The organism is Pseudomonas sp. GW822-FHT07A10 (genome assembly GCF_058798795.1).
This window is the reverse complement of sequence record NZ_JBXAKV010000004.1, coordinates 56,682-172,024: the sequence shown is the minus strand read 5'-3', so window position 1 is coordinate 172,024 and position 115,343 is coordinate 56,682. Positions and strand designations below refer to the sequence as shown.

Below are 115,343 nucleotides of genomic sequence, written 5' to 3'. Positions count from 1 at the left end.
TTGTTCGCCGCGATACGCATGCGCAAGGCGTTGAGCTTGATGAAGCCCGCCGCATCGGCCTGGTTGTAGGCACCGCCATCTTCCTCGAAGGTCGCGATGTTGGCGTCGAACAACGACTCGTCGGACTTGCGTCCGGTGACGATCACGTTGCCCTTGTACAGTTTCAGGCGCACTACGCCGTTCACGTGAGCCTGGGAAGCATCGATCATCTGTTGCAGCATCAGACGCTCTGGGCTCCACCAGTAACCGGTGTAGATCAGACTGGCGTATTTAGGCATCAGCTCGTCTTTGAGGTGAGCCACTTCGCGGTCCAGGGTGATCGACTCGATCGCACGGTGAGCGCGCAGCATGATAGTGCCGCCTGGCGTCTCGTAGCAGCCACGGGACTTCATGCCCACATAGCGGTTCTCGACGATATCCAGACGGCCGATACCATGTTCGCCACCGATACGGTTCAAGGTCGCCAGCACGGTGGCCGGGGTCATTTCGACGCCGTCCAGTGCAACGATGTCGCCGTTACGGTAGGTCAGTTCCAGGTACTGTGGTTTGTCAGGAGCGTTCTCCGGGGAGACGGTCCAGCGCCACATGTCTTCTTCGTGCTCGGTCCAGGTGTCTTCCAGCACGCCACCTTCATAGGAGATGTGCAGCAGGTTGGCATCCATCGAGTACGGGGATTTTTTCTTGCCGTGACGCTCGATCGGAATCGCGTGCTTCTCGGCGTAGTCCATCAGCTTCTCACGGGACAGCAGGTCCCATTCGCGCCATGGAGCGATCACTTTCACGCCTGGCTTCAAGGCGTAGGCGCCCAGTTCGAAACGAACCTGGTCGTTGCCCTTGCCGGTCGCGCCGTGGGAAATGGCGTCAGCACCGGTTTCGTTGGCGATTTCGATCAGACGTTTGGCGATCAACGGACGAGCGATGGAAGTACCCAGCAGGTACTCGCCTTCGTAAACGGTATTGGCGCGGAACATCGGGAACACGAAATCACGCACGAATTCTTCGCGCAGATCGTCGATATAGATTTCTTTTACGCCCATGGCCTGTGCCTTGGCGCGGGCCGGCTCGACCTCTTCGCCCTGACCCAGGTCAGCGGTGAAGGTCACTACTTCACAGTTATATGTATCCTGCAGCCACTTGAGGATCACCGAAGTGTCCAGGCCGCCGGAATACGCCAGAACGACCTTGTTTACGTCCGCCATGCCATCACTCCACGGGGTTCTACGGAAAGCTGTCAAGTCTACCGCTCATGCAGGATAATTTACAGAGGCGCGACAGCTTATGACGACGAAGCGACAGATTATGTCGAGCGAGCGACGAATTCAGCAGGTTCAGGAGGTCGTCGCGCTGCTCGCGGCGGCGGTGGCTTGAGGCGCAGGCTTCTCGGTCGGTGCGACCCGTTCGAGGTGTACGGCAACCCGGCGATTCTTAGCCCGGTTGGCGGCATTGTTGTTGGGCGCCAGCGGATAGCGCTCACCGTGAAAACGCAGGGTGATCTGCGATTCCTGCACACCATTGGCCTTGAAGAAATCCATCACCGCCAGCGCCCGGCGTCGTGACAGTTCACGGTTGGTCAGGCGGTTGCCACTGTTGTCGGAATGGCCGTCGAGTTCAATGTGGTTGACCGTCGGATCGGCCTTCATGAACTCCAGCATGACCTGCAACTGGGCCTTGGCCCTGGCATCGAGATCGATACCCTCCCCCGGGAAGCCGACCTCGGATTGCTTCACTTGCTCGAAATTCTGTGGCAACAACTTGGCGACGCAACCCTGATAGTCACCATAGGCCTTGCTGAACTTGACCGGCAGCAGACGCACTTCAGACACCCGACCGTCGCCCGATGAGTGTCGAACGACCGGGCTGCGCCCCTCCATCAACCCGCTGATCAGGCGCCCGGCCTGCACTTGCGAGCTGTTGAACAGCACGTTGCCACTACCGATTCTCACCGACCCCAGGTTAATGTCGCCACGCCCCGGCTGCCATGGCGCAGCCGCCGCCAGCAAGGTCGCGGAACCCCCACCGATCATTGAGTTGTAGGCCTTCAGACGAAATGTCGCCTGCTCTCCGGCGCGCCGCACAAACTCACCCGAACCGAAATCAGTGATCGGTTGAGTCAGGCGGCATTCGAACTTGTCACCTTCGACCGTCCACTCGATGCTCTCCAGGCGAGTCTGGAAAGTGAGCGCCATCGCGGGAAGGCTGGCAAACACACTGAGCAAGGCTAAATAACGCTGGCGCACGGGAGGCTCCACTGGCTTCTACGACAAAAAGACCGACACACATATTCACGGCCTGCCTGTTGGGTATCGGAAGCTTGTCGTAAAACTTGATAGCGAGTGCCTGGAAGAGTCTTTTCCGGTAGCATTCCCCTGAGTTTGACCCGCCTGGAATTCCCTCATGTCCGACCGCCTGACCCTGCTGCGTCCCGACGACTGGCACATTCATCTTCGCGATGGTGCCGTGTTGACCAATACCGTCGCGGATGTCGCGCGCACCTTTGGTCGCGCCATCATCATGCCCAACCTGGTACCTCCGGTGCGCAACGCTGCTGAAGCCGATGGCTATCGCCAGCGGATTCTCGCCGCACGTCCGGCCGGCAGCCGTTTCGAACCGCTGATGGTTCTGTACCTGACCGACCGCACCCAGCCCGAAGAAATTCGTGAGGCCAAGGCCAGCGGTTTCATTCACGCCGCCAAGCTGTACCCGGCCGGCGCGACCACCAACTCGGACTCTGGCGTCACCAGCATCGACAAGATTTTCCCTGCACTGGAGGCCATGGCCGAAGTCGGGATGCCCTTGCTGGTTCACGGTGAAGTCACCCGTGGCGATATCGACGTTTTCGATCGGGAAAAAATCTTCATCGATGAGCACATGCGTCGCGTGGTCGAGCGTTTCCCGACGCTCAAAGTGGTGTTCGAACACATCACCACCGCCGATGCCGTGCAGTTCGTCAACGCGGCTTCGGCCAACGTTGGCGCCACCATCACCGCGCATCACCTGCTGTACAACCGCAACCACATGCTGGTGGGCGGGATTCGGCCGCACTTCTACTGCCTGCCGATCCTCAAGCGCAATACCCACCAGGAAGCGCTGCTCGACGCCGCCACCAGTGGCAGCGACAAGTTCTTCCTCGGCACCGACTCGGCCCCCCATGCCCAGCACGCCAAAGAAGCGGCTTGCGGCTGTGCCGGTTGCTACACCGCTTATGCCGCGATCGAGATGTATGCCGAAGCCTTCGAACAGCGTAATGCGCTGGACAAGCTCGAAGCCTTCGCCAGCCTCAATGGCCCGCGTTTCTATGGTCTGCCGGCGAACACCGATCGCATCACCCTGGTCCGCGAAGAGTGGACCGCCCCAACCAGCCTGCCATTTGGCGAGCTGACCGTTATCCCGCTGCGCGCCGGTGAAAAACTGCGCTGGCGCCTGCTGGAGGAACACGCGTGAGTGAAGACCATTTCGACGACGAACAGGACGGTCAAGGCGGTGGAGGTGGTCCTCGTCATCCAATGGCTGCCAGATTCCGTGGTTACCTGCCGGTTGTCGTCGACGTAGAGACCGGTGGCTTCAACTCGGCCACCGACGCCCTGCTGGAAATTGCTGCAACCACCATCGCCATGGATGAAAAAGGGTTTGTGTACCCCGATCACACCTACTTCTTCCGGGTAGAGCCATTCGAAGGCGCCAACATCGAAGCAGCAGCCTTGGAGTTCACCGGGATCAAGCTCGATCACCCGTTGCGCATGGCAGTGAGTGAAGAAGCGGCGCTGACCGATATCTTCCGCGGCATTCGCAAGGCCCTGAAGGCCAACGGTTGCAAACGGGCGATTCTGGTCGGCCACAACAGCAGCTTCGACCTGGGTTTCCTTAACGCGGCAGTCGCGCGCCTGGACATGAAACGTAACCCGTTTCACCCGTTCTCCAGCTTCGACACCGCGACCCTTGCCGGTCTGGCCTATGGCCAAACCGTACTGGCCAAGGCCTGTCAGGCAGCGGACATCGACTTCGACGGTCGCGAGGCTCATTCGGCTCGCTACGATACCGAGAAAACCGCCGAGCTGTTCTGCGGCATCGTCAATCGCTGGAAACAGATGGGCGGCTGGGAAGACTACAACGACTGAGACTGGTCGCCGGTTTATCTCGCCCATAAAAAAACCGGCCTCAGGCCGGTTTTTTATTGCCGGACGCCTGGCTTACAGCGCAGCAGCGTGCTCGGTCAGGTAAGCCGCAACGCCTTCTGGCGAAGCGTTCATGCCTTTGTCGCCTTTTTTCCAGTTGGCAGGGCAAACTTCGCCGTGCTCTTCGTGGAATTGCAGAGCGTCAACCAGACGGATCAGCTCTTCCATGTTACGGCCCAGCGGCAGGTCGTTGATGATCTGCGAGCGGACAACGCCTTTGTCGTCGATCAGGAACGCACCACGGAAAGCCACGCCGTCAGCGGACTGAACGTCGTAAGCCTTCATGATTTCCTGCTTGATGTCAGCAGCCATGGTGTAACGAACCTGGCCGATACCGCCATTGTTCACCGGGGTGTTGCGCCACGCGTTGTGGGTGAAGTGCGAGTCGATCGAAACGGCGACCACTTCAACGTTGCGTGCCTTGAAGTCAGCCATGCGGTTGTCCAGAGCGATCAGCTCGGACGGGCAAACGAAGGTGAAGTCCAGTGGGTAGAAGAACACCAGGCCGTATTTGCCTTTGATGGCCGAGGACAGGGTGAAGCTGTCTACGATTTCGCCATTGCCGAGTACGGCCGGTACGGTGAAGTCAGGGGCTTGTTTGCCTACGAGTACGCTCATTGGATATCTCCTGGTAATAACGTTGAAGAACAGGGCTCATGCCAGCCTGTCACCCTCAGGCGACAGCCCTGTGACACGAACCTCCTTCGCAAAAGGCCGACCATCATACACCGCGTTTTTCGCCTGTCCTTAGCGGTTTTTTTCTGGCGGGCAAAATGGCCGCTGCTATTTTTTTTCACAAGGCGCGAGAGGAAACCGTTCGTCAGTCAAAGGCCCTTATGACAAAAAGCCTTCAGAAACCACTTTGACAATCATTCTCGTTAACATTAAGATCCATCGCAATTGAGTCACAACCAGCGACGGTTCTCACTTATGTATGTCTGCCTCTGCACTGGCGTCACCGACGGTCAAATCCGCGATGCAATCTATGAAGGTTGCTGCAGCTACAAAGAAGTCCGTCTGGCTACCGGCGTAGCCGGCCAATGCGGCAAATGCGCTTGCCTGGCCAAGGAAGTAGTGCGTGAAACACTGGGCAAACTGCAAACGGCCCAGGCGGCGATCCCCTACCCCGTAGAATTTACAGCTGCATAACTACCGTATTTCGAAGAACCGGACTTGATGTCCGGTTTTTTTATGTCTGGAAATCAATCGCTTAGGGCCTAGACGCGGAACACAAACATTCTTATTCCGATTAATTTTCATTTAAGTTTCAATAACTTAGGTTTGACACTGTTAATTACGCGGCTCAAACTCCGCCTTATATACAGCTAATACAGGGCAGGACTCCCACCATGAAAGGCGACGTTACAGTCATCCAGCATCTCAACAAAATCCTTGGCAATGAACTGGTCGCGATCAATCAGTATTTCCTGCATGCGCGCATGTATGAAGATTGGGGCCTGAACAAGCTCGGCAAGCACGAGTACCACGAATCCATCGACGAGATGAAGCACGCTGACAAGCTGATCAAGCGCATCCTGTTCCTTGAAGGCCTGCCGAACGTCCAGGACCTGGGCAAGCTGCACATCGGCGAACACACCAAGGAAATGCTTGAGTGCGACTTGAAGATCGAACGCGACGGCCATGCCGACCTGAAAGTCGCTATCGCTCATTGCGAAACCGTCGGCGACTTCGGTAGCCGTGAACTGCTCGAAGACATTCTTGAATCCGAAGAAGAACATATCGACTGGCTGGAAACCCAGCTGGGCCTGATCGATAAAGTCGGCCTCGAGAACTATCTGCAATCGCAGATGGGCGAAGAGTAAGTTCTACGCCGCTAACCCCGACACAATAAAAAGCCCCGCTCTCTTTACAGAGGCGGGGCTTTTTACGTGCGCTCTTGTAGGAGCGAGGCTCGCCCGCGAAGAACGATGACGCGGTGTATCTGCAGAAGCGCGGCGCCTGCTTCGCGGGCAAGCCTCGCTCCTACAGGTACCGAATCAGGCTTCGGTCTTGGCAGCGGCGGCTTTGGCGGCGGCGTCTTTGATCAGTGCCTGCAACGAACCGTCGGCAGACATTTCAGTCATGATGTCGCTACCACCAACCAGCTCACCGGCAACCCACAGTTGTGGGAAGGTTGGCCAGTTGGCGTATTTTGGCAGGTTGGCGCGGATTTCCGGGTTCTGCAGGATATCCACATAGGCAAACTTTTCACCACAGGCCATCACAGCCTGGGCGGCTTTCGCGGAAAACCCACACTGCGGGGCATTCGGCGAGCCTTTCATGTAAAGCAGAATGGTGTTGTTGGCAATCTGCTCTTTAATCGTTTCGATGATATCCATGGAGCACCTCGGCTGAACTTTCCGACTCAGTGGTCGGCACGGTGGCGCATTGTAACGGAAACCCGAGCGCCATGCTCGGCCTCCCCGACAGACATGTTCACGCCGCCGCCACGGTCACCGGCACGCCGTTCAATGCCGCATTGCCCGACAACTCATCGAGTTGACATTCGTCAGTCAGGTCATTGGCGCTGGAACCTGGCTGGCCACTGGCAATCGTCATCTGCACGCCCGGTCGCGCATGGCCCCAACCGTGGGGCAGGCTGACCACTCCTTTCATCATATCGAGGCTGGCGACCACTTCAACCTCGATCACGCCGACCCGTGAACTGACGCGCACCCGCTGCCCATCGCTGAGCCCGCGGCTGGCCAGGTCGTCCGGGTGCATCAACAGTTGATGGCGCGGCTTGCCCTTCACCAGGCGGTGATAGTTGTGCATCCATGAGTTGTTGCTGCGCACATGGCGGCGACCGATCATCAGCAACTCATCGGCGGCTGGTGCTTGCAACGCCGCAAAGCGCGCCAGATCGGCGAGGATCTCCACAGGCGCCGCCTGGACGCGCTGATTGGCCGTCTTCAGACGAGGCGTCAAATTGGGCTTGAGCGCGCCGAGATCGACACCGTGAGGGTGATCGAACAAGGTTGCCAGCGACAGTTTGTACCCTGAAGCATCGCCATACAGCCCCATCCGCAACCCACGGTCGATCATCTGCGCCGGAGCGATGGTCGGTTTCAGCTCCTTGCCGGTCTTCACCGCAAAGGCCTTGGCCAGCCCCACAAAGATCTCCCAGTCATGCAGCGCACCTTGCGGCTTGGCGAGAATCGCCCGGTTGAAACGGGTGACGTTGCGCACCGCGAACATATTGAACGTGGTGTCGTAATGATCGTTTTCCAGCGCCGAAGTCGACGGCAGGATCAGGTCGGCATAACGCGTGGTTTCATTGATGTACAGGTCGACGCTGACCATGAACTCCAGCCCGTCCAGCGCCTGCTCCAGCTGTCGGCCATTGGGCGTGGACAACACCGGATTACCCGCCACGGTGATCAGCGCACGGACCTGCCCTTCCCCTTCGGTGAGCATCTCTTCGGCCAGCGCCGACACCGGCAACTCGCCACCGTATTCAGGACGCCCGGACACGCGGCTTTGCCACAGATTGAAATGGCCGCCCGACGTGGACGCCACCAGGTCCACCGCCGGCTCGGTGCACAACGCACCGCCGACACGATCAAGGTTGCCGGTCACCAGATTGATCAATTGCACCAGCCAATGGCACAAGGTGCCGAAGGCCTGGGTCGAGACGCCCATGCGGCCATAGCAGACCGCCGTCGGGGCTGCTGCGAAGTCCCGCGCCAGTTGACGGATCTGTTCGGCGGGTACTGCGCACAGCGGGCTCATGGCCTCGGCAGTGAAACCGGCGATCGCCTTACGCACTTCATCCAGACCATCGACCGGCAAATGACTGTCGCGGGTCAGGCCTTCAGCGAATAACGTATTGAGCAGCCCGAACAACAGCGCCGCATCGCCGCCGGGGCGCACGAACAGATGCTGATCGGCAATCGCCGCCGTTTCGCTGCGACGCGGATCGACCACCACCACTTTGCCACCCCGAGCCTGGATCGCCTTGAGGCGCTTCTCCACATCCGGCACGGTCATGATGCTGCCGTTGGAGGCCAGCGGATTGCCGCCCAGGATCAACATGAAATCGGTGTGATCGATGTCCGGGATCGGCAATAGCAAGCCGTGGCCGTACATCAAATGACTGGTCAGGTGATGGGGCAACTGATCGACCGACGTCGCGGAAAACCGGTTACGGGTTTTCAACAGGCCGAGGAAGTAATTGCTGTGGGTCATCAACCCGTAGTTGTGCACGCTGGGGTTGCCCTGATAGACCGCCACCGCGTTCTGCCCGTGACGCTCCTGAATCGCCGCCAGGCGTTCGGCTACAAGGCTGAACGCATCTTCCCACTCGATAGGCTGCCACTCGCTACCCACTCGCTGCATCGGCTGACGCAGGCGATCCGGGTCGTTCTGAATGTCTTGCAGGGCCACCGCCTTGGGGCAGATATGCCCACGGCTGAAGCTGTCCTGAGGGTCGCCCTTGATCGAGGTGATCTGCACGCCGCTGCCTTCGACTTCGGTGGTTTCGATGGTCAGGCCGCAGATAGCTTCACACAGGTGGCACGCACGGTGATGGAGAGTCTTGGTCATGGCCAGTCTCTGTTTTGTTCTGGGCGGGCAATGTCGGCCGCGGGAACAAAACTATGGCGCGTGACTTGCCACCGCGCCAGCGACGTTCGTCTTGTGAATCGACGACCATCAGGCAGGCCGATGGCAGCAAGGGGATCAGTTCGGCGGCGCCTGCAACTGGATTTCCTCAATGGTTTCTATCTGCTCGTGGGCGACATGCACGCCGGTGAGTTCGCCGATCAGCCGCCAATGCTCGTCGAGCCCGGCGCTGATGGTGGCCATGCGGTCGATCATGCGCCGGCCAGCCGCCTTCGTGACTTCGTCCTCACTGCGCATCAACTCGAAAGACATCGAGGTCATGGAAGCCGTGAGGTGGGTCAGAGAGCGTGCCGTAAGGCCAAGTAGCTCCATCAATAGCTGTTCTTTCGATTCCATTCCTGAGGCTTCCTGCGTCGCTCGTGCTTTAGTTATAACCCAGCACTTTGCATTAGCAAATGTTTCAGACCAGACACATTGCCCGCCAAAAGCTCGAATGACAGGTCAAAAACCGACTGCCAATATGTCGCCCACGCCCTGTCTGATTGCCAAGCCCGGCGAGCCCAGTGTACAAATGGTGAGCTGCTGTCAGGACACAGGCTTCAAAAGCGCTACCGCGGTCACCCCGTAGCCTCTCTGAAATCCTCTAAACACCGTAGCCTATTGGAAAAACGCGACATTTAATGTCAATATCGCGCCTCCCCCTATTTCGTCGCCCCGTGCGGCTTACGCCGCAGGTCTCGCCCGTTTTTCAGTTAAACAAGGCTTTGAGTATCTGCGGTCTGTTGCAAAAAGGTAGTCAATGATGAGCGCAAGGCACTTTCTCTCCCTGATGGATTGCACGCCCGAAGAGCTGGTCAGCGTGATCCGTCGAGGCGTTGAGCTCAAAGACCTGCGTAACCGCGGCGTACTGTTCGAGCCTTTGAAAAACCGCGTCCTGGGGATGATTTTCGAGAAGTCCTCGACCCGTACCCGTATTTCGTTCGAAGCCGGCATGATCCAGCTCGGTGGCCAGGCGATCTTCCTGTCGCCGCGCGACACTCAGCTGGGCCGTGGCGAACCGATCGGCGACGCCGCCATTGTCATGTCGAGCATGCTCGATGCAGTGATGATCCGTACGTTTTCGCACAGCACCCTGACCGAATTCGCCGCCAATTCGCGAGTCCCGCTGATCAACGGCCTGTCCGATGACCTGCACCCGTGCCAGTTGCTGGCCGACATGCAAACCTTCCTCGAACATCGCGGTTCGATCCAAGGCAAGACCGTCGCCTGGATCGGCGACGGCAACAACATGTGCAACAGCTATATAGAAGCGGCGATCCAGTTCGACTTCCAGTTGCGCATCGCCTGCCCGGAAGGTTACGAACCCAACCCTGAGTTCGTGGCCAAAGCCGGCGATCGGGTAAGCATCGTCCGCGATCCGCAGGAAGCCGTGCGCGGCGCGCACCTGGTGAGCACCGACGTCTGGACCTCCATGGGCCAGGAAGAGGAAACCGCCAAGCGCCTGAAGCTGTTCGCACCGTTCCAGGTCAACCGTGCCCTGCTCGACCTGGCCGCGCCGGACGTGCTGTTCATGCATTGCCTGCCGGCCCACCGTGGCGAGGAAATCAGCCTCGACCTGCTCGACGACCCGCGTTCGGTGGCTTGGGATCAAGCCGAAAACCGTCTGCATGCACAAAAGGCCCTGCTCGAGTTTCTCGTCCCACCTTCGTACCATCACGCATGAGCCAGCCATTACTGCTGAACCTGCGCAATCTGGCCTGTGGTTATCAAAACCAGCGGGTTGTGCAGAACCTCAACCTGCATTTGAATGCCGGCGATATTGGTTGCCTGCTGGGCTCTTCGGGTTGCGGCAAAACCACCACTCTGCGGGCCATTGCCGGTTTCGAACCGGTGCACGAGGGTGAGATCCAATTGGCGGGCGAGACCATCTCCAGCGCCGGTTTCACCCTCGCCCCGGAGAAACGCCGGATCGGCATGGTGTTCCAGGATTACGCGCTGTTTCCGCATTTGAGCGTGGCCGAGAACATCGCCTTCGGGATCCGCAAGCACCCGCAAAAGGATCGTGTCACCGAAGAATTGCTCGAACTGGTCAACCTGAAAAACCTCGGCAAGCGCTTTCCCCATGAGCTGTCCGGTGGCCAGCAGCAGCGGGTTGCACTGGCCCGCGCCCTGGCGCCGGAACCGCAACTGTTGTTGCTCGACGAACCGTTCTCCAACCTCGACGGTGAACTGCGACGCAAACTCAGCCATGAAGTGCGCGACATTCTCAAGGCTCGCGGCACCAGTGCGATTCTGGTGACCCACGACCAGGAAGAAGCCTTCGCGGTCAGCGATCATGTCGGCGTTTTCAAGGAAGGTCGCCTGGAGCAGTGGGATACGCCCTACAACCTCTATCACGAACCGCTGACACCGTATGTGGCCAGTTTCATTGGCCAGGGTTACTTCATTCGCGGTCAGTTGAGCAGCCCGGAGTCGGTGCAGACCGAGTTGGGTGAATTGCGCGGCAACCGTGCCTACACCTGGCCGATCGGTGGCGCCGTGGACGTATTGCTGCGTCCGGACGACATCGTCTATGCACCGTCCAGCCCACTGAGGGCGCAGATTGTCGGCAAGAGCTTCCAGGGTGCATCAACGCTGTACCGCTTGCAGTTGCCTACGGGCGCACAGCTGGAGTCGATTTTCCCGAGTCATGCCGATCATCTGGTCGGTGCTGAAGTCGGTATTCGGGTAGCGGCGGAACACCTGGTACTGTTCCAGGCCTCCGGCAGTACAGCGGCGCAGATTCCGACGATCGAGTCCGGGGTTCGGCGCTACGGCGCCGCCAGCTGACACCTGAATCCGTAGGAGCAGGGGGGCGCCTAGCCCTTGCCCGCGAAGGCGTCATCCCAGTCAATGATGATGTCGACCGGGATGACGCCTTCGCGGGCAAGCCTCGCTCCTACCAAAAAATTATCCGAGCAATAATTTTCCGCTCGCGACCAGCGTCGCATTCCCGCCAATACTCACCCGATCCCCTTCCAGCCGACAAAACAACTCCCCGCCCCGCGCCGAGCACTGATAAGCCGTCAGATTCGACTTGCTCAAGCGTTTCGACCAGTACGGAATCAGGCTGCAGTGGGTTGAACCGGTCACCGGATCTTCGTTGATGCCGATCGCCGGAGCAAAGTAGCGCGACACAAAGTCATGTTTGTTGCCTTTGGCTGTGACGATGGCGCCCGGCCACGGCAGTTTCGCCAGGGCAATCATGTCCGGCTGACAATCGAGCACCGCCTGCTCGGACTCCAGCACCACGAACAATTCTTTCGAGCCCAGCACATCGACTGCCTCGACGCCCAAGGCGCGCTCGACATCCCGGGTCATCCCCACTTCCGACGGCACGACTGCCGGGAAATCCAGCCACAAGCGCCCACCCTCTCGGGTGACACTCAACGGGCCGGACTTACAGATGAAGTCCAGTCGCTCGACCGGTTCTTTATAGAGTTCAAAGAGCACGTAGGCGCTGGCCAGGGTCGCATGGCCGCACAATGGGACTTCAGTGATCGGGGTAAACCAGCGGATGCGCCAGACAGAACCCTCACGCACCAGGAACGCGGTTTCGGCGAGGTTATGTTCGGCGGCGATTTTTTGCATCAACTCATCGTCAAGCCAGGCATCGAGCCGGTACACCATCGCCGGATTGCCACTGAACGGCCTATCACTGAACGCATCGATCTGATGAAACTCAAGCTCCATGACACTGCTCCTTTTTCCAGGTCGCCGAGCATGAAACCATGGACAACGCTTCACCAGTGACAGAACGAATCAATTTTCACCATACAGCGCCAGGATGAAAACCCAAGCCCCTCTATTCAGGCACGACCGATATCGGCGAACTTCGCCTGGGTGTGTTCGGCCAACACGGCAGGCGCCAGCTCGACTTCCAGACCGCGCCGCCCGGCGCTGACGAAGATGCTGGAAAACGGCTGGGCCGAATGATCGATAAAAGTGCGCAGGCGCTTCTTCTGCCCGAGCGGGCTGATACCGCCCAACAGATACCCCGTCGAACGCTGCGCAGCGGCTGGATCGGCCATTTCGACTTTTTTCACGCCTGCGGCCTGTGCCAGCGCCTTCAAGTCCAGACTTCCGACGACCGGCACCACCGCCACCAATAACTCACCCTTCTCACTCGCCGCCAGCAATGTCTTAAACACCTGCGCGGGGTCCAGGCCCAGTTTTTCCGCGGCCTCCAGACCATAGGACGCTGCCTTCGGATCATGTTCGTAACTGTGCACGCGATGTTCGGCACGAACTTTTTTCAACAAATCCAATGCGGGGGTCATGACAGCTCCAGACTTGGCGGCAGAAGAAAAATACTGCGCAGAATTCTAGGTCATTGATCGATAAAAGGCTCTATTGCGGTGCTATTTCCAAGGCCTGGCCGGGCTTTCGGCCGTTCGTCCACACGCATCTCGCCAGATGAACGATGCGATCATTCACAGGACTAATAGTTTAAATATGACTGATGGTTCACTTTCGACCTTTGACAGCAGTGCTTCTTGTCTATATTTTTTCGAATGTGAACACTGTACGAATGTCTCACCGCAGCACCCGGCAGTAAGCCGAGCACAGGATGGGGATCCTGCCTCGGTGAAAATCGCGCTTTGACCTTAATGAAAAAGCGCCAGACAACAACAAAAACGAGGTTTTCAATGACAACTGCGTTACAACAACCGTCGCTCTCGAGCCAATGCATGGCCGAGTTTCTGGGTACTGCACTGCTGATCTTTTTCGGTACGGGCTGCGTTGCCGCGCTCAAGGTGGCGGGTGCCAGCTTCGGGTTGTGGGAAATCAGCATCATCTGGGGTGTTGGCGTCAGCATGGCGATCTACCTCACCGCCGGCGTTTCCGGTGCGCACCTCAACCCTGCCGTGAGTATCGCGCTGAGCATTTTCGCTGACTTCGAAAAGCGCAAATTGCCTTTCTATATCTTCTCCCAGGTCGCCGGTGCCTTCTGCGGGGCATTGTTGGTTTACACGCTGTACAGCAACCTGTTCTTCGATTTCGAACAAACTCACCAAATGGTTCGTGGCACCGAAGCCAGCCTTGAATTGGCCTCGGTGTTCTCCACCTTCCCGAACCCTGCCCTGTCCACGGGCCAGGCCTTTCTGGTTGAAGTGATCATCACCGCCATTCTGATGGGCGTGATCATGTCGCTTACCGACGACAACAATGGCCTGCCCAAAGGACCGCTGGCGCCGTTGTTGATCGGCCTGCTGATTGCCGTGATCGGCAGCTCGATGGGCCCGCTGACCGGTTTCGCGATGAACCCGGCCCGCGACTTCGGTCCTAAACTAATGACTTTCCTCGCAGGCTGGGGTGAAATTTCCTTCACTGGCGGACGCGATATCCCGTACTTCCTGATTCCGGTTTTTGCACCGATTGTCGGTGCCTGTCTCGGTGCTGCAGCTTATCGCGGGCTGATTGCTCGCCATCTGCCCAGCGCCATACCTGCTACAAAGGATGCAGCACTGGCCATTGACGGCAAACCAAGAACGTCTTGAAACCGTTGGCGCGTGATCCTGCCCATTTTGATCCCGCGCCTGACTTCACTTCCTTATTTCGTCCAAGGCAATCGACATGACCGACATTCAGAATAAGAACTACATCATTGCCCTCGATCAGGGTACGACCAGCTCCCGCGCGATCATTTTCGATCGCGACGCGAACGTGGTTTGCACCGCCCAGCGTGAATTCGCACAGCATTACCCGCAAGCCGGTTGGGTCGAACACGACCCGATGGAAATCTTCGCCACCCAAAGCGCCGTGATGGTCGAGGCCCTGGCTCAAGCCGGCCTGCATCACGACCAAGTCGCGGCCATCGGCATCACCAACCAGCGCGAAACCACCGTGGTCTGGGACAAGACCACTGGCCGCCCAATCTACAACGCGATCGTCTGGCAGTGCCGCCGCAGCACCGAAATCTGCCAACAGCTCAAGCGCGACGGCCACGAGCAATACATCAGCGACACCACGGGCCTGGTCACCGACCCGTACTTCTCCGGCACCAAGCTCAAGTGGATCCTCGACAATGTCGAAGGCAGCCGTGAGCGGGCGCGCAAGGGTGAACTGCTGTTCGGCACCGTCGACAGCTGGCTGATCTGGAAATTTACCGGTGGCAAGGTGCACGTCACCGACTACACCAACGCCTCGCGCACCATGCTCTTCAACATCCACACGCTGGAGTGGGACGCGAAGATGCTGGACGTCCTCGACATCCCGCGCGAGATGCTGCCGGAAGTTAAGTCCTCGTCCGAAATCTACGGCCACACCAAAAGCGGCATCGCCATTGGCGGTATCGCTGGCGACCAGCAGGCCGCCTTGTTCGGCCAAATGTGCGTCGAGCCAGGCCAGGCGAAAAACACCTACGGCACCGGCTGCTTCCTGCTGATGAACACCGGCGACAAAGCAGTGAAGTCCAAACACGGCATGCTGACCACCATCGCTTGCGGCCCGCGTGGCGAAGTGGCCTATGCGCTGGAAGGCGCGGTGTTCAACGGTGGCTCCACCGTGCAGTGGCTGCGTGACGAGTTGAAAATCATCAACGACGCCCACGACACCGAATACTTCGCCAACAAGGTCAAGGACAGCAACGGCGTGTATCTGGTGCCGGCCTTCACCGGCCTGGGCGCTCCGTACTGGGACCCGTATGCCCGTGGCGCGTTGTTCGGCCTGACCCGTGGCGTACGCGTGGATCACATCATTCGTGCGGCGCTTGAGTCGATTGCCTACCAGACCCGCGATGTTCTGGACGCCATGCAGCAGGACTCCGGCGAACGCCTGAAAGCCCTGCGCGTGGACGGCGGTGCAGTGGCGAACAATTTCCTGATGCAATTCCAGGCCGACATCCTCGGTACTCAAGTCGAGCGCCCGAAAATGCGCGAAACCACCGCGTTGGGCGCCGCTTACCTGGCGGGTCTGGCCTGCGGCTTCTGGGGCAGCCTGGACGAGTTGCGCGGCAAGGCGGTGATCGAGCGCGAGTTCGAACCGGCGCTGGACGAAACCGCGAAGGAAAAACTCTACGCTGGCTGGAAAAAAGCCGTCAGCCGCACTCGCGATTGGGAACCGCACGAAGGCGCTGAATAAGCCACGGACCGGACTCGTATCCGGTTGTAACTGGTAGGGAGCGGATTCCTGCGGCATCATGGGCAAATTTTGCACGGCAGCCCAAAGGAAGCCCCATGAATCTGCCTCCCCGTCAGCAGCAAATCCTCGAACTGGTCCGCGAACGCGGCTATGTCAGCATCGAGGAAATGGCCCAGCTGTTCGTCGTTACACCGCAAACCATCCGCCGTGATATCAATCAACTGGCGGAAGTGAATCTGTTGCGTCGCTATCACGGTGGCGCAGCCTACGACTCCAGCGTCGAAAACACCGCCTACGCCATGCGCGCCGATCAGATGCGCGATGAAAAGCAGCGTATCGGTGAAGCCATTGCGGCGCAGATTCCCGATCACGCCTCGCTGTTCATCAATATCGGCACCACCACCGAATCCATTGCTCGGGCGCTGCTCAACCACAGCCACCTGAAAATCATCACCAATAACCTGCATGTAGCCTCGATGCTCAGCGCCAAGGACGACTTCGACGTGCTGCTGACCGGTGGCAACGTACGGCGTGACGGTGGCGTGGTCGGTCAGGCCAGCGTCGACTTCATTAACCAGTTCAAGGTCGACTTCGCCCTGGTCGGCATCAGTGGTATCGATGAAGACGGCAGCTTGCTGGATTTCGACTATCAGGAAGTGCGGGTGTCCCAGGCGATCATCGCCAACGCCCGACAGGTGATTCTCGCGGCGGACTCCAGCAAATTCGGGCGCAACGCCATGATTCGCCTGGGGCCGATCAGCCTGATCGATTGCCTGGTCACCGACCAGCCGCCTTCGCCGGCCCTGGCTCAGTTGTTGAGCCAGCACAAGATTCGGCTGGAGGTCGTGTAAGCCCCCCCCCCTGTGGCGAGGGGGCTTGCCCCCCGTTCGGCTGCACAGCAGACGCCAATCAGACAACATGCTCTTCCTGAGATACCGCGGTAGCCGGTTTTAGGGCCGCTTAGCAGCCCAGCGGGAGCAAGCTCCCTCGCCACAAAAGCACTCCCAACCATCATTCAATGTTCGAAAATTTTCCTTTAACGGCCCTTCGATCAGTATTTTCAATCGAAGCACGCTGGCTGTGGGCGTCTTTATGGGCTAGTATTTTCGTAAATGAACATTAATGTTCGAATTCAAATATAGAAATCCAAAAAGCCCGAGGCCAGCCGATGCCCACTTCTACCTTGCCTACGCCCCCTCTCGCCGAGGTCTACGATATCGCCGTCATTGGTGGTGGGATCAATGGCGTGGGGATCGCAGCGGATGCCGCCGGTCGCGGCCTTTCGGTGTTCCTTTGCGAAAAGGATGATCTGGCCAGCCACACCTCATCGGCCAGCAGCAAGCTGATCCACGGTGGCCTGCGCTACCTGGAGCACTATGAATTCCGCCTGGTGCGCGAAGCCCTTGCCGAGCGAGAAGTGCTGCTGGCCAAGGCGCCACACATCGTCAAACAGATGCGCTTCGTGCTGCCCCACCGCCCGCACCTGCGTCCGGCCTGGATGATCCGCGCCGGCCTGTTCCTATATGACCACCTCGGCAAACGGGAGAAACTCGAAGGCTCGAAAAGCCTGAAGTTCGGCCCGGACAGCCCACTGAAAAGCGAAATCACCAAAGGCTTCGAATATTCCGATTGCTGGGTCGATGACGCACGCCTCGTCGTACTGAACGCCATGGCTGCCCGCGAGAAAGGTGCCCACGTTCATACGCAAACCCGCTGCGTCAGTGCCCGTCGCACCAAGGGCCTGTGGCACATGAACCTGGAACGCGCCGATGGCAGCCTGTTTTCGATCCGCGCCAAGGCACTGGTGAATGCTGCTGGCCCATGGGTCGCCCAGTTCATTCGTGATGACCTGAAGATGGAATCGCCGTACGGCATCCGTCTGATCCAGGGCAGCCACCTGATCGTGCCAAAACTGTACGAAGGCGAACACGCGCACATTCTGCAAAACGAAGATCAGCGCATCGTCTTCACCATTCCGTACCTGAACCACTTCACCCTGATCGGCACCACCGACCGCGAGTACACCGGCGACCCGGCAAAAGTGGCAATCACTGAAGGCGAAACCGATTACCTGCTGAAAGTGGTCAATGCCCACTTCAAGAAACAACTCAGCCGCGCGGACATCCTGCACAGCTACTCCGGCGTTCGTCCGCTGTGCAACGACGAATCCGACAACCCGTCGGCCGTCACCCGCGACTACACCCTGGCGTTGTCGGGTTCTGGCGAAGAAGCGCCGTTGCTGTCGGTGTTCGGCGGCAAGCTGACGACCTACCGCAAACTGGCCGAATCGGCGCTGGCGCAACTGGCCCCGTACTTCACGCACATCAAGCCAAGCTGGACCGCCAACGCTCCTCTGCCCGGTGGCGAAGACATGACGACTCCGCAGGCATTGAGTTCGCGGATCCGCGACAAGTTCGACTGGATCCCCACCGAGATCGCCCGTCGCTGGTCCACCACTTATGGCAACCGCACCTGGCGCATGCTCGAAGGCGTGGAAAACCTCGGTGACCTGGGTGAACACATCGGCGGCGGCCTCTACACCCGCGAAGTCGACTACCTGTGCAGCGAAGAATGGGCGACCACCGCCGATGACATCCTGTGGCGCCGCAGCAAGCTTGGGCTGTTCACCACTGAGGCGGAACAGCAAAGGCTCAAGGATTATCTGAACAAGCTCGAACAGAACCGCAGCAAAATCGAAGCGGCCTGATCGAATATCCGGTTAAACCAAAGCCCCTGAATCTCACGATTCAGGGGCTTTTTCATACCCGCATTATTGTAGGAGCGAGGCTTGCCCGCGAAGAACGATAAAGCGGTTCAACAGACAGACCGCAGTGCCCCCTCGCGGGCAAGCCACGCTCCTACAGTTGTGCGGGTTAATCCATTCGGTTTTCCGAACGCGACTCCTCGGTCGATTCGGAAAACCGGATCATCCGACAACAAACTCAACGTCACAAAAATTAAAACACTCTTAAAAATCAATAGCTTGCTAGATGATGCATGGTCTGGCACGAGTCATGCTCTACTCTCCCGGACGAATGTTTATTGCGCTACTCCTTCAGGAGCCGCCAGGCATTCGAAGCACTAAAAAAGGCCGATGAACTGGCTCCATAAAAAAAACAATGTCGAGGAAAATTTGATGCGCATCGTTCCCCATCTCCTGGGCGCAGCCATTGCTGCAGCTCTGATTAGCACTCCAGTTTTCGCCGCCGAACTCACCGGCACACTGAAGAAGATCAAAGAGTCCGGCACCATCACCCTCGGGCATCGTGACGCTTCCATTCCGTTTTCCTACATCGCGGACGCTTCCGGCAAACCGGTTGGCTACTCCCACGATATCCAGCTGAAAATCGTCGAAGCCATCAAGAAAGACCTGGACATGCCCAACCTCCAGGTCAAATACAACCTGGTGACCTCGCAAACCCGTATCCCGCTGGTGCAGAACGGCACCGTGGATGTCGAGTGCGGCTCCACCACCAACAACGTCGAGCGTCAGCAACAAGTTGATTTCTCCGCCGGCATCTTCGAAATCGGCACCAAGCTGCTGGCCAAGAAAGAATCGCCCTACAAAGACTTCGCCGACCTGAAAGGCAAGAACGTCGTGACCACCGCCGGCACCACGTCCGAGCGCATCCTCAAGTCGATGAACGCCGACAAGCAGATGGGCATGAACGTGATCTCCGCCAAAGACCATGGCGAATCCTTCCAGATGCTGGAAACCGGCCGTGCCGTGGCCTTCATGATGGACGACGCCTTGCTGGCCGGTGAAATGGCCAAGGCCAAGAAGCCGGATGACTGGGCCGTAACCGGTACACCGCAGTCCTTCGAAATCTACGGCTGCATGGTCCGCAAGGGCGACGCACCATTCAAGAAAGCCGTCGACGACGCAATCATCGCGACCTACAAGTCGGGCGAGATCAACAAGATCTACGAAAAATGGTTCATGCAGCCAATCCCGCCAAAAGGCCTGAACCTGAACTTCCCGATGAGCGACGAGCTCAAGACCCTGATCGCCAATCCGACCGACAAAGCGGCTGACGAAAAGAAATCCTGATTTCTGACTAACGTTACCCCCTGAGAAGGCCTCTGCCCTTTCAGGGGTTGTCACTCCCTGCTGGCATTTCTGGAAACACTCGAACCGGTGGTTGTCGAGCCGTTCGCGTGTGCCTGACCGTCATCGGGCACTTGTACATCGATCGAATCCGAGGGGAGACCCTAATGAATTACAACTGGGACTGGGGCGTGTTCTTCAAGTCCACCGGCGTGGGCAGCGAAATTTATTTCGACTGGTACCTCTCCGGTTTGGGCTGGACCATCGCCATCGCCGTCGCCGCCTGGATCATCGCGCTGCTGCTGGGCTCGATCCTGGGCGTCATGCGCACGGTGCCGAATCGCATCGTATCGGGCATCGCGACCTGCTACGTCGAACTCTTCCGTAACGTGCCACTGCTGGTGCAGCTGTTCATCTGGTACTTCCTGGTGCCCGACCTGCTGCCGCAAAACCTGCAGGACTGGTACAAGCAGGACCTGAACCCGACCACCTCGGCTTTCCTCAGTGTCGTCGTGTGCCTGGGCCTGTTCACCACGGCCCGGGTTTGCGAACAAGTGCGCACCGGTATCCAGGCGCTGCCCCGCGGCCAGGAATCCGCTGCCCGCGCCATGGGTTTCAAGCTGCCGCAGATCTACTGGAACGTGCTGCTGCCCCAGGCTTACCGGATCATCATTCCGCCGCTTACCTCGGAATTCCTGAACGTGTTCAAGAACTCCTCCGTCGCGTCGCTGATCGGCCTGATGGAGCTGCTGGCGCAGACCAAACAGACCGCCGAGTTCTCCGCCAACCTGTTCGAAGCCTTCACCCTGGCAACGCTGATCTACTTCACCCTGAACATGAGCCTGATGCTGCTGATGCGCGCGGTCGAGAAGAAAGTCGCCGTGCCGGGCCTGATTTCCGTAGGGGGTAAATGATGGAATTCGACTTCTCGGGCATCATTCCGTCCCTGCCGGGTATGTGGAACGGCATGGTCATGACCCTCCAACTGATGGCCCTGGGCGTGAGCGGCGGGATCATCCTCGGCACGGTCCTGGCGTTGATGCGCCTGTCCCACAACAAACTGCTGTCGAACATTGCCGGCGCCTACGTCAACTACTTCCGCTCGATCCCGCTGCTGCTGGTCATCACCTGGTTCTACCTGGCGGTGCCGTTTGTATTGCGCTGGATCACCGGCGAAGACACCCCGATCGGCGCGTTCGCCTCGTGCATCGTCGCGTTCATGATGTTCGAAGCGGCGTACTTCTGCGAAATCGTCCGGGCCGGGGTGCAGTCGATTCCCAAGGGCCAGATGAGTGCCGCCCAGGCCATGGGCATGACGTATGGCCAGATGATGCGGTTGATCATCCTGCCGCAAGCGTTCCGCAAGATGACCCCGCTGCTGTTGCAACAGAGCATCATCCTGTTTCAGGACACCTCGCTGGTCTACGCGGTCGGCCTGGTGGACTTCCTCAATGCCTCGCGTGCCAGTGGCGACATCATCGGCCGCTCCAATGAGTTCCTGATCTTCGCAGGTCTCACGTACTTCATCATCAGCTTTGCCGCCTCGCAGCTGGTCAAGCGTCTGCAAAAAAGGTTCGCCGTATGATCTCTATCAAGAACGTCAACAAGTGGTATGGGGACTTCCAGGTACTGACTGATTGCAGCACCGAGGTCAAAAAAGGCGAGGTGATCGTGGTGTGCGGGCCGTCCGGTTCCGGCAAATCCACCCTGATCAAGTGCGTCAATGCACTGGAACCGTTCCAGAAAGGCGACCTGATCGTCGATGGCACGTCCATCGCCGATCCGAAGACCAACCTGCCGAAACTGCGCTCGCGGGTGGGCATGGTGTTCCAGCATTTCGAACTGTTCCCGCACCTGACCATCACCGAAAACCTGACCATCGCGCAGATCAAGGTGTTGGGCCGCAGCAAGGAAGAAGCCACCAAGAAAGGCCTGCAACTGCTTGAGCGCGTCGGGCTGTCTGCCCATGCGCATAAGCACCCGGGCCAGCTTTCCGGTGGCCAGCAACAGCGTGTGGCGATTGCCCGTGCGCTGGCGATGGACCCGATCGTCATGCTGTTCGACGAACCGACCTCCGCACTGGACCCTGAAATGGTCAACGAAGTGCTGGACGTGATGGTGCAACTGGCCCACGAAGGCATGACCATGATGTGCGTGACCCACGAAATGGGCTTCGCCCGCAAGGTCGCGGACCGAGTGATCTTCATGGACGCCGGCAAGATTATCGAAGACTGCAAGAAAGAAGAGTTCTTCGGCGACATCAACGCCCGTTCCGAGCGTGCGCAGCATTTCCTCGAGAAAATTCTGCAGCACTGAGAAGGAAGACACCGCTCCCCCAATTGTGGGAGCGGGCTTTTGTGGCGAGGGGGCTTGCCCCCTCACCACACAGCAACTCCCACAGGCCCCGTGGGGATATGGATATTGTGTTGTGGTTGACCCAAGGCTTCTGTGATGAAATGCGACTCCACCTTCTATCGCGCAGCGCCGCCATCACTCGCCGTGAAACCCCGTTTGATTCGCCATCTGTTCCTGCCGCCGCTGATCATCGCCCTGATGATTGGATTGGGTTACATCGGCTTCTGGGTCAGTGAACACTACGGCATTCGCAGCCTCAGCGAGAACGGCCAGCGTCAGCTGGAACTGCACGCGCGCGCCGTCGAAAGCGAGATCAGCAAATACACCTACCTGCCCAGCCTGCTGGAACTCGAATCGAGTGTTTCCAAGCTGCTGGCCGACCCGTCGCCGGAACTTCGGCAGACGGTCAACGAATACCTCGAAGGCCTGAACCGGCGCAGCCGCAGTCGGGCCATTTATGTGATGGACACCACCGGCCGCGTACTGGCCACCAGCAACTGGCGCGATGTCGACAGTTATCTGGGCGAAGACCTGTCCTTCCGCGCCTACTTCCAGAGCGCCGTGCGTGGCCAGCCGGGACGTTTCTACGGCATCGGCAGCACCAGCGGCGAACCCGGCTATTACCTGGCTCATGGCCTGGAGGAACATGGCAAGATCACCGGCGTCGCGGTGGTCAAGGTGCGCCTCGAAGCCATGGAAGAACGCTGGCAGCGCGCGCGCCTTGAAGCGTTCGTCAGCGACGAGAACGGCATCATCATTCTCTCCAGCGATCCGGCGCGGCGGCTCAAGTCGGTGCTGCCGTTGAGCGACGACACCAAGGAACGCCTGGCCCGCAGCCTTCAGTACTACTGGTATCCGCTGAATGAACTGCAACCGCTGGCCCGAGAGAAACTGGCTGAAGGCGAGGAGAAACTGACCTTCCCCGCCAACAGCGAACTGATGTCCGATGAAGAGAACATCAGCTACCTGTCGCAAACCCGGCCGCTGAGCGATACCCCGTGGAATTTCACCCTGCTCACGCCCCTGCAAGACCTGCGGCGTGAAGCGATCAATCAGGGGATTCTGGTGGCGGTGGCGTTTGCCCTGGTGGCCTTCCTGCTGATCGCCTGGAACGAGCGCCGCAAAGTGATCGCCACCCGCCTCGCGGCGCGGGAAGCCTTGCAGGAAGCCAACAATCAACTGGAGCGTCGGATTACCGAACGCACCACCGACCTGCGCGCCAGTAACGAACGGCTCAAGGGGCAGATTCGTGAGCGTCGACAGGCTGAAGAAACCTTGCGCCGCGCTCAGGATGAACTGGTCCAGGCCGGCAAACTGGCGGCCATCGGCCAGATGTCCACCAGCATCGCCCACGAATTGAACCAACCGCTGGCAGCCTTGCGGACCTTGTCCGGCAATACCGTGCGCTTTCTGGAGCGCGGTCAGCTGGATGTGGCCAGCACCAATCTCAAGACCATCAATGAACTGATCGACCGCATGGGCCGGATTACCGCCAGCCTGCGTTCTTTCGCCCGGCGTGGCGATGACCAAGGCCAGGCCAGCCTCGGCAAAGGCGTGGACGCCGCCCTGCAATTGCTGGGCAGCCGGATGGAAAGCGTACCGCTGCAACTGCACCGCGATTTCACCGACGTGCAGGTGCAGATCGACCAGACCCGTCTGGAGCAGATCCTCGTCAACCTGATCGGCAATGCGCTCGATGCCATGCAGTCGCAGCCCCAACCGGCGTTGTGGCTCGAAGGCGAGGAATTCGACGGCAAGTATCGCCTGCGGGTGCGCGACAACGGCCACGGCATCGATGCCGAAGCGCGCAAGCATCTGTTCGAACCGTTCTTCACCACCAAGCCCGGCGAACAGGGCCTGGGCCTCGGCCTGACCCTGTCGGCGAGCCTGGCTGCCGCCACGGGCGGGCATCTGGGTGTCGAACACCCGGCCAGCGGTGGTACCACCTTCGTCCTCAGTTTACCGTTGGTAAGCCCTACTCCCGCCGAGCCAATATGAACAACGACCTTAGTGTGCTGATCGTCGAAGACGACCCCCATGTGCTGCTCGGTTGCCAACAGGCGCTGACGCTTGAAGACATTCCCTGCATCGGCGTCGGCAGCGCCGAAGAAGCGCTGGAGCGGGTGGGCGATAACTTCGCTGGCATCGTCATCAGCGACATCCGCCTGCCGGGCATCGATGGCCTGGAACTGCTGACCCGGCTCAAGGCCCGCGATCGCAGCCTGCCGGTGGTGCTGATTACCGGCCACGGCGACATCTCGATGGCCGTCGGCGCGATGCAGAAAGGCGCCTACGACTTCATGGAGAAACCTTTCTCTCCCGAACGCCTGGTGGACGTCGCCCGCCGCGCGCTGGAGCAACGCAGCCTGGCGCGGGAAGTCACCTCGTTACGTCGACAACTGTTCGAGCGTGATTCCCTCGAAGGCCGGATCATCGGTCGCTCGCCGGCCATGCAAAACCTGCGGGAACTGATCGCCAACGTCGCCGATACGTCGGCCAACGTGCTGATCGAAGGCGAGACCGGCACCGGCAAGGAACTGGTTGCACGTTGCCTGCACGACTTCAGCCGCCGGCACAGCAAACAGTTCGTCGCGCTGAACTGCGGTGGCCTGCCGGAGAACCTGTTCGAAAGCGAAATCTTCGGCCACGAGGCCAACGCTTTCACTGGTGCCGGCAAACGGCGGATCGGCAAGATCGAACACGCCGATGGCGGCACGCTGTTCCTCGACGAAGTGGAAAGCATGCCGCTGCCGTTGCAGATCAAACTGCTGCGGGTGCTGCAGGAACGCACCCTCGAACGCCTCGGTTCGAACCAGAGCGTGGCGGTGGATTGCCGGGTGATCGCCGCGACCAAGTCCGATCTGGATGAGTCGAGCAAGGCCGGCGAGTTTCGCAGCGACCTGTATTACCGCCTGAACGTGGTCACCCTGGAACTGCCGCCGCTGCGCGAACGCCGCGAAGACATCCTGCAATTGTTCGAGCACTTTTTGCAGCAGTCATCCCTGCGCTTCGACCGCTCGCTGCCGGAACTGGACAACCAGACCGTGTCGATTCTGATGAGCCACGACTGGCCAGGCAACGTGCGCGAACTGCGCAACGTCGCCGAACGCTTCGCCCTCGGCCTGCCGGCCTTCAAGAAGACCGGAGTCAGCGGCAGCAATCAAGGCCTGGCCTTCGCCGAAGCGGTGGAAGCTTTCGAACGCAACCTGCTGAGCGATGCCTTGCAGCGCAGCGGCGGCAACCTGACCCAAGCCAGTCAGGAACTGGGGATGGCCAAGACCACGCTGTTCGACAAAGTGAAAAAATACGGGCTGAGCCACTGATGGACCTGATTTTCAAAGCAACCCTGGGCGCGGCGGTGGTGGTGATCCTCGCCATGCTGGCCAAGACCAGAAACTATTACATCGCAGGCCTGGTGCCGCTGTTTCCGACCTTTGCGCTGATCGCTCATTACATTGTCGGCAAAGGGCGTTCGCTGGATGACCTGAAGACCACCATCGTGTTTGGCATGTGGTCGATCATTCCGTACTTCGTCTATCTGGCGACCTTGTATGTGATGGTCGACCGGATGCGGCTGGAGGCTTCGCTGGCGGTGGCGGCAGTGGCGTGGTTGATGGCGGCGACGGTGCTGGTCAGCGTGTGGGTTCGCCTGCACGGCTAAATTCAAAAAAATCGCGGCCTGCTGCATTTGCATACACCTGCAGGAGCTGCGAAGGCGGCTCCTGCAGGTGTAAGTGGTTACTGCCCGTAAACCTTCTGCAACTGCGTTGGTGTCAACGCATCCTCAAACGGCACCGGCACCGATTTCACCGCCCCATAGAGGTTGCGATAACGCCAATAGTTTCCGTTGTTGGCCAGTTGATAACCACGCTCGACCACTCGCTGGCCATCAAGGTTATAACGCAAGGTTTCCTGGGCGGTCGCTGGCGGTGTCGGCTGCATCAGGTCAGTGGCCAGAACCCGCATCGATTCATCGATACACTCGTCGAGCACCGCCGTGACCTTCGCCAAATCGAAGCCGCCATCGTCAATGCACTGCTTGCCGCAGCGCCGAATCGGCTGGCTGACCACTTCGATCCGCATGCGATACAGCGCCGAACCGGCAATATCCTGGACCTGCACCTGATTGATCAGCACGAAACTGCCGCGATCGGGGGTAAGCATCAGTTTGGGCTCAATCACCAGGTGTGCGGTGACCTGCCCTTCTCCTTGCTTGAACCCGGCCGCTTGCGAAGCCTGTTGATAGCGCTGTTGCAGGCGCTCCTGCAATGGAACGCCTGCAAGCAAGTCGGCCATCGGTCGCGCCTCGTTGAGCGCGGTTTTTTCCGCATCGCGCTGCAAGCTGCCGCTGCCCATCTGGGTGTTGATCAGGCTGGCCACCAGCAAACCGGCAAGCCCGGCACCGTTGCCTGAACTGGCCACCAGATTATGACTCGACGACGCAGCCTTCAAAGCCGCCTGCGAGTCAATCACGGTGCTGGCCCCCACAAAGGATGGCGGCAACTGCACGTCGACCTTAAGCCCGTGGGCCTGGACGTAAGGCAAGGCACTCTGGTCCTTGAAACCGGCCTCAGGAGCCGGTTTTTGCGCACACCCCGTCAGCATCAGCAGGGCCAGCGCACCCGCCACTATGGGCAGGCGCGTCATTGCGCGAACGGGGTGATCATTTGCTGACGGCTATTGTCCATAGCCTGATAGAACGCGTTGGACAAGTTGGTATAGGTCGGCTCGTCCCATTCGCCCTGGGCGGCTTGCGTAGCGACAAAGGGTTTGAACCACAGCAGCTTGTTGTCTGCCAGATCGATCACCATACCCTGTCCGCCCACTTGCGCCATCGGTACGCTGGTCGGCACAACGCTGTAGTAGCTGCGGGTGGCACCGGTGGCGTAGACATTCACCAGCAGCAGACGATCGACGCCGTAGGCGGCCTTGACCGGCGTCATGTCACGGGTCATGTAGCCTTCGCGGAAACTGGTTTCCTTATACGCATTCAGGTCGACCGGCTCGTTGATCCGCTTGGCTTTGTAACCCTTGGCCTGCAGCTTGGCGACAAGGACATCCGGCAAGGTGTGAAGGTCGCCCACTTGCCATTTTGCGACGTTGTCACTGAGCTTGTTGTTAACGCCCTTGTTGATGGCGTAATCGAGAATCCCCTGATTGCCGGTCAACGCCAGCACCGGCTCCGGCACCACAGTGATCGCCACGCCGATAGTCGGCTCTTTGGCATCCCAGAATTGGTGATCCAGCGGTACTGGAGGTTGCACGTGGGCACAGCCAGTGAGGGTCAGGCAGGCGAGCAACGTCAGTGCTGCCCAAGTGCGTAGAGCGTGAAGATTCATGGATCAAGTCCCTATGATTATTAACGATGCTGCTTATGTCGGCAGCATCGGCAAAAACCGTAGTGGCACATTGATATATTTTTCAACCGCCCGAGGGGCCACAGCGCGCAGCAGATCCCTTGTGGGAGCGGGCTTGCTCGCGAAGGCAGTGTGTCAGTCGACATCTGCTTTGACTGATACACCGCCTTCGCGAGCAAACCCGCTCCCACAATTGGATTTGGGTGTTACAGAAGATTGCGTTCGGCCACGGGATCAATCTGCGCCCAGTGCGAAGTATCTTCGCGATGGGCCTGCAAATACGGCAACACCGCCGCCAGCAACGGTGCCTTGAACGCTTCCTGAAAACGATGGGCCAGCCCCGGAATCAACTTCAACTGACTGCCACGAATGTGTGCCGCCAGATGCACGCCATGCATCACCGGCAACAACGGATCAGCGGTGCCGTGAACCACCAGCGTCGGCACGCGCAGTTGGTTGAGCAGATCTACACGACTGCGCTCGGCAAGGATCGCCATGATCTGGCGCTTAACGCCTTCCGGGTTAAACGCCCGGTCATAAGACAGCGCCGCTTGATGCAGCAACGCCTGCCGATCATCAGTGACCGAAGGACTGCCCAGCGCCGCCAGCAAATCAGCCTGTTGCTCCAGCGCCACTTCACGATTCGGCGCACCGCGTCGCGCGAGCAACTGCACCAGCGCCGCACTCGGCGCCGGCAAGCCTTCGGCACCCGAGCTGGTCATCAGCAACGTCAGGCTCTCGACCCGCTGCGGCGCCATCGCCGCCAGATGCTGGGCGATCATCCCGCCCATGCTGGCGCCCAGCACGTGAAATTGCTCGACGTGCAACGCGTCCATCAACCCCAGTGCATCGTCGGCCATGTCGGTCAGCGTATAAGGCGCGGCCACCGGTAAACCGAGTTTGTAGCGCAGCACTTCGAACGTCAGGTTGGCCTCGGCCGGTGCCTGGCGCCAAGTGGACAGGCCAACATCGCGATTGTCATAGCGAATCACCCGGAAACCCTGCTGACACAACGCGACCACTACCTCATCCGGCCAGTGAATCAACTGCCCGCCCAGGCCCATTACCAGCAACAACGCAGGGTCGGACGCACGGCCGATGCTCTGGTACGCCAGACTCACCTGATCCAGATCGACCCGTTCGGTCGGAACATTGACATCGCAACGAGACGCCGCCAAAGACGGGAAATTGAACAACACAGCGATCAGAAAGACCGCTGTGGATAAAAATCGTGCACGCATGAAAAACACCGAAACGCAGAACTCCAGTAGAGCGCGAGTCTGATGAAGTTTGTACAAGCGCGCTGCCACAGTTACGTGACAGTTTGATGAAGAGTGCTGAACGGTCATTTTCAAGACCGCGTTATCGTTCTTCGCGAGTAAGCCCGCTCCCACAGGATTGATGTAGTACACACAATCTGTGATCGACCTCTACCCCTGTGGGAGCGGGCTTGCTCGCGAAGGCGCCAGAACAGGCGCCGCAGGATTTAGGCCAACTGACTGCGCAACTGCCGCGCCGCCGCCACCATGTTCACCAGCGCCGCCTCAGTCTCCGGCCAGGCCCGGGTCTTCAACCCGCAATCGGGGTTTACCCACAACCGCTCGGCCGGAATGCGCTTCACCGCTTTGCTCATCAACTTGACCATCTCGGCGGTGTCCGGCACCCGGGGCGAGTGGATGTCGTAGACGCCCGGGCCGATGTCGTTCGGGTAGTCGAAGGCTTCGAAGGCCTCCAGCAATTCCATGTCCGAGCGCGAGGTTTCGATGGTGATTACGTCGGCGTCCATGGCGGCGATGGACTCGATTACGTCGTTGAATTCGCTGTAGCACATGTGGGTGTGGATCTGGGTTTCGTCACGCACACCGGAGGCGCTCAAGCGGAACGCTTCCACCGCCCAGTCGAGGTATTCCTGCCATTGCGCCCGGCGTAGCGGCAGGCCTTCGCGGAACGCGGCTTCGTCGATCTGGACGATCTTGATGCCCGCAGCTTCCAGGTCGACCACTTCATCACGCAGGGCCAACGCCAACTGCTGCGCCTGGATTTTGCGCGAGACGTCTTCACGTGGGAACGACCACATCAGCATGGTCACGGGACCGGTGAGCATGCCTTTCATGATCTTGTCGGTCAGGCTTTGCGCGTAGGTGATCCAGTCGACGGTCATGGCGTTCGGGCGACTCAGGTCGCCGTAGATGATCGCCGGTTTGACGCAGCGCGAACCGTAGCTCTGGACCCAGCCGAACCGGGTGAAGGCATACCCCTCAAGCTGTTCGGCGAAATACTCGACCATGTCGTTGCGCTCGGCTTCACCGTGCACCAGCACGTCCAGCCCCAGGCGTTCCTGGATTTGCACGGCGTGGCGGATTTCGCTGTGCATGGCATCGGTGTAATCGTTGGCCGAGAGTTTGCCTTGCTTGAAGGCCTGACGAGCCAGGCGGATCGAACCGGTTTGCGGGAACGAGCCGATGGTGGTCGTCGGGAATGCCGGCAGCTGCAAGCGCGCGCGCTGTTGCTCGATCCGTTTGGCAAACGGCGAATGGCGTTGGCTGTCTGCCGCGCCGATGGCGTTGATGCGGGCCTGGACATCCGCCTTGTGGATACGCGGCGATTGGGCGCGGCTGGCCTGGATGGCGCGGCTTTCAGCCAGGGCGGCTTGCACCTTGGGCGCTTGCGGATCGTTCAGGGCATCGCGCAGCACGGCGATCTCACCGCACTTCTGCACGGCAAACGCCAGCCAGCTTTTCAGTTCGGGGTCGAGTTTGTCTTCACGCGCAAGGTCCACCGGGCTGTGCAACAGCGAACAGGAACTGCTGACCCACAAGTTATCGCCGAAGCGCTCCTGGGCAAATTGCAGTTGTGCCAGGGCTTGCTCCAGTTCGCAGCGCCAGACGTTGCGGCCGTTGACCAGCCCCACCGAAAGAATCTTGTAGGTCGGCAGTCGATCCAAAACCTGGCCGAGCTGATCCGGGGAACGCACCGCGTCAATGTGCAAACCTTGTACAGGCAGGCCGACGGCCAGCCCGAGGTTGTCTTCCAGGCCACTGAAGTAGGTGGCTACGAGCTTTTTCAGCGGCGAGTATTGGAGGATGTGGTAAGCGCGCTCGAAGGCGTTTTTCCAGGACTGTGGCAGGTCGAGGGTCAGGATCGGCTCATCGATCTGCACCCACTCCACGCCTTGGGCGGCGAGGCGGCCGAGGATTTCACCGTAGATCGGCAGCAGGCGTTCCAGCAGGTCGAGCTTGTCGAAGTCGTTGCCTTTGGCTTTGCCCAGCCACAGGTAAGTCAGCGGGCCGATGATCACCGGCTTGACGTTGTGGCCGAGGGCCTTGGCTTCTTCGACTTCATCGAACAACTGTTCCCAGCTCAGTTTGAATGATTGGTCTGCGCTGAATTCCGGGACCAGGTAGTGGTAATTAGTGTCGAACCACTTGGTCAGTTCCTGGGCGTATTGCGCGGTGCCGTGTTCGCTGCCGCAGCAGGCTGCCGTGGCGCCACGCGCCATGGCGAACAGAGTGTCGAGGGTCGGCAGGCCGCGTTCATCCTTGACGCTGTCGAAACGCTCGGGGATCACACCGAAGGTCAGGGAATGGGTCAGTACCTGGTCGTACCAGGCAAAGTCGCCGACGGGCAGCAGGTCGATGCCGGCGTCTTTCTGCAATTGCCAGTGGGTGGCGCGCAGTTGGCGGCCGACGCTGTTCAGGGCGTCCTGATCGAGATCGCCCTTCCAGTAGGCTTCGAGGGCTTTTTTCAGTTCGCGGTCGGCACCGATGCGCGGAAAACCAAGTGTGTGGGCCAGGGCCATGGTGAATTTCTCTCTATAAAGGATGCTGTAAAACATGCTGCTATTGTCGACAGCTCAGCCAACATGAGACAAACTCAACCTTTTCGTGTTGATCACAAGTTTTCCTCATGGAGCCCTCGGTGCTTGAAATCCGTCACCTGAAAACCCTGCACGCCCTGCGCGAAGCCGACAGCCTGGTGGATGCAGCCGACCGCCTGCACCTGACCCAATCGGCGCTGTCCCACCAGTTCAAGGAGCTGGAAGAACGCATGGGCATGCCGCTGTTCGTGCGCAAAACCAAACCGGTGCGCTTCACCAGTGCCGGCTTGCGCCTGCTGCAGCTGGCCGACGCCACCCTGCCGTTGCTGCGCAGTGCCGAGCGCGACATTGCACGGCTGGCCGGTGGCACGGCGGGGCGTCTGCACATGGCGATTGAGTGCCACAGTTGCTTCCAGTGGCTGATGCCGACCATCGACCAGTTCCGCGATGCCTGGCCGGAAGTCGAGCTGGATCTGGCCTCGGGCTTCTCCTTCGCCCCGCTGCCGGCGCTGGCCCGAGGCGACCTGGACCTGGTGGTGACCTCCGATCCGCTGGAACTGGTGGGCATCACTTACGTGCCGTTGTTCACCTACGAAGCCATGCTCGCGGTGGCAAACCAACACCGCTTGGCGAGCAAGCCGTACATCGTGCCCGAAGACCTGCTCACGGAAACCTTGATCACCTACCCGGTGGAACGCGATCGGCTGGACATCTTCACCCGCTTCCTGGAACCGGCCGACATCGAACCGGCGCAGGTGCGCACCTCGGAACTGACGGTGATGATGATGCAACTGGTGGCCAGCGGTCGCGGTGTCTGCGGCATGCCCCATTGGGCGCTGCATGAGTACAGTTCACGGGGTTATGTGAAGGCCAAGCGACTGGGGGAGAAAGGCTTGTTTGCGACGTTGTATGCCGGGATCCGCGCCGACATGCTGGATGCGCCGTACATGCGCGACTTTTTGCTGACGGCCAAGGACACGTCATTTTCGACGCTGGATGGGGTTAGTGCCGTCCGATAGAACGATCAAGGCTCAGGGGTGATCTCGCGCCACATGTGGATCTTGTCGAAGTAGTCTTCGCCGACCCGCACCGCCAATGGTTCCAGGCCAAACTGCACGAAGCCGCAGCGCTGATACAACCTGAAGGCGGCTTCGTTGCCGGCGGTGACGGTCAGCTGGATCAGCCTCAGGCCTTCATGGGCCTGCGCTTCAGCCAACGCAGCCTGTAACAGTTGATAACCGAGCCCGCGCTGGCGCACCTTGCCGGTCACGTACATGCCAAACAGTGTCGCCTTGTGCCGGGCCTTTTCCCGAGACTCGAAGGCCAGGCCGACGATGCCCGCCAGTTCCCCTTCCTCGAACGCCCCGAGCACCCGGTCCAGCTTGCTGGTCAGGCGCGACTCCCACCACCCCAGCGGCATCGTGGCGCGCTCGCGCACGCTGGAAGTGAACGCCTGGGGATGCGAGTCGTAGGCTTCGAGCATCAGCGCCCGATAATCCAGGGCATGACTGGCATCAAGCCGCTGAATCCACATGTTCAGGCCACTCGCCGCTGCTCAAACATCAACCGCACCGCCAGCCCGGACAGGACGAAGCCCATGAAATAGCGCTGCATCGCCAGCCAGTTCGGGTTGTTGACGAACCAGGAGGCGATGCCTGCGGCGAACAGCGCGATCAGCAGGTTGACGCTGAAGCTCACGCTGATCTGGGTCAGGCCGAGGATGATGCTCTGGTTGAACACCGAACCGTGCTCAGGGGAAATGAACTGCGGAAACACCGACAGATAAAACACCGCGATCTTCGGGTTCAGAGCGCTGGTGAGAAAACCCATGGTGATCAATTTGCGTGACGAGTCCGCCGGCAACTGCTGCGCCTCGAACGGCGAACGCGCACCGGGCTTGACCGCCTGCCAGGCCAGCCACAGCAGGTACAACGCACCGGCCCACTTCAGCACCTCGTAGGCCACCGGCACGGCCATGAACACCGCGGTCAAACCCGCTGCGGCAGCGAACAGGTGCACTAGAAATCCTGCAACCACACCCAGCAATGACGTCACCCCGGCCTTGCGTCCCTGGCAGATGGAACGGGAGATCAGGTAGATCATGTTCGGCCCCGGCGTGAGTACCATCAGCAACGCCGCGGCGGCAAAAATCAGCAAATCTTGAAGTGGAATCATGGGCATCCTGTCCTTGAAGTCAGAGGGTCTGGGTGATCAGGCGGTTTCGATCAGTGACGCTCGATAAAACGGCAAGATCAGGTCTCGTGTCAATGGCGCCAGCGTGAGATCGCCGTCGGTGGCCGGGTCGATCCAGCGCACCTCTTCGATTTCCGCCGCCGGGCAAACGTCAGAATCGATGGTCAACTGAAACAGTTCGGCCTGTACGACAAAACCCGGCTCGTTGGCGGCCGGTGCCGAGAATGGCCCCAGGTAGGTGGCGTGCGCCGGATCGATGACCAGTCCCAGTTCCTCCTCCAGCTCACGGGCGAGGGCGTGGACCGGTTGCTCATGGGCCTCGATCTTGCCCCCCGGCTGCATGAACGCCTGGGTGCCGCGCTTGCGCACCAGTAAGGTGCGACCGTCGGGGCCGATCAACAGGGCAGCGGCAATGTGGATGATGCGGGGCGAAGCGGTGGATGAAAGCGTCATGGATCAGGATTGGCCTTGGGCAAAGGCGCAAGGATCACATGAGTGCCGGCTTTTCGTCACGCCGAAAAGCATTGTGACGAGGGGGCTTGCCCCCGTTGGGCAGCGAAGCAGCCCCAAAATCTCTGATGTATCAACGATCTTGTGAGTGCTACGCACTCAAACGGGGGCAAGCCCCCTCGCCACAGCCCGCTCCCACTGTTGATCAGTGCTGATAGCTCAACTCGTCTCGAGAATCGCCACTTCCTCCGGCACCTTCACAAAAACGCTGTACTTGGCACCTTCCATCGCCTCGAACGCGATCAGTTTCTCCACCAGCGGCCCGTTCAACACCTTGCCGGCATTGAGCAGCAGCATGCCGTTGTCGGCATTCAGGTTACGCGCCAGGATCATGCCCGCCGCCAGGTCCCGGGTGGTCAGCACCTTGACCGTCGGATCGGCCAGCGTCACATCGCTCAGGTAAGCAGCACAGACCTTAATGAAATCCTCCACCAGTTCCGGGTCATAGAGCCGACCGGCGTACTGGCGGATATACACCAGGGCTTCATCGCTGTTCATCTGCCGTTCGAGGATCAGCCCGCGCTGCAACTCGATGAAATCCACCGCCAGTTTCAGCAACCGTGAACCGAGCGGAATGGCCTCGCCCTTGAGCCGATCGGGAAAACCGCTGCCGTCCCAACGCTCCTGGTGATGCAGGATCAGCCGCGCGGCATCTTTCATCGGGTCGAGCGTCATCAGCAGCGACTCACTCTGCTTCGGATAACCCCGATAGCGCTCGCGGTCATTGTGATGCAGCAGATCCGAAGGCGTGCTCATCATGCTGTCGGTCCAGCTCAATTTACCGATGTTGTAGAGCGCCGCCGCCATGGTCAGGTCTCGACTGGTGGCTTCGTCCAAGTAATGGAGTTTGCAGTACACCCGCACCAGTTCGATGATCTGCCGGTTGGTCTGCTTGGCAGGTGGCAGGCGCAGGTTGGCCAGCAACGAAAACACCTCCGTGCCGGTGACATAGCTGCGTTTGAGCTCTTCGTAAGCCAGGTCCAGCATGTCAGCGGTCTGTTGCAGCTCGCTGGTGCGGGCCGCGACGTGTTTTTCCAGGGTGGTGTTGAGCAGCTTCAGTTTTTCGTTCTGGTCCCACGTCTCCTGCACCAGACGCAACCGCTCACGCTCGGAATACTGATAGGCCAGCGATTGCCGCAGCGTCAGCAGCATTTCCTCATCGTGCCAGGGCTTGCTGATGTAACGATGGATCTGCCCTTCATTGATGGCTTTGATAATGGCCGAGGGGTCGGCATAACCGGTCAACATGATCCGGGTGGTGTCGGGGTAGCGCTGATGGACGTGGGCCAGCAGCGTGGCGCCGTCCATATTGGGCATTCGCGCGTCACTCATCACCAGATCGACCGACCGCTGCTCCATGATTTCCAGGGCCTGGGCACCGCTGGTGGCCAGCAGCACCTCATAGGGCTGGCTGCGTAGCAGGCGGCGCAGGCTGTTGAGAATCGACTCCTCATCGTCGACCAGCAGTAACGTGGGTTTATCGGTCACAGTCGTGGGGAGTTGCTCTTCCATGGCGATACCTCAAGTGAAACCAGCCTCTTTATGTCAGGCGCGAAAAAACTTCCTCTGACTTTCCCGAGCCTGAGCTACAGGCTAGATGATTTTCCGACCGACTCCGCAAATGATTCGTTTCAGTCAACCGGGCGAATATCCGACCGGACGACTATGCTCAGGTCACTCGGATCCAAACGATGCCCGCTCCGTCCAGCACTCAGGGAAGGGATACCCTCTATGAGCTCATCGCACCAAACTGCTGTCGGTACAGGCGCATGTCAGTGAATACGCTGCTTGCGCGGACTAATCGTCGGATTCTCATCGTCGACGACACCGCGTCGATCCACGAGGATTTCGCCAAGATTCTCAGCCCGTCATCGATCGAAGACGACAGTCTGGCCAGCGCTGAAAACGCCCTGTTCGGCACCCCCGTGTCGGTATCTTCGCAAGGTTTTATCATCGAATCCGCGTTTCAGGGCCGTGAGGCGCTGGACAAGGTCGAGACCGCGCTGGCGAATGACTCGCCCTACGCGATGGCCTTTATCGACATGCGCATGCCGCCGGGCTGGGACGGCCTGGAAACCATCGAACGCCTGTGGCAGGTCGATCCCAAGCTGCAAGTGGCGCTCTGCACCGCGTATTCCGACTATTCCTGGGAAGACATCGACGAACGCCTGGAACTGGGCGATCGCCTGCTGATCCTGAAAAAACCCTTCGATGCCATCGAAATCCGCCAGATGGCCAGCGCATTGACCGCCAAGTGGCAAATGACCGAAGACGCGGCGCTGAAGATGTCCCTGCTGGAGCAAGCGGTCGAGGAGCGCACCCGGGAGCTGTCCGACGCCAACATCATTGTGCAGAACAGCCCGACCATTCTGTATCGGCTGCGGGGCGAACCGTCGTTTCCGTTGATGTATATCTCCCACAACATCACCAAATACGGCCACATCGCGGCCGCCCTGGTGGCTTCGTCCAACTGGGCTCAGGAGCTGATCCATCCCGACGATCAAGAGAAAGTCGACACGGCCATGGCGCGGGTGCTGGACCGCCATGCAGCCGGTGCTTCCATCGAATTCCGGATGCGCACCGGCGACGGTGACTGGCGCTGGGTCGAAAACCGCTACATCCCGGTGCGCGACGATGAAGGCCGCTTGCTGGAAGTCGAAGGCATCATCATCGACATCACCGAACGCAAACTGGCCGAGGAAAAGATCGCCCTGCTGGCCCGCACCGACGGGCTGACCGGGCTGGCCAACCGCGCGACGCTGATCGAGCGCCTGCATCAGGCGTTCGCCGCCGCCCGGCGAGGGGCCACCCCGTTTGCCATGTTTTACCTGGACCTGGATCACTTCAAACGCATCAACGACACCCTGGGCCACCCGGTGGGTGACCTGTTGCTGCAGGAGGTCGCCCGACGGATCAAAACCTGCGTGCGGGAAAACGACGTGGTCGCCCGCCTGGGGGGCGACGAGTTCGCAATACTGCAACTGGACGTCGGCGATCCGACCCAGTCAGCGGCCCTGGCCGCCAAAGTCCGCGATGCACTGGTGCAGCCCTACTCCCTGGCCGGCAATGATGTGCGGGTCTCGGTCAGTATCGGCATCAGCAGCTACACCCAAGTCAGCCTCAGCGCCGACAGCCTGTTGACCCAGGCTGACATGGCGCTGTATCGCTCCAAGGAAAAGGGCCGCAACCAGTACCACTTCCACTCCGAGGAAATCAATCAGGAAGTGGTCGAGCGCATGACCATCGCCAACGACTTGAAAACCGCCATCGAACGCGACGAGCTCGAACTGCGTTACTGGCCGGAAGTAGACCTGAGCAGTGGCAAGATCCTCGGCATGGAAGCGCAGGTCAGCTGGAATCACCCCATACGCGGTTTACTGGAAGCCCCGGCATTCCTGCCCGCGGCGGAAAAGACCGGCATCATCATCGCCCTCGGTCACTGGGTGCTGGAGCGCGCCTGTCGGCAGATGCACCAGTGGCGCGAAGAAGGTATGGCACCACCGGTGGTGGCGATAAAACTGTCCCTGGCCCAGCTCAAGAGTGGTCCCGAGCTGATCTATGACGTGTTGCGCACCACTGCCCGCTGGGATCTGTGCCCATGGGACCTGCGTTTCGACGTCACCGAAGCGACCCTGGCCCAGACCAAGTGGACGCACAACGATATCCTGCCGCGCCTGCATGAGCTGGGGGTGAAGATCGCCATCGATGACTTCGGCACCGAATACTCTTCGTTCGACTACCTCAGGACTTACCAGGTCAATCACCTGAAACTCGCTCAGGCATTCATCGACACTGCCGCCCACGACGCGGCCAGCGCCACCACCTTGCGGGCCATTATCAATTTCGCCCGCGACGTCGGGATCGGCATCATCGCCGAAGGTGTCGAAACCCAGGAGCAACGCACTTCGCTGATGGCCACCGGCTCACCGATGAACGCCCAGGGCTACTACTTCAGCCAAGCGGTCAGCAGCCAGCAGGCCGCCGAACTGTTGAAGGCCGGGAGCATCGTGCACGCGAATCACAATCCCGGAGCAAGGCCGGGCGATTCGCAACGTGCAACGGAGGACAAGGAATGAAAACTCCGTTCATCCAGGCCAACCGGCGCATTCTGATCATCGATGACACGCCCTCGATCCATGAGGACTTCCGCAAGATCCTGGGCGCCGATACCGACGATGAACTCACCCTCGCCGGCACTGAAGCCGCGCTGTTCGACACCCCGCAAACGACTCGGCTGGTCTTCCAGCTCGACTCCGCCTATCAAGGCCAGGAAGCACTCAAACTGGTCAAGCGGGCCCAGGCTGAAGGTCGCCCTTACGCCATGGCGTTCACCGACATGCGCATGCCGCCTGGCTGGGATGGCCTGGAAACCATCGAACGGCTCTGGAAAGCCGATCCTAACCTGCAAATCGCGCTGTGCACGGCGTTCTCCGATTACACCTGGGAAGCCATGGCCGAACGGCTGGAGTTCGGCGATCAATTGCTGGTGTTGAAAAAACCTTTCGACAGCCTGGAAATCCGCCAGATGGCCAGCGCCCTGACCTGGAAGTGGCAGATGGCGCAGGACGCGGCGATGAAAGTACTGAGCCTTGAGCAAACCATCGAAGCCCGGGTCCACGAACTGCTCAAGGTGTCTCATCTGTTGCAGTACGACGTGTTGACCGAGCTACCCAACAGCACCTTGCTGGGTGACCGGTTGAACCAGTCCCTGGCCTTGTCCAGACGCCATGACAAACAACTGGCGGTGATGTTTCTGGGGCTCGACCGCTTCAAGCGCATCAACAATGCGTTGGGCCACCCGACCGGTGACGAGATGCTCAAGCGTGTCGGGCAAAGCCTGGTGGCCTGCGTGCGCGCCTCCGACTCGGTGTTTCGCTACGGCTCCGACGAATTTGTGGTGATCCTGGCCGACATCCACCACCCCCAACAGACCAAGGGCATCGCCGAAAAACTGTTGAACGCCATACGTGCGCCCCAGCACGTCGCCGGACATGACCTGAGCGTGACGGCCAGCCTGGGCATCAGCATCTATCCCGATGACGGTTTCGATGCCATCGCTCTGATCAAGAAAGCCGAAACCGCGATGCGCAACGTCAAGGAAAGCGGCCCCAACGATTTCAGCTTTTTCATCGATGAGATGAACCAGCGCGCGCGGGAACAGCAGACCATCGAGTCGGGGATTCGCCTGGCACTGGAGCGGAACGAGTTTGTCCTGCACTACCAACCGAAACTCGACCTGGACAGCGGCAAGGTGGTCGGCGCCGAGGCGTTGATCCGCTGGCAAAAACCGGGGCAAGGCTGGATCTACCCGACAGACTTCATCGGTGTGGCCGAAGACAGCGGCTTGATCGTGCCATTGAGCAAATGGGTGCTGGCCCAGGCCTGTCGGCAAGCCCGTACCTGGCAGGCAAATGGCCTGCCGAATCTGTGCATGTCGGTGAACGTGTCGGCCATCGATTTCCGCCAGCGGGATTTTGTCGAAGGCATCGAACAGATACTCCAGCAAACCGGTATGGACCCCGCGTTGCTGGAGCTGGAGATCACCGAGGGCGTATTGATGCAGAACGTCGATGCCACGATGGTCGCGCTGAATCGGCTCAAGGCTTTGGGTGTACGGCTGGCCATCGATGACTTCGGCACCGGCTATTCCAGCCTGAGTTACTTGCAACGGTTTCCCATCGATGTACTGAAAATCGACCAATCGTTCATTCGTGGCCTGGGCCGTGACAGCAACGACGCGGCTCTGGTCGGCGCCATCATCAGCCTGGGCAAAAGCCTCAATCTGACGGTCATTGCCGAAGGGGTGGAAACCCTCGAACAACTGAATTTTCTCAAGGCGCTCCATTGCGAGGAAGGCCAGGGCTACTACTTCAGCAAAGCCGTGGAGCCGGACGCCTTCGTGCAATACCTGACCTCCGTAAAGCCCATCTCCTGAACGATGTGCAACAACACACAGGCCCTGAGCCAAGGAATCACAAGATGTCACGTTCCTTCTGCTACTTGCTCCTTGCGCCTCTACTCGGTTGTTGTCTGATAGCCAGTGGCGCACCGCTGGACGAACCGCTCAAACCCTTGCCCGCGGTGCCCGAGCAGAATCCCTTGCAAGTCGAACTCGGTCGCCGGTTGTTCAACGAACCACGGCTGTCGGTCAACAACAGCCTGTCCTGCGCCAGTTGCCATCGCCTGGAAATCGGCGGCGCCGACGACAAGGCATTGTCCACTGGCTTCAAGGGCGATCCCTTGACGATCAATACCCCGAGCGTGTTCAACGCAAGCCTGAACTTCCGGCAATTCTGGAATGGCCGCGCCGATTCTCTGGAAACCCAAGCCCACGAAGTGGTACAGAGTCCCAGTGAAATGGGCAGTCATTGGGAGCATGTGGTCCAGATGCTGTCCGCCGACCCGGATTACAAAAGCGCTTTCACCAAGGCCTACCCGGACGGCGTCACCATGAACAATGTGCAAAGTGCCCTGGCCACGTATGAGCGCACGCTGATCAGCGCCAACTCGCGTTTCGACCAATACCTGTCGGGCAATACCGACATTCTCACGACTGACGAGAAGTACGGTTACCAACGCTTCAAGGACTACGGCTGCATTGCCTGCCATCAGGGGGTGAACATCGGCGGCAACATGTTCCAGAAATTCGGGGTTATGGGTGATTACTTTCAGGCTCGTGGCAACCCCACCGAAGCCGATCTGGGCCGCTATCTGGTCACCAAGGCCGAAGAGGACCGCAACGTGTTCAAGGTGCCGAGCCTGCGCAATGTCGCCGTGACCGCGCCGTACTTTCACGACGGCTCGGCTAAAACCCTCGAAGAGGCGGTAGACGTGATGTTCAAGTTTCAGCTCGGCCGTGTGCCCTCCGACAAGGATAAGGACCTGATCATCAAATTCCTCAAGACCCTGACCGGTGAATGGGGAGGCAAACCTTTATGAAAACGTTCCCCCGCCGCAACCTGGCGCTGCTCGCTGCCGTGGCCGTGCTGCTGGCCTCGACGCTGTTGTTCCTGTACCTCAAGTCCAGCTCGAACGAGACGTCGACCTACGCCGAATCCCGGGATTTGATCGGTCGGATCAAACAGTTGAATGCGCAATGGGAAACCGAGATTCTCAAGTCCAGGATCGCCATCAGTCACAATTACGATCCGTTGGTGGCACCGCTGAGCGAGATGACACGTCTGTGGCAGCTGTTCGAGACCATGGAGTCCAATCACGGCCGCAACGACCCCATCTGGCATGCCAGCCATGATGCATACCACGCCGCCATGCTGGAAAAAACCCGGTTGGTGGAACAGTTCAAATCCCACAACGCGGTGCTGCGCAACTCACTGGCGTTTCTGCCGACGGCCGAAGACGACATCCAGCAACCGCTCGCCCAATTGTCAGATGAAGACAAGCTGCAACTGCAGAACATCGCCACCGACACCTACGACTTGCTGCTCAGCAGCCTGGAATTCGCCCAGGTCACCTCCGACGATAAAGCGGCGGATATTCTGCTGGGGATGAACAAACTGGGGGTTAACAAGCAACGATTGCCGGAGCAGTTTCACAGCCCGATCGATATTTTGAGTAACCACGTCACCCTGATCCTGCGTGAGCAACCGGTGGTCAATCGGTTACTGGAAAACATCGAGGCCATTCCCGTGGCCGAACGACTGGACGACATTACCGGCCTGCTGAACAAGGACCAGCAGCAAACCGATGCCATCGACCAGCGCTACCACTTCTACATGCTGGTATTTTCGACGCTGCTGGTACTGGTGCTGGTGTACCTGGCGATTCGCCTGATGCGCAGCTTCGGGGAGATCCAGCGGGTCAACAAGGAACTGCAAACCGCCAACGAAGTCCTCGAACAACGGGTCGAAGAGCGCACCCGCGAACTCAAGGATACCCAGAGCGAATTGCTCGACACCGCGCGTCAGGCCGGCATGGCCGAGATCGCCACCAACGTGCTGCACAACGTCGGCAACGTGCTCAACAGCGTGAACATCTCGGCCGATCTGGTCAGCCGCCGGCTGCGTAGCAGCAAGGCCCAGGGGCTGGGCAAGGCGATGCAGCTGATCAACGAACATCAAAGCGACCTCGGCACTTTTCTGACCCAGAACGAAAAAGGAAAATTACTGCCCGGCTATTTGAATCAACTGGTGGAGGCGATTGCCCTCGAACAGCAAGGCATGACCGAGGAACTCGCGCAGCTGAGCAAAAGCGTCGATCACATCAAAGACATCGTCGCCACCCAGCAGTCCTACGCGGGGGCCAACAACCTGGTGGAACCGCTGTACATCAGCGAATTGCTCGAGGACGCCCTGCGCATGAACGCAGGCGCCTTGACCCGGCATCACGTCACGGTGGTCAAGGAGTACGGCGACGTACCGCAAGTGATGGGCGACAAGCACCGCTTGTTGCTGATCCTGATCAACCTGATCAGCAACGCCAAATACGCCATGTCCGATCTGAGCAACCGAGCGCGACACATCACTCTTGGGGTAAAGGTCGTCGAGGACACGATCCTGCAAATCAGCGTCAAGGATGACGGCGAAGGCATTGCGCCGGAAAACATGACACGGATCTTTGCCCACGGTTTCACCACCCGCAAGGAAGGCCACGGCTTCGGCCTGCACAGCTGCGCGCTGGCCGCGATCGAGATGAACGGCCATCTGACCGCCCACAGTGACGGGCCAGGCAAGGGCGCCCTGTTCACCCTGCAGATCCCGTTGAACCCCGTCATGGAGGAAGCATGAGCGACCTTTCGAACCGACGTATTCTGCTGATCGACGACACCCCGTCCATCCATGATGACTTTCGCAAAATTCTCACCCCAACCTCGGCCAAACATGCAGAACTGGACGAAATGGAGGCCGCGCTGTTCGGCAGCGAAGTGAAATCCACTCAACTTCTGTTCGAGCTGGATTCGGCGTATGGCGGTCAGGAGGGCCTGGGCAAACTCGTCCAGGCCTTACAGGAAAACCGCCCCTACGCCCTGGCCTTCGTCGACATGCGCATGCCCGAGGGCTGGGACGGTGCACAGACCATCGAACACCTGTGGCAGGAAGACCCGAGCCTGCAAGTGGTGGTGTGTACCGCCTATTCCGACTATTCGTGGGATGAACTGCTGGAGCGCCTGCACGCCCACGACCGCCTGCTGATTCTGAAAAAACCGTTCGACAACATTGAAGTCCAGCAGATGGCCAACACCCTGCTCACCAAATGGGACATGACCGAACGAGCGTCTATCCAGATGAGCCATCTGGAGCATCTGGTGGATCAGCGCACGGCCCAGTTCAAACAGGCCAGCGAAGCATTGCAGCGGGAAATCGACGAGCGCAAACAACTGGAAAGCCAACTGGTGCAGTCGGAAAAACTCGCCTCGCTGGGGCAACTGGCGGCGGGCGTCGCCCATGAAATCAATAACCCCATCGGCTTCATTTCCTCCAACCTCGGCGCCCTCGATGGCTATTTCAAACAGCTGCAGACCATGCTCGATGCTTATCGGGAGGCGGAGGCTGTCATTACCTCAGGCGAAGTCCTCGAACGTCTCGGCCAGTTGCGTGAAAAGGTCGAACTGGAGTTTCTGCGCGAAGACATTCCGCTGCTGATCAAGGAATCCAAGGACGGTATCAACCGGGTCGGGCAGATCGTCAAAGACCTGAAGGACTTCTCCCGCGTCGACTCCAATCAGGAATGGCAGTGGACCAACCTGCAACAGGGCATCGAGTCGACGCTGAACATCGTCGCCAATGAACTCAAGTACAAGGCCGATGTGGTGAAGGAGTATCAAACGCTGCCTGACATCGAATGCCTGCCGTCGCAGATCAATCAGGTGATCATGAACCTGATCGTCAACGCGTCTCAGGCCATGGGGCCGGAACGGGGCACCATCACCCTGCGTACCGGGCTTGAAGGTGAAACGGTGTCGATCGAAGTCGCGGACACCGGATCAGGCATCGAACCGGAATGCCTGCAGAAAATATTCGACCCGTTCTACACCACCAAACCGGTGGGCCAGGGGACAGGGCTCGGGTTGTCACTGTCCTATGGCATCGTGAAAAAACACCGAGGCGATATTTCGGTACGCAGCGAAGTCGGTGTGGGTACCACGTTTCGGGTCGAGCTGCCGGTGCACCAATCGAAAGCGGCTGTCTGACCAGCCGAACAAGGGATCAAATCTCAATCCAGGCTGTTTTCGTTTATTCTCCAGGCGCAGAATGCCTGACGCTCTGTGCTAACACAGGAGATCTCTGTGGCGAGGGAGCTTGCTCCCGCTGGATCGCGAAGCGATCCCAAAACAGGCAATGCGTTCAGTCAGACAAATCCCGTCAGCAGGTTTTGCGACTGCTGCGCAGCCGAGCGGGAGCAAGCTCCCTCGCCACAAAAGCCTGTATACCACGGTCCTACATGACCGAGTCCGAACCCAAGGAAACCGTATGAGCCTGTCACTCCTGAGCCGCTACGCCTTCTTTGCCGTCTGTGTGATATTCACCCTCGCCAGCCTGCCCTTCCTGGCATACGACTGGCTCTGGCCGATCACCGCCGTCACCGGCGTCCTCAGCCTGGTGGGTCTGTTCGACCTGCTGCAAAGCCCCCATGCGGTGCGCCGCAACTACCCGATCCTGGGCAATATCCGTTATCTGGTGGAGGGCATTCGCCCGGAAATCCGCCAGTACCTGCTCGAATCCGACAGCGATGCCCTGCCCTTCTCCCGGGCCCAGCGTTCGCTGGTGTATTCGCGGGCCAAGAACGAGAGCGCCGACAAACCTTTCGGCACGCTGATCGACGTGTATCAGTCGGGTTTCGAATTCATCGGCCACTCGATGCGCCCGGCGCCGTTGAGCGACCCGAGCAGTTTCCGGGTAATGGTCGGCGGCCCGCAGTGCACCCAGCCGTACTCGGCGTCGGTGTTCAACATCTCGGCCATGAGCTTCGGCTCCCTCAGCGCCAACGCCATTCGCGCGTTGAACCAGGGCGCCAAACTCGGCAACTTCGCCCATGACACCGGCGAAGGCAGCATCAGCCCCTATCACCGGGAAAACGGCGGCGACCTGACCTGGGAACTGGGCAGCGGCTACTTCGGCTGCCGCACCGCCGATGGCCGCTTCGACCCGGAACGCTTCGCCGCCCAGGCACAGAATCCGCAAGTGCGGATGATCGAAATCAAAATGAGCCAAGGCGCCAAACCCGGCCACGGCGGCATTCTGCCCAAACACAAAGTCACCCAGGAAATCGCCGAAACCCGTGGCATCCCGATGGGCGAAGACTGCATTTCGCCGTCGCGCCACAGTGCGTTTTCCACACCGATCGAAATGATGCACTTCATCGCGCAACTGCGTGAACTGTCCGGCGGCAAACCGGTGGGCTTCAAGTTCTGCCTGGGCCACCCGTGGGAATTCATGGGCATCGCCAAGGCCATGCTGGAAACCGGCATCCTCCCGGACTTCATCGTGGTCGACGGCAAGGAAGGTGGCACCGGCGCCGCTCCCGTGGAATTCACCGACCACATCGGCGTACCGATGCGTGAAGGCCTGTTGTTCGTGCACAACACCCTGGTGGGCCTGAACCTGCGGGACAAGATCAAACTCGGCGCCAGCGGCAAAATCGTCAGCGCCTTCGACATCGCCAGCGTCCTGGCCATCGGCGCCGACTGGGCCAACTCGGCGCGCGGCTTCATGTTCGCCATCGGCTGCATCCAGTCGCAAAGCTGCCACACCAACAAATGCCCGACCGGCGTCGCCACCCAGGACACCCTGCGCCAGCGCGCGCTGGTTGTTCCGGACAAGGCCCAGCGTGTGTACAACTTCCATCGCAATACACTGAAGGCCCTGGCCGAAATGCTCGCCGCCGCGGGTCTCGACCATCCTTCACAGCTGTCGGCCAAGCATCTGGTGCGACGCATGTCGGCGACCGAGATCAAGTTGTTTTCGCAGTTGCATGTGTTCCTCAAGCCAGGCGAGTTGCTCACCGGGGAAGTGAACGGCGAGTTTTACTCGCGGATGTGGCAGATGGCACGGGCGGATAGTTTTGAGCCTAATGATGCGGCTGCTGCATAGCGTGTGTTTGCGCGCCAATCTCAGCGGTTGGCGCGTCCTCCACGATGAACAAACGAGCCTCACTGCCCCCTTCCCTTAGCGTCAGCACCTGTTTCCAATGTTTCGGAAACAAAGCGTCATGCTCAGGACGAGCAATGCCCGTCACCCACCAGACTCTCCTGGCATTGAGTTTCAGGGTCGAAAAATCATTGAAGAAAATCGAGTGCAGGTGATGGGGAATGAGTGCCCAGCCACCGTATTCGGCGGTTCCCCACAAGGTGCCGGTCGCTGTTTTGAAGACGTATAGCCTCGGCTGGATGCCTGTCGAGTTGTAGTACATGAACGGCAAGTACCAATACAGGTTATCCACAACGATTTCGTCATCCGGATGGGCTTCACGGCCGAGACCGGCGACGACGGCATCCAGCTTCGCGTCTCTGCGAATAGTGGTGCCGTTCATCTCATCCGTTTGTGCGTAAATCGCCGACAGCCCGTGCACTTCCACCAACACAATAAAAACCATGGCGACAGCAGCTAGGACAGCGTGGCGTTGGCTCAATGCGTCCAGTGCGAGCGCGACGATAAGGGGCAACGCAGCGGCGGCGAATACCAGGTACCTGGCATTGAAAACCGGCACGATCAGCGACACCAGAAACACGGTCAGCGCCGGCACAAAGAAATAACTCACCAGCAAGACGCTGAAAGGTCGTTCATTACGTGCTTTGAGCAGTACCGCAGCGGCGCAAACAATGATCAAGACCAAGGGTGTCACGCGCCATAAGTCACTGGTCGAACCCTCCATCACCACCAGTTGCCAAACGAAGGTCAGCACCGTCGGCCAGGTGAGTGGCGGTATCCATTCGAGCCCATCCATTCGCAGCAATTGACTGATGAGAGGCGGTGCCCACGGCAGGTACAACACGACGATTGCACTGTTGGCCAAAATCCACGCACGTACCGATACCGTGCCCTGGACCTTGCGCACTCGCCACCAAAAAAGCCAATGCACCAACACGCACAATGCGGCGAAGTAGTGCGTGTAAAAAGCCGCCGTCATCAGCAGCACGTAAACGACCGGATAACGCTTTTGATCCGGCGCCTTGACCCAGCACACCAGCGCCACAGTCGCCCCCATCAGCCAAAACCCCAGCAAGGTATACATTCGCACTTCCTGGCTGTAGCGCACCGATATCGGCAGCAACGCCAACAACAATGCTGCGATCCATGTCGCCCTTCGCGTCGCCAACAGGCTCATCAATTTAATGCCCAGCAACAGCGTGCCGACATCAGCCAGTGCGCTCAGGGAACGCGCAGACAACACACCATGACCGAACAGCACCATCCAGTAATGCAGCAAGACATAGTAAAGCGGCGGATGAACATCCCGAGCCGTTGTGGCCCAGATGTACGCAGGCGAGCCCTCGGCCAGCAGTATGCTGTAAGCCTCGTCGTACCAGATGACCGGCACGGTGATAGCGTGAAATCTCGCCAACAATGCGATCGCCAGCACCCCCAGCAAACCCGCACCGTCGGCAACCCCGGATGGCAAGCGTTTGAGATAGATCGCAGGAGCGCTCACCGTTTTCACCACGCAAGCGTGGCGATCGGCGTTGGCTCTTTCATCACGATGAAACCGTAGTCACCCAACAGATAGAGGCTGTAGAACTTGTTATCCACCAGCGGTGGATAACCCTGATAACCCATCAGCGTCGCGTTGCGTCGCTCCCGCTCCGCGACCACGTTGGTGATGCCCGCTTTCGGCAGGTTTTCCGCCAGCATGTAGAAGTTGATGTTCAGCAAATAATGCAAAACCGGCATCTGCTTGAACGAGCCTGCAGCCTCCACCAGCCAGTGATCGGAATAACTCACCGACATGTATATGCGCTTGGCCTCGCGCAGTTGCCGATGGGATGCAATGTCATGCCCCAGGGAAAACAACGCGCTGGAGGCAAAGGTGTTCTGCACCGACAGCACGCGGCCATAGGCGTAGGACAGCGAAAGCATGGCCAGCAACGGAACCACCAACAGCAGCGTCAGCCGCTCATGAATACGTGCCAGTGCCAGATGGCTTAAATAGAACAGCAGCACCAACAGCACTGCGAACCCCATCAAGGTTCTGGCGCCTTCATTGAAATCCCGGAAAAACAACACAGCCCCCGACACTAGAAAAATCACGGTCGGCACGGACAGCACACATGCCAGACCCATCAGCACTTTTCTCAACGCCGTGTCCTGGCGTGCCACCACGTTCCGGGCCAGCTGCACGCTGCCCGCGATGGCGCACAACAGCAGCACGGCGAACACCCAGGTGAATCCACCGTGAAACAGCAGCACGACTTTTTCCAGCACGCGACCAATGTTGATTTCCAGTTGCAGCCAGGGTGCCGCCGCCCAGTTCAGGAACAAGACACGGTTCTGATTCATGTACGGATAAGCGGTGACGCTGTAGATCAAGCCGCCGAGCACCACCTGCGCGAGTTTCCAGCCGATCAACTCGCACCATTGCGGCCAGGCCCATTTATCGTTCGCGCCCCTGAGCAATTCGAGGCAACACAGGCCCAGAAACACATTAATACTCACCTGATAGAGCCCCAGCCCCAGGGCAATCAGGAAGGCCGGCACCAGCCATTGCAGGATGCGCGAAGGATGACGAAACGTGATCGCATAGATCACCGCCACCAGGCTCAAGGCATTAGTCGGTCCGTCGTATTGATACGACAGGTTCTGCAGGAAGAACGGGTTGTACCAGAGCGGCAACACCACCAGGCAGCAGGATAGCGTCGGCTGCGGGTAGTAATGAAACGTCAGGCTGGTCAACGCAAAAGTCATGGCCAGGGAGGCGATCAACAGCGGCAACGGAAAGATGTTCGGCGCGGCATCGCTGAAGGTCAGCACGTTGTAGAACAGCTCGGTGAACAACCGCCCCTGCCCCACCCAGTCCGTTCCGGCGGACAGCGAACGCCAGTTGTCATCGATGTAGGGATAGTCGGCGAGGATCAGCGGAATGACATAGATCAGCGTCGCGAGTTGAAAAAACAGCCAGACCCGACGACGGCCGATTTCGCCGCTGAAAAAATCGCCCAGTCTGCCCATGCTAAAGCCCGACCCGGTCTTTGCCGCCGATGACGTCTTTGATCACATACCGGGGCCGATGCTTGGCTTCGATGTAGATGCGACCGACATACTCTCCAAGAATGCCGATGCCGATCAGTTGCACACCGCCCAGAAACAATATGGCCGTCATCAACGAGGGGTAACCGGGGACGCTGTTGCCGAAGAAAATCTTGTCCAGCACCATGTACACCGCATACAGCACCGCGAAGATTGAAATGCCGCCGCCGATGTAAGTCCACAACTGCAAGGGTACGGTGCTGAACGAGGTAATGCCTTCCAGCGCCAGGTTCCACAGCTTCCAGCCATTGAATTTGCTGCGTCCGGCCACCCGCTGGGCCCGCTCGTACTCCACCACCACGGTGGTGAAACCGGCCCACGATAGAACGCCTTTCATGAACAACTGATGCTCGGGGAGTGCGCGAATCACATTGACCACCTTGCGGTCCATGAGGCGGAAATCCCCGACGTTCTCTTCGATACGGGTGTAGGAAATCCTGTTCAGCAGGTGGTAGAACATTGCCGCACTGTGGCGTTTCAAATAACTGTCGCTGGCACGATCCCGGCGCTTGGCGAGTACCACATCGGCACCCTTTTGCCACTCGGCAATCAACCTCGGGATGACGCTGATCGGGTCCTGCAGGTCCACGTCCATGGGGATCACCGCATCGCCGGTGGCGTACTCCAGCCCGGCAAACAACGCCGGCTCCTTGCCGAAGTTGCGCGAGAAATTGATCAGCAATACCTGTTCATCGACCTGAGCCAGCGCTTTGGCCTGCTCAGCCGTCTGGTCGGTACTGCCGTCGTTGATGAACACGATCTCGACTTCATAAGGGTCAAGTTTCAACTCACGACGCACCGCTTGGTGGAACAGACTGATCGCCTGCTCTTCGTTGAATACCGGGACAATCAGCGAAACCTTCACGTTTCACACTCCTGAGAACCGAAGTGTAGATGCTCGCCAGATGCCATCATGGGGAGTTCTGGTGCGCGGACAGTCCGGCAGACCGACGGCCACGCCGTTCTATCCGTTCGCTATAAGCATCTGAGACATTCGGTAATATCCAGCCTTTTGCAATTGCCTGTGAATAACGGCACCCTGCGCGCCGCCAATGTGCGGCGCACCCTCTTTTGCGGCGCCGGCAACTCCTTATCCAACAGCCCGTTCAAGAGCCCGCCTTCATGACGTCTGGACGCGATCACCGAATCGACTTTTTCCGCGGCCTGGCCCTGATCTTTATCTTCTGGGACCACGTGCCGCAGAACCCGCTCGCGCAGTTCACGGTGCGTAACTTCGGCTTCAGCGATGCGGCGGAGATTTTCGTGTTCCTGGCCGGTTACGCGGCCGTGCTGGCCTACGGCAAGATCGCCCGGCGCGACGGGCTCATGGTCGCTACGGTGAAGATCCTGCGACGCGCCTGGGTGCTTTATGTAGTGCACATCTTTTTGCTGGCGCTACTGATGGGCATCGTATTTTTCGCCAACAGCCACGTGGAAACCCGCGATCTGGTGCAGGAAATGGGCTTGCAGTATTTCCTGAGCAATCCGCAGCAGGCGTTGATGGATGAATTGCTGCTGCGCTTCAAACCGAACCTGATGGACCCGTTGCCGCTGTACATTCTGTTGCTGCTCGGCCTGTCGCTGGTACTGCCGATACTGCTGCGCAAGGCTGAATACGTGGTGGGGCTGTCGGTGGTGTTGTACCTGCTGGCGCCATGGTTGCAGTGGAACCTGGCGGGCACCGACGGGGGCGTGTGGTTTTTCAATCCAATGGCCTGGCAGCTGCTGTTTATTCTCGGGGGCGCGGCGGCGATTCACCGGCAAAGGCCTCGGGCGCCGAAACCTCGACCGCTGACTCGACAGCCGGTTTTCATCGCGGCTCTGACCTATCTGGTAATGAGCGGGATGATCGCGCTGTCGTGGAAATGGCCGACCGTGCATGACGCGTTCATGCCCCAATGGCTCGGCGAATGGCTCTATCCGATCAGCAAGACCAACCTCTCACCGGCGCGTCTGCTGCACTTCCTCGCCCTCGCCTACGTCACCGCCAGGTTGTTGCCGGACACGGGCTGGACGCAACACTGGCTGGCGCGACAAAGCTGTCGCATGGGCCGATATTCTCTGGAGGTGTTTTGTTTTGGTGTGTTGCTGGCGCCGTTGGCGGACATGCTCAATGCCTTGGGTGGGAACGTATTGGCGATGCAGCTATTCAGCGCAATGTTGGGGGTCGGATTGATGGCGTTGCTGGGGGTTTGGCTGGATTTCAATAAGCGGTTGAATGTGCCGATACCCGTGGCAGCCGTTTAAATGCAAAAGCCCCGATCATTCTGACCGGGGCTTTTGTATGGCTGGCGTTACAACTTACGAAGCCGAACGCACCGCGCCTTGCGTCACGTTGGTCGGCTGCAACTTGAACATGTAGAACAACACCGTCAGCAGTACCAGGAACGCCGGGCCCACATACAGCGCCACTCGGGTGTCCGGGAAGTACGCCATCAGGCCGACCACCAGCACCAGAAATGCCAGCGCCAGATACGAACTGATCGGGTACAGCCACATGCGGTATTTCAGGCCGGCACGTTCGCTGGCGCTCAGGCCTTTGCGGAACTTGAGCTGGGCCAGCAGGATCATCACCCAGGTCCAGATCGCGCCGAAGGTGGCTATCGCAGTAACCCAGACGAAAACCTTCTCAGGCACCATGTAGTTGAGCAGCACGCCCAGCAACAACGCGCCGATCGACAACAGCAACGCACGACGGGGCACACCGCCGTTCGAGGTTTTGGCGAAACCGGCCGGTGCCTGGCCATTTTGCGCCAGGCTGTAGAGCATGCGCCCGGTGCTGAAGATGCCGCCGTTGCAGGACGACAACGCCGCGGTGATCACCACGAAGTTGATGATGCCAGCGGCGGTCTTGATGCCCAGACGCTCGAAGGTCATCACGAACGGGCTGCCCTGGGTGCCGATGGCGTTCCATGGGTAGATCGACAGAATCACGAACAAGGCGCCGACGTAGAACAGCAGAATCCGCCAGAACACCGAGCCGATCGCATTGGGGATGGTCTTCTGCGGGTTCTTCGCTTCACCGGCGGTCAGGCCGATCATCTCGACGCCGAGGTAGGCGAACATCACCATTTGCAGGGACATCAACACGCCTTGCACGCCGTTGGGCATGAAGCCGCCGTGGGCCCACAGATTGGAAATCCCCAGGGCGACGCCGTCGTTGCCGAAGCCGAACGCGATCACGCCGATACCGCCGACCACCATCGCAATGATGGTGACGATCTTGATCAGGGCGAACCAGAATTCGAACTCACCGAAGGCTTTCACCGCGATCAGGTTGATAGAGCCCATGCTGACCAGCGCGGCGAGTGCCCAGATCCAGCGCGGCACGTCGGGGAACCAGACGCCCATGTACACCGCCACTGCGGTGATTTCCGCGACGCAGGTCACCAGCCACAGGAACCAGTAGTTCCAGCCGGTCAGAAAACCCGCCAAAGGCCCGAGGTAATCCTGGGCATAACGGCTGAACGAGCCGGCGACCGGATTGTGCACGGCCATTTCGCCGAGGGCACGCATGATCACCAGGATCGCCAGACCGCCGATGATGTAGGAGAGCATGATGGCCGGGCCGGCCATTTCGATGGCCTTGGCCGAACCCAGGAACAGGCCGACGCCGATACAGGCACCGAGTGCCATCAGGCGAATATGCCGTTCGCCCAGTTCGCGTTTAAGCGGGCCGCCCTGAGCGGTCTCGCCGTGAGGCAGGTGATTGCCGACTGGCATAGGGGTGCAACCTCGTCTTGTTATTGGATATGACCACTGAGTGTCGAAGCGCCGACCGATAGGCCAGTGCCTGGTGAAACCGGGCCTGTCTTGTGGACAGACACGTCTTGTAGGACAAAACCTCCAAGATCAGCGGGGCGTGCAGTATAAAAAGCTAACGACAGGTGTTTTCACTATATAAAACACAATATTCAGCGATAACTAACGGGTAATTCCCGCAGAACGGAGTGGCATTACCTGGCTTATGCAGGTTTTTTCGCCACTGAAACCGCACGGAGTATTGCACAGCAATGGTGCATCGTCATGCCCCTACCTAGGCAGCATTTACCTCTCCGATGCGTCTAGCTCAACCCTTTCAGACGCCCCCCCCCTTATGGTGAGGGGATTGTTGTGGGCAGGGGGCTTACTGTGATGGGGAGGATTCCTGTGGCGAGGGGGCTTGCCCCCGTTCGGCTGCGCAGCAGTCGTGAACACATGCGGTGTGTCTGAAAAAATCCGGTGTTGCTGGTTTTTGGGACTGCTGCGCAGTCCAGCGGGGGCAAGCCCCCTCGCCACAGGAATCCTCCTCACCAAAGTAAGCCCCCTCACCACAATAGGTTTCTTGCTGTAGTGAATCCTTCGCAGGAATCAGAATCTTCACTCAGCATTTGCAGAACCGAAACAGACAATCGGGCACTAGCGTGGAAGGGTCACCTGACTATTACGCAAGGAAGCAATGGATTGCCTACTCAACCAAACTCTCATCGCCTGCGCTTTGGCAGAGCCTCTGAAAACGGCCGCGCTTACCTCATCACCGCAGTTATTCACGAGCGCCAACCCATATTCTCTGACTGGCGATTGGGGCGTCTGCTTGTCGCAGAACTGCGCCGAGCTCACGATGCGGGTTTAGTGAATTCAATTGCCTGGGTTGTGATGCCCGATCATTTTCATTGGCTAATGCAACTGCAGGGCAACAATCTGGGCAATGTTGTCGGCTCTACCAAGTCACGCTGCACCCTGGCAGTGAACAAAATGAACGGTCGGTGTGGTCCGCTATGGCAAAGCGGCCACCACGACCGGGCAATCCGCGATGGAGAAGAACTCCTGCCATTCGCTCGTTACATTGTTGCCAATCCCTTGCGCGCAGGGTTGGTAGAAAAGATTGGCGATTACCCGTTGTGGGATGCTTGCTGGCTATAAAGCGGGACTCTGTGGCGAGGGGGCTTGCCCCCGTTCGGCTGCGCAGCAGTCGTGAATCCTGTACATGCGGCGTGTCTGAAAAAATCCAGTGTTGCTGATTTTTGGGGACTGCTGCGCAGTCCAACGGGGGCAAGCCCCCTCGCCACAGGCAAGCCCCCTCACCACAGTAAGTCCCTGTCCACAGTAAGCTCCCTTGCCACAGGTAATGATGCGCATCTGATATTTGGTTGTTCACAATTTTTTCACCAATGCCAACCACCGTCTAAGCTTCAAACAAGTCCGATCAATCTGCGTGAATGGATCAGTCGACTATGGGCGCTTTGTGGCAAACCGATTCGAGTGACACTGTGGTTCCGACTGAACGTGTGGATGAAGCGCCTTTACCTGAAAAACCCCGTCGTTCACGGCACGGCTGGGGGGCGTTCTGGTTGCTGCTGCTGATTATCCTGATTGTCCTGGGCCTGGCCGCAGCCAAGGAAATGCGCACCTCCAAGTTCCAAGCCCGGGAAATCAGCAAATATGCCGCCTCGCTGAAATACGAACTGCAACCCGGCCCCAGCGACGCGATTCGCTACCCTGGCGAAGGCCCGTTCGATCAGCGTCTGGGCTACAGCTCCCTGGATGAATTTCTGCCGCGCCTGCTCAAGCGCGATTACGTGATAGCGGCGCAAACCCGCTTTTCGCCTGCGCTGATGAAGTACAGCGACAAGGGCTTTTTCATTCCCTATACCGAGAAAATCCAGGCCGGGCTGTCGATCACCGATTGCCGCGCGGCACCGCTGTACCAGTTCAAGTATCCACAACAGCTCTATTCAAGCTTTGCGGCGATCCCGCCGGTGGTGGTCAACAGCTTGCTGTTCATCGAAAACCGCTTTCTGCTCGATCCGCGCCAGCCCCTGGCCAACCCCGCCGTGGACTGGCCGCGGTTCGGCATGGCCGCGTGGTCCCAGGTGGCCAAGCTGTTGCGCCTGCCCGGCCAATCGGCGGGCGGCAGTACACTGGCGACACAGCTTGAGAAATATCGACACTCACCCGACGGCTTGACGGTGTCGGGCGCGGAAAAAATCCGCCAAATGATTTCCGCCAGCGTGCGGGCCTATCAGACGGGGCCGGAAACCCTCCAGGTACGGCAAAATGTGATTCGCGACTACCTCAACAGTGTTCCGCTGTCGGCAGTGCCGGGCCATGGTGAAGTGCATGGCATGGCCGAAGGTTTGCGTGTGTGGTACGGCGCCGACTTCAACAAGGCCAACGAACGGCTGGCCAGCACCGACACCGATCAGAAAAGCCTGGCGGAGAAAGGCCTGGCCCTGCGTGAAATGCTGTCGCTGATGATTGCTCAACGCCGCCCTTCGCACTACTTGACCAAGGGCCGCGATGAATTGGCCAGCCTGACCGACAGCCATATTCGCCTGCTGTCACAAAATGGCGTGATCGATGCGCCGCTCGCGGCGGCGGCACTGGCCAGCCAAGTGACCTATCGCGACTGGCAGACCCAGCCCACCATCCAACCGATCGAAACCAACAAAGGCATCAGTGTCGCGCGCAGTCGGCTGGGCAGTTTGCTCAACCGTCCGCTGTATGACCTCGACCGCCTCGACCTTTCCGCCACCAGCACCCTGCAAGGCGAGCTGCAAACCCAGGCCACCGCGTACCTCAAGCACCTGGCCGACCCAGCTTATGCAGCGGAAATCGGCCTGATCGGCGAACGCCTGCTCACCCCCACCAGCACCACGCAGGTGCGCTACAGCTTCACCCTGTTCGAACTGACCCCGGATGGTTCGCGGGTACGGGTGCAGACTGACAGCACCGACCAGCCGTTCGACATCAATGAAGGCAGCAAGCTGGAACTGGGCTCCACCGCAAAAATGCGCGTGCTCACCACCTACCTGCAGATCATCTCCGAATTGCACGATCGCTACGCAGGCATGACCGTTGCCGAACTGAAGAAAACCGAAGTCGCCGAACAGGATCGCCTGAGCAGTTGGGCCGTCGAGTACATGATTCAGAACACGGACCGCAGCTTGCCAAAAATGCTCGGCGCCGCCCTGGATCGCAAATATTCCGCCAGCCCCGGCGAGGCCTTTTTCACCGGCGGCGGGCTGCACACGTTCGTTAACTTCCGCAAGGAAGACAACGGCCGCATGCCGACCCTGCGCGATGCCATTCGTGAGTCGATCAACCTGCCGTTCATCCGGCTGATGCGTGATTTGGTGCGTTACAGTACCTACGCGGGCCCCAACAGCAGCGCCGAATTGCTCAAGGACGACCGCGACCCGCGGCGTCAGGAATACCTGGCTCAGTTCGCCGACCGCGAAGGCACCACATTCCTGTTGCGATTCTGGAAGAAGTACCAGAACAAGGACACCCAAACCCGCCTCGAGACCTTTCTCGACAGCATGCACCCGACCCCGATCCGCATGGCCGCCGTACATCGCTATCTGTTCCCGCAGGCCGACCAGGAAAGTTTCAACACCTTCGTACGGTCGCACCTCAAAGGCGCCAAGCTCACGGAAAAACTCACCGACGAACGCCTCGAACGCCTGTACCTGAGTTACGGCCCGGGCACCTACGACCTACCGGATCAAGGTTTCATCGCCAAGGTCCACCCGCTGGATCTGTGGCTGATGGGCTATTTGCTGAACAACCCCGACGCCAAGTTCAGTCAGATCGTCAAAGCCAGCGAATTCGAACGCCAGGAGGTTTACAGCTGGCTGTTCAAAAGCAAACACAAGGGCGCCCGTGACAGCCGTATCCGCACGATGCTGGAGATCGAGGCATTCCTTGATATTCATCAACGCTGGCAGAAAGTCGGCTATCCGTTCGATCACCTGGTGCCCTCGCTGGCCACCGCCATCGGCAGCTCCGGCGACCGCCCCGCGGCGCTGGCAGAGCTGATCGGCACCATCCTCAACGATGGTGTGCGCCTGCCAACGCTGCGTATCGACAGCCTGCATTTCGCAGCCGATACGCCCTATGAAACCCAACTGATCAACAATCCGGTCGTCGGCAAACGCGTGATGCCTTCCGAGGTGGCAACCGCCATGCGCGAGGCCTTGTCGCAAGTGGTGGATGCCGGCACGGCCAAACGCGTGGCAGGCAGTTTCAAACTGGCCGACGGTACCCCGTTGGCCATGGGCGGCAAAACCGGGACCGGCGACAACCGCATCGAAGCCATCGGTCCAGGTGGCCGGATTCTGAGTTCGAAATCGATCAACCGCACTGCAACGTTCGTGTTCTACATCGGCGATAACCATTTCGGCACCTTGACCGCCTACGTGCCGGGGCGCACAGCCGAAGCCTTCAAATTTACTTCGGCGTTGCCGGTGCAAGTGCTCAAGGGCATGGCACCGATTCTGATGCCTTACCTGCAACCGGGGAGTCATACAGGATGCCTGCCTGTTGAAGTCGCCCGACACTGATCACGGGTGGTAATTAATTATTTTCGGCATTGATAATCTCAATGCGTCGGCAAGTATCCACACGTATTCAAGAACAGTAATTCAAACTTTTACTTTGAGCCTTGGGAGTTAGGCTGGTGACTCTCATGGATATTCAAGGTTTTATAAAAACATGTCTGAAATACAAGGAAGTATATTGGGTGATTCATTACCGGAAACTGCCGATTTAAATGGCCGCCATTACGATTTTATCCAAAACCGGATCCACCCCATCTTCAAAAGCGCCTCTTTGCAAAGGGCTCAGGAGCTAAGCCTCACTCAAACGGCAATCGGGCAATGGATAAAGACCGCCACAGACATCGATCACACCCGATTACAAGAGTCCAATATCAAACTCTGGTCCGCTCAAAACAGGGTAGAACGGGCTCTTGAAGAGTTACAAAACATTTATAAATTCGCCGAACCGTTACTGACCGACGCGTTGTTGGAACAATACGGTGTCGACGTTGATGTAAAGACAACCTGCCTGCATCTTTACTTACCCAGAGAACGCCCTTGGTATGTCGTTGACCTCTCAGGCGGTGTGGTGACCCGTACGGTCTCATTGTTGGACGCCGCCCTGCACAACTTCGCGCTGACCGAAACCTGCGAATCGGGCTCGGACTTTATCAGTCAACCCGATGCGCGCGGGCACTTCGACATTCGGCCGATCAAACACAAAATGTCCATCGCACAATTTCAGACCTTATGTCGTGAATTGGACATCGGCGCCCGCTACACCCGATACCTCGAAGAACAGTTGCTGCCCAGTGACGGCCTTGCTCAGGACATGTTGAAACTCAACATCGTCAATTACGAGAAAGCCGCGTTCAAAGCGGCTGCTCAACAGGCGGTGATGACCGATGACATTGACGCCGACGCCCGCGATTTGATCCTGAAGATGCTTGATGGTCAGCGCAACCTCACCCGTAAAGGCCGGGTGATGCACTTCGCTGAATTGTCCATTATGGATAGCCAGTTGACCGGGATCGTACTGATCACACCGGACCTGGGTCGAACCCGCGATGTCGTACCAATATTTGCTTACGTCCCGCAAGACCCGGAGCATCCACTGAAAGAGTACCCGTCGACTATCGCATTCATGAATGAACTGACTCGCCAACTGCGTGATGACGCTGTCATATCGTCTACCGGAATGACTTATCGCCAGTACTTCAGCCGGTTCGTAAACCACTCCGAGCGCGGGCATTTTTTCGGCGGGTTGGCGCAACGCCTGTTCGAGGTTAAATGGCATCAAAAAGAGCCACTGGACCAACGCCCGAGCTGGCGGGAAGAGCCGGTCAGCCCCCCCAATCTACAGTTCAGCACCGCACCTATGCGCGGTGAGTTATGGGAGCACCTCTATCAGCAGAAGCTGAACAAGATCCTCAATGATGCGCGACACATCGCGGTGTCCACCGCCGATACCGATCGCAATGCCCGATGGGCCTGGTGGGAGAACTTCAAGAAAATTGTCTCGGACATCTTCAACGTCGCACTGATGGTCGTCACGCCATTCGTTCCGGGGCTGGGTGAATTGATGATGGTCTACACCGCCTATCAGATGGCCAGCGATGTCGTCGAAGGCATCGTCGACATGACGTTGGGGCTATGGACCGAAGCCGCCGAGCATATCGTCGGCGTGGTGACGGATGCCATTCAACTGGCGGCGTTTGCTGCCGGCGTGAAGATTGGCGAGGTCGCTCGCTTGAAACTATCACCGCTGATCGAAGGCATGAAACCGGTGGCACTGCCCAACGGCCAGCCGCGCTTGTGGCATCCCGACCTCAAGCCCTACGAGCAGCCGGACATCGAGTTACCGGCCGACTCCGTGCCTGACGCATTGGGTCTGCATACCCACGAAGGTCAGAAGATTCTGCTGCTGGACAACAAACATTACGCCGTGCAAAACGACCCGAAAACGGGCACCTATTGTGTCAAACACCCCCATCGCGGCGAGGCCTATTTACCCGAGCTGAAACACAATGGCTTCGGCGCCTGGACACATGAAGCGGAAAACCCGCAAGGTTGGGACCACCCGACACTGATGCGGCGTCTCGGTCACCGCGTCGACGGTTTCAACGATGCGCAGCTGGAGCAGATTCGCATTGCCAGCGGCACCGAAGCGGCTGCATTACGCCAAATGTACGTCGAAAACATCGCACCGCCGCCGTTGCTCACCGACGGTCTTGATCGCGCAGACATCCAGCAGCAAACCGAGCAGGCTATTGATGACATTCGCTACGGACGGCCTATCGATCCCGCTTCTTACTGGTTCGAACCGCTGGCGACTTACCTTGAAGGCTGGCCCTCGGACAAGGCTCTGAAAGTTTACGCAAACACCGACCTGACAGGTCGGTTCCGCACCTACGGTAATGCCCAGGCGAGCGACGAACAGACGCTCGCCACCAGTCTGTCCCGTCTCATGCAGGGTGACCTGCCAAAGCAGCTCATCGAGTTTCTGAGCGAGGAAGAACTTCAAGCGCTGCTCCGCCCGGATGTCGCCAAGGAAGAACAGCTCCAGGCGCTGCGCAATCAACTGGCTGACGAAGCAGACCGCCTCAGGCCCGATATCTTCAATCAGCGCTATCAAGTTGCACAAGCGAGCGCCAACCCGCAGGTCCAACGACTGCGCGACGTGGCTCCAGAGCTACCGACCCGAGCGGCAACGGTACTGCTCAACAGTGCCAGCGGCGCTGAGCTCGAACGCATGACACAGGACAAACGCCTGCCACTGAACCTGAAAAACCAGGCGCGTGAAGCGGCCTTCGAAACCCGGGCCAACCACGCCTATGAAGGTTTCACCGATGAGGCGCGCTGGGTGCCAGAGACTGAGCGACTGGTGCTGAATGCGCTCAGGATTCACACCGACGTATTCGGCGATTTGCGTATCGACGTCCGCCAGGGCACCAACATCGGGCCGCTACGATGCAGCGTCGGAGCAGAAGACGCGTCGCTCATCCGGGTATTGATCAAGGACGCCGGGGCACGGTACGAAGTGTGGGACGCCGGCAACCACAAATTGCACGAAGCCGACGACTTTTACGAATCGGTACTCAACGCTCTGCCGGCCGGCAAACGCCGGCAACTGGGATATCGAACCGGCCAGGGAGCCTTGTTCAGACAATGGGTGCTGGTCAAAACCGAAGCCCCCGCCGAGCGCCGGATCGCGCTGGCTGAGCCGCCGATTCGTCCGGTCGGCGACCCAGACACCTTGCTGCTATTGCGTGGCCCGAGCTTATCCACACAAAGGGCCACCCTGGCGGAACGGGTGCAGGGCATTTACCCGCACTTGAACGAGCGCGAGCTCAGCACCTTTGTCCGCTCACTGGGTGAAGAACCTCAGGCGCGCCAGACCCTCGATCGACTTGACCGCGAACTGTACGATCTTCAAGTCACACTCAACAAATGGCGGCGTCGCCAACCTGAAACCTGGGGCCCGGATCGGGACGGGTTCGTGAGTGGTGGCGGGTTGCACATTTGCAAGCGGCTCATCGCCTGTTTCCAAAGAAAATCGAAGGCTTTTGGCGAGCGCAGCGCCACACTCGAAGGCGGGTATGTGCTAGACCTTTCAACGGAGTTCAACACGCTCGATCTGGAGCTGTGGTGGAGTGAGTTGCCTGATCTCAAGTACTACCTCGACCAGGTCAGTACGCTGAATCTGGACCGCACCGGCTTTTCCAGCAGCGCCACAGGGCTGTTGAAGGATTTTCCTAATCTTCGGCAACTGAGTGCCCGAGGCTGCGGATTGGAAAAGCTGCCGGTAACGATTGGCAAAATGCATTTCCTTCGCACGCTGCGTTTGATGAACAACCGGATCCGGCTAACCCGCTCGGCCGTCGAGCAACTGCGGCATTTGACGCACATGGAAACGCTCAGGCTCGATGACAACCCACAGTTGGGTCTGTTGCCGAACGTCGAACGCATGCCGAAACTGAAGATTCTGAGTTTGAGCAACACCGGCGCAACTGCTTGGCCTGACGGCCTGTTCGCAAAACATCGCCCGCGAGGGTTTTATCTGGACCTGATGCAAAACCCGTTGCGCGACATCCCATCGGTCGTTCCCGGCTCGGACGCCGCGCGCCTCGTGGCACGCACGCGACTGTTTCCGACCGATCTTTCGGACACCAACCAGATTGTCTATATGGACTACCGGAAGTCAGTCGGCATCAGCCCGGATCATCTGTACTTGGCCATCGCCGATCGTGCGATCGATCAGTGGCCCATGTCCGACGATTCCCAATGGTGGAGCGACAAGGCCGCAGGCGTGGGCATCTTCAGGGTCGAAGCCTGGCACGACCTGATGACCGAGCCACACTCTCGAGGGTTCTTCAGCTTGATCCAGAAGCAGACCGAATCGGCCGACTACCGCGCCGGTGGCGAGCGGCGCAAACAACTGAGTGATCGCGTATGGCGAATGATCGAGGCCATCGACCTGGACACGACATTGCGCAAAGAATTGTTCGAGATGGCGACCGCACCGACCACCTGCGCCGACGCCGGTGCCCAGGTATTCAACAATATGGGCATCAAAGTCCTGGTCAGCGAGGCCTATGCCCAGTCGACATCGGCCGCGATCCTGGAAAGCAAGCTGGTGACCCTGGCCAAAGGCGCCGCGCGTCTCGAACGGGTGGATGACATCGCCCGGGCGGATTTCGCCAGCCGAAAAGGTAATCCCGATGAAGTCCAAGTGTTCCTCGCTTACGAGACCGGCCTTACCCAGCGTCTCGGCTTACCCTGGCAATCGGAGAGCATGCTCTATCGACCCGTGGCCGGCGTAAGTGCCGAAATGCTCGATACGGCCTTCGATACCGTGATGTCGATGGAAGACGGCGACGGTTTGATCAATCACATGATCGAGCAGTCGTTCTGGGAAAAATACCTGCATGACATGTATCCCGCGGAGTTCAGGCGCAATGCCCGGACGTATGAAATCAGAACCGATCAATTGGATGAATTGCGCGAGGCCCAGCGTTCCTGGGCGAATTCCAAAGGACGGGTGATAGCGCAAAGACAGGCACTCAAGAAGCGACTGCTGGAGCTTGCCAATCAACTGAACGTCCAGGAAGACCGTGTGCTCACCGATGAAGAAATGACCGACGAGGTCTACGGTGGATTGCTGAATGACATCGGCTACGAGGAAAAACAGCTGAGCAGACGATTGACCCGACAGGCGCTGCTCAACGCCGGGTAACCGCCAGTGCCCTGAAGGAAAACAAACGCCTTCAGGGCATGCTGCGCTTATCCGATATCCGAATCCCAAACCACGGTGAAGTTTCCGGAATATTTGGAGGCCTCACCCGGCTTCAACATGTAGTTCACGTAATAGGGTGCAATCTCGAAATGCAGGATGCCCGGCGCACGCTCCACGTAAAACGCCGGGTTGAATGTTTGCGCGTTCACGTGCCCGACATGCAACGGCCGACGCTTGACCGGTTGCCCGTTGGTATCCGTCAAGCCGTTCGGCAAGCTGATGCTGAGTTGCACCACCGCCGCGCGTTGCGAAACGGGGTCGCGAATCATGCAATCGAACAATCCCGGAATGTTGCACTCCAGATGCATTTTGAAGCGGGTCGATGAAGAGATGTTGAACGTCTGATCACGAAACAACCGGGTCGGTTTACGCCCCTGAGCCAGCCAGGACTGCCAGCCACCTTCCGGGACCAGCTCCACACGATCACCGCCAGGAGGTATATCCACTTTCAAGGTGTGTTCAACCGTCAGGGTGAAGTTGAGGTTGATCAAATCGTCGTCGGGCAACATGACATCACCCATATCAAAATCCTGCTGCGGCCCTACGGTGTAGTTCATGACGCCCCGGTAAGTGCCTGTCGACATTTTCAGCGGATCGGGTGTGACCAGCTCATATGAAAAACCGACATCCTGATAGGCGAACCCAAGCGTCTCGGGAATCGGTTGGTAAGCCCGTTTCGCACAGCTCCCCGCATTGGCCGGCACTCGCCAGAAAAACGCGTAGTAATACGCGCTCCCATAACCCACGCCGCCATAATTGCACGGTGCAGGCGCATTGACCCAGGAGGCGTCCCAAACGCCTCCAGGAAGAGGCTCCTTGATCGTGTACGCCGCCCCTATGCCGTTGACGCGCATTTTTACCGTCTCGGCTTTGCCGGTGCCGTCATGGATGACCGTGACTTCCTTCCAGTACGACGGTGTCCGGAACATCGCGCCTTGACGTTCGGCATGCTCAGGCAGGATAGGCGCGATGGATCTGAATCGAATCGGTAGCGCGATGCTGAAGATGCCATCGGCGCAATAAGCCGGATGATCCTTGCAATACCCCCCTTGCGGGGTCGTGTTCTTGAATTCGTTGTGCATGGGCTTTGCCGGGTCCGGCCGAAACACTGCCGTCAAATCCACAGATACCGCGCCCGCCGACACAGTAAATCCCCCGGTCAATAACAGCGCACTCAACTGGCTCGTTATTCTGATTTTGTCCATGATTCATACAGTCCTTTTGGGTGTTTCCATGCAAAGCCGGTGAGTGCGCATCACGCCCCCGGTAACACCGCATTGAAAATCAGATTGACGCTGCCAAAGTAATTTCCAGGCTTGTAAACGCCGTCGACCGGTGGAAATGGCAAGACCTCCAGCAGGACCCGTTTACCCAACGCCGCTTCGCTCATCGGCAACACTTCGCGGTTATCCAGTTCACTCAACAGAACGCCGTTGAACAGCACTCGCAAGCCAATGTCATGGGCATCGGTGCCGTTCGACAGATAAGGCCGGCCCTCAAGCCTTGCTTCAATCGAGCCGGCCTCATTTTTCACATCGAAGTACTTGCGCAGACTGCCCAGCGTCGACGTCGTGAGATTCCACGGCAGGCGTTGTTCAAGATGAACCCACCCAGGGTCAGAGGGGATCACGTAGAACGCCAGGGTCGGAATCGTCACGAACACCTCGAACGTGCGCACTTCTCTGGCCGCATAGGCCCACGAGCTTGCCAGCAGGGCGACAGCCAACATGGGCATGACAGTCAGTTTCTTGAACATGGTCACCATCCGGGTCAGCCCTTCACGTCGATTTTTTTGCCGCTCTCACCTTCGACCAAGGTGAAGTGGTACTCGCGACCGGCCTGCTTTTCGAACTGAAACGTGCGACCGGCCAGAATGTGATGCTTGGTCGTTGGCTGGCAGTCCTGCTCGTTCTTGATCGAGCAATCCTTGAACTCGTCGATCACCACCACCGTGTTGCCGTTGTTGCGGATCCGGTAGTTGCCCGACTCGTTCTCGATTGCGCTGTCGAAGCGCGTTTCCTTGGGCCGCACGAAAAACACCGCGCCGTAACCTGCCAGCACGGTGACCCCGGCGGACAGGGACTTTTTGTAGTCTTCGCGTTCTTCGCTGGAGACTGCGAACTCGTCTTCCTTCTCCGGTACGACCGGCACGAAACGCACACGGAAGTAGCGCTCTCGGTCGCGCTCACCCATGTACAGCAACCGGGTGCCCTGCATGCCATTGGCCGGCACGATCAGCCGTGCGGGACTGGCCATCAAGCCATCCCGGGCATTGCCGTCGGCCTGGGTCTTGAGCGGCACTTCGCGCGAGGTGCCATCGGTTTCATAGAGGATTTCAAGGATGTTGACCTTGACGAAGGCCGTGCTGTCGCCGCCATTGAATACGCGCTTCAAGTAGGTACTTTTGTCGCCATCCAGATAGTCGTAAACGGTCCCGATATTGATACTCGGTGCCCCGTGCGCCAGTTGCGCGAAAAGATAAAAACCAAACAGTGCCAACAGGTGTTTCATCGTACTGAACCTCGTTGAATTGAATGCTGCAAAGTGCGGCCCGCTAAATGTCTGAATCCCAGATCACCGTCACATTCCCGGAGTACTGCCGTTGTCGCTCGGGCCTTATCATTTGCGCTACTGCGTCGGGAGGAATCTCGAAGTGCAGCGTCCCCGGCCTTCGCTCCACATAGAAAACCGGTTGAAATAATCCAGTACCGCTGCCGTCACGCAGCAGGGGGCGCCGTTCGACAGCGAGGCCATTGGCGTCGCTCAAACCGCGAGGCAGACTGACGCTGACGTTCAGGGGCACGATGTGACCGGACACCGGCTCGCGTAACGAGCAGGTCTTGACGTCCTGGGTGTACTCACACTCCAGATTCATCTTGAAGCGCGAGCTGGCCGAGATGTTGAAGGTCTGGTCGCGGAACAGGCGCGTGGGTTTGCGCCCGTGCTGCAACCAGGCTTGCCAGCCGCCTTGCGGTAACAGCTCGACCCGATTGCCGCCGGGGGGTATCTCGACTTTGAGGGTGTGTTCGACGGTCAGGGTGAAGTCGAGCTGAATGATGTTGTCCGAGGGCGCGACGACATCGCCCAGATCGAAGTCGCCGCCCGGGCCGATCGAATAAACCTGCGTGCCGTGGTAAATGCCCGAGGACATCTTCAGCGGATCCGGCGTGCGCAGTTCGTAAGTAAAGTCCAGAGCCCCGTAACCAAACCCGGGAATGAGGAATTTAGCCTGCTTGCCACACACCGTTTCTTCAGGCGTCAGCCAGAAGAATTGGAAACCGGTGGGACCGTAATAGGTTGTGGTGCCTATAGCCACGCATGGCCCCGGCGCTGTTCGCCAGTCGCTTCCCCACAATGCCGTATGCGCCCCGACATACTCCGGCTCCCCTGTCAGCTCCGTCGCGGCATCGCTGAGCCTGTAAACGCCGCCCATCCCGGCAATGCGCACCTCGACCGTGGCGAGTTCACCGGTCTCGCGGTTCAACACCGTCAACGCTCGCCAGGCGGCTGGCGTCTTGATCATCGCGCCTTTACGCACGTCCTCTTGGTTGGGTTGGATCGCGCCTTGGACTCCAACATTCACGTGAGAACGCAAACTGAATATGCCGTAACTTTTGCAGATGGCGGGGTAAGACCAGCAAAATCCGACATTGCGCGTGGTGTTCTTGAACTCGTTTTTCTGCGGGTTGCTCGGGTCAGGGTTGAAAGTGGCTGTAATCGGAAGCACGACTGCGACGGCCTGGAGGCTTGACACAACCAGGCAGGCCCCTATGAAAAGAGCCACTAACGAACGCCATGGGAAAACAGTCGAAACATTCATTGCAGTATGGACTCCGGAGATTGAGCACTACACATCAACCGGCGCTCTGCGCGGCATCACCAACATCCGCCAACGTGTCTGGAGTGCAGCGCAAATCTCCGATCATCAACACATTGTTTTCTGTACGCCCACGGCTCGGGTCCAGCCGGAACTGGCACAGCAACTGATTGCCGTAGCGCACTTCCAGGGTCGGTGAGCCAGCGTTCATTTCCATGGAAAAGAACCCGTCCACCTCGCTCACCCCGCGACTGGCGTGGTTGATGATGTGATGGCCCTTGAGTGGATTGCCCTGGGGGTCGATCAGGCGACCGAGCACGGTGAGGGTTTGCATCACGCGAATCTGCCGATAGCCCACGCCGCCCTTGTTCAGGTGATAGCTGGAACGGGCCGGTTGAATGGTCGCGGCGGGGACGTCGGTGCCCTCGAAATCGAAACTGACCGAGCTGCTTTTGTAAGCCGTGATCGGCACAAAATTGCGCCCGGGTTTGAGCACCGCACTGCCACCGCTCAAATCGTCGGCGCGCAGGGTAATGTCGTCGATGTCCGATTCGACATCGATGATCATGCCCGCACCACTGCGGTGGTATTGGCTGGTCATGACCATTTTTTGTCCGCCGACGGCCACGGTGCTGTCCAGGTTCAAACCGCCGGTGAGGTCGTTGTTGAACGACGAGCGCTGGATAAACCCGTCACCGTTGGCCAGGTCCGATTGCATCGACGCCATCGCGTTCAAACCGATGCCGTAGGTGTCGGTGATTGCCGTGGCCGAGACGCTCTGCAGCAGGTGATCCTGCAGGTCTTTGCGGTAGGTGAGCGAGGCATTGTTATCGCGCCCGCCATCACGATCGGTGCGGGTGCCGATGCTGCCGGACCACTGCTCTCCCGGGCCGCCCAGCGCGATGTTCACACTCAGGTCGAGGCCGCGATTGCGGTCATTGCCCGAGCTGAAACTGCCCGGACGGTCGAATAACGACAGGCGCCAGTTGGCATCGCTGCCGAACAGTTGAGTGCGTTGGCTCCATCCCAGATCCAGGCCGACGCCTTCGGTGTTGCCCTCGCTGTGGGACACCCGGGCATTGACCGAACTTTTACGGCTGAGTCGATGATTCAACGATAAGGAAGAGTTGCTGGTCTGACCGATAAAGACGTTGCGCTGCCGCACCCGCGTGCCGTCCGGCAGGGTGTCATACAGCCGAGTGGTGTCGAGCCAGCTGCGGTTATGGCTGGCGACGAGGCTGCCGCTGCCATAGGAATACAGTCCCTGCACGTCGAGGCCGGTGCCGTAGTCTTCGGTCTTGTAGACGTTGGCGAAAAGGCTGGCGTTGTTGACGATTGCCCAGTCAACCGACGTGCCGTATTGCAGCGAGTCGCGCACCTGCCGCCCTGTCAGGCCGAGGATCACACGCGGGTGCCACAGGAAGTTGAAGGCGGCACCGGCGGTTATGTCGCCGTCGGCCTGCTCTTCCCAGTTGCTGAGCAATTTGGATTCGCGACCGGCGAACAGGTTGTAGCGCCAGCGCTCGTCATGATTGCGCCAATTGTTCGGTTTGTAGACCAGCTCCAGGCTGCTGGAGGTGATCTGGCCGTCTTCGATCAGGCGCACTTCCACTTCATAAATACCGCCAGGTAACGGACGCGTATCGAGGGTCTGCAACCCTGCCGGGACGGCCTGAGTGTTGATCAGCAAACCGTCGCGATATATCTCCACAGAACCCTGTCGATTGGCCGTGACATAGATCGGATAAACCGCCGGTTTCGGATTGTTGATGGCCAGGCTGTCGGAGCTGCCATACATGACGCCCAACGCGGTATCGGGGCTGGCGCCAAATGTACGCGGCTGACGGGTCAGGCCTTCGGAGTTGGGCGTGAAATAGCCCAGGCGCACAAAGTTGCCCTGCAATTCACGCTGGGTGAAAAGCTCATGCACGGCGTGATAAGTCTGGCTGTCGACACCGCCCAGGCGCGACAACTGCATATTGACCGCTTGGGTCCAGTTGCCCAGGCTGCTGCTGGCTTCCAGACCGTAACGACCACCGAGGTCCTGGTTCTGGCCGCCATTGAGGTTCAATTGGTTGCGCACGATCAAGCCAGTGCTGCCGCCTTCGGGCAGGTTGTAATACTGCTGCACCTGATCATCCCGTTCGGCGTTTTCCGTGAGGATCGACACCAGCGAGTTTTCGAGGCTGTAGTGCACGGCCAACAGTTGTTCGGGGCAGTTGGCCTGGCAGGCGCCCAGCGCCACGCCTTGTTTCAGATGGTTGGCCCAGATGTCGCGTTCGCTGGGTTTGATTGTGCTGTCGCTGACATCATTGAAGTCAACCAGGGTGATCCGATCATCGCGGGTCAACACGACCATCGCCTCACCGAGAAACTGTTGATCAAGTTCCACGCGCACCGCCAGCGGTACATCAAAGAAGTGTTCTTCGAAGTCGCTCGGTAAACCCTTGGCTTGCGTAAGCAAACTTCGAGGTGTGTGGCCGTTGTCCGCTGGCGCGGCCAGGGCGGTTGCACAAAAACATAGGGCAAGCGCCGTCGCGATGGGAGTCATCGGGAACATGAACGAAATACTCTGAAGATAAGTGCGTTGAAACCCGATCGACAGGCAGTGGCTACCCATCGACCGGTAAGTGCTAACGAATAAGGCTGAGCCTTAAGCCATAGCTGACTTAGATGCGCGGAACGGCATCGAAGATCACGACTGGATTGGCCGTGTAAAAACCTACCTGACTGTTCCCCGGCAGGGCGGCGGTAATCACCAGATCAGCCCGCATACCCCCGTTGGACGCAGCATCGCTGACCACTTCTTTAGGCATACCGGTCAAGGTTACGCCGTTGAAGGCGTAGGTCAGCTGGATGCTGGTGTGGCCGTTGTTCAGGTGTTGCGGACCACCTTCCACATAAGCATGGACCGAACCGAGGGTGTTGCGGATATCGTAAGCCGCACGCAGCGGGGCCAAGCTCTCGGTTATCACGTTCCAGGCCATTTTTTCATCTTTACCGAAGTCAGGATTCACCGGTTGAGCGTAGAAATCATAGGTGGGGATATTCGCGCTGATGTTGATGGACGAGCGTATTTCTTCCGCAGCGAACGCCATTGAAGAGCTCAGGGCCAGGAGGGTCATCGGAACGGCGACTGCAAACTTCTTGAACATTATTAAGTACCTGTTAATTTCAAAGGATTGGTCCGTGGAAAGCATGAGTCGCCCGTATTACCGTCTTGATATAGAGGCAATCTGGCTCAACTTTCGACGAAGAGAATGATCAACCAATCCGCTGAGAAAGTAAGTACGTAACTTCCGAAGAGCATGTAGTAACAACTACCCACAACCCGGTAGAAAAAACCCGTAAAATCAATATTTAAAACGTCCAACCGACAGAAACATACTACAAACAGTTTTATTAGAAAAAGCACACAGATTAGTTAAATACATTTCCTGTAAGAGAAGGACTACTTAGGCGCAACTATTAAAAATCATTCGCTGTTAGTTACGCACATTTAGATCAAACACTCTAAAACAGCAAGCGACAAAACGACATGTCCCATGCCGCACTGAAGCCCGCCGCGATGCCCCCTCGGGCAACGACCGTTGGTCCTGTTGGCTTGCCCTCTCAATAAGATATATCTTAAGTTGTATCTAAACACGACGAGAGAAAGCAAAAATGAGAGACCATCATTCCCCCCACCGCGAACACGGCGACGGCCGCGACGGCTTCGAAAAACGCCCAGGCCCAGGCCGCGAACGCGGTGGACGCGGACCGCGCGTATTCGCCCCTGGCGACCTGAAATTGCTTCTACTGGCGCTGATCGCCGAGCAGCCCTGCCACGGCTATGACCTGATCCGCCAGATCGAAAGCATGTTCGACGGCGCCTACAGCCCCAGCCCTGGCGTGATCTACCCGACCCTGACCTTCCTTGAAGAAAGCGAATTGATCCTGGGCGACGCCGAGGGTGGTAAAAAACGCTACAGCATCACCGACGCCGGACGTCTGTCATTAAGCGAGCAGGCGATTGCCCTGGACGGTGTGCGCATGCGCATCGAAGTCAGCAAACGCTCATTGCGCGGCCAGGACCGCCCGGCCGAGATCCATGAAGCGGTGCACAACCTGCGTCATGCCTTGCAAATGCACCATGGTCGCTGGAGCCCGGAAGAAATCCTGCGGGTGCGCGACCTGCTCAACAACACGGCCAAAGCCATCGTCGACGGCCCCGCCGTTCAACCCGTTTCGGAGAAAGTCGAATGACCGACGTTATCGTGCCATCCCAAACCATTCACCGTGTCAGCCACGAGATCAAACGCCGTCGTCTACAAGTGCTGCGGGTGGTCGACCTGACGCCGCGCATGCGCAGGATCACCCTGGGTGGCCCGGAACTCGCAGGCTTCGTCAGCCTCGGCACGGATGACCACGTCAAACTGCTGTTCCCGCAAAACGCAGCGGAACAGGCAGCGCTGGAAACCCTGGTGCTCGGCGCCGGTAAGGACAACGGGCCGATGCCCGCAATGCGCGACTACACGCCACGTCGTTACGACCTGGACACGCTGGAACTGGATATCGATTTCGTGCTGCACGGCGACGGCCCTGCCTCAACCTGGGCCGAGCAGGCCAAACCCGGCCAGTTCCTGCACATCGGCGGGCCGCGTGGCTCGATGATCGTGCCGGACATCTTCGACAGCTACCTGCTGATCGGTGACGAAACCGCCCTGCCCGCCATCGCCCGCCGCCTCGAAGGCCTGGCCGCCAATCGGCGTGCACTGGTGATCGTGGAAGTGGAAAACGGCGCCGAACAACAACGCCTGGAAAGCGCCGCGCAAGTCGATGTGATCTGGGTGCTGCGCGAAGGAGGCAGAAACAACCTGCTGACCACCGTGCAACAGATCAAAGTGCCCGCCGGCAATCTGTACGCGTGGGTGGCGACCGAGACCAAGGTGTCGCGGCAGATTCGCCGGGTATTGCTCGATGAGCATGGGCTGGACGAGCAGTTTGTGAAGGCTGTCGGCTACTGGCGGCTGGAGGACAGCGACGAGGAATAAACGCTGTGCATGCTTTCTGTGGCGAGGGGGCTTGCCCCCGTTGCGTCGCGCAGCGGCGCTAAAACCTGCAACGGAGTTTTAACCGGCACAGCGTATTTGCTGATTTTGCGACTGCTTCGCAGCCGAACGGGGGCAAGCCCCCTCGCCACAAAAGCTCCCTCGCCACAGTCAGTGTTCACTTGCGATCCGTGCGCCACCGATCCAACCCGATCACCAGCAGTGAAATCAGCACAAACCCCGCCAACAATCCCCCGGCATTCACGAACACCTGTGGATAACCCAGTTTGTCGACATCAATGAACGGATAGGGATAAGTCGCCAGCAGATGCCCACGCCAAAGCACATAGCCGAAGTACACCAGCGGATAAATCACCCACAACGCAATGTGCCGCAGCCGCAACGTCCCCTTGGGTACACAAAACCACCAATAAACCAGGAACAGCAGCGGCATGACGTCATGCATCAACTCATCGGCCAGCCATTGCCAGCCTTCGGGATGCCATAAATGGCGCAACAACAGGCTGTATGCCACGCCGACCACGGCGATACTCACCGCAATGGCACTGCTCACCCACGGCTGCAAAAACCAGCGTCGCGCCGCTGACTCGCGGGACGTCAGTTCGCAGGTCAGCACCACCGCCACCAGCGTGTTGGTCAGCACGGTGAAAAAGCTGAAAAAACTCACCAGCCCACCCAGCAGACTGGCCGCGATACTCCAGCGGGCATAGAGAATCAGGTACATCTGAATGCTCAAGCCAGCCCAGCCCAGAATCGCCGCCACGGCCACACAACGACGCCTCGCGGTCGAGGATTTGACCATGCTCAGACCGGGCGCTTGGTGCGCATCAGCTTCACGTACAGACGCTCGACCTTCTCCCGCGCCCACGGAGTTTTGCGCAGGAATGTCAGGCTCGACTTGATGCTCGGATCGCTCTTGAAGCAGCGGATATCGATACGCTCGGCCAGCCCCGACCATTCGTAGTGCGCAACCAGGGCGTTGAGGATTTGCTCCAGCGTCACGCCGTGCAGGGGATCAGGGTTGTGTTCGGTCATGCCGGGCCTTCGAACGATGAAAGGATGGGAAGCCGCGCACCTTAACGGAGGCTTTCGTCCGGTGGAAGGGCTCCGGACAGAGGCATTCGTCAGAGGCTGAATTAACTGTAGGCGAGTTGGCCATCATCCGAGGGACAAACGTCAGGAGATAGCGCCCGGCTCAGTAATAACGACGCGGATCCGAATCGATCAGGCTGGCCAGCTTGGTCAGGGCAAACCGCAATTCGTCCTGGCTGGTGGGCGACATCAACACCAGTCGCACGCAGCGCGTAATGCCGCTACGTTCGGCCTGGAACTGGGTACCGCTGAGGACCAGCACACCGTTGGCACGGGCCAGCATGGTGAATTCGTCGCTGGTCCAGGGTTCGGGCAATGTCAACCAGACGTGGTAGGCATACGGCTGAGTCTTGAGCTCGAAATTGGCGAAGATTTCCTGAGCGATCGCCTGCCGCCCGGCGGCTTCGTTGCGCTGAATACGGATCAGCTTTTTATCCAGCCCCTCGGTGATCACATTGCTGGCCAACTGAGCGGTCAATGGCGACGGCATCCAGACGCTGCTGCGCACCATGGAGGTCAGGCGCGACAGCAGTTTCGGCGGGCTGTAGAGATAGCCAATCCGCAAGGCCGGCATGACCGACTTCGACAGACTGGTCAGGTACACCGAACGATCCGGGGCAAACGCCGACAACGGTTTGATCGACGGGTCGGTGGCCAGAAAACCGTAAATGTCATCGTCCAGGATGATGAAGTCGAACTCCTCGGCCAATGCCGCGATTTGTGCCCGACGTTTTTGCGACATGATCGCGGCCGTCGGGTTCTGACAGGTCGCCACACAGACAAGCATCGCCGGTTTCTCACGCAGGCACAGTTCGCGCAGCGCTTCGGGAATGATCCCTTCATCGTCCATTGGCACGCCACGCAGGCGTCGTTCCAGTCCATGGGCAAGGGAAATGATGCCGGGGTAGCAGAGTTCCTCGCAGAGCACCAGATCACCGGCGTTGGTCAGCGCACTCATTGCGACCATCAAACCATGCTGTGCGCCGGCGGTGATCACCACCTGCTGCCATTGCGCATCGGGCAACGATTGGCGCAGCCATTGCGCGCCCGCCTCGCGATGAGCCGGATGTCCGCCATCGGGGGCGTAATCGAGGGCATCGGCAAAATCCGTGCTTTTGGCCATGCCCACCAAGGCTCCGCGCAACCAGTATTCCAGGGTTTCGCTGTAAGGCTTGATGATCGAAAGGTCCAGTAACTCAGACTGCCCAAGATTCAGCGAGACGGCACTGTTGCTGGCCGGCAGTTCCAACTGTTTCTGGTTGAGCACATAAGTGCCGCGCCCTACTTCCCCCTGCACCAGACGCCGCCGATGGGCTTCGCTGTAGGCACGGCTGATGGTACCGGGCGTGACATTCAGCGTGGTGGCCAGCTCCCGCAGGGTCGGCAGACGATCACCTTCGTTCAACACGCCGTTGCTGATATCGCGCGCCAACGCGTCGGCAATCGACAAATACATCGGCTGGTTGAACTCGCTTAGCTGAGGAACCCACATGAATGACCGCTACCATCGTAGAAATGATGAATATCCGAGCATATCACAGGGTGGTCAGGCAACTAATAAATGGACTCAATCAATAAATTGAGTCGATTGACTCGGCGAATGAATCGAAAAGTATCTTTCACGAAAAATATTTTAAAAACACAAAATATATTTATAAATCAATTAGTTATTAAAATTAAATTCGACAAAATACACCTTGATAACAAAAAAGCATCTCGCAACAACCTACTCATCTATTGAATCAACTCAATTCATTCAAATACACTCATCTCGAATCGAAGCAATCGACTCAATCTCAATTCTGAATCACCGCGTGCCCGCCACGCCAAGTCGAGACATCATGGACACTCTCAGAAAGGATCTATCCCTGTCAGCGGTCATTGCAGGCTTCATCGCCGTGATCATTTCCTATGCCGGCCCGCTGATCATCGTGTTTCAGGCCGCCCGGGAAGCGCACCTGCCCAACGATCAAGTGTCGTCCTGGATCTGGGCCATATCCATCGGCAGCGGCATTACCGGTCTGTTATTGAGCTGGCGTTTGAGGATTCCGGTGATTACGGCATGGTCGACACCGGGTGCGGCGTTGCTGGTGTCGATGCTGCCCACGGTCTCCCTGCCCGAGGCCATCGGCGCCTATGTGGTGGCTTCGGTGATTATCGCGGTGGTCGGCTTGTCCGGCGCGTTCGACAAACTGATGAGTCGCCTGCCCAAAGCCATCGCCGCCGCCATGCTCGCCGGCATCCTGTTTCGTTTCGGCGCCGAACTGTTCACCTCGATCAAGCTGCAGCCGAGCCTGGTGCTGTCAATGATCGCGGCGTACCTGCTGTTTAAGCGCTTTTCACCGCGCTACGCCATCCTGTCGGTATTGATTGTCGGCTGCGCCGTGGCCGCCTCGTTCGGTGCACTCAACACCGGTTCGATCACCATCGATCTCGCTCACCCGATCTTCATCGCCCCGCAGTGGAGCTGGCACGCGATCATCAATATCGGCCTGCCGCTAGCCCTCGTCACCCTGACCGGGCAGTACGTGCCGGGCATGGCGGTGTTGCGCACCTCGGGCTACAACACGCCTGCGCGCTCGATTATTTCGGTCACGGCCATCGGCTCGATTTTGATGGCGCCATTCGGCTCCCATGGCTTAAACCTGGCGGCCATCACCGCCGCTATCTGCACCGGCCGCGAAGCCCATGAGGATCGCGACAAGCGCTACATCGCCGGGATCGCCTGCGGGGTGTTCTACATTCTGATGGGCATCTTTGGCGCGACCCTCGCTTCGGTATTTTCTGCCTTGCCCAAAGAGCTGATCGCCTCCCTCGCCGGCCTGGCCCTGTTCGGGGCGATCAGCGCCGGGCTGACCGGCGCCATGGCTGACGAGAAACAACGTGAAGCGGCGCTGATCACCTTCCTGGTCACCGCCTCGGGCATGAGCTTCCTGGGGCTGGCCGCTGCATTCTGGGGGCTGATCTTCGGGCTCGTGGCACATTTCGTACTGACCTACACCCGGGAAAGCAAAGCCGGCACCGTCGCCGAGGGCAGCCGACCATGACCGTTCGTTACGACTTCACGGGCAGGGTCTGAAAGACACGTCCATTTTTCTTTCCGACACCAGCAAATGCCAGTCACGGGTGCTGCCGTATCACGCGCCAGCCCCTTGGCTGAGGCACTTATTTAAAGGAATGCCCTCCATGAGCCTGCAGAATCTAGACCCCACCCTCGCTCGCCTGATCGGTCGCGAACGCAATCGCCAGGAAACCCACCTGGAGTTGATCGCCTCGGAAAACTACGTCAGCGAAGAAGTGCTGGAAGCCCAAGGTTCGGTGCTGACCAACAAGTACGCCGAAGGCTACCCGGGCAAGCGCTATTACGGTGGCTGTAAAGTGGTCGACGAGATTGAAAGCCTCGCCATCGAACGTGCCTGCAAACTGTTTGGTAGCGAATACGCCAACGTCCAGCCGCACTCCGGCTCCCAGGCCAACCAGGCCGTGTTTCTCGCTGTGCTCAACCCTGGCGACACGATTCTGGGAATGTCCCTGGCCGATGGCGGCCACTTGACCCATGGCGCCTCGGTAAACTTCTCCGGCAAGTTCTACACCGCCTATTCTTACGGCCTGGAAAAAACCAGCGAAACCCTCGACTACGCCGAGATGGAAGCCCTGGCCCGGGAACACCGGCCGAAAATGATCATTGCCGGTGCCTCGGCGTATTCCAGGACCATCGACTTCCAGCGTTTTCGCAACATCTGCGATGAAATCGGGGCGTACCTGATGGTCGACATGGCGCACTACGCCGGACTCATCGCAGCCGGCCTGTACCCCTCGCCGGTTGGCATTGCCGACTTCGTCACCTCGACCACTCATAAAACGCTGCGCGGCCCACGGGGCGGTCTGATCCTGGCCAAACGCGAACATGCGGCGTTGCTCGACAAGACGATATTCCCGGTCTATCAGGGTGGACCTCTGATGCACGTCATCGCCGCCAAGGCCGTAGCGTTCAACGAAGCCCTCGGTGATGACTTCAAGCACTATCAGCAACGCGTCATCGACAACGCCAGGACCATGGCGGATATCCTTACTCGACGCGGCCTGCGGGTGGTGTCAGGGGGCACCGACTGCCACATGTTCCTGCTCGATCTGCGCGCCAAGAACATCACCGGAAAAGATGCCGAGGCGTTGCTCGAGAGCGCCCACATCACCTTGAACAAGAACGCGATCCCCGACGATCCGCAAAAACCTGCAATCACCAGCGGCATCCGCATTGGCACACCCGCCCTGACCACGCGGGGCTTCGGTGAAGCCGAATGCGCCGAAGTGGCCAACCTGATTGCCGACCTGCTTGAGCAACCGACCAATGCGGCGCTGCTGGACAATGTCCGTCGACGGGTGATGCATTTGTGTGAATGCTTCCCGGTCTATCTGTTGAATTAACGGCCCTGAAACATAGCGAGGCGGACTATTCAGTCCGCCTTTTTTTTGCGCCACCTGGCACTGCGGCGACCGGTCGCAGCCGACTGTTACCAAATCCGAAATGATCCATGTCAGTAAAAGCCCTTTCTCAATGTGTTACAGAACATTATCCTTACGCCCGTCCAGCTGAAACGCTTCTCCCCTGCTGCATTCCTGCTGCGTTCAGCGCATCCCCTTTAGAAAAAGATCAAGAATTCCTTCTCTATGCCTGATTTTCAAACTCCGCGAGACAGCGCTGTCTCACCCGCTGTGTCCAGCCGAAAAGCCCTGAAGCTGATCAGCGGGTTCACCGCGCTGGGCCTTGCCACTTGCACCCAGGCCGCGCCAGCCTTCGATAGCGACTCGCCATGGATGCTGGGTGACTGGAACGGCACTCGCACCGAACTTTCGGAAAAAGGCTACGACTTCAAAGTCGATTACACCGGTGAAATGGGCAGCAACCTGCACGGCGGCTACGACCATGACCGTACCGCACGCTACAGCGATCAGTTTGCCTTGGGCACTCACCTGGACTTGCAGAAGATTCTGGGTTGGGACGACGCTGAATTTCAGCTGACCATCACCGAACGCAACGGCAACAACATCAGCAACGACCGGATCAACGACCCGCGGGTCGGCGGTTTCACCTCGGCGCAAGAAGTCTGGGGCCGTGGCCAGACCTGGCGCCTGACGCAGATGTGGTATCAGCAGAAATTCTTCGACCAGAAGCTCGACATCAAGGTCGGCCGCTTTGGCGAGGGTGAAGACTTCAACAGCTTCCCCTGCGACTTCCAGAACCTGGCGTTCTGCGGCTCCCAGGTCGGTAACTGGGTCGGTGGCATCTGGTACAACTGGCCGGTCAGCCAGTGGGCCATGCGCGTCAAATATCACCTAACGCCAGAGCTCTACGCGCAAGTCGGGGCTTACGAGCAAAACCCGTCCAATCTGGATCGTGACAACGGTTTCAAGCTCAGCGGCAGCGGCACTCAGGGCGCAATCCTGCCGGTCGAACTGGTCTGGACCCCGAAGCTCAATGGCCTGCCGGGTGAATACCGCGCTGGTTACTACTACAGCAGCGCCAAGGCCAGCGACGTCTATAAGGACAGCAATGGCCAGCCGGCCGCCCTGAGCGGCGAGGCTTACCGCAGTGCATCGAGCAAGCATGGCGTATGGCTCGGTATTCAGCAGCAACTGACCAGCCGCGCCAGCGACAATTCACGCGGCCTGAGTGTGTTCGCCAACGCCACGATGCACGACAAGAAGACCAACGCCATCGACAACTATGTCCAGGCCGGCGTCGTCTACAAAGGCCTGTTCGATGCCCGCGCCAAGGACGATATCGGCTTCGCGCTGGCCCGTGTCCACGTCAACCCGGCCTACCGCAAGAACGCCGAGGCCACCAACCAGGCCCGCGCCGTCCAGGACTTCGACGATCCGTCGTTCCTGCCCCCGCAAGACACCGAATACAGCAGCGAGCTCTATTACGGCGTGCACGTCACCAACTGGCTGACCGTGCGCCCGAACCTGCAATACATCCGCCACCCCGGTGGCGTGGACAAGGTCGATGACGCGCTGATTGGCGGGATCAAGATCCAGTCATCGTTCTGATTAAACGCATAAAACCTGTGGGAGCGGGCAAGCCTGCTCCCACAGGGACCGCATCAACCAAACACTTTTTCGATGAACCATGCCCGCGCCAGATCGTCATCTACAGTGAACTTGCGCGGGACTACTTAAAACGTCACGGAGAACCACACTATGAGCACTGATGGTGCTTTGAGTCGAAGCCGTTTATTGCCGACCCTGCTCGGCATTCTGCTTCTACTAATGGGCCTGGCCTTGCTGGCCGGGGGGATCAAGCTGAGCATGCTCGGCGGCTCGCTGTATTACCTGCTGGCCGGTATCGGCCTGATGGTGGCCGGTGGGCTGCTGCTGGCCGACCGTTATGCGGCGCTGAGCGTGTACGCGGTGGTGCTGTTCGCCAGTACCGTCTGGGCACTGTGGGAAGTCGGTCTGGACTGGTGGCAACTGGTGCCACGTCTGGCGCTGCTCTTTACCCTCGGCATCGTCATGCTGCTGCCATGGTTTCGTCGCCCGTTGCGTCGCGGCGACTTCAACCCGGTCGGCACCGGTGTGCTGAGTGCCGCCGTGGTCATCGCCGGTGTCGCCGCGCTAGCCAGCCTGTTCACCAACCCTGGTGAAATCAAAGGCCAACTGGACCGTGACGCCGTGCCTGGCATGAGCAACACCGCCCCGGCCATGCCGGATGGCGACTGGAACTCCTACGGCCGCAGTGCCCATGGCGATCGCTACTCGCCACTGGCGCAAATCACCCCGCAGAACGTCAGCAAACTGGTTCCCGCCTGGACTTTCCGCACCGGAGACCTGCCTGGCCCGAACGATCCAGGTGAAACCACCGCCGAAAACACCCCGCTCAAAGCCAACGGCATGCTCTATGTCTGCACGCCGCACAGCCAGGTGATCGCGCTGGACCCGGACACTGGCAAGGAAATCTGGCGTTTCGATCCGAAGCTCTCCACGCAGAACGCGGCGAACTTCAAGGGTTGGGCGCACATGACCTGCCGTGGCGTGACCTATCACGATGATGCCGCCTACGCGACCGAGCAGAGCCCGACCGGCACTGCCAACGCGCCAGTGACCAGCGTCTGCCCGCGCCGGATCTTCCTGCCGACCGCCGACACCCGGCTGATCGCCCTGAATGCCGACACTGGCAAAATGTGCGAAGACTTCGGTAACGGTGGCCAGGTCGACCTGACCGCCAACATCGGCGGCTTCACCCCTGGTGGTTACTACTCCACTTCGCCACCGGCGGTCACCAAAGACCTGGTGGTGATTGGCGGCCACGTCACCGACAACGTTTCCACCGACGAGCCAAGCGGCGTGATCCGCGCGTTCTACGTGCACACCGGCAAACTGGTGTGGAACTGGGACAGCGGCAATCCGGACGACACCACGCCGATTGCCGAAGGCAAGGTCTACACCCGCAACTCGCCGAACATGTGGTCCATGTTCGCCGTCGACGAAAAACTCGGCATGCTGTACCTGCCGATGGGCAACCAGACCCCGGATCAGTTCGGTGGCGCGCGTACCCCTGAATCGGAACTGCATTCCGCCGGCCTGACCGCGCTGGACATCGCCACCGGCAAAGTGCGCTGGCACTTCCAGTTCACTCACCATGACCTGTGGGACATGGACGTCGGTGGCCAGCCAACCCTGATGGACCTGAAAACCGCAGACGGTGTGAAACCGGCGGTGCTCGCGTCCACCAAGCAAGGCAGCATCTACGTGCTGGACCGCAGCAACGGCCAACCGATCGTGCCGATCAATGAAATCCCGGTGCCGCAAGGCGCGGTGGAAGGCGACCACACTTCGCCGACCCAACCGATGTCCGACCTGAACTTCGTGCCGCCGACCCTCAAGGAACGCGACATGTGGGGCGTGACCCCGTTCGATCAGATGCTGTGCCGGATCGACTTCAAATCCCTGCGTTACGACGGCATGTTCACGCCGCCGTCGCTGCAAGGCTCGATCGTTTATCCGGGTAACTTCGGCGTGTTCGACTGGGGCGGCATGTCGGTTGACCCGGTGCGTCAGATTGCTTTCGTGAACCCGAGCTACATGGCGTTCAAATCGAAACTGATCCCGGCCGCCGAAATCGCCAAACAAGGCCCTCGCGTCAGCGAAACCCAAGGCGTACAGCCCAACAAAGGCGCGCCATACGGCGTGATCCTCGAAGCCCTGCTGTCGCCAATGGGCCTGCCATGCCAGGCACCGGCGTGGGGTTACGTGGCGGCGGTCGACCTGACCACCCACAAAACCATCTGGAAGCACAAGAACGGCACCGTGCGCGACAGCTCGCCGGTTCCGATCCCTCTGAGCATGGGCGTACCGAGCCTGGGCGGGACCTTCACCACTGCCGGTGGCGTGGCCTTCCTGAGCGGCACCCTCGACCAGTACCTGCGCGCCTACGACGTGAAAAACGGCAAGCAGCTGTGGGAAGGCCGCCTGCCGGCCGGCGCGCAAACCACACCGATGACCTACACCGGTAAGGACGGCAAGCAATACGTGCTCGTTGTTGCGGGTGGTCACGGCTCGCTGGGCACCAAGCAAGGTGACTATGTGATTGCGTACAAACTGTCGGAATAAGCGGTAGCGGCAGTTGAAACAAAGGCGACGCCCTGTGAGGGGCGTCGCCTTTTTTTGTGGGCGCTGCAATCCCCGCCATCCCCAAAATCCCTGTAGGAGCGAACTGTGGCGAGGGGGCTTGCCCCCGTTGGGCTACGAAGTAGTCCCAAAATCACTGATGTACCAAAGATCTGGTGAGTGCTACGCACTCAAACGGGGGCAAGCCCCCTCGCCACAGTTCGCTCCTACAGTTGATTGTGGTCGTCAGAGATATCCACGCAGGTCCTACAGATGTGGTGTTTTTTTTGAGAACTTTCCGACAGGTTTTGACGGTTGTCGCTCGGAAGAGCGGTGGATAGGCTTTGGGGGTCGCTGCAAATCAGCGACCGGGCGTCGCGGCCTGAATTAGCTTACTTGGTGCATAATCACCGGCCCCAATCGACGTTCCTGTCGTTTGGTCTCATGGTGGCTGTGCGCGGGATACCTCCGGGTATGCCGAGTTTCCAAGTAGCTCGGTCCGCGAACCTGCGTACAGCTGCCACCCTCCATCGCGTCGCGGCGATCAGTGGCAGCTCCATTACTTACTTGGAGTGTCACCATGTTCAAAGCCACACCGAATCCGCCTGAAACCGACGACGTTTCGCCCTACGAATCTCTCGACTCGAAAAAACTCCACGAAGCCGCTGACCGCGCGCTCGACCACTACCTCAAACCCACTCCGAAAAAACCAGAAGGTCGCAAGCCAAGCAGGATGTTCATGGTTGCGCCGGACATGGACAACGAAAGTCTGCTCGCTCATGTCTGCGAATCACTGGCCTCAGCCAGCGTCATGACCAGCGACATTGCCGCGTATGTCGACGCCCCACAGCGGCATACGCTCCTGGCGATTCAGCAGGTCATCATGTTGGCCGAGCTGGCGGTGAATCGGGTGCTGGATAACGTCGACGTACCGAAGCCTGCGCCACACAGCTGACCCGTTGTAGGAGCGAGGCCGTGGCGAGGGGGCTTGCCCCCGTTTGAGTGCGTAGCACTCACAAGATCTTTGGGACATCAGAGATTTTGGGGCTGCTTCGCAGCCCAACGGGGGCAAGCCCCCTCACCACAGGCTTGGTCCTACAGTAGTGCGGGGCCCTTTGGAGATCCAAGACCTGTCAAAACCCTGAACACACACTCTGAAATAGCCAGGGCCATTGAAACCACCCCCCACCTGCCCCATCTAAGATCCATACCCTATTGCGCAGGTGCCCCATGACCGACCAGCAAGAATTCCCCGAAGACCCGAGCGAATACGCAGAAACAGACAACGCCGAACACCATGCACCCGGCAAAGGCCTTACCCTGCCTGGCCAGAACCTGCCGGACAAGGTCTACATCATCCCGATCCACAACCGGCCTTTCTTCCCGGCGCAAGTGCTGCCGGTGATCGTCAACGAAGAGCCGTGGGCCGAGACTCTCGAACTGGTGAGCCAGTCCGACCACCATTCCCTGGCCCTGTTCTTCATGGACGCCCCCCAGGACAACCCGCGCCATTTCGACACCAAAGCCCTGCCGGAATACGGCACGCTGGTCAAAGTCCATCACGCCAGCCGCGAAAACGGCAAACTGCAATTCGTCGCCCAGGGCCTGACCCGGGTGCGCATCAAAACCTGGCTCAAGCACCATCGCCCACCGTACCTGGTGGAAGTCGAATACCCGCACCAGCCCACCGAGCCGACCGACGAGGTCAAGGCCTACGGCATGGCGCTGATCAATGCGATCAAGGAGCTGCTGCCGCTGAACCCGCTGTACAGCGAAGAGTTGAAAAACTACCTCAACCGCTTCAGCCCCAACGATCCGTCACCCCTGACCGACTTCGCCGCCGCCCTGACCTCGGCCACGGGCAGCGAGTTGCAAGAAGTGCTCGACTGCGTGCCGATGCTCAAGCGCATGGAAAAAGTCCTGCCGATGCTGCGCAAGGAAGTCGAAGTCGCGCGCTTGCAGAAAGAGATTTCCGCTGAAGTTAACCGCAAGATTGGCGAACATCAGCGCGAGTTTTTCCTCAAGGAACAACTCAAGGTCATCCAGCAAGAGCTGGGGCTGACCAAGGACGATCGCAGCGCCGACATCGAACAGTTCGAGCAACGCCTGACGGGCAAGGTGTTGTCGCCCCAGGCGCAGAAACGCATCGTTGAGGAAATGAACAAACTGTCGATCCTCGAAACCGGATCGCCGGAATACGCAGTGACCCGCAACTACCTCGATTGGGCGACTTCGGTGCCGTGGGGCGTGTACGGCGAGGACAAACTCGACCTCAAGCATGCGCGCAAGGTGCTGGACAAACACCACGCCGGCCTCGACGACATCAAGGATCGCATCCTCGAGTTCCTCGCAGTCGGTGCCTATAAAGGCGAGATCAGCGGCTCCATCGTCTTGCTGGTGGGCCCGCCGGGCGTGGGCAAGACCAGCGTCGGTAAATCCATCGCCGAATCCCTGGGGCGGCCGTTCTATCGCTTCAGCCTCGGCGGCATGCGCGACGAAGCCGAGATCAAGGGCCATCGCCGTACCTACATCGGCGCACAACCGGGCAAACTCGTCCAGGCGTTGAAAGACGTCGAAGTGATGAACCCGGTGATCATGCTCGACGAGATCGACAAGATGGGCCAGAGCTACCAGGGCGACCCTGCCTCGGCGCTGCTGGAAACCCTCGACCCGGAACAGAACGTCGAATTCCTCGACCATTATCTGGACTTGCGCCTGGACCTGTCGAAAGTGCTATTCGTCTGCACCGCCAACACCCTGGACTCGATCCCCGGTCCATTGCTGGACCGGATGGAAGTGATTCGCCTGTCGGGTTACATCACCGAAGAAAAAGTCGCCATCGCCAAGCGTCACCTGTGGCCGAAACAGCTGGAAAAGGCTGGCGTACCCAAAGGCAACTTGAGCATTAGCGACACTGCATTGAGGGCCTTGATCGACGGCTATGCCCGTGAGGCCGGAGTCCGTCAGCTAGAGAAAAACCTCGGCAAACTGGTGCGCAAAGCGGTGATGAAACTGCTCGACGAACCGAAAGCCGTCATCAAACTCGGCCCCAAAGACCTGGAAGCCTCACTCGGCCGCCCGGTGTTCCGCAACGAGCAAGTGCTGTCCGGCGTCGGCGTGATCACCGGGCTGGCCTGGACCAGCATGGGCGGCGCGACCCTGCCGATCGAAGCCACGCGCATCCACACCCTCAACCGAGGCTTCAAACTCACCGGGCAACTGGGGGACGTGATGAAAGAGTCGGCGGAAATCGCCTACAGCTACGTCAGCTCCCATCTGAAGCAATTCGGCGGTGACCCGACATTCTTCGATGAAGCCTTCGTCCACCTCCACGTACCGGAAGGCGCAACACCGAAAGACGGCCCGAGCGCCGGCGTGACCATGGCCAGCGCCCTGCTCTCCCTCGCCCGCAACCAGCCACCGAAAAAAGGCGTGGCCATGACCGGTGAACTGACACTGACCGGGCATGTACTGCCGATTGGCGGTGTGCGCGAGAAAGTCATCGCGGCGCGTCGGCAGAAGATCAATGAACTGATTTTGCCGGAGCCGAACCGCGGTAACTTCGAGGAGTTGCCGGACTACCTGAAGGAAGGCATTACCGTGCACTTTGCCAAGCGCTTTGCGGATGTGGCGAAGATATTGTTCTGAGCCGTAACCTGATCGTTTCCATGTGTTGGGAATAATCAGACACAACAAAAAGCCCGCTGACCTTTTAATGGGTCAGCGGGCTTTTCATTTATGTCATCTACAAGGGAATGCGGTGAACCAAACCACGAGGTCGAGGCCGCCAGGATCAAACCGGTTCTTTTTTCACTCTGAACCAAGCCGCATACAACGCCGGCAAGAACAGCAACGTCAACGCCGTCGCCACAATCAGCCCGCCCATGATCGCCACCGCCATCGGCCCGAAAAACACACTGCGCGATAATGGAATCATCGCCAGCACCGCCGCCAGCGCGGTCAACACAATCGGCCGGAAACGTCGCACCGTCGCCTCGATGATCGCCTGCCAGGGCTTGAGCCCGGCAGCGATGTCCTGCTCGATCTGATCCACCAGAATCACCGAGTTACGCATGATCATCCCGGACAGCGCGATGGTCCCGAGCATGGCGACGAAACCGAACGGCTGACGGAACACCATCAGAAACAACGTCACCCCGATCAACCCCAGCGGCGCTGTCAGAAACACCATGGCAGTGCGTGAGAAACTGCGCAGTTGCAGCATCAGCAACGTCAGCACCACCACGATGAACAGCGGCACCCCGGCCTTCACCGAGTTCTGCCCACGGGCCGAGTCTTCCACCGTACCGCCGACTTCCAGCAGATAGCCGTCCGGCAGTTCGGCGCGGATCGGATCGAGGGTCGGCATGATTTGCTGCACCAGTGTCGCCGGTTGTTCCTTGCCGTAGATGTCGGCGCGAACCGTCACGTTGGGCAGGCGGTTACGGTGCCAGATGATGCCTTCTTCGAAGCCGTATTCCAGCGTGGCAATCTGCGACAGCGCCACGCTGCGACCGTTGTCGGTCGGCACGGCCAGACTCGGCAGCAACGCCAGCTCAGTGCGCTCATGCACCGTGCCGCGCAGCAGGATCTCGATCAATTCGTTGTCTTCGCGGTACTGGCTGACACTGGAGCCGGTCAGCGAGCTTCGCAGGAACCCCGAGAGGTTCGCCGTGCTCACGCCCAGCGCCCGCGCGCGGTCCTGATCGACGTTCAGGTACACGACTTTGCTCGGCTCTTCCCAGTCCAGATGCACGTTGGCCACGTGTGGATTCTCGCGAACCTTGGCCGCGACTTTACGCGCCAGGGCGCGGACGTCCGCAATGTGTTCACCGGTAACCCGGAACTGCACCGGATAACCAACCGGCGGGCCGTTTTCCAGACGCGTGACCCGCGAGCGCAGGGCCGGGAATTGTTCATTGAGGGTTTCGATCAGCCAAGTGCGCAGGGCTTCGCGGTCTTCGATGGTTTTGGCCAGGACAACAAATTGCGCAAAGCTTGCGGCCGGAAGTTGCTGGTCCAGCGGCAGGTAGAAACGCGGCGAACCGGTGCCGACATAAGCCACATAGTTGTCGATCCCGGCGTGATCCTTGAGCAGGCCTTCGAGACGCTTGACCTCCTCGGCGGTGTTGCTCAGGGAGGCACCTTCGGCGAGTTTCAGATCAACCATCAATTCCAGTCGCCCCGATGCCGGGAAGAATTGCTGCGGCACGAAACGGAACAGCACCACGGACGCGACGAACATCACGATGGTCAGCACGATCACCGTTTTGCGTCGGCGCACGCACCACTCCACCAGCCGTCTGACGCGCTGATAGAACGGCGTGCCGTAAGGGTCGGGTTGGCCGTCGCCAGTGCCGTGTTTGGCGGCGTGAATTTTCGCCAGGTCCGGCAGAAGTTTCTCCCCCAGATAAGGCACAAAAACCACGGCGGCCACCCACGACGCCAGTAGCGCGATGGTCACCACCTGGAAGATCGAGCGGGTGTACTCGCCGGTGCCCGATTGCGCAGTGGCGATCGGCAGGAAACCGGCGGCGGTGATCAACGTACCGGTGAGCATCGGGAACGCGGTGCTGGTCCAGGCATAGCTGGCGGCCTTGATCCGGTCGAAGCCCTGCTCCATTTTGATCGCCATCATTTCCACGGCGATGATCGCATCATCCACCAGCAAGCCCAGCGCCAGCACCAGCGCGCCGAGGGAAATCTTGTGCAGGCCTATCCCTAAGTAATACATGCAGGCGAACGTCATCGCCAACACCAGCGGTATCGCCAGCGCTACGACCATGCCGGTGCGCACGCCAAGGGAGAAGAAGCTCACCAGCAACACAATCGCCAGGGCCTCCACCAGTACCTGAACGAACTCGCCAACACCGGTTTTCACCGCGGCGGGTTGATCGGAGACTTTGCGCAACTGCATGCCGGCCGGCAGGTTTTGCTGAATCCGGGCGAACTCGATTTCCAGCGCCTTGCCCAATACCAGAATATCGCCACCGTCCTTCATGGCCACCGCCAGACCGATGGCGTCTTCAGCCATGAAGCGCATGCGCGGCGCCGGTGGATCGTTGAAGCCACGACGAACGTCCGCCACATCACCGATGCGGAACGTGCGATCTGCAACGCGAATCGGGAAGTTCTTGATCTCATCGACCGTCTGAAAATTCCCCGAGACCCGTAGCTGCAACCGCTCGCTGGTGGTTTCGAAGAAGCCGGCGGTGGACATCGCGTTCTGTTCTTCAAGTGCCTGCTGCACCGCCGCCAGCGGCACCCCGAGGGTGGCCAGTTTAACGTTGGAGAGTTCGATCCAGACCTTCTCGTCCTGCAACCCGAGCAGGTCAACCTTGCCCACATCCTTGACCCGTTGCAGCTGAATCTGGATGCGGTCGGCGTAATCCTTGAGCACTGCGTAATCAAAACCCTCGCCGGTCAAGGCGTAGATGTTGCCGAACGTGGTGCCGAACTCATCGTTGAAAAACGGGCCCTGGATACCCGGTGGCAGGGTCTGGCGAATATCGCTGATTTTCTTGCGGACCTGATACCAGAGGTCCGGGATATCCACCGAATGCATGGAATCGCGCGCCATGAACGTCACCTGGGACTCGCCCGGGCGGGAGAACGAGGTGATACGTTCGTACTCGCCGGTTTCCATCAGTTTCTTTTCAATACGCTCGGTGACCTGGCGCGCCACTTCCTCGGCGGTGGCCCCCGGCCAGTTGGTACGAATTACCATGGCCTTGAAGGTGAACGGCGGGTCTTCGCTTTGGCCGAGCTTGGTGTAGGACAACGCCCCGACCACAGCCAGCAGGAGCATCAGGAACAGTACGATCTGGCGGTTACGCAGCGCCCATTCGGATAGATTGAAACCCATCGGGGATTACTCCTTGTGCGCCAGATTGACCACGCGATTGGAGCGATCCACCGGGCGCACTTGCTGCCCGTCGTGAAGCACATGAACACCGGCCGCCACCACCCAGTCGCTGGCGTTCAGTCCCTCGAGCACCGGCACGGTTTTCTCGCCAAATGCACCGACCCGCACCGGGACTTTTTTCAAGGTGTTGTTGGCGCCGACCACCCACACGTAGGTGGCGCCGTTTTCTGCGGTGAGGGCCGACAGCGGCACTGACAACGGCACCACTTCGGCAGTCTGGATGAACACCCGGGCGCTCTGGCCGAGTTCGGCGGGAACCTTGCCGGTGGTAAAAGCGATACGGGCGGCAAAAGTGCGGGATTTGGGATCGGCGGCAGGCGACAACTCACGGATCTGCCCAGGGAAACGCTGATCGGGTTGGGTCCAGAGCTCCACCGAGACCGGCTGACCGACCTTGAAGCGGCCGAAGCTCTGTTCCGGCAGGCTGATCAATACTTCGCGCTCGCCATCGGTGGCCAGGGTAAACACGGTTTGCCCGGCCGCCACCACTTGCCCGACTTCAACCGCACGCTTGGCCACCACGCCATCCTGCGGTGCACGCAGCACCGCGTAACTGGCCTGATTGGTCGATACGTTGAATTCGGCTTTGATTTGCTTGAGGCGGGCCTCACCGGAGCGGTAGAGGTTTTCCGCGTTGTCGTACTGCGAACGGCTGACCATCTGCCGCTCCATCAGGGTTTTGTAGCGGTCACGCTCGGCGCGCACCAGGCTCAAATTGGCCTCGGCGGCCGCGACCTGGGCACGGGTGGCTTCCAGTTGCAGGCGCACGTCCTGAGGATCGAGTTCCGCCAGGGGTTGGTCAGCCTTGACCCGCTGCCCTTCTTCGACCAGTCGTCGGCTGACTTTGCCGCCAATCCGGAAGGCAAGGTCCGGCTCATACCGCGCACGGACTTCACCAGGATAACTTTCCATTGCCTGCGCCGAGGGCTCTGGCTGTACCACCATGGCCGGGCGCACGCTGACCGGAGGGGCTTCTTCATGGCCACATGCCGACAATAAAAAAGCCAGACTGACCGGCAACGCGAGGGGCAAGGCAAAGCGCAGCATGGTGAACGACCTTTCGCTAATGGGGCTTGGAATAATTATACTGACCAGTATGTTATTAATAGCAAACTCACCAGTCCAGTATTAAAAGCGAAGAATGTCAGACAATCTTTCCACCCCCAGCGGTCCGGGCCGTCCCAAGGATCTGGCCAAGCGCCGGGCAATCCTCGACGCGGCGAAAATCCTGTTTTTGAGTAAGGGATACGCCAACACCAGCATGGATGCCGTAGCGACTGAGGCCGGCGTGTCGAAGCTGACGGTCTACAGCCATTTCAACGACAAGGAGACGCTGTTCTCTTCCGCTGTCGTGGCCAAATGCGAGGAGCAATTGCCTCCGCTGGTTTTTGAATTGCCGGACGGCATCGCCGTGGAAACCGTGCTGCTGAACATCGCACACGGTTTTCATCAACTGATCAACAGCGACGAATCGGTGAACCTGCACCGGCTGATGATGACGCTGGGCAGCCAGGACCCGAAACTCGCACAGATCTTCTTCGAGGCCGGGCCGGAACGCGTGCTGCACGGCATGGAGCGTTTGCTGAGCAAGATCGATCAGAGTGGCGTGTTGAGCATCGACAAACCGCGCAATGCCGCCGAGCACTTCTTCTGCCTGCTCAAGGGCGCGGGGAATTTCCGCTTGCTGTATGGCTGCGGCGAACCGGTAACCGGGGATGCGGCCGAAGCCCATGTGCAGGAAGTGGTGGGATTGTTTATGCGGGCGTATCGGCCGGAGTCGGCCTGATGATCGTTCCCACGCGTGGGAACGATCAGTATCGAGTCAAGGCTTGAGCGCTTTCTTCGGATAAATGTCATACCGGCTGGACTTGCCGTCCAGCGCATGGCTCGGCTTCGGCCCATCGATGCACGGCGCCTTGCGCGGGCGTTTGACCACCACCCGGTGACTGGCCAGGGCCAACGCCGCTTCGAGCAGGGCCGGTGCATCCGGATCATCGCCGACCAGCGGCCGGAACAGACGCATTTCCTTCTTCACCAACGCGGTTTTCTCACGATGGGGAAACATCGGGTCGAGGTAGATCACCTGCGGCGGCTCGCCTTCCCAGTTGCGCATCACCTCGATCGAATTGCCCTTGAGCAAACGCATCCGCGCCACGATCGGCGCCACGTCGAAGTCTTCCGCGCCGCGTGCCAGGCCATCTTCAAGCAAGGCGCCGATCAGCGGCTGGCGCTCGATCAGGCTCATCTCGCAGCCCAGGCTGGCCAACACGAACGCGTCCTTGCCCAACCCGGCCGTGGCGTCCAGCACCCGTGGCCGCACGCCCTGGGCGATGCCGACCGCCTTGGCGATCATCTGACCGCTGCCGCCGCCGTACAATCGACGATGGGCCGCGCCACCCTCGACGAAGTCGACCCGCACCGGCCCCGGTGCATCCGGCCCCAGTTGTTGCAACTGCAACCCCTGCTCGCCCACCTGCAAGGCAAACTCGCCGTCATCCACCTGCAACGGCAAACCCAGGCGCTCGGCCCATTGCTCGGCCTGTGGCTGGAACGTCGCGCCCAAGGCCTCGACATGGATGCGGCAGGCCGCAGGTTGCTCAATCATGGGAAAACACGCTCAAAAAATTAATGATCGGCAAAAACGGCCGATAACCAAACTATCGAGCATTTTGCCAGAGCTGAGCGTCGACCGAGAAAAATGTCAGGCATTCAACGCACATCGATAGGTTACATCTCGCCCCACGGCGATTTTGGCCTGCGAAATTCCCAAGCACTGAGCGGCGTCAGTCACCTGTGGCAGGATTTTTTTGCCCAGGCCCTGGCCGATCAGTCGGGCGATGTGGTGCCGGCGTCGCTCAACTTTCCGCCGGTCGATCTCGACAGCCCGGTCGAACCGACCGTCGGCAGCGAGCTGCTGGCGCACATCATTTCCCAGCGCGAATGTGATGTGAAAGAAACCGAAGTCCGCCCGCCGGAACCATTGTTTCTGCCAATTGCCGAGTTCGAAATGGACCTGGCCGACAAACCATTCCCGCCGTTCCCGCCGGAAGAAATCGTCGCGCAACAGAAACAGCAGGATTTCGAAAGCGGCTGGGTTCGCCCGATCGTGCTCACTGCCGGTCAACCGCTGCCCGAGCCTGGTGCCGCGCCGCAACCGCGTCCGCTGCACTTGCCGATCGCCGAGTTCGAACTCGACCTGCTGGACAAGCCGTTCCCGCCGTTCTCACCGCAAGAGTTGGTGGAACAGCAGAAACAACTCGATTTCGATAACGGCTGGGCGCGCCCGATCGTTCTGCAGAACCTGCGCATCGCCGCATAAACCCTCAGCGGCCCAGCCATCACGGCCCGACCTCGTCAGCCTTTGAAGAATTGATTGGCCTTCTGGAACGGCATCGACCGGGAAGTGAAGCCGAAAGTCCCGTGTTGTTGGATTTCCTCGGCCGCGCGCAAGAACTCGCCATACGCTGCCAAAGCCAGGGCCGAACCGACGCTGATGCGCTTGACGCCCATTTCGCTCAACTGCGCAACCGTCAGCTTGAGCCCGCCTGACATCAACACATTCACCGGTTTCGGTGCCACGGCACGAACCACCGCCAAGACCTCTTCGGCACTGCGCAGGCCTGGCGCATAAAGCACGTCCGCGCCGGCCTCGGCGAATGCCTGCAAGCGGCGAATGGTGTCGTCCAGATCAGGATTGCCGTGCAAAAAGTTCTCGGCACGGGCCGTCAGCGTGAAGGGGAACGGCAAGCTGCGAGCCGCAGCGACAGCCGCTTCGATACGCGCCACCGCATGTTCGAAGCAGTAGATCGGACCGTCCTCACGCCCTGTGGCATCTTCGATCGAACCGCCGACGGCACCGGCCTGGGCGGCCCGCAAAATACTTTGCGCGCACTCGGCGGGGTCATCAGCGAAACCGTTTTCCAGATCGACCGCGACTGGCAGGTCGGTCGCCGCAACAATCGCCCGAACGTTCGCCAGGGTATCGTCGAGCGTCAGCCCACCATCGGGGCGGCCCTGGGAAAAGGCATAACCGGCGCTGGTGGTTGCCAGTGCCTCGAAGCCAAGGCTGGCGAGCATTTTCGCCGAGCCGGCGTCCCAGGGGTTGGGAATGACAAAAGTGCCCTCGCGTTCGTGCAGTGCTTTGAACGCCTGGGCTCGAAGGGTTTGCGCATCCATTGGCAGGCTCCTGAAAAAGGGAAAACCCGCTTCAGAGCAAACCAAGTTGCTCGGCGGCGGGTTCTCTGTATAGCTCAGGCAGCGGCGGCAAGCCAGGCAAACGCAGCATCAGTTGTGCGTGAAAACGTTGAGCCAGTTTTGCCGCCAGCAGGTTATCGGCGGTGTGCAGGAAGATATATGGCGTGCGGCCCTCTTCGATCCAGACGGCGATTTTCTCGACCCATGGCACCAGGAACGGATCGTTGGCTTCCAGCTCCGGATGGCCAATGAAACGCACCTGCGGAAACTGAGTGAACGCCGCGGGGCGAGGCGGCACCCTGGGCTTTTTCGATTGGGCGTGGAGTACCGAAGGGTCGGTCGAGGTGCAGCTGAACAGCGCTCGCGGATCGAGGCAGATGCGCTCGACGCCACGATCCAGCAGCAGACGATTGAGCATTCGCTCGGCATCGCCCTTGGCAAAGAACTCGTCATGCCGCACTTCGACCGCCAAGGGCCGGTCCACCGCATCAATAAAACCGGCCAGCTCCGACAGTCGTTGCGGGGTGAAGCTTTTGGACAATTGCAGCCACAATGGCGAAACCCGTGCCCCCAGAGGGCTGAGCAATTGCAGGAAAGTTTCTGTGGCGGTCAATTGTTCGCGCAGGTCACCGCTGTGGCTGATGTCGCCGGGGAATTTGGCGGTGAAGCGAAAGTGTTCGGGCATGGTCTCGGCCCAGCGCTGCACGGTGGCGGCAGCCGGGCTCGCGTAGAAGGTCGTATTGCCTTCCACGGCGTTGAACACTTGAGAATAAAGATCAAGAAACTCGGTGGGCCTGGCGTCCTGTGGATACAAGTAGTCACGCCAGGCGTTTTCGCTCCAGGATGGGCAGCCGAGGTAATAAGGCAGCATCAGATGTACAGGTCGAGACCCAGCACATCCGCATCCCAGTCGACAAAAGTGGCAGTGCTCAGGTAACTGGCCAGTGCCATCGCCACGCTTTTGCTCATGGCGCGGTGATAAATCATGTCTTGTTGACGCGCGGGAAGATTGCTCAGGCGTTGCGCGGAGGCTTTAGCGGCGCGGGCTGCCAATTGCTCTTCGGTAGGGAATTCCAGCTCGCCGTCGATATCGACGGAGTCATCCTCAGACACATGGCCTTTACGAGGCTTGCGCTTGATCGGGTAGGACTGGGAGGAAACGCCGTCTATACGCATAAGTGCATGCTCGGTATCGATGATGGCAGTTTAGTGGCGCATTACCCACTTCGCAAACCGCCGAGTGATAACTAGAACACAGAAAAGCGAAAAGGTTTAAAAGCGGCGGGCAGAAACTGACAATTTGCCAAAGATGAAATGCTGATTGTGGCGAGGGGGCTTGTCGGAACGCCGCACCGCCCCGTTCGGCTGCGAAGCAGTCGCAAAACCAGCCAATGCGGTGTGTCAGGGGGCATGCGGTTGTTGGTTTTGGGGCCGCTTCGCGACCCAACGGGGGCAAGCCCCCTCGCCACAGAAGACCCTGTTGCCACAAAGGCGGCGTGGATTACCGCGCTTTCGGCGTCGCGACTTTATCGCGCAAATACACCGGCTGCGCCTGATCGGCCACGATCGCTTCACCGCGTTCCCAGGCGAAACGCGCCAGGGTCAGCAAATCTTCGGCGTGGGGCAGCATGCTCGCGTCCTGGCCGCTCAGGTTCACTGCAATACGCTCGGCATAACCCCAACCGGTGCCCGCGCCGAACCACTCGCCGCTGGCATCGACCGGCAACGCGGCGGCTTCCGGTGGCAATACCGCTTCGTTGCCCACCAGCCGCATCTCCCCCGCCGTTTCGCGGTAGCAGCCCCAATACACCTCATCCATACGCGCATCGATGGCTGCCGCGACCTGGCTGACGCCGTGTTCGCGATAAGCCCGCTGGGCGAGCACCGCGAGATTGGAGACCGGCAACACCGGACGGTCCAGCGCAAACGCCAGCCCTTGCACCACGCCGATGGCGATCCGCACACCGGTAAACGCGCCCGGCCCACGACCGAACGCAATGGCGTCGACCGCTTGCAGCGTGGTCCCGGCATCGGCCAGCAGTTGCTGAATCATCGGCAACAGCTTCTGCGCATGCAGGCGCGGGATCACCTCGTAATGGCTCGTGACCTTGCCGTCATGCAGCAAGGCAACGGAGCAAGCTTCAGTCGCGGTGTCCAGGGCCAGCAAGGTGCTCATCGATGTATCCGTAAGAGAGGTCAGAAAAAGTGCGCCAGTATAAACAACTACGGCCCGCAAGCGGGCCGTAGAAGATGAAGCCGATCAGACTTTTCAGCTCAGTGCTTCAAGCACCTTGCCGGTAATCGTCTCAACCGAGCCGACACCCGGAATATGGCTGTACTTCGGCTTGCCCTGAGCAGCGGCCAGGCCTTGGTAGAACTCCACCAGAGGTTTGGTCTGGGAGTGGTAGACCGACAGGCGATGACGCACGGTTTCTTCGGTGTCGTCCTTGCGCTGCACCAGCTCTTCACCGGTGATGTCGTCTTTACCGGCGATTTTCGGCGGGTTGTACACGGTGTGGTACACGCGGCCGCTGGCCTCGTGAACGCGACGACCGGCGATACGCTGAACGATCTCTTCGTCATCGACGGCGATTTCGACCACGTTGTCCAGTTCCACGCCAGCTTCTACCAACGCTTCAGCTTGCGGAATGGTGCGCGGGAAACCGTCGAACAGGAAACCGTTGGCACAGTCAGGCTGCGCAATACGGTCCTTGACCAAAGCGATGATCAGATCGTCGGAGACCAGACCACCGGCATCCATGATGCTTTTGGCTTTGATGCCCAGCTCGGTGCCGGCTTTTACAGCAGCACGCAGCATGTCACCGGTAGAGATTTGCGGAATGCCGAACTTTTCGGTGATGAACTTAGCCTGAGTACCTTTACCGGCCCCGGGAGCTCCCAGCAGAATGACGCGCATTAGATGTGCTCCTCAATTTTTTATTTAGAATTACTTAAACAAAACAAAGGATTCGCCTCGTAGGGCCAATCTCAAAAAATAGGGTCGTGACCGCCCAAACGGCCAAAGGCTGATCAAGATACACAGCAGGCCCTGCCCACACAAGCCGCCGAAAGTCGGAGAAACCTGCGCAGGACGTGCCCTTTCGAAGGGGTACCCCAAGTCGCAACCCCGTCATTAACTGTCGCCTGACAGACCTTTTCGACCGCTCGCCGGCAGGCACTCGACGCACGCGCCAGGTGCCTGTTCCCTATGACGAAAACCTTAGCCGGTATTTCGCAAACCGGCGGCAATCCCCGCCACAGACACCAGCAACGCCTGTTCTACCGGGCTGCCCTGCGCTTCATCCTGTTGCCGCGAACGGGCCAACAGTTCGGCCTGCAATAGATGCAGCGGGTCGAGGTAGGTGTTGCGCAGGCGGATGAATTCAAGGGTGTCTGGGCTATGTGCCAGTAGCTGGGACTGACCAGTCAGCCCCAGGACCACCGCACAGGCCTGCGACAATAGGTCGCGTAAATGCGCCCCCAAAGGGAGCAGATCCGGCTCGACCAGGCGCTCGTCGTAAGACTGGGCGATATCGGCGTCGGCCTTGGCCAGCACCATTTCCAGCATATCGATGCGGGTGCGGAAGAACGGCCATTGCTCGCGCATCTGCCCCAGCAGCTCCCCTTCGCCGCGCTCCAGCGCCTTGCTCAGCGCCGTTTCCCAGCCGAGCCAGGCCGGCAACATCAGGCGCGTCTGGGTCCAGCCGAAAATCCACGGAATGGCCCGCAGGCTTTCGATGCCGCCGGCGCGGCGCTTGGCCGGGCGGCTGCCCAACGGCAAACGCCCCAACTCCTGCTCTGGGGTGGACTGGCGGAAATACTCGACGAACTGCGGATTTTCCCGCACCACGGCGCGGTAAGCCTTGACCCCATCGGCGGCCAGTTCGTCCATCAAATGGCGCCAGGCAGGCTCGGGAGGTGGTGGCGGCAGCAAGGTCGCTTCCAGCACCGCCGCCAGGTACAGATTGAGGTTTTGCTCGGCGATGTCCGGCAGGCCGAATTTGAAACGAATCATTTCCCCCTGCTCGGTGGTGCGGAAACGCCCTGCCACCGACCCCGGCGGCTGCGACAGAATCGCCGCGTGCGCCGGGCCGCCACCACGGCCCACGGTGCCGCCGCGACCGTGGAACAACAGCAGCTCCACTTGTTGCTCCCGGCAAATATCCACCAGACGCTCCTGCGCCCGATACTGCGCCCAGGCCGCCGCCGTGGTACCGGCGTCCTTGGCCGAGTCCGAATAACCGATCATCACTTCCTGCGGCCCTTGCAGGCGCGAGCGATAGCCCGGCAGCAGCAACAGTTTTTCGATCACAGGGCCCGCGTTGTCGAGGTCAGCAAGGGTTTCGAACAGCGGCACCACGCGCATCGGCCGCAATACACCGGACTCTTTGAGCAGCAACTGCACGGCCAGCACGTCGGAAGCGGCGCCAGCCATGGAAATCACATACGAGCCGAGGGAAGCCCCCGGTGCCGCAGCGATTTCCCGGCACGTCGCCAGCACTTCGGCGGTGTCGGCAGACGGTTTGAAGTATGCCGGCAGCAACGGCCGGCGATTGTTCAGTTCGCGCATCAGGAAGGCGATGCGCTCCTCTTCGTTCCAGTCCTCATAACGACCCAGGCCGAGGTAATCGGTGATTTCAGTCATGGCTGCGGTGTGGCGCGAGGAGTCCTGTCGCACATCGAGGCGCACCAGAAACAGCCCGAACGTCACCGCTCGGCGCAGGCAGTCGAGCAACGGGCCATCGGCGATGACGCCCATGCCGCATTCATGCAGCGAGTGGTAACACAGCTCCAACGGGTCCAGCAGGTCGCGGTTGTTTTGCAGCACATCGGCGGACGCCGGCGTGGTGGCCGTCAGGGAGGCGTGAGCCCAGTTACGGGTTGCGCGCAAGCGTTCACGCAGTTGTTTGAGCACCGCGCGGTAAGGCTCGGCGCTGTCGCCAGCCTTGGCTTTCAGGGCGTCGCTGGCCTGTTGCATCGACAATTCGGCGGCGAGGTGATCGACATCGCGCACATACAAATCGGCGGCCATCCAGCGTGCCAGCAGCAAGACTTCGCGGGTCACGGCGGCGGTGACGTTGGGGTTACCGTCGCGGTCGCCGCCCATCCACGAGGCGAAACGAATCGGTGCGGCCTCCAGCGGCAGGTGCAGGCCAGTAGCGGCATACAGGGCTTGATCGGCCTTGCGCAAATAGTTGGGAATCGCCTGCCACAGCGAATGCTCAATCACCGCAAAGCCCCACTTGGCTTCGTCTACAGGTGTCGGGCGGGTGCGGCGGATTTCTTCGGTGTGCCAGGCTTCGGCGATCAGGCGCTGCAAGGTGGTCTTGATCTGCTCGCGCTCGGCGGTGGTCAGGTCGCGATGATCCAGGGCCGCCAGTTGCGCGGCGATCGCGTCGTATTTCTGGATCAGTGTGCGTCGCGCCACTTCGGTGGGGTGCGCCGTCAATACCAGCTCGATGTCCACCCGCCCCAATTGCCGGGCCAGGGATTCGGCGTCATGGCCGGCAGTCAGCAGGCGAGCGAGCAGTTCCGGCAACACTCGGGCCTCGAACGGCGCGGGTTGTGACTCTTCGCGGCGGTGAATCAGCTGATATTGCTCGGCGATATTGGCCAGGTTGAGGAACTGATTGAACGCCCGCGCCACCGGCAGCAATTCGTCCTCGCTCAACTGGTTGAGGCTGGCGCTGAGTTCGGCATCCATCGAACCGCGACGGTCGGCCTTGGCGCCTTTGCGGATTTGCTCGATCTTGTCGATAAAGCCATCCCCGTACTGCTCACGAATGGTGTTGCCCAACAGCTCACCCAACAGGTGAACGTCCTCGCGCAAGCGTGCATCAATATCGGTCATCAGCAGTTCTCCAGCGTAAATCCGGGCGGCTATGCTTTGATAATAGAGAGTGCCGTTGTAAAGCGGTTCTTACAAGTAAACCAGGGACTGCAAACCCCGAACGTTGCAGCTAGGCTCAACACCAAGCCGTACAACGGCTTGCCACCGGCCACCGCCGGACACTCACCCGGCCTGCCATGAGCAGGTGCGTAATGAGGTCATTATGAAAATCCGCGAGCTTGCCAAGCACTGGGAAGAAAACGCCAAGGGTCGCCTGACCGACTCCGGCTACACGATTCGTCTGGACGTGGAAGCCGCCGCACGGCTGGCGGCGATTATCGATATGTACCCCAAAAGGCACCCTGAAGAACTGCTCGGAGAATTGATTGGCGCAGCCCTTGAAGAACTTGAAGAAAGCTTTCCGTATGTGAAAGGGTCAACGGTGGTCGCCACCGATGAAGAAGGCGATCCGCTGTACGAAGACGTCGGTCCAACCCCGCGTTTTCTCGCCTTGTCCCGTCGTCATTTGCACGATTTGTCGACCGATAACGACAAGCCAAAACACTGATTTGCGCGTCTTGTTCCCCTTCCGGAAATACGTATTTCCTGGCCCGTGCAGGGCCGGGAATACCCCTGTGCGCGGCTAAAGTTCCCGATTTAGAGCCTTGTCCATCAGGTCAAAGTTTTTTCGGGCGAAAGGCCATATTCTCTGAACTTTTAAAAAATGCCTCGGGTCAACCCAGTAACCACGCCTGGGATGGCCGTTTCAAAATGCTCTGGAAATCGAAGGTTGCGGCTCCTTGCCCAGGATGGATTCAGATGTATTTCAGGAGTTTTCCAACGGAGTTGAAAACCATGAAGACCAGCACTGCTTCATCCTCGTCCCCCCACCTGCACGGTCTCAAACTGGCGGCCCTGGCCATCGGCAGCAGCCTGGTTCTGGCCGGATGCGCCGGTAACCCGCCCACCGAGCAATACGCCGTGACTCAATCGGCCGTGAACAGTGCCGTCAGCGCCGGGGGCACCGAATTCGCCGCGGTGGAAATGAAGTCCGCCCAGGACAAGCTCAAACAAGCCGAAATCGCCATGCACGACAAAAAGTATGACGAAGCCAAAATGCTCTCCGAACAGGCCGAGTGGGACGCCCGAGTGGCAGAACGCAAAGCCCAGGCGATGAAAGCCGAACAGGCTGTAAAGGACTCACAGAAAGGTGTTCAGGAACTGCGTCAGGAAAGTCAGCGCACCGTGCAGTGAGCGCGCATCCCGATTTTCAGGCCTGACACTTTTATCGATAGAAAGGACGAACCGCTATGCGCAAACAACTGATGATACCCGCCCTCCTGGCCGCAAGCATTGCACTGGCTGCCTGCGCCACACCGCCCAACACCAACCTGGAGCAAGCCCGCACCAACTACGCCGGCCTGCAAGCCAACCCGCAAGCCAGCAAAGTCGCGGCACTGGAAACCAAAGACGCCAGCGATTACCTGGACAAGGCCGACAAGGCTTACCAGGACAAGGAAGACCAGAACAAGGTCGACCAACTGGCTTACCTGACCAACCAGCGCGTTGAAGTGGCCAAGCAGACCATCGCCCTGCGCACCGCGGAAAACAACCTGAAAAACGCCGCGGCTCAGCGAGCCCAGGCGCGTCTGGATGCCCGCGATCAGCAGATCAAACAATTGCAGGCCAGCCTCAACGCCAAACAGACCGATCGCGGCACGCTGGTAACGTTCGGTGACGTGCTGTTCGCCACCAACAAGGCCGACCTGAAACCCAGCGGTCTGATGAACATCAACAAACTGGCGCAGTTCCTTCAGGAAAACCCCGACCGTAAAGTGATTGTCGAAGGCTACACCGACAGCACCGGCGCGGCGTCGTACAACCAGTCGCTGTCCGAGCGCCGCGCGACCTCGGTGCAAGTGGCCCTGATCAAGATGGGTGTCGACCCGGCGCGCATCGTGGTCCAGGGTTATGGCAAGGAATACCCGGTGGCCGAAAACACCAGCGTCTCCGGCCGTGCGATGAACCGTCGGGTGGAAGTGACCATTTCCAACGACAACCAGCCGGTGATACCGCGTTCGGCTATCAGCTCGAACTAAGTTTCACCTGCTGAAACACAAAAGCCCCGCCTGATCGGATCAGGCGGGGCTTCTTATTGATCGAACACTTGTCCTGGGGCCAAGCAACCCTGTGGCGAGGGGGCTTGCCCCCGTTCGGCTGCGAAGCGGTCGTGAAACCATCCCACAAGGTGTACCTGACAACACGCGAATGCAGGTTTTAGGGCAGCTTCGCGACCCAACGGGGGCAAGCCCCCTCGCCACAAGGGTTCATCATTGCCAATGGAGGTGGGATTTTACTGTTCGAGTTTTTGCGGGGTTTCCTGGCCCATGCAGCGCACGGCTTTTTTCTTGTTGTTGACCAGTACGCCGGTCAGGCCTTTCTGTTCGGTATCAAACATCACCAGCACGCCATCGATGCACTGCGCCACTTGCGCGGCTGGTTCCAGGGAGATTTTGTAGTCTTCGCCCGGCACGGTCTTGAGCATGGTGAAGTCGCTGAGCAGCAACGCATCCTCGGGTTTGGCGAAGTGCAGGTAGCCGTACCACCACAAGGCCCCGACGGTGCCGAGGATGCTGCAAATACCGGTGATGATCAGCGGGATGGCGTTACGTTCTTCACTCATTGCGGACTCTCTGGTGGTTCATCTTCAGAATTCGGGGGTGCCGGGTAGTTGGGGATTTCACCCAGGCGGCGCAGGCCGTTGAAATGCTGCGGGTCTTCGAGGTAGCGCAGCATGACTTTGCGCCAGACCGGGTCGGCGAAGGTTTGCACATGACCGCCACGGGTCAGTTGCAGGACTCGCGGTGGCGGCGCAGCTTGATACAGTCGGATGCCGTTGGAAAGGGGCACCAGCTGATCATCGATACTGTGATAGATCAGTTTCGGTACACCATTGAGCTGCGTCATGGAACGGATCGCGCTATCGCCATCCGGCACCAGCCAGGACAACGGCACCTGGAACGGCCAGGTCATCCAGGAGGTGCTAAGGGCGAAACGCCCGACATCGCGGTAGCTGGCAGGCACGCCATCGAGCACGAAAGCCTTGAGTTGCCGCTGGCGCTCGGGATGCTGGGCCAGGTAATGCACCGCCATCGAACCGCCAAGGCTCTGACCGAGAAGGATCAACGGCTTGCCCTTGACCTCCGGCGCCTGGTCGAGCCATGTGAAGGCGGCGTCGATGTCCTGATAAATCTCCGGTAACGCCGGCTTACCTTCGGACAATCCGTACCCGCGATAGTCCACCAGCAACACCTGATAGCCCTGCTTCGGCAACCACCAGCTCGCACCCAGATGCCACGCCAGGTTGCCGCCGTTACCGTGCAGGTGCAGCACAGTGCCTTTGACTTCGACGCCTTTTTTCGCCGGCAGCCACCAGCCATGCAGTTTGAGGCCGTCGGCAGTAGTCAGGGTGACGTCGCGATAGTCGAGCTTGGCTTTTTCCGGGGTGAACGGCTGGCCGGGCTCGGGGTAGAACAGCAAAGAGCTGCAACCGCCGAGGGCCAGGAGCAGGCAGAAGATGCCGAGGATTCTCATCCGGTGAAGCCTCAATGTGGGTGATCGTTCCCATGCTCCGCGTGGGAATGCATACCGTGACGCTCTGCGTCACAGTGGACGCGGAGCGTCCATGGCGGCATTCCCACGCAGAGCGTGGGAATGATCTGAATCAAAGGATATTGGAGTAATCCGCTTCGATCCGGTCCAGGCTCAGGTGGTTGAGGAAGTTGGAGAAGCACATCCACGCCGACAACGCGTTCATGTCGCGGAACTGCTCGGGCAGGTACTTGGGCGGCACCACCAGACCTTCGTCCACCAATTGGCGCAAGGTCCGCATGTCCTCCAGCGTAGTCTTGCCGCAGAACAACAGCGGTATCTGCTCCAGCTTGCCTTTGCGCACGGCCAACTGAATGTAGTTGTAAATCATGATAAAGCCCTTGAGGTAGGACAAGTCTTTGGTAAATGGCAGACCATTGGGCACCGAGCCGCGGAACACCCGACTGGCATTGCCGTAGCTTTCGGCCATTTCAAAGCCCTGAGCCCGGAAGAACTCAAAGATCTGCAAGAAGTCCGCGCCCTCCTCCACCATATGAATGGCGCGGGTGCGGTTGGTGAGTTTGCGCAAGCGGCTCGGGTAGGAGGCGAAGGTGATGATTTCCATCAGGATCGCCAGGCCTTCCTGAGTCACGGTGGACGACGGCGGGCCCTTGGACAGGAACGTACAGATCGGCTGGTTCAGGCCGTTGAGGGTGGTGCCCACATGCACCAGCCCTTCATGGACTTCCAGCGCACGCACGTCGCGATTGTTGAACATCGCGTCGGTGCGGATCTTGATGTAGTCGGCGCCGGCTGCCGCGTCGGCGACGATCCCGTCGGACTCGAACACCCGGATGGTTTCCTCGTTTTCGCCAAACACCTTGTTCAACCGATGTTGCAGCAGGTCGACGGCTTCCTTGGCCGTGAGGACTTTCGGTTCGTCCTTGAGGTCGCCACGGCCGTCGATGTTGTTCAGGTAATCGGAGAGCATCAGCCCCAGGTCGGCCAGGGTCGGGTCGCCGGCGTGAAACGCATCGGAGGCCGCGCCGTACAATTCCTGGGAAATCAGCCCGAAATCCTCGGTGCCGCGCGCTTCAAGCATGCGCACCACCATGCGGTATTCCTTGCACATGCGGCGCATGATCTGCCCGACCGGGTTGAACTGGCCGAGTTGCCGAGTGATGTCGCGCTCGATGTTCTGGAATTCCAGCTTCACTTTGCTGGAGTCGAACGACAGCGGTCGATTGAGGTAGTAGTCGCGGTCCACGGCCGGCATTTCCTTGCCCTTGCCCTTGAGGAACCCCTTGCGAATACTGTCATCCCACTTGACCGCATCCAGAATGCGAATCGGCGTTTGCGCCAGCACTATGCGATCGGACAACATGCGTATCGTCTGCTGGTATTCGTCCACCCGAGACTCCTGTAGTAAAGCTGTTACGTGCTGGGTTTATTTGGTTTTGGCCAGGCGCTGATAGCGTACCGCTTCGACGAACACATCGGAATTGGCCGGGTCGTCGAGGTAGGCGAATACCTGATCCAGGCTGTTGTTGATCAACACCCCATCGCCATCTTCAGTCTGAAAGCCTTCGCCACTGAGGGCTTCTTGCCCCATGGCCTGTCTGATCTGCTCAAGGTCGAGGTTGTAGACCACCAGTTCGTGCTTATCGTTGAGCTCGAAACCGGCGATGGTGAAATGCCCGCCGAACTGCGCCGGCACCTTCGCCGACAGGTACCAGCGATTGCCATGGCGCGACACCGTGAAGGGATAGGCTTCGCGCTCATGGGGTTTGGCCTTGAAGTAGCTGACCGCCTGGTAGTGATTGTCGCCGACGCGTGTCAGTTCCAGGTTCATCGGCTCGCCCCAGGCGTTGGTGCTGGCCCATTTGCCGAGCAGCCCTTTGGGCGCGGGCTCGCTGGCGGGCAGCGACTCCTTGAAGGTCACCAGGCAGCCACTGAGCAGCAGGAACGACAAGGCGATCACCACGACACGCCAGGCTTTCATTCAACACTCCCTATCGACACACGATGCCCCCTACTGGCCACTCTCCCACAAGGTTGAGTCCCACAAGGGGTTACACCGACGCCAGCACCAGGTGCATGTAGCGGGTCAGGATGCCGAGCATTTCCTCTTCGGCAACAGGCTCGGCATCGTTGAGCAGGCCCTGATATTCCATCCGTCCGACAATCGCCGTCAACACTTTGGCATCTTGTTGTGGCTCGCGGGATCCCAATACTTCGAAAAGCTGGCAGGTGCCCTGCAAGAGAATTTGCTGATGGGAACGCACCAACAACGCCAGACGCGGGTTAAGCAACGCTTCCTGGCGGAAGGCTTGCTCGGCCATCAAGTGCTCGCGGCGATTGATCAATTGCCGATGAACATAGTCAGCCATCAGCCGTGCGATATCGTCCGCCAGCTGCGAGCGCGACTCGGCGGTGCCATCACCGCTGACAACCATCTCGCGCAACAGGCCTTCGTTGCTGGCCCACAACCGGGCCATGTATGCCGCGCTGCGTTCCACGTATTGGGCAAAGGTATCGGTGAGCAGGTCATCGATGTCCTTGAAGTAGTAAGTGGTGGCCGACAGCGGCACACAGGCCTCGGCGGCCACCGCACGGTGACGCACGGCACGCACGCCATCGCGCACGACAATGCGCATCGCCGCGTCGAGAATGTCCTGTCGACGCTGTTCGCTGCCCTGTCGGCTGGCCTTGCGGCCCTGGTACTGAACACTTTCAGCGACCGCAGTGGCGATATCCGCTGCACCTTCTTGAGCAATTGCACGATTCACGACAGGTATTCCTCTCTAACGTCAAAAGTAACCAATTGATACGTTTGTACCAGACAGGCAATAAAAAGCCGCCTGTTTTAGGCGGCTTTTTAATTGAAACATTTACGCTTGCGGACGCATGTGCGGGAACAGGATCACGTCGCGGATCGACGGTGAGTTGGTCAGCAACATCACCAGACGGTCGATGCCGATCCCTTCGCCAGCCGTTGGCGGCATGCCGTACTCCAGCGCGCGAACGAAGTCGGCGTCGTAGTGCATGGCTTCGTCGTCGCCGGCATCCTTGTCGGCCACCTGCGCCATGAAGCGCTCGGCCTGGTCTTCCGCGTCGTTCAACTCGGAGTAGGCGTTGGCGATTTCACGGCCGCCGATGAACAGTTCGAAACGGTCGGTGACGCTCGGGTTCTCGTCGTTACGACGGGCCAGCGGCGACACTTCGAACGGGTACTGGGTAATGAAGTGCGGCTGTTCCAGCTTGTGCTCGACCAGTTCTTCGAAAATCATCACCTGCAGTTTGCCCAGGCCTTCGAAGCCGAGCACCTTGGCGCCGGCCTTCTTGGCGATGGCGCGGGCCTTGTCGATGTCGTTCAGGTCGGCAGCGGTCAGTTCCGGGTTGTACTTGAGGATCGAGTCGAACACCGACAGGCGCACGAACGGCTCGCCGAAGTGGAACACCTTGTCGCCGTAAGGCACGTCGGTGCTGCCCAGAACCAGCTGCGCCAGTTCGCGGAACAGTTCCTCGGTCAGGTCCATGTTGTCTTCGTAGTCAGCGTGGGCCTGGTAGAACTCGAGCATGGTGAACTCGGGGTTGTGCCGGGTCGAAACGCCTTCGTTACGGAAGTTGCGGTTGATTTCGAAGACTTTTTCAAACCCGCCGACAACCAAACGCTTGAGGTACAGCTCCGGCGCGATACGCAGGAACATCTGCATATCCAGCGCGTTGTGGTGAGTTTCGAACGGCTTGGCCGCCGCACCACCCGGAATGGTTTGCAGCATCGGCGTTTCGACTTCCAGGAAGTCACGCTTCATCAGGAAGCTGCGGATGTGCGCAATCACTTGCGAACGCACGCGGAAGGTCTGGCGCACGTCTTCGTTGACGATCAGGTCGACGTAACGCTGGCGGTAGCGCTGCTCGGTGTCGGACAGGCCGTGGTGCTTGTCCGGCAGTGGGCGCAGGGATTTGGTCAGCAGGCGCACGTTGGTCATTTCAACGTACAGGTCGCCCTTGCCGGAACGGGCCAGGGTGCCTTCGGCGGCAATGATGTCGCCCAGGTCCCAGGTTTTCACCGCGGCCAGGGTTTCTTCGGACAGGGTTTTACGGTTGACGTAAACCTGGATGCGCCCGGACATGTCCTGAATCACCATGAACGAGCCACGGTTGAGCATGAGACGACCGGCAACCTTGACCGGGATCGCAGCCTCTGCCAGCTCTTCCTTGGTCTTGTCCGCGTACTTCTTCTGCAAGTCTTCGCAGTAGGCGTCGCGGCGGAAGTCGTTGGGGAAGGCCTGGCCCTTGGCGCGCTCGGCAGCAAGCTTTTCCTTGCGCAGGGCGATCAGGGAGTTTTCTTCCTGTTGCAGGGCTTGCGGGTCGAGTTGTAGGTCGCTCATGTCTTTAAAAATTCCATCACAGATTCGTTGCCCCCAGCCTTCGGCTGGGGATCGCTGTAGGGCGTGCCTTACAGCCCTTGTTTCAGGCTCGCCACCAGGTATTCGTCGATGTCGCCGTCGAGCACCTTGTCGCAGTCGCTGCGTTCGATGTTGGTGCGCAGATCCTTGATCCGCGAGGCATCGAGCACGTACGAACGGATCTGGTGACCCCAGCCGATGTCCGACTTGGTGTCTTCCAGAGCCTGGGAGGCGGCGTTGCGTTTCTGCACTTCCTGCTCGTACAAGCGCGCCCGCAACATTTTCATCGCGGTGTCTTTGTTGGCGTGCTGGGAGCGTTCGTTCTGGCAGCTGACCACGGTGTTGGTCGGTACGTGAGTAATCCGTACGGCCGAGTCGGTGGTGTTTACGTGCTGACCACCGGCACCGGAGGAGCGGTAGGTGTCGATGCGCAGGTCCGACGGGTTGATGTCGATTTCGATGTTGTCATCGATTTCCGGCGATACGAACACGGCCGAGAACGAGGTGTGACGACGGTTGCCGGAGTCGAACGGGCTCTTACGCACCAGACGGTGCACGCCGATTTCGGTACGCAGCCAGCCAAAGGCGTATTCACCCTTGATGTGCACGGTCGCACCTTTGATACCGGCGACTTCACCGGCCGACAATTCCATGATGGTTGCGTCGAAACCGCGTTTATCCGCCCAGCGCAGGTACATGCGCAGCAGGATGTTGGCCCAGTCCTGGGCCTCGGTACCGCCGGAACCGGCCTGGATGTCCAGGTAGGCGTTGTTCTGGTCCATCTCGCCGCTGAACATGCGACGGAATTCGAGCTTCTCGAGGGCTTCGCGCAAGCGCTCCACTTCAAGGGCTACGTCGTCGACGGCGGCCTGGTCTTCTTCCTCGGCAGACATCAACAGCAGGTCCTTGGCATCGGCCAGACCGCTGGACATTTCATCGAGGGTTTCTACGATCTGGGCCAGCGCAGAGCGCTCGCGACCCAGGTTCTGAGCGTACTCAGGGTTGTTCCAGACACTCGGATCTTCAAGCTCGCGATTGACTTCGGTCAGACGCTCATGCTTTTGATCGTAGTCAAAGATACCCCCGAATAGTTTCGGAGCGCTCGGACAGGTCCTTGATACTGTTAAGGATCGGGTTGATTTCCATGGCGGGCAGCACTCGTTGGCGAACTTTTGAAAGCCGGCGAGTATAACGTAATCACGCTGTCAAGGCAGCCCGCCTGGCGGCTTTAGGGGCAAATGAACCTGCCGGTTCATTCTATTCCCACCTGATTGCGCCCATTGTTCTTCGCCAGGTACAGCCCCTTGTCCGCCGCCGAGATCAATTGCCGGCAGTCGCTGCCCGGCTGCGGGATCACGGTCGACAGGCCGATGCTGATGGTCAGGCACGAACCTTCGGTCGGGAAAATGTGCGGGATCTTCAACCCGACCACGGTCTGGCGCAGTTTTTCCGCCACCAGCCGCGCACCGCCCGGCGAGGTGTTGGGCAAGACCAGGACGAACTCTTCGCCGCCGTAACGGGCCGGCAGGTCCGATGGCCTGGCGCTGGCGTCGCGAATGGCCGTGGCGACTTTGCGCAGGGCTTCATCGCCTTCGAGGTGGCCAAAACTGTCGTTGTAGGACTTGAAATAGTCGACATCGATCATCAGCAACGACAATTGCGTCTGGTCACGCAACGAACGCCGCCACTCCAGTTCCAGGTATTCGTCGAAGTGCCGACGGTTCGACAGCCCGGTCAGGCCGTCGGAGTTCATCAAGCGTTGCAGCACCAGGTTGGTGTCGAGCAACTGTTGCTGGCTGACCCGCAACGCACGGTACGCCGCGTCACGCTGCAGCAGGGTCATGTAGGAGCGCGAGTGATAGCGGATGCGCGCCACCAGTTCGATGTTGTCCGGCAGCTTGACCAGGTAATCGTTGGCCCCGGCGGCAAACGCCGCGCTCTTGATCAGCGGGTCTTCCTTGGTCGACAGGACAATGATCGGAATGTCCTTGGTCGCCGGGTGATTACGGTATTCGCGCACCAGGCTCAGGCCGTCCAGGCCGGGCATGACCAGGTCCTGAAGGATCACCGTCGGCTTGATGCGGATCGCCTGGGCGATGGCCTGGTGCGGGTCGGCGCAGAAGTGGAAGTCGATGTTCTCTTCGTTCGACAGACCACGGCGCACCGCCTCGCCGATCATCGCCTGATCGTCCACCAACAACACCATGGCGGCGTTTTCGTCGGTTTTGAAGTCGTCGAGCTGTAATTCATTCATGTGCGGTCACCTGAGTACTGCTTGGGCCACGATTGCTGCTAATGATAGTCATTTTTGGAAAATCTCCAGCAAACGTGGCGCTATCTTGTCCAGTGGGCGGATTTCCACGGCAGCGTCGATGGCTGCGGCCGCCTTGGGCATTCCGTACACGGCACTGCTGTTCTGGTCCTGAGCGATGGTCAGGTAGCCCTGTTGGCGCATGAGTTTAAGCCCCTGGGCGCCGTCACGCCCCATACCGGTCAGTAGAACGCCCACGGCATCACCGCTCCAGTAATTGGCCACACTCTCGAAAAACACATCGATCGAAGGCCGATAGATCTCGTTGACCGGTTCGGCGGTGTAGGCCAGCGTGCCGTTTTTCAGCAAGCGGATGTGATGATTGGTACCGGCCAGCAGGATCGTGCCGCTTTGTGGCGGTTCGCCTTCCTGGGCCAGGCGCACGTCCAGGCCGCTGGCGCTGGCCAGCCATTCGGCCATGCCGGCGGCGAACACCTGATCCACATGCTGGACCAGCACGATGGCCGCCGAAAAATCCCGGGGCAGGCCCTTGAGCAGCACTTCCAGCGCCGCCGGCCCGCCAGCGGATGAACCGATCGCCACCAGGTGCTGGCGCGAGGCCGAGTTGCGGTGCGGGCTCGGTGTCGATCGCTCCCGATTGCTGTGGTCACCGATCAACCAGCCAATGTTGAGGATCTTGCGCAGCAGCGGCGCAGCGGCTTCCTGAGGGTTACCTGCGCCCAGCGCCGGGGTATCGACCACATCCAGCGCTCCGTAGCCCATGGCTTCGAACACCCGGTGCACGTTCTGCTGACGGTCGACGGTGACGATGACGATCGCGCACGGGGTCTCGGCCATGATCCGCCGGGTCGCTTCCACGCCGTCCATCAACGGCATGATCAAGTCCATCAGGATCAGATCCGGGGTGTATTCGGTGCAACGTTGCACCGCCTCCACCCCGTTGCTGGCGACCCAGACCACCTCGTGCGCCGGTTCGAACGCCAGGGCGCGGCGTAAAGCCTCTACCGCCATGGGCATATCGTTGACGATGGCGATTTTCATGCTCGCGCCCCTCCAATGAGCTCAACGACTGCATCCAGTAAGGCATCATCATGAAAACTGGCCTTGGCTAGATAATAGTCGGCGCCGGCGTCCAGTCCACGGCGACGGTCTTCTTCGCGGTCCTTGTAGGACACCACCATCACCGGCAACGATTGCAGGCGATTGTCGCGACGCAATAAAGACACCAGCTCGATGCCGTCCATGCGCGGCATGTCGATGTCGGTGATCAGCAGATCGAAATCCTCCGAACGCAGGGCATTCCAGCCATCCATACCGTCCACCGCCACGGCGACGTCGTAGCCGCGATTGAGCAGCAACTTGCGCTGCAACTCACGAACGGTCAGCGAATCGTCTACCACCAGAATCCGTTTGCGCGCGGCTTCAACGGCCTGATTGGCGTGCCGGGCAATGCGTTCCAGACGCCCGGTATTGAGCAGTTTGTCCACCGAACGCAGCATGTCTTCGACGTCGACGATCAGCACCACCGAGCCGTCGTCGAGCAAAGCCCCGGCGGAAATGTCCTGTACCTTGCCCAGACGCTCGTCCAGCGGCAGCACCACCAGCGTCCGCTCGCCGATAAACCGCTCGACCGCCACCCCGTAGATCGCCTCGCGCTCGCGGATGACCACGACTTTGAGGGTCTGCGCGCTGTTCTGGCTCGCCGGCCGATGCAATAGCTGACTGGCGGCGACCAGCCCGACATGCCGGCCTTCGTACCAAAAGTGCTGCCGGCCTTCGACCTGCACGATGTCTTCCGGCTCCAGGTCGCACATGCGCTCGATGTGCGCCAGCGGGAAGGCATACGCCTCGTCACCGACTTCCACCACCAGGCTGCGCACTACCGACAGCGTCTGCGGCACTTCAAGATGGAAACGACTGCCCGCGCCCGCCGTCTGCTCCAGCACCACGGCGCCGCGCAACTGCCGGACCATGTGCTGAACCGCATCCAGCCCGACGCCGCGCCCGGAGACTTCTGTGACCGTGTCGCGCAGGCTGAAACCCGGCAGAAACAGGAACGTCAGCAGCTCTTCTTCGCTCAACTGCGCGGCAGTCTCGGCTGGGGATAACTGCCGCTCGACGATCGTGCGGCGGACCTTTTCCAGGTCGACGCCATTGCCATCATCGCTCAGTTCCAGCACCAGCAGACCGGCCTGATGGGAGGCTCGCAAACGGATCACGCCTTCCTCCGGTTTGCCGGCCAAGCGCCGCTGTTCCGGGGTTTCGATACCGTGATCCACCGCATTGCGCAGCAGGTGCGTCAGCGGCGCTTCGAGTTTTTCCAGTACGTCGCGGTCGACTTGAGTCTTGTCGCCCTCGATCTCCAGCCGCACCTGTTTGCCAAGGTTGCGCCCAAGATCGCGGACCATGCGCACTTGACCGCTCAGCACGTCGGCGAACGGCCGCATGCGACAGGCCAGCGCGGTGTCATACAACACCTGTGCGCGCTGGCTGGCGTGCCAGGCGAACTCGTCCAGTTCGGCGTTTTTTTCCACCAGCAATTGCTGGGACTCGGCCAGCAATCGGCGGGCGTCACCCAAGGCTTCCTGGGCTTCGAGGCTCAAGGCATGGTCCTTGAGATGGACGTTAAGGTTTTCCAGCGCCCGCAGGCCATTGCTCTGCATGCGTTTAAGGCGCTGCATGGTGGCCAGGTGCGGCTTGAGGCGCTGGGTTTCCACCAGGGATTTACTCGACAGGTCGAGCAGGCTATTCAAGCGCTCGGCCGTGACGCGCAATACGCGCTCGCCAGTGTCGGTGGCGCGCCTGGTCTTGGACGCAGGCTCGGCGGGCTCTGCCTGGGGTGTTTCAATGAGTGTGTCGACGGGTGTTTCGGCAGCACGACCGGGCGGCTCGACCCTGGGTGTCGGCGGTTCGAGCTGAGGTTCTGCCATCGGCAGCGCGATGGGGGCAACCGTCGCCATGTGTTCAAGCAGCCGTCCCATCAAGACGACATAAGCGTCGATATCCGCAGGCGCCGGAGCATTGTTCGGCGTCGCAATCCGCATCAGCAGATCGGTGCCCCGTAACAGCGCATCAATGTGTTCGGGTCGCAGGTACAGGCGCCCTTCCTGGGCGCTGACCAGGTAATCCTCCATCACATGGGCAACACTGACCCCGGCATCGACGCCGACAATTCGCGCCGCGCCCTTGAGCGAATGGGCCGCGCGCATGCACGACTCGAGGTAATCGGCCTGGGTCGGATCGCGCTCCAGCGCCAGCAGACCGGCGCTCAGCACCAGGGTCTGGGCCTCGGCTTCCAGGCTGAACAGCTCCAGCAAAGAGGCGTCACGCATTTGGTCGGGGGTCATGTGAGGCTCCGGGTCACGGCAGACAGCAGCTGCTCTTCATCCAGCCAACGCAGGCTGCGACCTTTGAATGGCAAGACTCCGCGGGTGTATTTGGCGCTGGCCTGGGTGCCGGACTGGGACGCGGCATCGAGAATGCGCTCGTCGATGGCGTGAATCCCGTCCACTTCGTCCACCGGCACCACCACCGGCCCGCCGTGGGCGGCGATGATCAGCATCCGCGGCGTTACCCGCGCGCCGGGCGCCACACTACTGGTGTCGTCGAGCCCCAACAGCTCCACCAAAGACAGGCACGCCACCAAGGCACCGCGCACATTCGCCACGCCGAGCAATGCCCGGGAACGCTGGTGCGGCAAGGAATGGATCGCTTGCAGTGGCGCCACTTCGACCAGGCTGCGAGTGGCCAGGCCCAGCCACTCTTCGCCGAGGCGAAACATCAGCAGCGAACGGGTTTTCACCTCGCTCTCGGCCACCGTGGAGATTTGCCCACGGTCATCCTGCTGCAAGGCGTAGCGGTCGAGCAAGCGCGTGGCGGCAGCCGAATACACCGCGCAATTGCGGCAATGAATGTGCTCGCTCAGCAGCGGGCAGGACTGGTCGCCGTGGATACCGATGCGATTCCAGCAGTCGTCGATGGCCTGGGCATCTTCATGGGTGACGCTCAAGGTGTCGGAGGCGTTCATCGTTTACGCTCACTGTCAGCGGCGCGCTCGCTGCGGGCGGCGCGGGCCTGCAATCGTCTGGCACCCGCCGTGTCGCCCTGGGATTGCAGCAAGGCCGCCAGGTGCATCAACGCGTCGGGGTGTTGCGGTTCGAGGTACAACGCCTTGCGATAAAACCCCTGGGCCTCCAGGGCACTGCCGGCGACATCGCTGAGCAGCCCCAGCCAATAGAACACTTGGGCCACCGGTTCGTGACTGCGCAAATAACTTTCGCACGCGGCGCGGGCCTCGGCACTTTTGCCTTCATTGGCCAGCGCGGCGATATTCGCCAACAGCGTGGCGGCGTCCGAAGAAGTGGCCGAAGGGATGGCGGCAGCCCGAGGCATCGGCACGACCGTCGCAAAAAGCCGACTGCGCACAGGCGGCGGAGTCATGCTGCGCAACGGTTGCTGCACGGGCAGCGACATCGGCGCGAAGGTCGCAAGCGGCTCGAGCGCGCTCTGGCGACTGAAGGCAAACGACTGCGGTATACCGATCGAGCGCATGCCGAAACGGCCGAGCAGACTGCCCTCGGCCGGGCCGATAAACAGCACGCCGTCGATGTGAGTCAGACGCTTGAGCACTTCGAACACTTGCTGCTGGGTCGGCTGGTCGAAATAAATCAGCAGGTTGCGACAGAACACGAAGTCATAGGGCGGCTCGTTGACCAGCAAGGTCGGATCCAGCAGGTTACCGACCTGTAAACGCACTTGTTCAAGCACGCGCCCGCTGAGGCGATAGTTATCGTGTTCAGCGGTGAAATGGCGCTCGCGAAACTCGAGGTCCTGGCCACGAAACGAATTCTTGCCGTACAGCGCGAGCCTGGCCTTTTCCACCGACAGCGGGCTGACGTCCATGCCGTCGACCTTGAACTGGTGCGGCGCCAGCCCGGCATCAAGCAATGCCATGGCGATCGAGTACGGTTCTTCGCCGGTAGAACACGGCAAGCTGAGAATCCGCAGGGCGCGCATGTTGTTGATCGCTGCCAGCCGCTTGGCCGCCAGTTTCGCCAGCGTGGCGAAGGATTCCGGGTAACGGAAAAACCAGGTTTCGGGGACGATCACCGCTTCAATCAGCGCCTGCTGTTCGTCACGCGAACCCAACAACGTGTGCCAATACTCATCGGCCGTCAGCGCCCGAACCGCCGTGATGCGCTGGCGCACCGCACGCTCGATGATCGCCGGGCCGACCGAGCCGACATCCAGGCCGATACGTTCCTTGAGGAAATCGAAAAACCGTTGATCGCTGCTCATCCCTGCTCCTCAAACTGCGCCAGGTCCAGCGGCGGCGAGGGAAACAATAAGGCGCGAACCTGTGCATCCAGTAAATCGGCAACCCGCACCCATTGCAGCAGCCCCTGGGCATCTTCGCGCACCGGGCCGAGGTACGGCGCCTGGCGATTGTCCAGGCCATAAGGCTGAAAGTCCGCCGGGTTGCAGCGCAACGTGTCGGTGACCTGCTCCAGAATCAGCCCGAGCAATTGCGCAGGCCTCGCCTCATCCGGCCGATAGTGCACCAACACCAGCCGCGTGCTGGTGCGGGCCTGGGCCGGTTGGCCAAACGTCAGCGCGCTGAGGTCGATCACCGGCACCACCGCGCCACGATAGGCGAACACCCCCGCCACCCAGTCCGGCGCCCGGGGAATGGGCTTCAACGGCAGTTGCGGCAGTACTTCAGCCACCTCAATGGCCTGCAAGGCGTAGCGCTCATTGCCGATGCGGAACACCAGAAACAACGACTGCTTCGTCGGCATCGCCACGCCGCGCCTGGCCGTAAGTTCGCTCATCAGACTTTGAATCGCGAGACACCGCCACGCAGCCCCACGGCCACCTGGCTCAGTTCGTCGATGGCGAAACTGGCCTGGCGCAAGGACTCAACCGTCTGGCTGCTGGCATCGCCCAACTGCACCAGCGCGTGGTTGATCTGCTCGGCGCCGGTGGCCTGAGCCTGCATGCCTTCGTTGACCATCAACACCCGCGGCGCCAGCGCCTGAACCTGATGAATGATCTGCGACAGCTGCTCGCCCACCTGCTGCACCTCGGACATGCCGCGGCGCACTTCCTCAGAGAACTTGTCCATGCCCATGACCCCGGCCGACACCGCCGACTGGATCTCGCGCACCATCTGCTCGATGTCGTAGGTGGCCACGGCGGTCTGGTCTGCCAGACGTCGCACTTCGGTGGCGACCACGGCAAACCCGCGACCATACTCGCCGGCCTTCTCGGCTTCGATCGCGGCGTTCAGGGACAACAGGTTGGTCTGGTCGGCGACTTTGACGATGGTCACCACCACTTGGTTGATGTTGCCGGCCTTCTCATTGAGGATCGCCAGTTTGGCATTCACCAGATCTGCCGCGCCCATCACCGAGTGCATGGTGTCTTCCATGCGCGCCAAGCCTTGCTGACCAGAACCGGCCAGCACCGAAGCCTGGTCGGCGGCGGTGGAGACTTCGGTCATGGTGCGCACCAGGTCGCGTGAGGTGGCGGCAATTTCACGGGATGTCGCACCGATTTCGGTGGTGGTGGCTGCGGTTTCGGTGGCGGTGGCCTGTTGCTGCTTGGAGGTCGCGGCGATTTC

93 protein-coding genes (2 of these 93 cut by a window edge) are annotated in these 115,343 nt (G+C 59.6%); 41 read left to right on the top strand and 52 right to left on the bottom strand.

From position 1 onward, the window contains the following. Both AC1RL4_RS09075 and AC1RL4_RS09070 read right to left on the bottom strand, forming a co-directional pair. Positions 1–1,199, bottom strand: partial view of an argininosuccinate synthase gene (locus AC1RL4_RS09075; RefSeq protein WP_007938916.1) — the 5' portion only. Its footprint begins 19 nt before the window's first position; only the first 1,199 of its 1,218 coding nucleotides appear in the window; it begins with the start codon at positions 1,197–1,199; its stop codon lies off the left edge, out of view. Positions 1,200–1,328: 129 nt separating this feature from the next. After that, entirely contained in the window at positions 1,329–2,237 is a 909-nt protein-coding gene (locus AC1RL4_RS09070) for a flagellar protein MotY (protein WP_489078595.1), read from the bottom strand. 157 nt (positions 2,238–2,394) lie between these two features. Between AC1RL4_RS09070 and pyrC the strand changes: the two genes are divergently transcribed. Further along, complete coding sequence (gene pyrC, locus AC1RL4_RS09065; RefSeq protein WP_018926606.1) at positions 2,395–3,441, top strand: dihydroorotase; 1,047 nt, start codon at positions 2,395–2,397, stop codon at positions 3,439–3,441. Further along, the gene (rnt, locus tag AC1RL4_RS09060) at positions 3,438–4,115 is read left to right on the top strand and encodes a ribonuclease T (protein ID WP_007938919.1); all 678 of its coding nucleotides are present in this window, start codon (positions 3,438–3,440) and stop codon (positions 4,113–4,115) included. Before pyrC ends, rnt begins: the two co-directional genes overlap by 4 nt. A 72-nt stretch (positions 4,116–4,187) precedes the next feature. On the opposite strand, the gene AC1RL4_RS09055 is transcribed toward rnt, so the two are convergent. Then, on the bottom strand, positions 4,188–4,790 hold the full coding sequence (locus AC1RL4_RS09055; protein ID WP_007938920.1) for a peroxiredoxin: 603 nt from the start codon (positions 4,788–4,790) through the stop codon (positions 4,188–4,190). A 312-nt stretch (positions 4,791–5,102) separates the two neighbouring features. Here AC1RL4_RS09055 and AC1RL4_RS09050 point away from each other — a divergent pair, with 312 nt between their 5' ends. Next, positions 5,103–5,321, top strand: coding sequence for a bacterioferritin-associated ferredoxin (locus tag AC1RL4_RS09050; protein WP_018926608.1), 219 nt, complete (start codon positions 5,103–5,105; stop codon positions 5,319–5,321). Between the two features lie 200 nt (positions 5,322–5,521). Further along, the gene (gene bfr / locus AC1RL4_RS09045; RefSeq protein WP_019581554.1) at positions 5,522–5,995 is read left to right on the top strand and encodes a bacterioferritin; all 474 of its coding nucleotides are present in this window, start codon (positions 5,522–5,524) and stop codon (positions 5,993–5,995) included. Positions 5,996–6,169: 174 nt separating this feature from the next. Here the strand turns inward: bfr and grxD are convergent, their stop codons facing one another. The 3 genes from grxD to plzR all read right to left on the bottom strand — a co-directional run bounded on the left by grxD (position 6,170) and on the right by plzR (position 9,131). Next, positions 6,170–6,511 carry a Grx4 family monothiol glutaredoxin gene (gene grxD / locus AC1RL4_RS09040; RefSeq protein WP_007938922.1) on the bottom strand — a complete coding sequence of 114 codons (342 nt, stop codon included), beginning with the start codon at positions 6,509–6,511 and terminating at the stop codon, positions 6,170–6,172. A gap of 97 nt (positions 6,512–6,608) precedes the next feature. After that, positions 6,609–8,717, bottom strand: coding sequence for a molybdopterin oxidoreductase family protein (locus AC1RL4_RS09035; RefSeq protein ID WP_489078593.1), 2,109 nt, complete (start codon positions 8,715–8,717; stop codon positions 6,609–6,611). 135 nt (positions 8,718–8,852) lie between these two features. Further along, positions 8,853–9,131 carry a PlzR type 4 pili assembly inhibitor gene (plzR, locus tag AC1RL4_RS09030; protein ID WP_007938924.1) on the bottom strand — a complete coding sequence of 93 codons (279 nt, stop codon included), beginning with the start codon at positions 9,129–9,131 and terminating at the stop codon, positions 8,853–8,855. Between the two features lie 406 nt (positions 9,132–9,537). Here plzR and argF point away from each other — a divergent pair, with 406 nt between their 5' ends. Together argF and AC1RL4_RS09020 are read left to right on the top strand one after the other, a co-directional pair. After that, entirely contained in the window at positions 9,538–10,458 is a 921-nt protein-coding gene (gene argF / locus AC1RL4_RS09025) for an ornithine carbamoyltransferase (protein WP_019581556.1), read from the top strand. Beyond that, positions 10,455–11,564, top strand: coding sequence for an ABC transporter ATP-binding protein (locus tag AC1RL4_RS09020; protein WP_019581557.1), 1,110 nt, complete (start codon positions 10,455–10,457; stop codon positions 11,562–11,564). Before argF ends, AC1RL4_RS09020 begins: the two co-directional genes overlap by 4 nt. 120 nt (positions 11,565–11,684) lie before the next feature. Here the strand turns inward: AC1RL4_RS09020 and AC1RL4_RS09015 are convergent, their stop codons facing one another. Both AC1RL4_RS09015 and ybaK read right to left on the bottom strand, forming a co-directional pair. Next, the gene (locus AC1RL4_RS09015) at positions 11,685–12,467 is read right to left on the bottom strand and encodes a PhzF family phenazine biosynthesis protein (protein WP_489078592.1); all 783 of its coding nucleotides are present in this window, start codon (positions 12,465–12,467) and stop codon (positions 11,685–11,687) included. Positions 12,468–12,583: 116 nt separating this feature from the next. Then, the gene (gene ybaK, locus AC1RL4_RS09010; protein ID WP_007938929.1) at positions 12,584–13,054 is read right to left on the bottom strand and encodes a Cys-tRNA(Pro) deacylase; all 471 of its coding nucleotides are present in this window, start codon (positions 13,052–13,054) and stop codon (positions 12,584–12,586) included. Positions 13,055–13,423: 369 nt separating this feature from the next. Between ybaK and AC1RL4_RS09005 the strand changes: the two genes are divergently transcribed. From AC1RL4_RS09005 to AC1RL4_RS08955, 11 genes are all read left to right on the top strand, one after another. Next, positions 13,424–14,275, top strand: coding sequence for an MIP/aquaporin family protein (locus AC1RL4_RS09005; RefSeq protein ID WP_489078591.1), 852 nt, complete (start codon positions 13,424–13,426; stop codon positions 14,273–14,275). A gap of 76 nt (positions 14,276–14,351) precedes the next feature. Further along, positions 14,352–15,857 (top strand): glycerol kinase GlpK, encoded by a 1,506-nt coding sequence (gene glpK, locus AC1RL4_RS09000; protein ID WP_018926616.1) that lies wholly within the window; start codon positions 14,352–14,354, stop codon positions 15,855–15,857. A 95-nt stretch (positions 15,858–15,952) separates the two neighbouring features. Continuing rightward, a complete protein-coding gene (locus AC1RL4_RS08995; protein ID WP_007938932.1) occupies positions 15,953–16,708 on the top strand; it encodes a DeoR/GlpR family transcriptional regulator in 756 nt (251 codons plus the stop codon). A 317-nt stretch (positions 16,709–17,025) separates the two neighbouring features. Beyond that, positions 17,026–18,564 (top strand): glycerol-3-phosphate dehydrogenase, encoded by a 1,539-nt coding sequence (gene glpD, locus AC1RL4_RS08990; RefSeq protein WP_019581560.1) that lies wholly within the window; start codon positions 17,026–17,028, stop codon positions 18,562–18,564. Positions 18,565–18,993: 429 nt separating this feature from the next. Then, a complete protein-coding gene (locus tag AC1RL4_RS08985; protein WP_026331878.1) occupies positions 18,994–19,908 on the top strand; it encodes a glutamate/aspartate ABC transporter substrate-binding protein in 915 nt (304 codons plus the stop codon). 164 nt (positions 19,909–20,072) lie between these two features. After that, the gene (locus AC1RL4_RS08980; protein ID WP_018926619.1) at positions 20,073–20,819 is read left to right on the top strand and encodes an amino acid ABC transporter permease; all 747 of its coding nucleotides are present in this window, start codon (positions 20,073–20,075) and stop codon (positions 20,817–20,819) included. Next, positions 20,819–21,490, top strand: a complete 672-nt coding sequence (locus tag AC1RL4_RS08975) for an amino acid ABC transporter permease (RefSeq protein ID WP_018926620.1) — start codon at positions 20,819–20,821, stop codon at positions 21,488–21,490. Before AC1RL4_RS08980 ends, AC1RL4_RS08975 begins: the two co-directional genes overlap by 1 nt. After that, the gene (locus tag AC1RL4_RS08970) at positions 21,487–22,221 is read left to right on the top strand and encodes an amino acid ABC transporter ATP-binding protein (RefSeq protein ID WP_019581562.1); all 735 of its coding nucleotides are present in this window, start codon (positions 21,487–21,489) and stop codon (positions 22,219–22,221) included. Before AC1RL4_RS08975 ends, AC1RL4_RS08970 begins: the two co-directional genes overlap by 4 nt. A gap of 135 nt (positions 22,222–22,356) precedes the next feature. After that, positions 22,357–24,258 (top strand): two-component sensor histidine kinase AauS, encoded by a 1,902-nt coding sequence (aauS, locus tag AC1RL4_RS08965; RefSeq protein ID WP_204124683.1) that lies wholly within the window; start codon positions 22,357–22,359, stop codon positions 24,256–24,258. Beyond that, positions 24,255–25,583, top strand: coding sequence for a two-component response regulator AauR (gene aauR, locus AC1RL4_RS08960; protein ID WP_489078590.1), 1,329 nt, complete (start codon positions 24,255–24,257; stop codon positions 25,581–25,583). The genes aauS and aauR overlap by 4 nt, the downstream gene beginning before the upstream one ends. Before the next feature lie 8 nt (positions 25,584–25,591). After that, a complete protein-coding gene (locus AC1RL4_RS08955; protein ID WP_172901245.1) occupies positions 25,592–25,921 on the top strand; it encodes a GlpM family protein in 330 nt (109 codons plus the stop codon). Positions 25,922–25,998: 77 nt separating this feature from the next. Here AC1RL4_RS08955 and AC1RL4_RS08950 read toward each other — a convergent pair whose 3' ends face one another. The 4 genes from AC1RL4_RS08950 to metE form a co-directional block, all read right to left on the bottom strand. Next, the gene (locus AC1RL4_RS08950) at positions 25,999–26,907 is read right to left on the bottom strand and encodes a hypothetical protein (protein WP_019581566.1); all 909 of its coding nucleotides are present in this window, start codon (positions 26,905–26,907) and stop codon (positions 25,999–26,001) included. Then, positions 26,904–27,599: a hypothetical protein gene (locus AC1RL4_RS08945; RefSeq protein WP_028939457.1), complete on the bottom strand. Its 696-nt coding sequence runs from the start codon at positions 27,597–27,599 to the stop codon at positions 26,904–26,906. The genes AC1RL4_RS08950 and AC1RL4_RS08945 overlap by 4 nt, the downstream gene beginning before the upstream one ends. 224 nt (positions 27,600–27,823) lie before the next feature. Continuing rightward, positions 27,824–28,858 carry an alpha/beta fold hydrolase gene (locus tag AC1RL4_RS08940; protein WP_489078589.1) on the bottom strand — a complete coding sequence of 345 codons (1,035 nt, stop codon included), beginning with the start codon at positions 28,856–28,858 and terminating at the stop codon, positions 27,824–27,826. A gap of 245 nt (positions 28,859–29,103) precedes the next feature. After that, a complete protein-coding gene (gene metE / locus AC1RL4_RS08935) occupies positions 29,104–31,416 on the bottom strand; it encodes a 5-methyltetrahydropteroyltriglutamate--homocysteine S-methyltransferase (protein ID WP_489078604.1) in 2,313 nt (770 codons plus the stop codon). A gap of 119 nt (positions 31,417–31,535) precedes the next feature. On the opposite strand from metE, the gene metR reads away from it, so the two are divergent. After that, complete coding sequence (gene metR, locus AC1RL4_RS08930; protein ID WP_018926627.1) at positions 31,536–32,453, top strand: transcriptional regulator MetR; 918 nt, start codon at positions 31,536–31,538, stop codon at positions 32,451–32,453. 5 nt (positions 32,454–32,458) lie between these two features. Here metR and AC1RL4_RS08925 read toward each other — a convergent pair whose 3' ends face one another. From AC1RL4_RS08925 to nosR, 4 genes are all read right to left on the bottom strand, one after another. Then, the gene (locus AC1RL4_RS08925) at positions 32,459–32,968 is read right to left on the bottom strand and encodes a GNAT family N-acetyltransferase (protein ID WP_489078588.1); all 510 of its coding nucleotides are present in this window, start codon (positions 32,966–32,968) and stop codon (positions 32,459–32,461) included. 2 nt (positions 32,969–32,970) lie between these two features. Continuing rightward, positions 32,971–33,609 carry a LysE family translocator gene (locus AC1RL4_RS08920; RefSeq protein ID WP_019581569.1) on the bottom strand — a complete coding sequence of 213 codons (639 nt, stop codon included), beginning with the start codon at positions 33,607–33,609 and terminating at the stop codon, positions 32,971–32,973. A 36-nt stretch (positions 33,610–33,645) separates the two neighbouring features. After that, a complete protein-coding gene (locus AC1RL4_RS08915) occupies positions 33,646–34,080 on the bottom strand; it encodes an NUDIX hydrolase (RefSeq protein ID WP_019581570.1) in 435 nt (144 codons plus the stop codon). 216 nt (positions 34,081–34,296) lie between these two features. Continuing rightward, complete coding sequence (gene nosR / locus AC1RL4_RS08910; RefSeq protein ID WP_204124687.1) at positions 34,297–35,649, bottom strand: response regulator c-di-GMP phosphodiesterase, NosR family; 1,353 nt, start codon at positions 35,647–35,649, stop codon at positions 34,297–34,299. A 257-nt stretch (positions 35,650–35,906) separates the two neighbouring features. Here nosR and AC1RL4_RS08905 point away from each other — a divergent pair, with 257 nt between their 5' ends. The 6 genes from AC1RL4_RS08905 to AC1RL4_RS08880 all read left to right on the top strand — a co-directional run bounded on the left by AC1RL4_RS08905 (position 35,907) and on the right by AC1RL4_RS08880 (position 46,184). Beyond that, the gene (locus tag AC1RL4_RS08905) at positions 35,907–38,213 is read left to right on the top strand and encodes a GGDEF/EAL domain-containing response regulator (protein ID WP_019581572.1); all 2,307 of its coding nucleotides are present in this window, start codon (positions 35,907–35,909) and stop codon (positions 38,211–38,213) included. Beyond that, complete coding sequence (locus AC1RL4_RS08900; RefSeq protein ID WP_096481003.1) at positions 38,210–40,072, top strand: putative bifunctional diguanylate cyclase/phosphodiesterase; 1,863 nt, start codon at positions 38,210–38,212, stop codon at positions 40,070–40,072. The genes AC1RL4_RS08905 and AC1RL4_RS08900 overlap by 4 nt, the downstream gene beginning before the upstream one ends. Positions 40,073–40,116: 44 nt before the next feature. Further along, entirely contained in the window at positions 40,117–41,076 is a 960-nt protein-coding gene (locus AC1RL4_RS08895; RefSeq protein ID WP_230175096.1) for a cytochrome-c peroxidase, read from the top strand. Then, a complete protein-coding gene (locus tag AC1RL4_RS08890; protein ID WP_489078587.1) occupies positions 41,073–42,881 on the top strand; it encodes a DAHL domain-containing protein in 1,809 nt (602 codons plus the stop codon). The genes AC1RL4_RS08895 and AC1RL4_RS08890 overlap by 4 nt, the downstream gene beginning before the upstream one ends. Beyond that, a complete protein-coding gene (locus tag AC1RL4_RS08885) occupies positions 42,878–44,284 on the top strand; it encodes an ATP-binding protein (RefSeq protein WP_489078586.1) in 1,407 nt (468 codons plus the stop codon). Before AC1RL4_RS08890 ends, AC1RL4_RS08885 begins: the two co-directional genes overlap by 4 nt. A 280-nt stretch (positions 44,285–44,564) precedes the next feature. Beyond that, positions 44,565–46,184, top strand: a complete 1,620-nt coding sequence (locus tag AC1RL4_RS08880) for an FMN-binding glutamate synthase family protein (protein WP_028939468.1) — start codon at positions 44,565–44,567, stop codon at positions 46,182–46,184. On the opposite strand, the gene AC1RL4_RS08875 is transcribed toward AC1RL4_RS08880, so the two are convergent. From AC1RL4_RS08875 to AC1RL4_RS08865, 3 genes are read right to left on the bottom strand one after another with little or no spacing between them, the layout of a single operon-like run. Then, positions 46,162–47,751, bottom strand: coding sequence for a glycosyltransferase family 39 protein (locus AC1RL4_RS08875; protein WP_489078585.1), 1,590 nt, complete (start codon positions 47,749–47,751; stop codon positions 46,162–46,164). The genes AC1RL4_RS08880 and AC1RL4_RS08875 overlap by 23 nt on opposite strands. After that, positions 47,748–49,256 carry a glucosyltransferase domain-containing protein gene (locus AC1RL4_RS08870; RefSeq protein ID WP_489078584.1) on the bottom strand — a complete coding sequence of 503 codons (1,509 nt, stop codon included), beginning with the start codon at positions 49,254–49,256 and terminating at the stop codon, positions 47,748–47,750. Before AC1RL4_RS08870 ends, AC1RL4_RS08875 begins: the two co-directional genes overlap by 4 nt. A 1-nt stretch (position 49,257) precedes the next feature. Further along, positions 49,258–50,199, bottom strand: coding sequence for a glycosyltransferase family 2 protein (locus AC1RL4_RS08865; RefSeq protein WP_018926640.1), 942 nt, complete (start codon positions 50,197–50,199; stop codon positions 49,258–49,260). A 257-nt stretch (positions 50,200–50,456) separates the two neighbouring features. Here AC1RL4_RS08865 and AC1RL4_RS08860 point away from each other — a divergent pair, with 257 nt between their 5' ends. Then, positions 50,457–51,581: an OpgC family protein gene (locus AC1RL4_RS08860; protein WP_493119501.1), complete on the top strand. Its 1,125-nt coding sequence runs from the start codon at positions 50,457–50,459 to the stop codon at positions 51,579–51,581. A gap of 54 nt (positions 51,582–51,635) precedes the next feature. Here the strand turns inward: AC1RL4_RS08860 and AC1RL4_RS08855 are convergent, their stop codons facing one another. Beyond that, positions 51,636–53,057 (bottom strand): amino acid permease, encoded by a 1,422-nt coding sequence (locus AC1RL4_RS08855; RefSeq protein WP_019581581.1) that lies wholly within the window; start codon positions 53,055–53,057, stop codon positions 51,636–51,638. A gap of 720 nt (positions 53,058–53,777) precedes the next feature. Between AC1RL4_RS08855 and AC1RL4_RS08850 the strand changes: the two genes are divergently transcribed. The 3 genes from AC1RL4_RS08850 to AC1RL4_RS08840 all read left to right on the top strand — a co-directional run bounded on the left by AC1RL4_RS08850 (position 53,778) and on the right by AC1RL4_RS08840 (position 62,870). Next, entirely contained in the window at positions 53,778–54,236 is a 459-nt protein-coding gene (locus AC1RL4_RS08850; protein WP_019581582.1) for an REP-associated tyrosine transposase, read from the top strand. A 311-nt stretch (positions 54,237–54,547) separates the two neighbouring features. Beyond that, on the top strand, positions 54,548–57,658 hold the full coding sequence (locus tag AC1RL4_RS08845) for a transglycosylase domain-containing protein (RefSeq protein ID WP_096481009.1): 3,111 nt from the start codon (positions 54,548–54,550) through the stop codon (positions 57,656–57,658). A 151-nt stretch (positions 57,659–57,809) separates the two neighbouring features. Beyond that, positions 57,810–62,870: an NEL-type E3 ubiquitin ligase domain-containing protein gene (locus AC1RL4_RS08840; protein ID WP_489078582.1), complete on the top strand. Its 5,061-nt coding sequence runs from the start codon at positions 57,810–57,812 to the stop codon at positions 62,868–62,870. Positions 62,871–62,917: 47 nt separating this feature from the next. Here the strand turns inward: AC1RL4_RS08840 and AC1RL4_RS08835 are convergent, their stop codons facing one another. From AC1RL4_RS08835 to AC1RL4_RS08810, 6 genes are all read right to left on the bottom strand, one after another. Then, positions 62,918–64,135 carry a hypothetical protein gene (locus AC1RL4_RS08835; protein ID WP_493119496.1) on the bottom strand — a complete coding sequence of 406 codons (1,218 nt, stop codon included), beginning with the start codon at positions 64,133–64,135 and terminating at the stop codon, positions 62,918–62,920. A 50-nt stretch (positions 64,136–64,185) separates the two neighbouring features. After that, on the bottom strand, positions 64,186–64,686 hold the full coding sequence (locus AC1RL4_RS08830) for a CS1 type fimbrial major subunit (RefSeq protein WP_096481011.1): 501 nt from the start codon (positions 64,684–64,686) through the stop codon (positions 64,186–64,188). Between the two features lie 14 nt (positions 64,687–64,700). After that, positions 64,701–65,441, bottom strand: coding sequence for a molecular chaperone (locus AC1RL4_RS08825; protein ID WP_489078580.1), 741 nt, complete (start codon positions 65,439–65,441; stop codon positions 64,701–64,703). Positions 65,442–65,484: 43 nt separating this feature from the next. Then, positions 65,485–66,750, bottom strand: coding sequence for a hypothetical protein (locus AC1RL4_RS08820; RefSeq protein ID WP_493119494.1), 1,266 nt, complete (start codon positions 66,748–66,750; stop codon positions 65,485–65,487). Between the two features lie 34 nt (positions 66,751–66,784). After that, positions 66,785–69,307 carry a CS1-pili formation C-terminal domain-containing protein gene (locus AC1RL4_RS08815; protein ID WP_489078578.1) on the bottom strand — a complete coding sequence of 841 codons (2,523 nt, stop codon included), beginning with the start codon at positions 69,305–69,307 and terminating at the stop codon, positions 66,785–66,787. A 109-nt stretch (positions 69,308–69,416) separates the two neighbouring features. Next, positions 69,417–69,902 (bottom strand): CS1 type fimbrial major subunit, encoded by a 486-nt coding sequence (locus AC1RL4_RS08810; protein ID WP_019581590.1) that lies wholly within the window; start codon positions 69,900–69,902, stop codon positions 69,417–69,419. Positions 69,903–70,410: 508 nt separating this feature from the next. Between AC1RL4_RS08810 and AC1RL4_RS08805 the strand changes: the two genes are divergently transcribed. Continuing rightward, positions 70,411–70,992, top strand: coding sequence for a PadR family transcriptional regulator (locus tag AC1RL4_RS08805; protein ID WP_018926652.1), 582 nt, complete (start codon positions 70,411–70,413; stop codon positions 70,990–70,992). Next, a complete protein-coding gene (locus AC1RL4_RS08800) occupies positions 70,989–71,780 on the top strand; it encodes a siderophore-interacting protein (RefSeq protein ID WP_019581591.1) in 792 nt (263 codons plus the stop codon). Before AC1RL4_RS08805 ends, AC1RL4_RS08800 begins: the two co-directional genes overlap by 4 nt. A gap of 175 nt (positions 71,781–71,955) precedes the next feature. Here AC1RL4_RS08800 and AC1RL4_RS08795 read toward each other — a convergent pair whose 3' ends face one another. From AC1RL4_RS08795 to AC1RL4_RS08785, 3 genes are all read right to left on the bottom strand, one after another. Further along, a complete protein-coding gene (locus AC1RL4_RS08795; RefSeq protein WP_028939482.1) occupies positions 71,956–72,600 on the bottom strand; it encodes a Pr6Pr family membrane protein in 645 nt (214 codons plus the stop codon). A gap of 2 nt (positions 72,601–72,602) precedes the next feature. Continuing rightward, entirely contained in the window at positions 72,603–72,833 is a 231-nt protein-coding gene (locus tag AC1RL4_RS08790) for a VF530 family protein (RefSeq protein ID WP_018926655.1), read from the bottom strand. A gap of 160 nt (positions 72,834–72,993) precedes the next feature. Then, positions 72,994–74,382, bottom strand: a complete 1,389-nt coding sequence (locus tag AC1RL4_RS08785; RefSeq protein ID WP_428634593.1) for an aminotransferase-like domain-containing protein — start codon at positions 74,380–74,382, stop codon at positions 72,994–72,996. 349 nt (positions 74,383–74,731) lie between these two features. Between AC1RL4_RS08785 and AC1RL4_RS08780 the strand changes: the two genes are divergently transcribed. The 6 genes from AC1RL4_RS08780 to lon all read left to right on the top strand — a co-directional run bounded on the left by AC1RL4_RS08780 (position 74,732) and on the right by lon (position 85,145). Continuing rightward, positions 74,732–75,937: a benzoate/H(+) symporter BenE family transporter gene (locus tag AC1RL4_RS08780; protein ID WP_019581594.1), complete on the top strand. Its 1,206-nt coding sequence runs from the start codon at positions 74,732–74,734 to the stop codon at positions 75,935–75,937. A 139-nt stretch (positions 75,938–76,076) separates the two neighbouring features. Continuing rightward, positions 76,077–77,315 carry a serine hydroxymethyltransferase gene (gene glyA / locus AC1RL4_RS08775; protein WP_430954556.1) on the top strand — a complete coding sequence of 413 codons (1,239 nt, stop codon included), beginning with the start codon at positions 76,077–76,079 and terminating at the stop codon, positions 77,313–77,315. A 243-nt stretch (positions 77,316–77,558) separates the two neighbouring features. Continuing rightward, positions 77,559–78,941 carry a carbohydrate porin gene (locus AC1RL4_RS08770; protein WP_019581596.1) on the top strand — a complete coding sequence of 461 codons (1,383 nt, stop codon included), beginning with the start codon at positions 77,559–77,561 and terminating at the stop codon, positions 78,939–78,941. Positions 78,942–79,091: 150 nt separating this feature from the next. Next, positions 79,092–81,500 (top strand): glucose/quinate/shikimate family membrane-bound PQQ-dependent dehydrogenase, encoded by a 2,409-nt coding sequence (locus tag AC1RL4_RS08765; RefSeq protein ID WP_489078577.1) that lies wholly within the window; start codon positions 79,092–79,094, stop codon positions 81,498–81,500. 577 nt (positions 81,501–82,077) lie between these two features. Beyond that, positions 82,078–82,452, top strand: coding sequence for a DUF6124 family protein (locus AC1RL4_RS08760; protein WP_489078576.1), 375 nt, complete (start codon positions 82,078–82,080; stop codon positions 82,450–82,452). Positions 82,453–82,727: 275 nt separating this feature from the next. Beyond that, positions 82,728–85,145, top strand: a complete 2,418-nt coding sequence (lon, locus tag AC1RL4_RS08755) for an endopeptidase La (RefSeq protein WP_028939486.1) — start codon at positions 82,728–82,730, stop codon at positions 85,143–85,145. A 145-nt stretch (positions 85,146–85,290) separates the two neighbouring features. On the opposite strand, the gene AC1RL4_RS08750 is transcribed toward lon, so the two are convergent. Beyond that, the gene (locus AC1RL4_RS08750; protein ID WP_430954558.1) at positions 85,291–88,362 is read right to left on the bottom strand and encodes an efflux RND transporter permease subunit; all 3,072 of its coding nucleotides are present in this window, start codon (positions 88,360–88,362) and stop codon (positions 85,291–85,293) included. A 6-nt stretch (positions 88,363–88,368) separates the two neighbouring features. Beyond that, positions 88,369–89,469, bottom strand: coding sequence for an efflux RND transporter periplasmic adaptor subunit (locus AC1RL4_RS08745; protein WP_230175142.1), 1,101 nt, complete (start codon positions 89,467–89,469; stop codon positions 88,369–88,371). Positions 89,470–89,563: 94 nt separating this feature from the next. On the opposite strand from AC1RL4_RS08745, the gene AC1RL4_RS08740 reads away from it, so the two are divergent. Beyond that, positions 89,564–90,208, top strand: coding sequence for a TetR/AcrR family transcriptional regulator (locus tag AC1RL4_RS08740; protein ID WP_230175144.1), 645 nt, complete (start codon positions 89,564–89,566; stop codon positions 90,206–90,208). A gap of 36 nt (positions 90,209–90,244) precedes the next feature. On the opposite strand, the gene AC1RL4_RS08735 is transcribed toward AC1RL4_RS08740, so the two are convergent. Then, entirely contained in the window at positions 90,245–91,027 is a 783-nt protein-coding gene (locus AC1RL4_RS08735; protein WP_018926668.1) for a class I SAM-dependent methyltransferase, read from the bottom strand. A gap of 93 nt (positions 91,028–91,120) precedes the next feature. Here AC1RL4_RS08735 and AC1RL4_RS08730 point away from each other — a divergent pair, with 93 nt between their 5' ends. Next, positions 91,121–91,741, top strand: a complete 621-nt coding sequence (locus tag AC1RL4_RS08730; RefSeq protein WP_019581603.1) for a hypothetical protein — start codon at positions 91,121–91,123, stop codon at positions 91,739–91,741. Positions 91,742–91,776: 35 nt separating this feature from the next. Here the strand turns inward: AC1RL4_RS08730 and AC1RL4_RS08725 are convergent, their stop codons facing one another. The 6 genes from AC1RL4_RS08725 to ppc all read right to left on the bottom strand — a co-directional run bounded on the left by AC1RL4_RS08725 (position 91,777) and on the right by ppc (position 98,467). Further along, positions 91,777–92,598, bottom strand: coding sequence for an isocitrate lyase/PEP mutase family protein (locus tag AC1RL4_RS08725; RefSeq protein WP_019581604.1), 822 nt, complete (start codon positions 92,596–92,598; stop codon positions 91,777–91,779). A 31-nt stretch (positions 92,599–92,629) separates the two neighbouring features. After that, complete coding sequence (locus AC1RL4_RS08720; RefSeq protein WP_026331883.1) at positions 92,630–93,490, bottom strand: DUF72 domain-containing protein; 861 nt, start codon at positions 93,488–93,490, stop codon at positions 92,630–92,632. Then, positions 93,487–93,792 (bottom strand): hypothetical protein, encoded by a 306-nt coding sequence (locus tag AC1RL4_RS08715; protein ID WP_007940187.1) that lies wholly within the window; start codon positions 93,790–93,792, stop codon positions 93,487–93,489. Before AC1RL4_RS08715 ends, AC1RL4_RS08720 begins: the two co-directional genes overlap by 4 nt. A 325-nt stretch (positions 93,793–94,117) precedes the next feature. Further along, on the bottom strand, positions 94,118–94,792 hold the full coding sequence (gene tsaB / locus AC1RL4_RS08710; RefSeq protein WP_018926673.1) for a tRNA (adenosine(37)-N6)-threonylcarbamoyltransferase complex dimerization subunit type 1 TsaB: 675 nt from the start codon (positions 94,790–94,792) through the stop codon (positions 94,118–94,120). A gap of 93 nt (positions 94,793–94,885) precedes the next feature. Next, positions 94,886–95,533, bottom strand: a complete 648-nt coding sequence (gene adk / locus AC1RL4_RS08705; RefSeq protein ID WP_018926674.1) for an adenylate kinase — start codon at positions 95,531–95,533, stop codon at positions 94,886–94,888. A gap of 303 nt (positions 95,534–95,836) precedes the next feature. Further along, the gene (ppc, locus tag AC1RL4_RS08700) at positions 95,837–98,467 is read right to left on the bottom strand and encodes a phosphoenolpyruvate carboxylase (RefSeq protein WP_230175151.1); all 2,631 of its coding nucleotides are present in this window, start codon (positions 98,465–98,467) and stop codon (positions 95,837–95,839) included. Between the two features lie 202 nt (positions 98,468–98,669). Here ppc and AC1RL4_RS08695 point away from each other — a divergent pair, with 202 nt between their 5' ends. The 3 genes from AC1RL4_RS08695 to lptF all read left to right on the top strand — a co-directional run bounded on the left by AC1RL4_RS08695 (position 98,670) and on the right by lptF (position 100,545). Continuing rightward, positions 98,670–99,014 (top strand): hypothetical protein, encoded by a 345-nt coding sequence (locus AC1RL4_RS08695; protein ID WP_019581608.1) that lies wholly within the window; start codon positions 98,670–98,672, stop codon positions 99,012–99,014. A gap of 287 nt (positions 99,015–99,301) precedes the next feature. After that, complete coding sequence (locus tag AC1RL4_RS08690) at positions 99,302–99,700, top strand: DUF4398 domain-containing protein (RefSeq protein WP_230175160.1); 399 nt, start codon at positions 99,302–99,304, stop codon at positions 99,698–99,700. A 56-nt stretch (positions 99,701–99,756) separates the two neighbouring features. Continuing rightward, positions 99,757–100,545, top strand: coding sequence for a lipotoxin F family OmpA-related lipoprotein LptF (lptF, locus tag AC1RL4_RS08685; protein WP_028939492.1), 789 nt, complete (start codon positions 99,757–99,759; stop codon positions 100,543–100,545). A 254-nt stretch (positions 100,546–100,799) separates the two neighbouring features. On the opposite strand, the gene AC1RL4_RS08680 is transcribed toward lptF, so the two are convergent. From AC1RL4_RS08680 to AC1RL4_RS08615, 14 genes are all read right to left on the bottom strand, one after another. Next, entirely contained in the window at positions 100,800–101,129 is a 330-nt protein-coding gene (locus AC1RL4_RS08680) for a PA3694 family proteiin (protein WP_007940182.1), read from the bottom strand. Further along, on the bottom strand, positions 101,126–102,040 hold the full coding sequence (locus tag AC1RL4_RS08675; protein ID WP_007940179.1) for an alpha/beta hydrolase: 915 nt from the start codon (positions 102,038–102,040) through the stop codon (positions 101,126–101,128). Before AC1RL4_RS08675 ends, AC1RL4_RS08680 begins: the two co-directional genes overlap by 4 nt. Before the next feature lie 130 nt (positions 102,041–102,170). Continuing rightward, on the bottom strand, positions 102,171–103,421 hold the full coding sequence (locus AC1RL4_RS08670) for a flavohemoglobin expression-modulating QEGLA motif protein (RefSeq protein WP_172901247.1): 1,251 nt from the start codon (positions 103,419–103,421) through the stop codon (positions 102,171–102,173). A 63-nt stretch (positions 103,422–103,484) separates the two neighbouring features. Next, positions 103,485–104,039, bottom strand: a complete 555-nt coding sequence (locus AC1RL4_RS08665) for a hypothetical protein (protein ID WP_019581611.1) — start codon at positions 104,037–104,039, stop codon at positions 103,485–103,487. Positions 104,040–104,109: 70 nt separating this feature from the next. Continuing rightward, the gene (locus tag AC1RL4_RS08660; protein ID WP_007940176.1) at positions 104,110–104,826 is read right to left on the bottom strand and encodes a TetR/AcrR family transcriptional regulator; all 717 of its coding nucleotides are present in this window, start codon (positions 104,824–104,826) and stop codon (positions 104,110–104,112) included. Positions 104,827–104,928: 102 nt separating this feature from the next. Then, positions 104,929–106,431, bottom strand: a complete 1,503-nt coding sequence (gene lysS, locus AC1RL4_RS08655) for a lysine--tRNA ligase (protein ID WP_019581612.1) — start codon at positions 106,429–106,431, stop codon at positions 104,929–104,931. A gap of 68 nt (positions 106,432–106,499) precedes the next feature. Next, positions 106,500–107,595, bottom strand: a protein-coding gene (gene prfB, locus AC1RL4_RS08650) for a peptide chain release factor 2 (RefSeq protein WP_096481021.1) whose coding sequence is annotated in 2 segments (ribosomal slippage) — positions 106,500–107,522 and positions 107,524–107,595 — 1,095 coding nt in all. Because the reading frame shifts where the segments join, the coding sequence is not laid out codon by codon here. A 106-nt stretch (positions 107,596–107,701) separates the two neighbouring features. Continuing rightward, positions 107,702–108,703 (bottom strand): response regulator, encoded by a 1,002-nt coding sequence (locus tag AC1RL4_RS08645; RefSeq protein WP_019581613.1) that lies wholly within the window; start codon positions 108,701–108,703, stop codon positions 107,702–107,704. A gap of 48 nt (positions 108,704–108,751) precedes the next feature. Continuing rightward, positions 108,752–109,762, bottom strand: coding sequence for a chemotaxis response regulator protein-glutamate methylesterase (locus AC1RL4_RS08640; RefSeq protein ID WP_230175162.1), 1,011 nt, complete (start codon positions 109,760–109,762; stop codon positions 108,752–108,754). Then, entirely contained in the window at positions 109,759–112,068 is a 2,310-nt protein-coding gene (locus tag AC1RL4_RS08635) for a hybrid sensor histidine kinase/response regulator (RefSeq protein ID WP_493119480.1), read from the bottom strand. Before AC1RL4_RS08635 ends, AC1RL4_RS08640 begins: the two co-directional genes overlap by 4 nt. Continuing rightward, the gene (locus AC1RL4_RS08630; RefSeq protein WP_230175166.1) at positions 112,065–112,748 is read right to left on the bottom strand and encodes a chemotaxis protein CheW; all 684 of its coding nucleotides are present in this window, start codon (positions 112,746–112,748) and stop codon (positions 112,065–112,067) included. Before AC1RL4_RS08630 ends, AC1RL4_RS08635 begins: the two co-directional genes overlap by 4 nt. Then, complete coding sequence (locus AC1RL4_RS08625; protein ID WP_230175175.1) at positions 112,745–114,019, bottom strand: CheR family methyltransferase; 1,275 nt, start codon at positions 114,017–114,019, stop codon at positions 112,745–112,747. The genes AC1RL4_RS08630 and AC1RL4_RS08625 overlap by 4 nt, the downstream gene beginning before the upstream one ends. After that, a complete protein-coding gene (locus AC1RL4_RS08620) occupies positions 114,016–114,552 on the bottom strand; it encodes a chemotaxis protein CheW (RefSeq protein WP_026346089.1) in 537 nt (178 codons plus the stop codon). The genes AC1RL4_RS08625 and AC1RL4_RS08620 overlap by 4 nt, the downstream gene beginning before the upstream one ends. Next, positions 114,552–115,343, bottom strand: the 3' end of a protein-coding gene (locus AC1RL4_RS08615) for a methyl-accepting chemotaxis protein (protein WP_230175177.1). It continues 831 nt past the right edge of the window; only the last 792 of its 1,623 coding nucleotides appear in the window; its start codon lies off the right edge, out of view; it ends in the stop codon at positions 114,552–114,554. The genes AC1RL4_RS08620 and AC1RL4_RS08615 overlap by 1 nt, the downstream gene beginning before the upstream one ends.

What these genes read in the sequence shown, in the direction of transcription:
- AC1RL4_RS08750 (WP_430954558.1), bottom strand. Translation starts at nt 88,362, where the DNA reads ATGGGTTTCAATCTATCCGAATGGGCGCTGCGTAACCGCCAGATCGTA.
- AC1RL4_RS08715 (WP_007940187.1), bottom strand. Translation starts at nt 93,792, where the DNA reads ATGCGTATAGACGGCGTTTCCTCCCAGTCCTACCCGATCAAGCGCAAG.
- AC1RL4_RS08950 (WP_019581566.1), bottom strand. Translation starts at nt 26,907, where the DNA reads ATGACGCGCCTGCCCATAGTGGCGGGTGCGCTGGCCCTGCTGATGCTG.
- AC1RL4_RS08760 (WP_489078576.1), top strand. Translation starts at nt 82,078, where the DNA reads ATGTTCAAAGCCACACCGAATCCGCCTGAAACCGACGACGTTTCGCCC.
- AC1RL4_RS08680 (WP_007940182.1), bottom strand. Translation starts at nt 101,129, where the DNA reads ATGAGTGAAGAACGTAACGCCATCCCGCTGATCATCACCGGTATTTGC.
- AC1RL4_RS08995 (WP_007938932.1), top strand. Translation starts at nt 15,953, where the DNA reads ATGAATCTGCCTCCCCGTCAGCAGCAAATCCTCGAACTGGTCCGCGAA.
- AC1RL4_RS08985 (WP_026331878.1), top strand. Translation starts at nt 18,994, where the DNA reads ATGCGCATCGTTCCCCATCTCCTGGGCGCAGCCATTGCTGCAGCTCTG.
- AC1RL4_RS08830 (WP_096481011.1), bottom strand. Translation starts at nt 64,686, where the DNA reads ATGTTCAAGAAACTGACTGTCATGCCCATGTTGGCTGTCGCCCTGCTG.
- AC1RL4_RS08925 (WP_489078588.1), bottom strand. Translation starts at nt 32,968, where the DNA reads ATGTGGATTCAGCGGCTTGATGCCAGTCATGCCCTGGATTATCGGGCG.
- lptF (WP_028939492.1), top strand. Translation starts at nt 99,757, where the DNA reads ATGCGCAAACAACTGATGATACCCGCCCTCCTGGCCGCAAGCATTGCA.
- AC1RL4_RS08840 (WP_489078582.1), top strand. Translation starts at nt 57,810, where the DNA reads ATGTCTGAAATACAAGGAAGTATATTGGGTGATTCATTACCGGAAACT.
- AC1RL4_RS08810 (WP_019581590.1), bottom strand. Translation starts at nt 69,902, where the DNA reads ATGTTCAAGAAGTTTGCAGTCGCCGTTCCGATGACCCTCCTGGCCCTG.
- AC1RL4_RS08800 (WP_019581591.1), top strand. Translation starts at nt 70,989, where the DNA reads ATGACCGACGTTATCGTGCCATCCCAAACCATTCACCGTGTCAGCCAC.
- AC1RL4_RS08645 (WP_019581613.1), bottom strand. Translation starts at nt 108,703, where the DNA reads ATGAATGAATTACAGCTCGACGACTTCAAAACCGACGAAAACGCCGCC.
- AC1RL4_RS08785 (WP_428634593.1), bottom strand. Translation starts at nt 74,382, where the DNA reads ATGTGGGTTCCTCAGCTAAGCGAGTTCAACCAGCCGATGTATTTGTCG.
- grxD (WP_007938922.1), bottom strand. Translation starts at nt 6,511, where the DNA reads ATGGATATCATCGAAACGATTAAAGAGCAGATTGCCAACAACACCATT.
- AC1RL4_RS08945 (WP_028939457.1), bottom strand. Translation starts at nt 27,599, where the DNA reads ATGAATCTTCACGCTCTACGCACTTGGGCAGCACTGACGTTGCTCGCC.
- AC1RL4_RS08915 (WP_019581570.1), bottom strand. Translation starts at nt 34,080, where the DNA reads ATGACGCTTTCATCCACCGCTTCGCCCCGCATCATCCACATTGCCGCT.
- adk (WP_018926674.1), bottom strand. Translation starts at nt 95,533, where the DNA reads ATGCGCGTCATTCTGCTGGGAGCTCCCGGGGCCGGTAAAGGTACTCAG.
- AC1RL4_RS08825 (WP_489078580.1), bottom strand. Translation starts at nt 65,441, where the DNA reads ATGAAACACCTGTTGGCACTGTTTGGTTTTTATCTTTTCGCGCAACTG.
- AC1RL4_RS08870 (WP_489078584.1), bottom strand. Translation starts at nt 49,256, where the DNA reads ATGGGCAGACTGGGCGATTTTTTCAGCGGCGAAATCGGCCGTCGTCGG.
- AC1RL4_RS08725 (WP_019581604.1), bottom strand. Translation starts at nt 92,598, where the DNA reads ATGGATGCGCAAACCCTTCGAGCCCAGGCGTTCAAAGCACTGCACGAA.
- AC1RL4_RS08820 (WP_493119494.1), bottom strand. Translation starts at nt 66,750, where the DNA reads ATGAATGTTTCGACTGTTTTCCCATGGCGTTCGTTAGTGGCTCTTTTC.
- AC1RL4_RS08780 (WP_019581594.1), top strand. Translation starts at nt 74,732, where the DNA reads ATGGACACTCTCAGAAAGGATCTATCCCTGTCAGCGGTCATTGCAGGC.
- AC1RL4_RS08805 (WP_018926652.1), top strand. Translation starts at nt 70,411, where the DNA reads ATGAGAGACCATCATTCCCCCCACCGCGAACACGGCGACGGCCGCGAC.
- AC1RL4_RS08895 (WP_230175096.1), top strand. Translation starts at nt 40,117, where the DNA reads ATGTCACGTTCCTTCTGCTACTTGCTCCTTGCGCCTCTACTCGGTTGT.
- AC1RL4_RS08740 (WP_230175144.1), top strand. Translation starts at nt 89,564, where the DNA reads ATGTCAGACAATCTTTCCACCCCCAGCGGTCCGGGCCGTCCCAAGGAT.
- bfr (WP_019581554.1), top strand. Translation starts at nt 5,522, where the DNA reads ATGAAAGGCGACGTTACAGTCATCCAGCATCTCAACAAAATCCTTGGC.
- AC1RL4_RS08885 (WP_489078586.1), top strand. Translation starts at nt 42,878, where the DNA reads ATGAGCGACCTTTCGAACCGACGTATTCTGCTGATCGACGACACCCCG.
- AC1RL4_RS08970 (WP_019581562.1), top strand. Translation starts at nt 21,487, where the DNA reads ATGATCTCTATCAAGAACGTCAACAAGTGGTATGGGGACTTCCAGGTA.
- AC1RL4_RS08790 (WP_018926655.1), bottom strand. Translation starts at nt 72,833, where the DNA reads ATGACCGAACACAACCCTGATCCCCTGCACGGCGTGACGCTGGAGCAA.
- nosR (WP_204124687.1), bottom strand. Translation starts at nt 35,649, where the DNA reads ATGGAAGAGCAACTCCCCACGACTGTGACCGATAAACCCACGTTACTG.
- pyrC (WP_018926606.1), top strand. Translation starts at nt 2,395, where the DNA reads ATGTCCGACCGCCTGACCCTGCTGCGTCCCGACGACTGGCACATTCAT.
- AC1RL4_RS08635 (WP_493119480.1), bottom strand. Translation starts at nt 112,068, where the DNA reads ATGACCCCCGACCAAATGCGTGACGCCTCTTTGCTGGAGCTGTTCAGC.
- metE (WP_489078604.1), bottom strand. Translation starts at nt 31,416, where the DNA reads ATGGCCCTGGCCCACACACTTGGTTTTCCGCGCATCGGTGCCGACCGC.
- AC1RL4_RS09020 (WP_019581557.1), top strand. Translation starts at nt 10,455, where the DNA reads ATGAGCCAGCCATTACTGCTGAACCTGCGCAATCTGGCCTGTGGTTAT.
- AC1RL4_RS08795 (WP_028939482.1), bottom strand. Translation starts at nt 72,600, where the DNA reads ATGGTCAAATCCTCGACCGCGAGGCGTCGTTGTGTGGCCGTGGCGGCG.
- ybaK (WP_007938929.1), bottom strand. Translation starts at nt 13,054, where the DNA reads ATGACCCCCGCATTGGATTTGTTGAAAAAAGTTCGTGCCGAACATCGC.
- AC1RL4_RS08735 (WP_018926668.1), bottom strand. Translation starts at nt 91,027, where the DNA reads ATGATTGAGCAACCTGCGGCCTGCCGCATCCATGTCGAGGCCTTGGGC.
- AC1RL4_RS08675 (WP_007940179.1), bottom strand. Translation starts at nt 102,040, where the DNA reads ATGAGAATCCTCGGCATCTTCTGCCTGCTCCTGGCCCTCGGCGGTTGC.
- AC1RL4_RS08815 (WP_489078578.1), bottom strand. Translation starts at nt 69,307, where the DNA reads ATGTTCCCGATGACTCCCATCGCGACGGCGCTTGCCCTATGTTTTTGT.
- AC1RL4_RS08940 (WP_489078589.1), bottom strand. Translation starts at nt 28,858, where the DNA reads ATGCGTGCACGATTTTTATCCACAGCGGTCTTTCTGATCGCTGTGTTG.
- AC1RL4_RS08845 (WP_096481009.1), top strand. Translation starts at nt 54,548, where the DNA reads ATGGGCGCTTTGTGGCAAACCGATTCGAGTGACACTGTGGTTCCGACT.
- AC1RL4_RS08890 (WP_489078587.1), top strand. Translation starts at nt 41,073, where the DNA reads ATGAAAACGTTCCCCCGCCGCAACCTGGCGCTGCTCGCTGCCGTGGCC.
- aauR (WP_489078590.1), top strand. Translation starts at nt 24,255, where the DNA reads ATGAACAACGACCTTAGTGTGCTGATCGTCGAAGACGACCCCCATGTG.
- glpK (WP_018926616.1), top strand. Translation starts at nt 14,352, where the DNA reads ATGACCGACATTCAGAATAAGAACTACATCATTGCCCTCGATCAGGGT.
- argF (WP_019581556.1), top strand. Translation starts at nt 9,538, where the DNA reads ATGAGCGCAAGGCACTTTCTCTCCCTGATGGATTGCACGCCCGAAGAG.
- aauS (WP_204124683.1), top strand. Translation starts at nt 22,357, where the DNA reads ATGAAATGCGACTCCACCTTCTATCGCGCAGCGCCGCCATCACTCGCC.
- AC1RL4_RS08620 (WP_026346089.1), bottom strand. Translation starts at nt 114,552, where the DNA reads ATGAGCGAACTTACGGCCAGGCGCGGCGTGGCGATGCCGACGAAGCAG.
- AC1RL4_RS08880 (WP_028939468.1), top strand. Translation starts at nt 44,565, where the DNA reads ATGAGCCTGTCACTCCTGAGCCGCTACGCCTTCTTTGCCGTCTGTGTG.
- AC1RL4_RS08670 (WP_172901247.1), bottom strand. Translation starts at nt 103,421, where the DNA reads ATGTTGTCCGATCGCATAGTGCTGGCGCAAACGCCGATTCGCATTCTG.
- AC1RL4_RS08765 (WP_489078577.1), top strand. Translation starts at nt 79,092, where the DNA reads ATGAGCACTGATGGTGCTTTGAGTCGAAGCCGTTTATTGCCGACCCTG.
- AC1RL4_RS08695 (WP_019581608.1), top strand. Translation starts at nt 98,670, where the DNA reads ATGAAAATCCGCGAGCTTGCCAAGCACTGGGAAGAAAACGCCAAGGGT.
- AC1RL4_RS09055 (WP_007938920.1), bottom strand. Translation starts at nt 4,790, where the DNA reads ATGAGCGTACTCGTAGGCAAACAAGCCCCTGACTTCACCGTACCGGCC.
- AC1RL4_RS09050 (WP_018926608.1), top strand. Translation starts at nt 5,103, where the DNA reads ATGTATGTCTGCCTCTGCACTGGCGTCACCGACGGTCAAATCCGCGAT.
- AC1RL4_RS08730 (WP_019581603.1), top strand. Translation starts at nt 91,121, where the DNA reads ATGTCAGGCATTCAACGCACATCGATAGGTTACATCTCGCCCCACGGC.
- AC1RL4_RS08630 (WP_230175166.1), bottom strand. Translation starts at nt 112,748, where the DNA reads ATGAACGCCTCCGACACCTTGAGCGTCACCCATGAAGATGCCCAGGCC.
- AC1RL4_RS09005 (WP_489078591.1), top strand. Translation starts at nt 13,424, where the DNA reads ATGACAACTGCGTTACAACAACCGTCGCTCTCGAGCCAATGCATGGCC.
- AC1RL4_RS09015 (WP_489078592.1), bottom strand. Translation starts at nt 12,467, where the DNA reads ATGGAGCTTGAGTTTCATCAGATCGATGCGTTCAGTGATAGGCCGTTC.
- tsaB (WP_018926673.1), bottom strand. Translation starts at nt 94,792, where the DNA reads ATGAGCACCTTGCTGGCCCTGGACACCGCGACTGAAGCTTGCTCCGTT.
- AC1RL4_RS08860 (WP_493119501.1), top strand. Translation starts at nt 50,457, where the DNA reads ATGACGTCTGGACGCGATCACCGAATCGACTTTTTCCGCGGCCTGGCC.
- AC1RL4_RS08980 (WP_018926619.1), top strand. Translation starts at nt 20,073, where the DNA reads ATGAATTACAACTGGGACTGGGGCGTGTTCTTCAAGTCCACCGGCGTG.
- AC1RL4_RS08905 (WP_019581572.1), top strand. Translation starts at nt 35,907, where the DNA reads ATGTCAGTGAATACGCTGCTTGCGCGGACTAATCGTCGGATTCTCATC.
- AC1RL4_RS08665 (WP_019581611.1), bottom strand. Translation starts at nt 104,039, where the DNA reads ATGAAAGCCTGGCGTGTCGTGGTGATCGCCTTGTCGTTCCTGCTGCTC.
- AC1RL4_RS08835 (WP_493119496.1), bottom strand. Translation starts at nt 64,135, where the DNA reads ATGGACAAAATCAGAATAACGAGCCAGTTGAGTGCGCTGTTATTGACC.
- plzR (WP_007938924.1), bottom strand. Translation starts at nt 9,131, where the DNA reads ATGGAATCGAAAGAACAGCTATTGATGGAGCTACTTGGCCTTACGGCA.
- AC1RL4_RS08855 (WP_019581581.1), bottom strand. Translation starts at nt 53,057, where the DNA reads ATGCCAGTCGGCAATCACCTGCCTCACGGCGAGACCGCTCAGGGCGGC.
- lysS (WP_019581612.1), bottom strand. Translation starts at nt 106,431, where the DNA reads ATGAGCGACCTACAACTCGACCCGCAAGCCCTGCAACAGGAAGAAAAC.
- glyA (WP_430954556.1), top strand. Translation starts at nt 76,077, where the DNA reads ATGAGCCTGCAGAATCTAGACCCCACCCTCGCTCGCCTGATCGGTCGC.
- AC1RL4_RS09035 (WP_489078593.1), bottom strand. Translation starts at nt 8,717, where the DNA reads ATGACCAAGACTCTCCATCACCGTGCGTGCCACCTGTGTGAAGCTATC.
- glpD (WP_019581560.1), top strand. Translation starts at nt 17,026, where the DNA reads ATGCCCACTTCTACCTTGCCTACGCCCCCTCTCGCCGAGGTCTACGAT.
- AC1RL4_RS08745 (WP_230175142.1), bottom strand. Translation starts at nt 89,469, where the DNA reads ATGCTGCGCTTTGCCTTGCCCCTCGCGTTGCCGGTCAGTCTGGCTTTT.
- ppc (WP_230175151.1), bottom strand. Translation starts at nt 98,467, where the DNA reads ATGACCGATATTGATGCACGCTTGCGCGAGGACGTTCACCTGTTGGGT.
- AC1RL4_RS08920 (WP_019581569.1), bottom strand. Translation starts at nt 33,609, where the DNA reads ATGATTCCACTTCAAGATTTGCTGATTTTTGCCGCCGCGGCGTTGCTG.
- AC1RL4_RS08900 (WP_096481003.1), top strand. Translation starts at nt 38,210, where the DNA reads ATGAAAACTCCGTTCATCCAGGCCAACCGGCGCATTCTGATCATCGAT.
- AC1RL4_RS08690 (WP_230175160.1), top strand. Translation starts at nt 99,302, where the DNA reads ATGAAGACCAGCACTGCTTCATCCTCGTCCCCCCACCTGCACGGTCTC.
- AC1RL4_RS08625 (WP_230175175.1), bottom strand. Translation starts at nt 114,019, where the DNA reads ATGAGCAGCGATCAACGGTTTTTCGATTTCCTCAAGGAACGTATCGGC.
- AC1RL4_RS08770 (WP_019581596.1), top strand. Translation starts at nt 77,559, where the DNA reads ATGCCTGATTTTCAAACTCCGCGAGACAGCGCTGTCTCACCCGCTGTG.
- AC1RL4_RS08975 (WP_018926620.1), top strand. Translation starts at nt 20,819, where the DNA reads ATGGAATTCGACTTCTCGGGCATCATTCCGTCCCTGCCGGGTATGTGG.
- lon (WP_028939486.1), top strand. Translation starts at nt 82,728, where the DNA reads ATGACCGACCAGCAAGAATTCCCCGAAGACCCGAGCGAATACGCAGAA.
- AC1RL4_RS08640 (WP_230175162.1), bottom strand. Translation starts at nt 109,762, where the DNA reads ATGAAAATCGCCATCGTCAACGATATGCCCATGGCGGTAGAGGCTTTA.